The sequence below is a fragment of the Mycobacterium sp. genome (assembly GCF_029961025.1).
Taxonomy (GTDB): domain Bacteria; phylum Actinomycetota; class Actinomycetes; order Mycobacteriales; family Mycobacteriaceae; genus Mycobacterium.
On record NZ_JASBVP010000011.1, the window covers coordinates 113,327 to 228,669 of the forward strand.

A 115,343-nucleotide genomic window follows, 5' to 3' on the forward strand; every position below is an offset into this window, starting at 1 on the left:
GAGACCGACGCGCGGCGGATCCACGAAATCCGCGAACAGTCGCGGGTGCTGGTCACCATCGGGGCGTGCGCCACCGCCGGTGGTGTCCAGGCGCTGCGCAACTTCGCCGACGTCGCCGAATTCGCGTCGGTGGTCTACGCCCAGCCGGAATACCTCGACACGCTGGCAACCTCCACGCCGGCGTCGGCGCACGTCAGTGTCGACTACCAGCTTCAGGGCTGTCCGATCGACCGTGGGCAGCTGCTGGACACCCTGGCGGCGCTGCTGGCGGGACGCAAACCCCGGCTGCCGGCTAAAACGGTGTGCACCGAGTGCAAACTGCGCGGCGTGACGTGTGTCATCGTCGCCGACGGCACCCCGTGCCTCGGCCCGGTCACCCACGCCGGCTGCGGAGCGTTGTGCCCCCGGCATCGCCGCGGCTGCTACGGCTGTTTCGGCCCGTCCGCGGCGCCGCAAACCGCAACGCTGATCCCGCTGCTGCGCCGCGACGGAATGTCCGGTGAGGACGTCGAGCGGGTGTTCTCGACGTTCAACGTCGCCGCCTTCGCCGCCGAGCGAGGCCGGCAATGACCCCGCCGGACTCGCCGACCCGCACGCTCAGCGTCGGCGCGCTGACCCGGGTCGAAGGCGAGGGCGCCGTGCACGTCCGGCTGCGCGGCGGCGAACTGGACAGCGTCGAGTTGAACATCTATGAGCCACCGCGGTTTTTTGAGGCGTTTTTGCGCGGCAGGTCATACACCGAGCCGCCGGACCTCACCGCGCGGGTCTGCGGCATCTGCCCGGTGGCCTACCAGGTCAGCGCCTGCAACGCGATCGAGGACGCCTGCGGCGTCACGATCGACGACTCGTTGGTGCGGCTGCGGCGACTGCTGTACTGCGGCGAGTGGATCCACAGTCACGCGCTGCACATCTACCTGCTGCACGCGCCGGACTTCCTCGGCTATCCCGACGCGATCAGCCTGGCACGCGACCAGCGCGAGGCGGTGGAGCGGGGGCTGCGGCTGAAAAAGGCGGGTAACCGGCTGATGGAGTTCATCGGTGGGCGCGCGATCCACCCGGTCAACGTGCGCCTCGGGGGGTTTTACTCGGTGCCCAGCCGCGCCGAGTTGGCCCCGCTGGCCGAACAGCTGCGCCGCGCGCTCGACGACGCGCTGGCCACGGTCGCGTGGGTGGCCGGATTCGATTTCCCCGAGCTGGAACTCGAGCACGCACTGGTGGCGCTGAGCCGGCCCGGCAGCTACCCGATCGAGAACGGCCAGATTGCCCGCAGCTCCGGAGAACCGTTTGCCGCAGCACAATTCGGCGATCATGTCGTCGAGTCGCAGGTGCCCTACTCCACTGCGCTGCACGCCACCCTCGACGGCGGGCGCTACCTCACCGGTCCGCTGGCCCGCTATTCGCTGAACTTTGCGGCGCTCTCACCGGTTGCCCGGCAAGCCGCCACCGCCGCCGGCCTGGCAGCGCAATGCCGAAACCCGTTTGCCAGCATCGTGGTTCGCGCGGTCGAGGTGGTGTACGCGATCGAGGAAGCGCTGCGGATCATCGGGGAGTATGAGCGCCCGGCGCGCCCGTTCGTCGACGTGCCGGCCCGCGCGGGGGTCGGCCACGGTGTCAGTGAGGCGCCGCGGGGGCTGCTGTATCACCGGTACCAGATCGACGAGCACGGGTTGATCGGCGCCGCGACCATCGTCCCGCCCACCTCGCAGAACCAGGCGGCCATCGAAGCCGATTTGGCGCGGGTGGTCTCGGAGAACCTTTCGCTGGCCGACAGCGAGCTGACCACATTGTGCGAGCGGGTGATCCGCAACTATGACCCCTGCATCTCCTGCTCGGCGCATTTCCTGAAGCTCACCGTGGACCGGCGTTGAGCACCGTGGTTATCGGCCTCGGTAACCGGTATCGCCGCGATGACGGTGTCGGACCGGTGGTGGTCGCCGCTATCAGCGAACGCCCGCTGCCGGGTGTGCGCGTCGTGACCGGGATCGAGGATCCGTTCGCTTTGCTGGATGCGTGGTCCGGCGCGACGCTGGCCGTGGTGATCGACGCCGCGGTGGCTTCCCCTCCGGCGCCCGGGCGGATCCGTCGCCAAACGGATGGCGACATGACCCCGGCTGTCCCGGTGAGCACGCACGGCCTCGACGTCACCGGGGCTTACGCATTGGGCCGGGCGCTGGGCCGGGCGCCGCGGCAGCTGGTGCTGTTCACCGTCGAGGCCGCCGACACCGGCCACGGCCTCGGACTGACCCCGCAGGTGGCGGCCGCGGTGCCCGAAGTGGTTGCCGCCACTGTCGCCGAAATCGCGTGCATCGGCCCGCCACGCCACGACCGCGGCCCTGGCGCTTAACACCCCGTTGGCCCATTCGGGTCAGAACTGACCCAGATGGCCCTCCCGAGCGCTGTGAGCGGCGCCATACCCTCGGGATACCACCGGATTACAGCGTCTCAAGTACGAAGGATCACCACACATGACCGAAATACTGACCCGGATGCAACCGCTGCCGACTGAAACACCGCTCGACGACGAGGCTTTGGCGGCTTACGAGAAGAAGTTCCGTGAGGATAACACCATCTGGGCTGAGCTATTGCAGGAGAACCTCGATCGGCTTCAACGCGGCTCGTTTTCGCTGTACTGGATGAACACCGATCAGGCGAACTGGGGGGTGCGGGCGAGGCCGAGTTCACGGGGATTGACCTACATCGACATCAACCGCCCCCCGGCCTACGGCACGTTGCCCGAACATGATGCCGCGCGCAACTTCGCCCCGCGAGGCTCGGTGCGCGACCCGTATGCCGCCCAGATGCCCACCATCGACGCCTACGACATCCTCGACAAAAAGGATGCGTGGGCGGAAAACGTGATGACCCTCTACGAAGAAGCCAAAGCGCGCCAGTGGAACTCCACCAGCGATATCCCCTGGAACGAGCTCGAGCCGGTCAGCGAGGATCTGGAGAAGGCGGCCTGCCAGCTCGCCACCTCCCTCACCGAGGTCGAATTCGTCGCCGGCGACTTCCCGTCGCGCTGGATTTACCGCACCTCACCGGACTTCTTCGAGGTCAAGAACTTCCTCGTGACCCAGATGATGGACGAGGCCCGCCACATGGAGGTGTTCCGCAAGCGCGCGCTGGCAGGCGGTGGCGGCTTGCTGCACGCCAGCCCGGCCCTGGAATGGGCGCTGAAGGCCATCCTGGAGTCGCCGACCCACACCCAGGGCACCTTCCTGCTCAACGTCCTGGGCGAAGGGCTTGTGCTCACCATGTTCCGGGCCGGCGAATACCTGTCCAAGACCCATGTCGACAAGGAGATCTTCCGCCGTTGCATGCAAGACGAGGCGCGTCATGTCTCCTACGGCACCCTGGAGCTGAAGAACTTCCTCGACAGCTCCACCGACCGGGACAAGGCGCTTTCGGACATGCACCGCTTCGCGGATCTTGGCGAGCAGATCATCCTCACCGCATTGAGCAGCCCCGGACTGCTTGAGCCACTAGCCGTTCTGATGGGCGGTGGAGTCGACAAGATCGACGAGGGCATGGAGGGGGTGTCGTTTTTATGGGGGACGATTGTCGAAGAATACTTGCAGCGCTGCGAACGGGCCGGCTTCGACCGCCGGGAGAAGGTGACGATCCCGTTGGAGATGCCATGGACGGCGTGAGCACCAGCACCGGCCTGCCCACCGTCGAATGGCTCACCAGGCTGGCGGAGATCAACAAAGCAGACCTCACCGAATTCCGTAAGCTCGGCGAGATCGACTGCCGGCTCGCCATCGACATCATCGACGGCGGTCCCGACGGATCGGCGTTGATCGTCCAGATCACGTTCGATGGCTTCGACGTCAGCGAGATCAAGGAGATCAGCCAGGACGAACTGGAGTCGATGGACTTTGTCATGGAGACCGACCGGGACTCGTGGCTGGGAATGGTCGACAATATCCGCACCGGCGGCGGGCGGCCGGATCTCGACCACACCCTCAACGCGCTCAGCATCGCGTCGACACCGATACGGGTCTGGTCATCCGATCCGTTGGGCAGGGACATGTTTTTCCGCTACAACCAGAGTTTGCAGCATTTCATCAACAACTCTGCTCGGCTGTGAATCGCCCGTCAGGCAATCGCCTATTAGGGAAGAGGAACACGTATGAGCCGGACCAGGCGTGGCCATTTCTATATCGATGACACCTGCATCGGATGCGGAGCGTGTGAGCATTCCTGTCCGGGTCGCGTGGATGCCATATCGAAGAAACCCGACGACTTCCTGGGCCGTTTCGTGATCGACCCCGAACAGTGCATCGACTGCGGGAAATGCGTGCCGCTGTGCCCGGTCGACTGCATTCACGACGGCCGTGTGGAAGCAGAGTTTGTGCCGGACAACGGCTATACGAAGATCGCGAAACTGTACGACTGGGCGGCCCGCAAAAACAGCTGAGCACGCCCAAAGATCGACATATCCACGAAAGATCCAGGAGCTGAAAGACATTACCATGGGAGTTTTTAAAGATAGCGACGAGGCAACGAAGTACATCGCCGGGATCTTCGAGGAGGCAGCGGCAGACGATTCGATCGCCAGCCAACTCGTAACATCGGGTGTTGTGCTGCAACTCAACTGCTCGGACCCGGACATCCAGATCACGGCAGACATGCCCAACCGGAAGGTGTTCACCGGGAGCTGTGACGTTGAGCCCACCGTGACGATGTTCATGACCTGTGACATGGCGAACCGGTTCTGGCAAGGCAAACTCAACCTCGCTGTTTCGCTGGCCAAGGGGCAGGTCCGCGCCAAAGGCCCGGTGTCGAAGATCCTGAAGCTTCTGCCGGTCGCCAAGAAGCTTTTCCCCCGTTACCAGGAGTTGCTGCGGGCCGACGGGCGCACCGACTTGCTGGCCGTTTGACCGCCCCGGTGCGCCGCCGCACGGAATTATCAATATTATCAATGCGGCCAGTCGGCGTCGGCGAGATCGTCGAGCAGCCGCAGCCGCCCGGCCATCGCCGCTGCGGCGGTGCGGTTGGCGACACCGAGCTTGTGCAGCAGCGCGGCCACCATCCGCTTGGCGGTGCGCTCCGACACGATCATCCGCCCCGCGATATCGCTGGTTTCCATTCCCGTGGCGATCAATTTCCACAGCTGAAGCTCCTGCGTGGTGAGACGGTCCAGCAACGCCGACCGTGGTTCGCGGGACTTCGCCAGCAGCGCGTCGAGCAGCGCCCCGTCGATGACCCGCACGCCTTCGGCGACGGTCCACAGCGGACCGGCCAGCGCTTCGGGCCGCGCCGTCTTGGGCAGGAACCCCTCGGCGCCGGCTCGCAGCGCCTCCTCGGCCAGCTCGAGGTTGCCGGTTCCCGACAGCGCCAGGACCCGGGTGTTGGGACGGCGCGCCTTGATATGGCGGATGGCGGCTATCCCGCCGAGCGGGGGCATCGACAGGTCGATGATCGCGACGTCGGCGCCGCAGCGGGCCACCAGATCGGCCGCCTCCTCAACGTAGATGGTCTGCCCTCCCACCGTGAACAGCTCGCCCCATTGGCGGGTCAGCAGCAAAGCCAGGCCTTGCGCGAAAAGCTCGTGGTCATCGACGATCACGACGACGTACGGCTTGCCGGTCATTACTGTGACGCTACCCCGGTAATGCCGGCCCGGTGAGACCGCTCGAGCAGCACCGTTGGGCGACGGCGGAATACGGCGGCTACGGGCTGGCCCGCACCGTCGTCGCCGTGCGGGTCGCCGTGGTGCTCTCGACCGCGGTGCTGCTGGCCGTCGAGCCGGCGGTGGTGCACGTGCGCGTCCCAATCCTGATACCGGTGATCCTGTTGGCGGCGGCGATGATCTACGCGGCCGTTGTGTTCGTCCATCCGCAGCTGGAGGTGCGCCGCACCCGTTACCGTTGGCTGGTCACCGGATTCGATTCGGTGTTCACGCTGGTGTTCATCGCGCTGACCGGCGGAGTGCACAGCCCGGCGGTGTCGGTGCTGGTGCTGGTGGTCATCGCCTCCGCGGCCCGGCTGTCGTTCTCCGAGACGCTGGTGTTGGGGGTGCTGCTGGGCGCCGGGTATGTCGCCGTCGCGCTGCCGGCCTCCACGGCCGCGAGTGCCGCGCTCCCACCGGTGCCCCAGAGTAGCTGGTGGGCGCTGTATTTGCTGTTCACAGCGCTTATCACGGCGGGGCTGTCATCCCTGGCCGAACGCGAGCACCAATCCAGCATCCGGGCATTGGTGGAGGCCGAGGCCGAACACGCCGCCGCCGAGGAGGAACGCGACCTGCGAAGCCGGTTGTTGCGGTCCTACCAGTCGCAGCAAGACGGGCTACAGGTGCTGGTGCACGAATTCCGCACTCCGATCGCCTCCTTGGAGGCGCTGACGGACGCGCTCACCTCGGCACGGCCGATGTCGGAGTCGGACCGCGCCGCCAGCCTGCGGCTGGCCGGTCGCCACGTTCAGCATCTCGCCGACATGCTCGACGCCTTGTCCGATGTCGCCCTGAGCCGTCAGCCCACCTTCTCGGCGGGCCGGGTCCGGCGCGTCGATATCGCCGGCCTGATCACCGCTGCCGCCGACGCCGTCGGCCTGGAGACGCCGCAGCTGCGGTTGACGGTGAGCGGTGACCTGGGCGCGGTAGCGGTCAACGCCCAGGGGCTGCGGCGCGTGCTGACCAATCTGCTGGAGAACGCGTCCCGGCACAGCCGTGGCGCCCCCGTCGATGTGATGTGCACGCGCACCGGCGATGAGGTCGTCATCGAGATAGCCGACCGCGGTCCTGGCATACCGACTCAAAGCCTTGGCGAGTTGACGGCCAAATATATCAGCGTCGGCGATCGGCGCGGCACCGCCGGACTGGGCCTGTGGATCGTGCAGCAAATCCTCGAGGCGATCGGTGGCCGGGTCGAGTTCAGCGCGCGCGAGGGTGGCGGGCTGGTGGCGACCGTTCACGCCCCCATCGCGTGATCCGGCCGGGCGGCGCTTGGCCCGCGAAGACCACCGATTGGCCCGCGCGCGACTGGCGTGCCGTTGCCGTGATCGCGACCATGGCTGGGGAACCGTGGTGGCGCACACCACATGACATGCCGCGGCGACGCGGCCGCCAGCACACGTCAGCATGTCACCTGGTGCACAGAACGGAGGCCGGGATGGCCGTTTTCACCGATGAGGACGAGGTTTACACCTACCTCGGCGGCATTTTCCGGCGTGGCGTGGAAACGGACGGGTCGGCCGACAAACTCGCGGGTTCGGGGGTGGTGTTGCGGGTTCATTACACCGATCCGGATGCGGTGGTGACGGTGGACATGCCCAATAAGGTCGTCGAGACCGGAGCGTCGAGTACGGCGGTGCCCAATGGCGATGGCCAAGGGCACGGTGCGGGCCAAAGGTCCGGTGGCCAAGCTGATCAAGCTGATACCGCAGGCCAAGAACTTGTTCCCGGAGTACTGGCTGATGCTGGAGGCTGCACAACATCAGGACCTCATCGATGTGTGAGCCGAAGTGCTCGGCTGGTGTGCTGAGCGGGGTGGTGTCGCGGTGAAGTCGACGATGCAGGACGTGCAGTTGGGTGTCGCCGGCATCGTCGAGCATGCGGCGACGGTGCATGGTGAGCGAGAGGTGTTCACCGAGCGCGGTCCCCGCGACATGTCGCGGGTGACCTACCGCGAGTTGGCGGTTCGGGCGGCCCGGCTGGCCAACGCGTTGCGTGAGGTCGGTGTGCGCGGTGATGAGCGGGTGGTCATCGTCGACGACACGTTGCTGGGCGTGCTGGCGGCGGCGCTGCCGACGATGGCCTCGGTGCAAGCACGCGGACGGCGCGTTCGTCATCAAGACCCTCGGTTGATCATTTCTCGGTCATCAACCAGAAGCATTCAAGTGTGGGGAGTGAAACGGTGAAGACACGCGCAGCGATTCTGTGGGACCTGGGCCAGAAGTGGGAGGTCGAGGAGGTTGAGCTGGATCCGCCTGGCCCTGATGAGGTGCTGGTCCGGCTGGCCGCGACCGGGTTGTGTCATTCCGATGAACACCTGGTCACCGGCGACCTGCCGATCCCGCTGCCGGTGGTGGGCGGACACGAAGGTGCCGGCACGGTGGCCGCGGTCGGTCCCGGCGTCGAGGATGTCGCAGAGGGCGATTCGGTTGTTTTGACGTTCCTGCCCGCCTGTGGACGCTGCTCATACTGTGCGCGCGGCATGGGCAACCTGTGCGAGATGGGTGCGGCGGTCATGATGGGACCTCAGATCGACGGCACCTACCGGTTCCACGCCCGCGGCGAGGACATCGGCCAGATGTGTTTGTTGGGAACGTTTTCTGAGTACACCGTGGTGCCCAAAGCCTCACTGGTCAAGATCGACAGCGGTACTCCGCTGGACAAGGCAGCGCTGATCGGGTGCGGTGTGACGACGGGGTACGGGTCGGCGGTGCGCACCGGGGAGGTGCGCGCCGGGGACACCGTGGTCGTGCTGGGTGCAGGCGGTGTGGGCATGAACGTGATTCAGGGCGCCCGCATCGCCGGCGCGTTGACGATCGTGGCGCTCGACCCGGTCGCGTTCAAACGCGAGCAAGCCGTGCGCTTCGGCGCGACGCACACCGCAGCCACCCTCGATGAGGCGTGGGCGCTGGTCAGCGATCTGACCCGAGGCAAACTCGCCGACGTGTGCGTGTTGACCACCGATGTGGCCGAAGCGTCCTATGTCGGCGACGCGCTGTCATTGGTCGGAAAACGTGGCCGAGTGGTGGTGACTGCGATCGGGCACCCCGACGACATTTCGATGTCGGGATCGCTGCTGGAACTGACGTTGTACGAAAAGCAGATCCGCGGCGCATTGTACGGGTCGTCTAACGCCGCTCACGACATCCCGCGACTGGTCGAACTCTACAACGCCGGGCAACTCAAACTCGACGAATTGATCACCCGCGAATACAGCCTCGAACAGATCAACGAGGGATACGACGACATGAGGTCGGGCCGCAACATTCGGGGACTCATCCGGTTCTGTTGAGCCGCCGGTAAGCTACCGCTCCACCGGGTGTGACGGCCGTGCAGCAATCTTGCCCACACCGATCTGATTGCGGGGCTTTCCGGCCAGCGACCACCGGGTCCGCGCCGTGGACTAAGCTGCGCGATCGGTGACACCCCGCCGAGCACCACCGCAGTGATGACGAAAGGGCCGCTGTGACTGCCACATCGACCGAACCCGATTCGGCTTTCCTGGCGTCCACGGAGTTCTTGGACTGGCACCACGACGACGTCCAGCGCTTCACCCAAATCGCGATCGGTGAGAGCCGCGATCCGGTGATCAGAGCCCGGCGCCTTTTCCTCGCGGTCCGCGACAAGATTTGGTATGACCCCTACAGTGTCGACGACGATCCCGATCACTACCGCGCCAGCTACGTCGCCAGCGTCAGCCGCGCCTACTGTATCCCCAAGGCGGTGCTGCTCACCGCGGCCGCTCGTGCCGCGGGTATACCCGCCCGGCTGGGGTTCGCTGACGTGCGCAACCATCTGCAAACCGACACGCTGCGCGCCCGGATGGGCGGAACCGACGTGTTCGCCTACCACGGCTACAGCGAACTGTTCGTCAACAACCGGTGGGTCAAGGCAACACCGGCGTTCAATGCCGAACTATGCGCCCGATTCGGTGTCCCGCCAATCGATTTCGACGGCGAACACGACGCGCTTCTGCATCCCTACGACGCCGAGGGGCACCGGCACATGGAATACCTTCACGACCGCGGCTGGTATCACGATCTTCCCTTCGCCGAGATAATCAGCGAGTTCCGGGACCGTTACGGCCCGCTCCTACACACCCTCCCGCCCGAGCGCGACACGTTCACGAAATAGACTGCCGAAATAGACTGCCGGAGACCCGGATTGACCTTGGCAGCGCGGTTTGTCCCGACGGGTCATGGCCGAGGACCGTTCACAGCGCCGTGGGCTCGGGCACCAGCTCGAAAAGACGATCCACATCGGCCCGGTTGCAGGCAGCCGTTCCGGGTGTCATCAGCATTGCCGCACCGGCCGCGATGCCGAAACGCACCGCCTTTTCCAGCGGCCATCCCCGGCTGAGGCCGACGGTGATCGCGGCCACCATCGCGTCGCCGGCGCCGACACCACTGCCGGAACGCATCGGCAGTGCGGAAAACCTTTGGTTGCCACGCGGTGTCGCCAGCAGCGCGCCCCGTGAGCCCAGCGACACCACGACGGCTTGCGCGCGGCCGCGGCGGATAAGCTGCTGTGCCGCGGCAACCTGCTCGGATTCGGTGGCCAGGTCACGTCCGAGGCATTCACGCAGTTCCCGCACACTGGCTTTCAACAGGAACACACCGGAGTTGATGTGTCGCAGCCCGCCTCCCGACGTGTCGAGAACCAGCAATGCTCCCAACTTCGCGCACATGTCGGCGACGCGCTGGTAAAAGCCGGCGGGAACACCAGGCGGTAGGCTCCCGCTGGCCACCACGAACTGAGCCGATCGTGCCGCAGAGTACAGCTCCTCGAGGCATTGAGCCTGTTCCGCGGCACTCAACCGGGGACCGGGCAGGACAAACCGGTACTGCCGGGAGCTGCTGGATTCGTTGACGGTGAAGCATTCCCGGGTGGCGCCGGCGATTTTGACGCGATGAAACCGCACCCCGGCCCTGACAACCAGATCGGCGACAACCTCACCGGTCGGTCCGCCGGCCGGAAAGACCGCAGACACCGACGCGCCCAGCACCTGGGCGACCCGTGCCACGTTGATCCCGCCGCCACCGGCGTCATAACGTTCGCCGTGACAACGGATCTTCTCGGTGGGACACACGCGTTCGGCCGTCGTGGTGATATCCAGCGCGGGATTCATCGTCAATGTCACGATCCGCGAACCGCTCGTCGGCGCCAAAGCCGCTGCTTTCATGTGCACTTGCACTCCCTTGGCATGCTGCCTCGTGTCTACAAGCCGGTCGGGTAGGTTTCGGGCGTCTCTCCGGCGATCCACTGACTGCTCACCTCGAGCGGTTCCAGCGCGCGGGTGTGGTCGATATGAATCAGCGCGTCGAACTGGTCGGCGGGCCGGGTGTGAAAGTAGTGGCTCTGGCGCTCGGTCGCCGGCAAATAGATCACCCCGATGGCGCGGCCGAGCCGAACCGCACCCAATGGTTCGGCGGCATCCGGGCTGATCATCGGCGACACCAAGAAGGAGCGCTCGCCCACCTCATGGAAGAGTTCTTCCACGCTTCCATTCAGCGCCGGTCGCACGGTTTTGCGCTCGGCGATGCCTCCCCATTCGCTGGCAGCGGTAACCGTGCCGGCGTAGGTGGTGAGGCCGATGAGACACGATTGCTCACCATAGCGTTCGCGGACGAGCTGTCCCAGGGTGAGCTGACCGTCGACACCCATCTCGGTTGCCCGGGCATCGCCCACGTGAGAGTTGTGCGCCCAGACGACGATGCGCGCCGGCTCCCCCTGCCGATGGTGGTCCAGATGCGCCAGCAGCGCCCGCAGGGTTTGGGCCATGTGGGTGTCGCGCAGGTTCCACGACGTCACCCGCCCGCTGAACATCGACCGGTAGTACACCTCCGCGTTGCGCACCGTTTGGGCGTTTTGCTGCGCATAGAACGCCTCATCCTCGGCAAGCAACCCGTCCCGGCGCGCGTACGCCAGCGCGTTGCGCTGCAACTCGACCAGCTGCTCGATGGCTTGCCGCTCGCAGGACGGCCCGGCGCCGAACGCCGCCGCAAACCCATAGGCCTGCCCGTCGTCGGCGAAGACATGGTCGAAGCACGAGTAGCGCTGCCGCGCCCGGGCCGCCGCGAGGGGATCGACCGTGTCGAGATAGGCGATCACCTCGTGAATCGACCGGTGCAGGCTATAGAGATCCAGCCCGTAAAATCCGGCTTCCCGCCGGCCCTGCGACCGGCACCGGCGGTTGTGCCCGTGCAGCCACTCGGTGAAATCGCGAACCACGACGTTACGCCACATCCAGGCGGGAAACCGCTCAAAGCCGCGCAGCGCCTTCTCGGCGGTGTCGTCGACGCCGAGCCCACGAACATACCGGTTCACCCGGTACGCATCGGGCCAGTCGGCTTCCGCGGCGACGGCGCAAAAACCCTTCCCCTCGATGAGCCATTTCGTGATGCCGGCGCGAGCCTCGTAGAACTCGTGGGTGCCGTGGGAGCTTTCGCCGATCAACACAATCCGGGCATCGCCGATCAGCTTTTCCAAAACGCCCGGGGGCGGGACACCCCCCGGGGCCTCGACGGCCGCGCGTCGGATCACCTCGGCCGCGCTGACCCCGGGCCGCGTGGCGGGCGGCGGGCCGGCCATGGTGGGTGTGGCGAGCAATTCCCTGACTTCCTGGTCGCTAACCTGCCGGAAGTCCCAAAACGAGTCGCCCACAGCCAAAAACGGCGTCGGCATGGTGGCACAGACAACATCATCGACAATGCCGGCGAATTCCCGGCAGGTCGATTCCGGAGCGGCCGGCACGGCGACCACGATCTGCGCCGGCTCGGCCGCACGCAATGCCTGCACCGCGGCGAACATGCTCGCCCCGGTGGCCAATCCGTCATCGACCAGGATGACGGTCTTTCCGGCGACGTCGATGGGCGGGCGCCCGCCGCGATACGCGGCCTCGCGCCGCGCCAACTCCCGTCCTTCACGTTCAGCGATGTCACGCAATTGCTGCGGGGAGATCCGCAGCCCCCGCACCACATCGTCGTTGATCACGACCCGGCCGTCTTTGGCCAAGGCGCCAAGCGCAAACTCCTCATGGCCGGGCGCACCGAGTTTGCGCACCACGAAGGCATCCAGCGGCGCACGCAGCCTCGCGGCGACCTCCCAGGCGACCGGTATCCCGCCACGCGCCAACCCAAGCACCACGACGTCGTCGCGGTCGCGGTAAGCATCCAGGAGAGCGGCGAGAACCCGGCCCGCCTCACGGCGGTCACGAAACACCCGCCGCGGCGCACGCTTATCCACGTCGGGAGCCCGATTCATGAACCGACCACCACCGGTCGCCCCCGGAGTCGGATGTCTAACCGCCTCATGGCTTTCTCTGTACCCATCGACCCTTTCATCGACTCCGCTGCCCTGGATGGGCGCGTGCGGTCCCGGAGCCTACGCTCCGGGACCGCACGATCGTGTCAAGACTTGATCGTGATGTGCTTTTCGGCCGGCTTGGCCTCGGCGACCGGCACCGTCACCGTCAAAATGCCCTTCTCGTAGCTGGCCTTGATGTCGTCTTCGTTGGCGCCCGCCGGCAGCGACACCGTGCGTTCGAACGACCCGTAGGCGAACTCGGACCGTCCCTTGAATTCCTTTTTTTCGCTGCGCTCCGCTTTGATCGTCAGCAGGCCGTCGTGCACCGTGATGTCGACGTCCTTGGCGGGATCGATGCCGGGAAGCTCGGCGCGGACTTCATAGCAGCCGTCCTTCATTTCGTCTTCCAGCCGCATCATCCGGGTCTCAAAAAACGGGTGGATTTCCGCTAACGGCGGGAAACCGGCAAACCATTCGGACAGCTCCGGAAAAAGTCCACGGCGCCGACGCCGGACGGGAAGGGTCGTCATGATGCCTCCTTGGGTCTCGGGTGAAAGGACAACTCGATCCGACCAGCCGAGGAAGCCGCGCGGTAGGGACCGAAGTCCCTGGATTGAAGGGCCGTTCGTCGGCGCAACCTCTCCCCCACGAACCCCGGCGGACCCCGCGGACCAATGCCCCACAGACACGGGACTTCGGTCCCTACTGCCCCCATCCCGGCGCATCCACGATGGAAGTCGATCTCAGGTATTTCAGCAAGGATCGCCCATGACCTACGGTTCCGCACACCGACCACCTGTGCAAGCGTCCGAAACGCCGGCCGATAGCCAGGCCGTCGTGCCGGGTGATCCCTACATCACCACGGGGGACACGAAGCGGCAGAGCATTATTCGCGAGGTACAACTGTTCGTCGGTGCGATGGCCGTGGCGGTGATTTGCGGGATTATCGGGGCGACCGCCGTCCTGGTCACCGATCCCTTCGGCGGTAAACACGCTACCGGCGCTACCGGCGGGGCGTCGGCCGGTGCGCCCACCGGCGATCCGTCACATCCCTCCCTGGAAAGCGCTGCCGCCAAGGCGGTGCCCAGCGTCGCCAAGCTGGAGGCGACAGCGGGTCCGCTGTCCGAAACGGGCTCGGGCATCGTATTGACCCCCGAGGGGCTGATCCTGACCAGCAGTCAAGTCGTGTCCGCTCTCGGCGGCGCGCCCAGAGCCACCACCCCCCCGAAGACCGTCGCCACTTTCGCCGACGGTCGCACCGCGCCGTTTCATGTGGTGGGCACGGACCTGGCCACCGACGTGGCGGTGGTGCGCGCGGACGGCATTTCCGGGCTCACCCCGATCACCTTTGGTCACTCGGCCACGCTTCGGGTGGGTGAGAGCGTGGTCGCGGTCGGCTCCCCACTGGGTCTGGAGAGCACCGTCACCACCGGGGTCATCAGCGCGCTGCACCGCCCGGTACCCACACTCACCGACGCCAGTGGCCACCTGACCGTGCTCGACGCCATTCAAACCGATGCCGCGATGAACCCCGGCAGCGTGGGCGGGGCGTTGATCGACGCCAGCGGCAACCTCATCGGCGTCAACTCGGTTATCGTGACCGGCGGGAACCCCCTTTTCGGGCCAGGCGGTTCGATCGGGCTCGGTTTCGCCATCCCGGTGGATCAGGCCAGGCGCATCGCGGACCAGTTGATCGCGACCGGTACGGCCACACATGCCTATCTGGGTGTACGGTTAGCCACCAACAACGACACCAACAACGACACCCGCGGCGCCGTGATCATCGCGGCGCAAAATGGCAGCCCGGCCGAGGCGGCCGGACTGGGTCCGGGCATGGTGGTCACCAGGATGGACGGCCGGGTGATCACGAGCTCCGAGGCCCTGGTTGCGGCGATCCTGTCCAAGGCGCCCGGCAACGCCGTGTCGATCACCTACCTCGACCCGGCGGGGGCCACCCGCACCACCCGGGTCGTTCTGGCGTCGGACCGACCCGCCGGCGACGCCACACCCGGCTTGGTCGGCCCGGTCACCAACCCCTACGCGGACCGTGCGACATCGGTCAAATCCGGTGTCCTGTCGGGCGTCTTGACCAGCCAGCGCAGGTGCTCGACCGGCCCGAGCAGCTCCAGGCGACGCCACAGCACGCTGGTCGGCAGCGCCTGACTGGCGTGCCGGCACACCGCTTGACACTGCCGGCGCCGGTCCACCGGAACGATCAGGTCGATATCGGCGGGCCGATGGCCGACGAACGCGGTCGCGTATTCGCTATTCAGGGCGTCGGCGACGGCGGCGGGCAGCGTCCAGGCCAGCACCGGCAAACCAACCTCCGCCGCCGCGGCCCGGGCCGCAGCGGTCGCCTGCCGGTGGTCGGGGTGACCGGTGACGCCGGTCGGGTCGAACACCAGCAGCCCCTGCGCACCAAACCGCCGAGCACACCCGGCAACCAAAGCCGCCAACTCCTCGACGCTTACCTCGGCGAGGTGCCCATCCGGATAGTCCAACAGCTCCACCGCCGACACACCAAGCACCTCGGCGGCCGCTGCCAGCTCAGCGGCGCGGATGCGGGACAGCTCTCCGGTGACCCCGCGCAGTGTCGATGCCTCACCGCGGGTCAGGCACACCACCGCCACCTGCGCGCCCCGTTCGGCAAACCCCGACACGATGGCGCCCAGGCCGAACGACTCGTCATCGGGATGGGCGACCACGGCGAGGACCGCTCGCCATCCGGGAAGCTGGCCGCCGGTCATCGACGCGGGCATCCAAGCCGCCCGGTGCGCTAGTGCGCCCGGATGGCGGATTCCACCTCGTCGGCCGGAAGCTTTTTGGTACAGAAGAACCAGTCTTGGCATTCGGTGCCCTCACCGGGTTCTTCCATGCGCTGCTGCGCAGCACCGGGGGAGCCGGGCGTGGGCAGGATGACCGGGTCACCGGGCCGCCAGTCCGCTGGTGTCGCGACACCGAAATGATCGGTGGTCTGCAGGGCCTTGACGACGCGCAGCAACTCGTCGAAGTTGCGGCCCAGGATCAGGGGATAGTAGATGATCGCGCGGATGATGCCCTTCGGGTCGATGACGAAGACCGCCCGCACCGCCTTGGTGGAATCCTCGCCGGGCATGATCATCCCGTATTTGCGGGCGACCTCCATCGAGACGTCGGCGATCACCGGGAAGTTGACCTCGACGTTTTTGAGGTCACGGAAAGCGATTTTCTCCTTGATCGTGCGCAGCCACGCGATGTGGCTGTCCAACCCGTCGACCGAGAGCCCCAGAAGCTCGGTGTTGTAGGCCGCGAACTGTTGCCGCATCGAGGCGAAGGTCACAAACTCGGTCGTGCACACGGGCGTGAAATCGGCTGGGTGGGAGAAAAAAATCACCCATTTGCCCTGATAGTCGGCGGGGAAGTGGATCTCTCCTTCGGTGGTGACGGCGGTGAACGCGGGCGCGGGATCGCCAATGCGCGGCATCGGTGTTGCGACTGCGGGTGCCTCTTCGGTAGTGGTCATCGTGGCTCCTTCCGTGATCCTCGACAGTCTATACCCCTACGGGTATAGCATGGTGTACGTGCAACGGACGGGTTATGGCATTCCCGTACCGTCAGCATGCCCATTACCTCCGGTCGGTGTTAAGGGCCGATTGTCCTCGATCGCCTCGGGTCGCCCTTCCCCGACGGTCACACCACCTTCTCGCCGGCTTCTCCCCCGGTCCTGGGCCGGCCACACGACGATACTGTTAGCGCCATGGTTGTATTCGCCCGCGGACACCGCGGCGCGGTTCCCGGCGGTTAAGGCGCCATGACGACGATCAGCGTGACGGCACCACTGTGGATCGGTGTCCCCATCGGAATGTGCATGGGCGCCGTCGGACAGATCTGGGGAATCGGCAATCCCGAGACGCTGATCCGGCTGGCGCGGTGGCGGGATCGCCTCTTGGTCGGCTGTCTCGCTATCACCTGCGCAGTCGGTGCCGTAGCGCTATACGGCCTGTACGCGCTGGGGTTCTCCATGCATTTTGCGCCAAAACCGATGTACGTCTTCGGTATTTCGATCGGCGGCTTTCTTTTCGGAGCCGGGATAGCCATTTCCGGCTACCTTCCCGGCTCTGAATTAATGGCTCTCGGTGAAGGCCGGCAAGATGCGCTTTACGCATTTCCCGGCGGTCTGCTTGGCGCGGCGGCGTGGACATTAGTGTATTCGACACCGGTCGGCCAATGGCTGGTGCACGCCGCTGACTACGGCGATCTTATCGCCTCGGGACCAATACAGCACATCCGTCCGGTGTTCACATTCCTCATTGCCGTCGTCTATGCTGCGGCGCTTCTTGTCGGCGCGGCACTGCTGCCGCGCTACGCCCGCGGCAGTAGTTGTGTGGTTCGCGCGATCCGCGGTCGGAGCGATCCGAACGAGGAGGCTTGGATGTCCGACACGGTGGCCTACTTGACCGAAGGGGGCTTAGATCAGTCCACGTCGACGAGGTTTCACACCTTGGTTGTCACCGACGTGCCCACCGGCAACTTTTACTCACGGATAAAACTGGGAACGAGTGTGGTCCTCGGCCTAGTGGTGGTGTTCGCGATTTTTCTGCACCAGATTTTTGGTGAATCGACCACGTACTCCTGGTTCGCCGGACACCTGCTGCTGCCGAACTTCGATTACACCAAATTAGTGATCCAAACGGTCGGATGGGAGCCGTTTGCGGATATCGGAACCCTGCTTGGTGCACTAATCACGGCGGTGTTCGTCAGCCGCTATTTTCAAGGCTTCAGGCTGGTGATCCCGCCGTCGTGGCGCAACAGGTTCGGCAGGGAACCGTGGAAGCGGGCAATTGGCAGCTTCGGCGGCTTTTTCATCCTGATGTTTGGCGCGCGGATGGCCGGTGGATGTGCCAGCGGGCATATGCTTAGCGGTGGCGTTCAGATGGCGGCAAGCGGCTGGTTGTTCACCGTTGCCGTGTTTATCGGCATGACCGCGACGGCTCGAGTCATCTACCGTAAGGCGAGCGAAAAGGTATCGGGATGAAAGCAACTGAGAAGCGGTTGCTGGTTGTGGTGGTGTGCGGTGCGGTAGCGACGTGTCTGGTCGCCGCATTGGTGACCCGCAACGGATCGTCGGGCCCGCTGACATTGGCCCAGGTGCTGAGCACGGCGATCATTCCGCTGATCCTGCTCGCCTTGGCGACGAGGTTCTGCGCACCGAAGCGGGTATCTGAGTCGGGCCGGCCGAGAAAGCACACACGAACCGGTAGCTAAGCCGAAAAGACCGGTAGCCGAACCGAAAAGGAGGGTCACCATGCAAGACCAGCAGCAAGACCAAGAGCAAGAGTCGCTCCCTGTCGAGCGCGGGGCGTTCGGGATGCCGAAACCGCAGGGATGGACGCTCGAGCGGATCGAGCACCTGATGGCCGGGGCGGTGGTGCTCACCACCTTGACGTTGGGGCGTAAGTATTCCAGCCGCTGGCGGCTGATGACGGCGTTCGTCGGCGCGAATTTGCTGCTCGACGCCGCGGTGGGCTGGTGTCCCACGGGCGTCGTGCTGCATCGTCTCGGGGTCCCCACCGCAGCCGAACGCGCCCAAAGCCGTGCCCGGTGAGTTGAGCGGCGACGCCGACAACGCCCTGCTCCCGAACCGGTGAGCCCAGCGGCTGCCCCGGATCTGGCGTTGAGCACCGGGGGCATCGCCGCGTCGGGCCCGTTGGGGTTTGTGATCGGCCTCTCGCTGGGCGCCCTGGGCGGCGGTGGATCCATCCTGGCGGTGCCGGCCCTGGTCTACGGGGTAGGTGAGACGGCCCACGCGGCGACCACCACCTCGCTGGTGGCGGTGGGAGCCACGGCACTGGTCGGCATGGTGGGCCACGTGCGCGCCGGTTCGGTGCGGTTCGCCTCCGGGCTGACCTTCGGAGCAGTCGGCATCGGCGGCGCGTCGCTGGGTTCCCTGCTCAGCCGAGCGGTCCCCAACCATGTGCTGCTGCTGGTGTTTTCCGTACTGATCCTGGCGGCAGCGTGGCGCATGCATTGCCGATACTCCGAAACGGCGTGCCACATTAAGCAATTGGCAACGTCCGTTTCGAGGGGTGACGGGGATCGAACGGTGAAAGAAGCTATCGGCCCCGGCTCGGTGGCCACGGCGTCCGCTCCCCCGGATACGGCGTCCGCTCCCCCGGATACGGCTTCCGCTTCCCCGGATACGGCCTCGGTACCCGACCCTGGCCGTCGTAAGCGAACGGCGCCGGCGACGGCCTGGCGGGTGGTGCTCGCCGGCAGCGTCGTGGGTTTTCTCACCGGCTTCTTTGGGGTGGGCGGCGGTTTCGTGATCGTGCCGGCATTGGTCCTGGCTCTGGACTACGAGATGCCCGTCGCGGTGGGGACCTCACTGCTGGTGATCGCCATCAGCTCCGCGGAAGCACTGGTCTTCCGCCTTCAGGGCGGTGGAATCGACTGGCCGGTGGCCGTCCCTTTCACCGTGGCGGGATTCATCGGGGTGATTCTCGGGGACGCGATGGCCAACCGGGTCCCGGCCGCCCGGCTCACCCGGTGGTTCGTGTGGCTTCTGGTTGTTGTCGCCGCATACACGGCCGCCCATTCACTGCTGGCGATGTGGAACGACACGCCCGCCGCTGGGTAGCGGGCACGGCGCGGGCCGATTCGGGTGACCCCGAAAGAAAGGCCGAATGACCCTGCCCGGGGCGGCAAATCCCATGTCAGGATCGAGCGGTGACAGTGACATCGAACCCGGTGGATGTGGCGATCATCGGCGCCGGAGGGGCCGGCTACCCCGCGGCGTTTCGCCTCGCCGCCGCCGGTCGCTCCGGGCTGATGGCCGACCCGATCGGCAACCTCGGCGGCGATTGCCTGGCCGAGGGCTGCGTGCCATCCAAAGCCGTGCGGGAAACGGCGCTCAGCTATCAGCGTGCCCGCTCGGGTCCCCTGGCCGCCATCACCGGCCCGTCGGCGCCCGACCCGCTCGACGCCCCGTCCCGGTGGCGCAGCATCCTCAGACACAAGGACGCCGTCCAGCAGGCGCGCTACGACCAACACCGCAAAGAACTCGACTCCTCCACGGTGCAATTCGTATCCGGGCGAGCCCGCGTGGTGGGGGAAAACGAACTCGAGGTGGAAAGCGACGGCGGGAGGGTCCAGCGGGTCGGCTTTCACAGCCTGATCATCGCCACCGGCTCGGCCCCAAGCCGGCTGCCCATTCCCGGAGCGGAACTCGCCGTGACCTCCCACGAGCTGTTCCGTCTCGGCGCAGACCTGGGGTTTCCGCAGCGCCCGGTCATCATCGGCGGCGGCTACATCGGGGTCGAGACGGCCACCATCCTGGCCCACCTGGGGGCCGCCCCCGTCGTCCTCGAACTCACCGAGCAGCTGCTGCCGGGCTTTGACCGGGATCTGGCCGACTTCCTGGCGCGTTCGCTGCGCGGACGGGTTGCGCTGCAGCTCGGTGCGGCCGTCACCGGAATCGAACGGTCGGGCACCGACCTGCTAGTGCGCTACCGTCGCCACGCCGATCAGGAGGGCACCGAGTGCTCGGTCGCCGGCGACCTGGTGATCATGGCAACCGGCCGGGTCCCGGTGCTGCCCGACGGCATCGAACATCTGGAGGTGCAGCTCGATCGCCACCGCAGCCCGGTAGTCGATGCGACGTTGCGCACCACCAACCCGTCGGTGTGGGCGCCGGGCGATGTCAACGGCAAAAGCATGCTGTTTCACTCCGCGGTGCGCCAGAGCATCGTCGTCGCGCACAACATCTTGGCCGGTGGCGCCAGCGCGGACCGGATGGAGTTCACCGCGGTGCCCTTCACCGTGTTCACCGATCCCGAACTGGCCAGCGTGGGGCTCACCGAGGCGAAGGCCGTCGAGCTGCATGGTGACGTGGCCGTCGGCAGCTACGACTACGCCGTTGACGCTCGCGCCCAGATCCTCGGGGAGACCACCGGGTATCTGAAGCTCGTGTGCGACGCCCATAGTGCACGTCTGCTCGGCGCCCAGATCGCTGGCGTCGACGCGGCGCAGCTGGTGGCGCCCCTGGCGCTCGCGCTCAACGAAGGGCTCAACGCCCGCGCCCTGGCCGAGGTGGCATTTCCCCACCCGATGATCTCTGAAGGCATCAACGTGGCGGCACGCCGAATCCTCGTCTAACGTTCCCGGCCGCCGGGGCCGCAGTGTTATGAAAAAGCCATGATGCGTCCGCTCGAGGGCCTGGCCCAGCGGAACCGCAGGCGCAAGGTGCGGGCGTAATGTCGACGCACTTGGCTTTGCTTCTACCGGTGCTGCCGCTAGTAGCTGCCGTGGCGGGGTGGGCCGCCGAACGAAGCGGGATCCCCTACCCGGTGCTGCTGGTGGCCGCCGGGGCGCTTTTGGGTCAGTTGCCGGCAATCGGTAGGCCCGAGCTATCGCCTCAAGTCATGTTCTTTGTGTTCCTGCCGCCGCTGCTCTACTACGCGGCCTTCTTCAGCGCTCCGAAGGATCTCCGGGCCAACGCCAAACCGATCGGGCTGCTGGCGGTGGGGTTGGTCCTGGCCACTATGGCTGCGGTCGCGGGGGTGATGGTGGGAGTCGCGGGGGTGCCGTGGCAGGTGGCCGCGGTCGCGGGGGCGGTGGTGGCACCGACCGATGCGCTGGCGGCTACCTCGGTGTTCCGCCGATTAAATGTGCCCGAGCGGCTGGTGACGATCGTCGAAGGTGAGGGCCTGGTCAACGACGGCAGCGCCCTCGTGCTCTACGTGAGCGCGGTGACCGCGGTGGTGATCGGCACACTGGGGCCGGGTGAGATAGCGCTGGCGCTGCTGGCGGCACCAGCGGGCGGGGCGCTGCTGGGCTTTGCCATCGCCTGGGTGTTGGTTTGGGCACGGCAGCGCATCGACCAACCGCTGGTGGAGATCACCCTGTCGCTGTCTACCCCTTACCTGACCTATGTGATGGCACAGATCGCCGGGCTGTCCGGGATTCTGGCCACGGTGGTCGCCGGGGTATATGTGGGATCGCGCAGCAGGGTGATCTACACCGCGGGCGGGCGGCTGCAGGCGTTCGCTTTCCTGGATGTGTTGGTGTTTTTGCTCAACGGGGTGCTGTTCACCCTTTTAGGCATGCAGCTGGTCCGCGTGGTGCACCGGATTCCGGACATGGCCGCCGCAACGGTGGCGGCCGTGATGGCGGCCGTGGTCGCCGTGGTGGTGGGATTGCGGATGGCCTGGATGCTGTTCGGGCCGGCCGTGACCAGGTTGCTGGGCCGCACGGGACCGCCGCCCGGATGGAAAGAGCGGGTCGTCATCGGCTGGGCCGGGATGCGTGGCGGGGTATCGCTGGCCGCGGCCCTGGCCGTGCCGCTGAGCCGTGCGGACGGCTCGCCGTTTCCGCATCGCGACCTGCTGATCATGATCGCCGCCGCGGTAATCGTCGCCACGTTGATGCTGCAGGGCACGACGCTGCCGTGGCTGCTGCGCCACCTGAGCATCGGGAACGAGGACTTGCGCAGCCAGCAGCGGCTGGCCCGGCTGCAGGCGGCGCGCAGCGCCCTGGCCTGGCTGGACGACTACGCCGCCACCGAGCCCGCCGATGACGCGGTCGAGTCGCTGCGTGCGCTCTACGCGGCCCGGGTGCGACGCCTGGAGCTCGCCAACCGGGATCAGCCGAGCCGGGTCGCCGACGGGGCCGACGAGCTGCAGCGATACCGGGAGTTGCAGCTTCAGGTGCTGGGTGTGGAGCGTTCCACCGTGATTGAGTTGCGCCGGCAGGGACGCATCAGTGCGACGGTGCTCCGCGCCATCGAACGCATTCTTGACTTGGAGGAAGCCCGACTCCGGGGCTGATGAGCCCAAGGTCCCCGTTCCCCCAGACGGGCCGTCGGACTTACTCGCCGGGAAAGTGATCCATGAGCAGATGGGTGGCCGGCACCCCGAAAGCCGGGGGTTTGCCGCCGGTGCGAAAGTACATCTCCTTGAAGGCGAGCTTCATCGCGTAGGGCGCGTGACCCATCTTGAACACGCTGGTTTGACCGCCGTACCAGGTGTCGGAGTGAATATAAAAGCCCTGGTAGCCCCCGATATCGCCGAAACAGAGGATTTCGGGCTGATATTCGGGACCGGCGCCGTCGTGGCTCAACGCCCCGACGGCGATCGCGATCTGGCGGGCCGAGGCGCGCCGCCCGTTTCCGGCCCGCTTGGGCCCGAAGGGCGCGCTGCTCTACAAGCTGATCACCACCACCGACCACAAGACGATCGGCATCATGTACGTGGTCGCGTGCATGAGTTTTTTCTTTGTGGCCGGTCTGATGGCCCTGCTGATGCGCAGCGAACTGGCCGCGCCGGGGCTGCAGTTTTTATCCAACGAGCTATACAACCAGCTGTTCACCATGCACGGCACCATCATGCTGCTGCTATATGCCACCCCGATCGTGTTCGGCTTCGCCAACCTGGTGCTGCCCCTGCAGATCGGGGCACCGGACGTCGCGTTTCCCCGACTGAATGCGCTGTCGTTCTGGTTGTTTTTGTTCGGCGCTTTGATCGTGCTCGCGGGGTTCATCACCCCCGGCGGGGCCGCCGACTTCGGCTGGACCGCCTACACCCCGCTGTCCGATGCCGTCCATAACCCGGGCGCTGGATCAGATTTGTGGATCATGGGTCTGATCGTGGCCGGATTGGGCACCATTTTGGGTGCGGTCAACATGATCACCACGGCGGTGTGCCTGCGCGCGCCCGGGATGACGATGTTTCGGATGCCCGTTTTCACCTGAGACATCCTGGTGACTTCCATCATCGTGCTGATGGTCTTTCCGGTGCTGACTGTCAGCGGTCACGTAATTCCCCAGTTCTGAGGGGTTGTCCGTCACGGAATTCCCCACCCCGGCTGTCAGGTAATTCCTCACCCTGGGCGGCGTGTCTGCCGGCTGTGGGCCTCGCACACATGTTCGCTCTGAATCCGTCGGAGTCCGGCGGACGAAAGGGCGCTGATGGCGAGGAGAGGTATCGAGATGTTCGATCTGATCGAGCTGTACATGCATTGGCAGGCGGGCCGCTCGCAGGTGCAGTAGTGGCAGTCGCTGGGGATGGATCGCAAGACGATCCGCAAATATCTGGCGCCGGCGGAAGCGGAGGGTATCGAGCCGGGCGGAAAACCACTGACCGCCGAGCAGTGGGCAGAGCGAATCGCGCAATGGTTTCCCGGACTGGATGATCCAGGTGCCCGGGCATCGACGTGGCCGCTGATCGAGCCGCATCGGGACCGGATTAAGGGCTGGTTGGACGCCGATGTCACGGTGGCTACGATCGCGCAGCGGTTGCGCGACGACCACGAGGTCGCGGTGTCGGAGTCGTCGGTGCGGCGGTGGGTGGCAACGCATTTCGCTGAGGAGGTGGCCCGAGCGCGGGTGAGTGTGCCGCGCGGCGAGGTGGCCCCGGGCAGTAAGGCGCAGATCGACTACGGCAGGTTGGGGATGTGGCTGAACCCGGCCACCGCGCGCCGGGTCGCGGTGTGGGCGTTCGTGATGGTGCTGGCATGCTCGCGGCACTTGTTCGTGCGGCCCGTCATTCGGATGGACCAAAAAACTTGGTGCGCTTGCCATGTCGAGGCATTCGAGTTCTTCAATGGTTATGTGGGTGTTGATCCCACTGTACGAGCCGAAACGGCGCGAGAATGGGCGCAACCCGAGACGGGGAGCGCCGATGTTGTGGACACCGTGTCTGGTGCGATCATCGGGTCCGGATGGTGAGGTCCGGGCCAGTCTCGGCGATGCGCTGGTCGATGACTATCTGAGGTTCGTTGCGGCGCGGTCGCGACCGAACACGGTGCTGGCGACGGCCTACGACCTGAAGGTGTTCTTCTCGGTGGTCGGCAAGGAGCCGGCTCGGGTGTCAACGACGGATGTGATGGGGTTCCTTGTTGCGCAGCGGGCGCCGCGTCGGGGCGCCGGTGTGGTGCGACTCGAAGACGGCGAGTCGGGGTTGTCGGCGCGCACGCTTAAGCGCCGATTGGCAAGTGTGTCAGGTCTGTTCGCCTATCTATTGGCCCGTGATGATGTCGATCTGCGGCGCAATCCGGTGCCACGCGGTGTGGGCACCCGGCGCCCGCTGGCCTCGGGGGCGCGTGGGGTGCCGCTGATCCGCACGCCGCGAACGCTGCCGAAGGTGCTCTCCCCGGTCGAGGTGGACTCGCTGCTGGGGGTGCTGCGCACGCATCGCGACCGCGCCATCGTGTTGGCGATGCTGCTGGGCGGGCTGCGTCGCTGCGAGGTGCTCGGGCTGCGCATGTCGGACGTGCATGCCGGGGAGCGGCGGCTGTTCATCGCTGAGGGCAAGGGCGGTCATCAGCGGATCGTGCCGGTGGCGAACCGGTTCTTCGTGAGCCTTGCCGACTACTGCGAGCACGAACGGCCGGCCACCGACACAGAACGGGTGTTCGTGGTGCTGCGCGGGCCGACCCGAGGTCGTGCCCTATCTGCGGCCGGGATGGATCAGGTGCTCGACGGGGCGCGGCAGCGGGCGGGACTGGACCATGCGACCTGTCATCAGCTGCGTCACACTTGCCTGACCCGGCTGCGGGAGGCGGGGATGGCGGTGGAGGCGGTGCAGGCTCAGGCCGGGCACCGCTCGATCGAGTCGACCCGCGTCTATCTGCACCTGGCCAATGGGTGGCTGGCCGAGGAGTACGCCCGCGCGGTAAACGCGATCGAAGATGACATCGCCGATCAGGCCGAGGACGGTGCAAGCTGATGACCGCCTACCGACTCGTTGGCGAGGCGTTGGATCTGGTCAGCGCCTACGAGAATGACCTGTGGGACATCGGCCAGGTGCCAGAGCGAACGGTGTTATGGGGCGCTCGGTGGTTTTTGGTGCATATCGGCGAACCACGAGCTTTCGCCGAGCTGCCCTTAGAAGAGCAGCTCGCCGTCCACAACGCGGTGCATCGGTTCATCGCGTGGCTCATCGCGACTCGGCGGCTGCAACCGAGCGCGGACTACCTGGTGGTCCGCCGACCCCGGCTGGGTATCAGCTTGTCGCGGCACTGGCCGGTGTTCCATGCCCTGTTCATCAACACCGCCGCAACGCTTAAGTTTCCGATCAAGACCGCACAAGCGCAGTGGGCCGCGCTGGCCCAGATCTGCGCCTTGACCGGACTGGCGCCAGAATGGCTGACCCACGCTGACATCGACAGGGCACGCGGCCAATTACTGGCCGCCGCAGACCGTTACGGACACCACTCGCACCGCGCCTTATCCACCGCGATCTTCGGTCTGGAAGCGACCCTGTTCCACGCCGGGGTGATCGACGAACTACCCCGTAAACGAGTCCGCACCAAAGCAGACATCCGCGCTGTACAGTGGGCCGAGGTGCCCGAGCGGATGCGCGCCACAATGCGCACTTACCTCCAGCAGGTGGCGACCACGCTGCGGCCCGGGCGAGTGAAAAACATCGAGGCGACCTTGCGGGAATTTGCCGGATTCGTCGCCGAGCGAGATCCGTCCGCGCGATGCGTCGCCGACTTGGGTCGAACACACGTCGAGGCCTACAAGTGCTGGCTGGCCGGGCGGCCGGGCAAACGCGGCGCACCACTGCATCGGCACACGATCAAGGACCGACTCTGCGCGTTGCGCGGGTTCTTCATCCGGCTGCTGGAATGGGAGATCGACGACGCGCCAGCCAAAGTGCCCGTGCTGGCCTCCGATATGCCGATCCCCGACGAAACTTTGCCCCGGTTCCTCGACGACGCCGCGGCGACCAAGCTGCTGCAAGCCGCCCGAGAGGACAATGACCCGTTCGTGCGGCTCACCGTCGAGTTTCTCGCCCGAACCGGCATGCGTAAGGGCGAGTACTTGGCGCTGACCACCGACGCCGTTGTGCAGATCGGTTCGGCCTACTGGCTGCACGTGCCGCTGGGCAAGCTGCACACCGACCGATACATCCCGCTGCACCCGCAGTTGAAGGAACTGCTCGACGAGTGGCTCGCAAAGCGTCCGGAAGGGTTGCGCAGCAAGCTGATCTTCGTCGAGCAAGGCCGACCGATCCCTATCTCGCGGGTCGATTCCGCTGTCGCTAAAGCAGCCAAAACAGCTGGCATCGGCAGTGTTTCACCACACAGGCTCAGACATACCCTGGCGACCCAGGCGATCAACCGCGGCATGTCGCTAGAGGCGATCGCGGCCCTGCTCGGGCATCGCTCGTTGCATATGACGCTCGTTTAGGCCAAGATCGCCGATCGCACCGTCGCCGACGAGTACTTCGCCGTCTCGGAGAAGGTCGAGGCGCTCTATCAGGCGCCAAAGCAACTACCCGCCGACGCCGAGGGTACCGAGATGCGCAAGCTGCGCGCCGAGATGCATCGACGGATGCTCGGGAACGGCTACTGCGCCCGACCGATCGGGATGGACTGCCACTTCGAATCGATCTGCGAATCCTGCACGTTCTTCCAGACCACTATCGAGTTTCGTCCCACCCTGCAAAAGCAGCGCGACGACGCCGCCGCAAAGGGACAAATGGGCCGTACCAAAGTCTTCGACGGGCTGCTTACCCGACTCGATCAGGACGCCTCATGACGTGCGCGGACCGATCAGGATCTTGACAAACGAGACCCGCATATTAGAGGGGTTCCGGCCCGGCTGGTGTGCGACAACCTGAAGACCGGGGTGGACAGGTCCGACCTGTATGACCCGAAGATCAACCGCACCTACGCCGAGCTGGCCGCCCACTATGACTGCCTGATCGACCCGGCGCGGGCGTTTAAACCCAAGGACAAGCCCAGGGTGGAGCGGCAGATGCCTTATGTGCGCGACTCATGGTGGCGGGGACGCGAGTTCGCCTCGCTGGCCCAGATGCAAAGCGAGGCGGCACGATGGAGCCGGGAGGTGGCGGGGCTACGGCATTGCCGTGCGCTCGGCGGCGGCCAGCCGCTGCGGGTATTCGAGGCACTCGAAGCCGAGGCGTTAAAGCCGGTGCCGGCCAGGGCGTTCGAACTCACCACCTGGTCGATCGGCACCGTCGGGGTGGATGCGCACCTCAAGGTCGGCAAGGCGCTCTACAGCGTGCCGTGGCGGCTGATCGGGCGGCGGTTGCACGCCCGCACCGCCGGCGACATCGTGCAGGTCTTCGCCGACGACGGCCAGGTGGTCGCCACCCATGTGCGCCGCCTGTCCGGGCGGTCCACCGACTTTTCCCATTACCCGCCGGAGAAAATCGCCTTCGCGATGCGTACCCCCACCTGGTGCCGGCACACCGCCGAGCTGGTCGGCCCCGCCTGCGAGGCGGTGATCGCCGAATTCATGCGCGACAACGCGATCCACCACCTGCGTTCGGCGCAAGGAGTGCTCGGGCTGCGCGACAAGTACGGCTGTGAGCGCCTTGAGGCCGCCTGCGCTCGCGCGCTTCAAGTCGGCGACCCGGCGTATCGGACCATCAAGGGCATCCTGGCCGCCGGCACCGAACACGCCGACCAGCCCACCAGCGGCGCCGCGACCACGGCGGGGGCGTTGCTGCACGGTCCCGAGCAGTTCAGCGCCGCCGGCTCCGACGGCATCGTCTGATCCTCTTTCCCCATGCGAACCATCAATCCCCACACAAGACAAACCACATCGAATCAAAGGAGACACCTATGGGTATCTGTGAGCCCGCGCTGCGCAATGCATGACGCACCCTGAAACTGTCGGGAATGCTCGACACTCTCGACGCCCGGCTCGCCCAGACCCGCAACGGCGACTCGGGCCACCTGGAATTCCTGCAAGCATTATGCGAAGACGAGATCGCCCGGCGCGAATCCGCCGCCCTAACAAAGCGATTGCGCCGCGCGAAATTTGAGGCCCAGGCTACCTTCGAAGACTTCGACTTTGCCGCCAACCCGAAGCTGCCCGCCGCGATGCTGCGCGACCTGGCCGCGCTGCGCTGGCTTGACGCCGGCGAGTCGGTCATCCTCTACGGCCCGGTCGGGGTGGGCAAAACCCATGTGGCACAAGCACTTGGGCACGCTGTGGCCCGCCGCGGCGGCGACGTCCGCTTCGCCAAAACCTCCCGCATGCTCTCCGATCTGGCCGGCGGGCACGCCGACCGCAGCTGGGGCCAACGCATCCGCGAATACACCAAACCGCTCGTTTTGATCCTTGACGACTTCGCGATGCGCGAACACACCGCCATGCACGCCGACGACCTCTACGAACTCATCAGCGAGCGCGCGGTCAACGGCAAGCCACTGATCCTCACATCCAACAGAACGCCGAACGACTGGTACGGCCTATTCCCCAACCCCGTCGTCGCTGAATCGCTACTGGACAGGCTCATCAACACCAGCCACCAAATTCTCAGGGACGGACCCAGCTACCGCCCCCGCCAGCGGCCTGGACGCAAGGCCAGCTAGACAACACCACAGCGAACACGGTAAGACCTACCAGGAGGCCCACACCTGGGGAATTCCGTGACGGCGAGCCCTGGGGAATTACGTGACGGTCGACAGCTGACCGCCGCGCTGTTCGCGCTGGCCGCCGACCGGCACCTGGGTGCCCACATCTACGACCCGGCCAACGGCGGCCCGATCCTGTGGCAGCACCTGTTTTGGTTCTTCGGGCATCCCGAGGTCTACATCGTGGCGCTGCCGTTCTTCGGTGTGGTCACCGAGATCCTGCCGGTTTTCAGCCGCAAACCGGTGTTCGGCTACACCACCCTGGTCTATGCCACCCTGGGCATTGCGGGGCTTTCGATTACGGTGTGGGCGCACCATATGTTCGCCACCGGCGCGGTGCTGTTGTCATTCTTCAGCTTCACCTCCTATCTGATCGCGGTGCCCACCGGGATCAAGTTCTTCAACTGGATCGGCACCATGTGGAAGGGCCAGCTGACCTTCGAGACACCGATGCTGTTTTCGGTCGGCTTCCTGGTCACCTTCCTGCTGGGCGGTCTGACCGGGGTGCTGCTGGCCAGCCCGCCGCTGGACTTTCACGTCACCGACAGCTATTTCGTGGTCGCGCACTTTCACTACACCCTGTTCGGCACCATCGTGTTCGCCACCTTCGCCGGGATCTATTTCTGGTTTCCGAAGATGACCGGCCGCCTGCTCGACGAGCGGCTGGGCAAACTGCACTTCTGGTTGACCCTGATCGGCTTTCACACCACGTTTTTGGTGCAGCACTGGCTCGGGGACATGGGCATGCCGCGCCGCTACGCCGACTACCTGCCCAGCGACGGGTTTCAGCCGCTCAACGTCGTCTCCACCACCGGCGCGTTCATCCTGGGGGTCTCGATGCTGCCGTTCGCCTGGAACGTGTTTCGCAGCTGGCGCTACGGCGAAGTCGTCACCGTCGACGACCCGTGGGGGTACGGCAACTCCCTGGAGTGGGCCACCAGCTGCCCGCCGCCGCGGCACAACTTCACCGAGCTCGGCCCGCCCGGCGTTCGAGCTGCACTACCCGCACATGGTGGCGCGGCTGCGCGCCGAGTCACACATCGGCGGACGTCGAAGCCGTGGTAACGCCGAGGCTGTGGAAACCACGAGAAAACCGGAGAACATCCACTCGTGATCAAGGCCGGCGTGCCCTCCCGAGCACCCATCCCCGGATACATTGCCGGAAAGACGATCTCGAGCTGCTGGTGCCCCGTCACGCCTTAGCCGTGGCCACTGAAGATGATCCGCATCATCCGCAGGTTTATGCGCACGAAACGCCAGAACTGGATGATGATGTTCTGACGCATCCGCAGTTTGGCGGTGGTGGGTAAGGGCGCATCGGCAATGCGTTCGGCGGTGCGGATGTTCTCCGGTGAATCGATACTCTCGTCAGCCATGAGAGTGCCTTTCCGTCAGGATCATTCGGGAATCAGCCACCAGAACGGCCTGGCTTTGGCTTTGTAGAGAAACAGGTAATGCAGCATCAGCTTGACCCAGTGCCCGGCCAGACCCAGCTCACCAGATGTGCCGGCGATGTCGCGGCCGGTCTGCGGGTACTTCACCGGATCGGGAACGACCGGGAACATCGTCATCGCCGCGGCCGAGCCGTTGCGCAAACCGGCACCGGCGGAGGCGACGCACGCCGCGCCCATGGTCGCCATGGAGGCGCGATGGGCAGGGGCTTCGGGGTTCTTGGTGATGCGGTCGCGGATGGTCCGGGCGACCGTCTTGGCCATGATGCCCGACGGCATGCCGGTGCGCGGTGGGCTGGGGGTGATGACCGTCCCCTTTGCACTGGTGCGTGGCCGGGAAATCGGGTGCGGGGGCGCGAAGGCGATGCCCGGCGCGAAGATGTTGGGGTAAGCGGGTGACTCGTAGGTGCGCGGCCAGTCGTCGGCGGACCACTCCTCATACGGCTTGCCCGAGTAGTCGGCGTCGACTTTGAGAAAGCCCGACGGCGCGAACAGGCTAGCCGTGATGTCGTTGCCGTCCCTGTCGTAGGCGGCGAGGGGTACTCCGCGAAACGGCGGCAGCAACATGGCGAAGTCGAAATCCAGGATGTGTTCGGAGCCGTCGAGCTGCTCGTAGCGCAGCTTGCCTTCCATCACCTCGTGCACGGCGGCCTGCGTGATGGCTTTGACGCCGCGCTCCCGGAACAGTGACTCGGTCCACAGCCGGCTGGACTGCATGAAGCCCTTCTCGACGAACTTCATGCCGTCAACACCGAAGTCGCCCAGTTCGTATTCGTTGGTGAGATAGATGATCTCGGCCAAATCACGCACCCCGGCCGCACGCAGCGTGTGCTCGACGTTGAAGGTGTACTCGAACGCCGCGCCCTCGCAGGTGCAGGTGCCGTGCCCGATTCCAATGACGAGCCGCTGCCTCTCGCCCGCCTTCAGCTTGGCGATAACGCCTTCAAGCGCCTTGGCCGTCACGGCGGCATGCTCAGCGGTGCACACCGAGTAGGAGTGGCCGTCAGGGCCGAGGCCGGGGGTGGCCGCAAAGTTCAACTGCGGCCCGGTGGCGTTGATGAGATAGTCGTAGGTGAGGTTGGCAGTCTGGCCGCGGCGCGCCGGGTCGGTGTAGGTGAAATCCACCGACGGGGACGATTGCTCGCGCGTGCCCTCGGGGCGGATCGCGGTAGCGAACCCCTGGTGAAAGAGAATGCCCTTACGCTTGTAGATCGGCTTGAGCGGAACCAGCACCTGCGAGGGTTGCATCCGCCCGACACCGACCCAGATATTCGACGGGATCCAGTTCCACTCGGCGTTGGGGGAAACCACCACTACCTCATGGCTGCGAGGCAACCATCGCCGCAGGTGCAGCGCTGCGGTGTGTCCCGCGATCCCGGCGCCCAGGATGACGACTCGTGCCATTGGTGCTCCTCGTTGAGACCAGGCCACAGGGTGATGTGGCTCACTCGTAGTTTATTACCCCTAGGGGTATATACACCAGTAAAAATTTGGGCGCATTCGGCGGACAATCGTCGGCCGGCTCCTAAGCACGCCTCCCGGATGGCGGTCGTGGGCCAAGCCGAGCAGCGCCAGCCCGGTAGGGGATGCGCCGGCAGCGCGCACCCGAGCACATTTATTACGAATGTTGGTGTGCTGCTTAGGCTTTAGTGGCAGCTTTACGTTCAGCGATCTGCGTGCGAACCGCTTCCATGTCGAGGGCCTTGACCTGTCCGATCAGATCGTCGAGCATCGCCGGAGGCATCGCCCCGGGCTGGCTGTAGACCAGAATGCCCTCGCGAAACGCCATAATGGTGGGAATGGATCGGATGCCGGCCGCTGCCGCCAACTCCCGCTCATCTTCGGTGTTGACTTTGGCGTGCACGATGTCTGGGTAATTCTGGGCGGACTGTTCGAAGACCGGACCGAAAGCCCGGCACGGGCCGCACCAAGGTGCCCAGAAGTCGACGAGCACGATCGGGTTCTCCAGGATCGTCGATTCGAAATCGGCGAAGGTGAGGTTTTTGATGGTCATTGCGGATATCCTTTCTTTGCCCGTGTTTCTTTTCCCGTGTGTGTTTTCCCGTGTGCGCTTTTTCGTGGACGGAGGACGAGAACCCCGAGACGGACACGTTTTCGGGCGGCCATCCGGATGGCCGACTCCCCTCAACGGCGTATGAGCTCATGCCGGCGGGCCAGCCATGGCATCGGCGAACTCACAAACCGCGGCGTAAGCCCGAGCGCCGTAGATGGTGGCCGGCCCACCATGCATTTGGAAGGTGACGCCGATGGCCTCGGCGGCTTCCTGCTTGGTCGCCCCCGCACGCACCGCCGCCCGGGCGTGGGAGGCAATGCAGCCGTCGCACCCGGCCACGATGCCGATGGCCAGCGCGATGAGCTCTTTGATCTTCGTGTCTAACGCGCCGGGGGCCTGTGCGGCGTTTTGCATCTCCAGATACCCCCGGTAGACCTCGGGGATCATTTCCCGCAGCGCGCGGTGCTGCGGGGCTAGCTCGTTGAGCACCTCGTGGTAGGGGGTGTGTTGGCTCATAACCCGTACAATACACATACCCGGCGGGGTATATTCCCAATCTCGGGATCCGCACTTCGGGATCCGCCCTTCGGCGGCCGACGGCCGATCCGCGCGACTGGCACGGTGATACCCCTAGGGGTAACATGGGCGGTGAGAATGTGGAGGGACCAATGATCGGTGACCAGGACAGCATGACCGCCGTGCTCAACCGGTTGCGGCGCGCCCAAGGTCAACTCGCCGGGGTGATCGCGATGATCGAGCAGGGCCGCGACTGCAAGGACGTGGTAACTCAACTCGCAGCGGTGTCCCGGGCGCTCGACCGGGCGGGGTTTAAGATCGTCGCATCCAGTCTTCGTGATTGCATCAGCGGCAGCCCCACGGCCGGCGAGTCGTCGCTGACCGAGGCCGAACTGGAAAAGCTGTTCCTTGCCCTGGCCTGAATCGCGGGTGCGCAGACGACAATCGGCAGAGCAGTTCAACAACTCAGGGAGGAGTAGCAATGACGCTGGGCCTTAGCACCAAGCTTTACACCTCGTTCGGTGAGGCGGTCGATCGCGTCACCCGAGCACTGGCCGACCAGGGCTTCGGTGTGCTGACCAAGATCGACGTCAAAGCCACGCTGAAAGAAAAGCTCGGCCAGGACATGGAGGATTACCTGATCCTTGGTGCCTGCAACCCCTCCCTGGCGCATCGTGCGCTGGATGTGGATCGCGAGATCGGCCAGCTGCTACCGTGCAACGTGGTGGTGCGAACCGACCCCGCCGGCCAAAGCGATGCGATCATCGTGGAGGCGATGGACCCGCAAATCATGGTCCAGGTGGCAGGCCAGCCGGAGGGGTTGCAGGAAATCGCCGACCAGGCCGCATCCAAACTGCAGGCGGCGATCAGCGCAGTCGGCCAGCCCGCCCAGACACCATAACCGTCTATCTGTCATAACCCCCTATACGTAGCGAGCGGGCCGCCGTCGCTCAGCTGCGGCCCACCGCGTCGCGAGGACGCACGACAAGCACCGGAACTTCAACGGAATGCGCCACCGCGGAACTCACCGATCCCAGGAGCATGCCGGGGAATCCTCCACGGCCGTGGCTGCCGAGCACCACGAGTTGAGCGTGGCGGGATTCCTCGATGAGCCAGTGGGCCGGTTTGTCACACACCAGCCGCCGGCGCACGGTCACGTCGGGATACTGTTCTTGCCATCCGGCCAGGCGTTCGGCCAAGACCTCGTTGCCTTGGGCTTCGTACTCCCGCCAATCCATCCCGAGGATCGGGAAGACCCCGACATCGCTCCAGGCGTGTAACGCGACAAGGTGCACACCGCGGCGCGACGCCTCGTCGAAAGCCAAGGCGGTGGCCGCTTCCGAGGCGGGCGACCCGTCGATGCCCAACACCACCGGTGCGTGCTCGTCCGCCGCAAGGTCGCCATGGATGACGGCGATCGGGCCGTAGCCGTGGTGCAGCATGCCGTCACTGACCGAGCCCAAGAGAAAACGGCTCAGCGCGCTCAATCCGTGACTCCCGATGACGGTCATCCCGGCCTGCCGGGAGGCGTCGATAAGTGTCGGCACCACGGCCGCATGAGCCACCTCGATGCTCAGCTCGGGCGCATCGGATGCCCCCGCGCCGGCCGACACGGTCCGGCGAGCCTGTTCGATGACGTCGTGGGCGTTTTTCTCCCATGCCTGGGCGATCTGCGCTTGCCTGGATGGCGTGGCCCAGTCCGGGGGCGGGGCAACGACGTGGAGCAGCGTGAGCGGCTCACCGCGCATCAGCGCTTCCCGAGTCGCCCATCGGATGGCGGCGACCGACCCCGCCGAACCGTCGACACCCACCAATATCCCGTACTTCGTTGCCGCCGTGATCTTCGCCTCCCTCACGCGCTACCCATGACGTCAGTCACGCTCGCAGCGTACTGGCGCCGGCCAGGTGCGCGGCCGAGGCGGAAGGCCCGCCTTCATCAGGACTAAAGGCCCCGAAACGACACACCGGAACCGGGGCGCCGGATGGACCTTTGGCCCATCGGGCTGGTGCCGTACTGCCCTACCACGAATACCCGCGGTGTCCGCATCATGAATAGCCGACCGAGACGAAGGGGTAGGCGATGAAAGCCAACGTGGGCGATTGGTTGGTGGTCAAGGGCAGGACCAACGAACAGCCGGAGCACCGCGGGATGATCACCGAGGTGCATGGCGCTGACGGTTCTCCGCCCTACATGGTGCGCTGGCTCGACACCGGGCACGAGGCGCTGGTGTTTCCCGGCCCCGACGCGGTCATTGTCACCCAGGCGGACCAGCAGGCGGCCGACGAGCGGGCGCGGGCCCGATTCGCGTCGACACAGGCAACAATCATGGACGAGGTGCCCGCCCACGACGCTGAATAACTTACCGACGCTCAATAGCGTCATATCGTCGGTATCGTCCGGGCAGGCACCCGTGTTCGTTCGCGAGGGCATCGGTGCCCCTTAGGCCAGCGTGGGAGGCCGATTGGTGGCCGAGGAGAGATCGCCGAGTGTCGGCGGCCCGCCCCCGGTCGTGCCGACACGGATGAGCCATATCCGAACCCACAAAAGTCACGTGAGTGCCGCGGACGGGGCCGGCGGCGCTGCGGCCGTTCTGGACCCGGAAGAGGCCGCGGACCGGCTGTTGCGGGATCTGCGCACCGGCCGGGAGGGGCTGACGAGCGCCGAGGCGGAGCGACGGTTGCTGCAATACGGCCCCAACACGTTGCAGCGGCGGGGCGGGCGGCGGTGGCCCGCGGAGTTGGCGCGCCAGTTCACCCATCCGTTGGCGTTGCTGCTGTGGCTGGCCGCCGGATTGTTGCTGATCGTGGGCTCGACTGTGATCGCCGCGGCCGTGATCTTGATCATCGTGCTCAACGCCGCGTTCGCCTTCGTGCAGGAACTGCAGGCCGAACGCGCGGTAGAGGCGCTGGCGAAGTACCTTCCCCAGCGCGCCAAGGTCGAACGCGACGGCGTGGTCATCGAGATCGACGCGACGCAGGTGGTGCCCGGCGACATCGTGGTCATCGGGGAAGGCGATCGCATCCCCGCCGATATCCGGCTGCTGAGCGGGGCGATCGAGGTCGACATGTCGGCGCTGACCGGGGAATCGGTGCCCACGGTGCGGTCGGCGGCGATGGTGGATGTGCAGGTGCCGCTGCTGCGCGCGCACGAGTTGGTTTTCAGCGGCACCAATTGCACCGGCGGCGAGGCCCGGGGCGTTGCGTTCGCGACCGGGATGGGCACCGAGATCGGCCGGATCGCGGCACTGTCCGAACGGGTGAAACCCGAGCCCAGCCCGCTGGAGCGCCAGGTGCGGCGGGTGGCCTGGTTGATCGCCGCGGTCTCGGTGATGCTGGCGCTGTCGTTCATCCCGGTCGCCACGATCGCCGCGCATCTGACCGTGATCAACTCCTTGGTCTTCGCCGCGGGATTGCTGGCCGGCATGGTGCCCGAGGGTCTGCTGCCGGTGATCACGCTGGCGCTGGCGGTGGCGGTGCGGGAGCTGGCGGGCCGCGGTGCGTTGGTCAAACGGCTCTCCGCGGTGGAAACCCTGGGCTCGACCAACGTGATTTGCACCGATAAAACCGGGACACTGACCGAAAACCGCATGACCGCCGTCGCGGTGTGGACCGCCGCGGGCCGGCTTGACCTCGAGACGCAAGTCCCGGATGCCGCGGTTGCCGAGGCAGATGTCCCGGTGCCGGTGCACTCGCTTGGTCGGGTCGCGGCCAACTGCAACAATGCACGCCTGGGCGACACCGCCGGCCCGGTCGGTGATCCCACCGAGATCGCCCTGCTGACGTTGGCGGGCAGGCTCGGCGCCGACACCGACACTGGGGGACGGGAACACCGGCGCCGCTGGCAATTTCACTTCAATCCCGAGCTGAAGCTGATGTCCACCGTCGACCAGGACGGCGACGGGCCGCTGGTGGTGCACACCAAGGGTGCGCCGGAGGCCGTGCTGTCGCGCTGCACCCAGCTGATGGACGCCGACGGCGCCGCACTGCCCCTGGATGAGCAGCAGCGCCGCCGGGTGGAGGCCGAGGCGAATGCGTTTGCCGCGCAAGGGCTGCGGGTGCTCGCGCTCGCCCAGCGCGAACTACCGGCCGGCACCGTCTTGCCGCAGCGGCGGGTCGACGTCGAACGCGACCTGTGTCTGGTGGGCCTGATCGCGCTGCTGGATCCGCCGCGGCCGGGCGTCGCGGAATCGGTCGCTCAGTGCCACGCCGCGGGAATCCGCATCATCGTGATCACCGGCGATCACCCGTTGACCGCCAGTGCGATCGCCCAGCGGGTCGGCATCACCGGGGCTCACCCCACCGTGGTCACCGCTGAGCAGTTCGAGCGGCTGACCGAAAAACAACTCGCCGCGCTGATCCGCGACCACCCCGAGCTGATCTTCGCCCGGGCGTCCCCGGAGGCCAAGCTGCACATCGCCGAGGCGCTGCGCAGCGAGGGTCATGTGGTCGCAATGACCGGGGATGGGGTCAACGACGCTCCCGCCTTGCGCCGCGCCGACATCGGTGTCGCCATGGGACTATCGGGCACCGACGTCGCCCGCGAAGCCGCCACCATGGTCCTCACCGACGACAACTTCAGCACGATCGTCACCGCCATCCACGCCGGGCGGCGCATCTATGACAACGTCCGCAAATTCATCATCTACATCTTCGCCCACACCACACCGGAAACCGTGCCGTTTTTGGTGTTCGCGCTCGGCGGGGGCCTGATTCCGCTGCCGTTGCCCATCTTGCAACTGCTGGCCTTCGACGTGGGAAGCGAGACCCTGCCGGCGCTGGCGCTGAGCCGCGAGCCCGCCGAACCGGGTATCATGGCCCGCCCGCCACGTCCGCGCAGCGAAGGCGTCATTCGCGCGCCGATGCTGGTGCGGGCGTGGCTTTTCCTCGGTGCGATAGTCGCGGCCCTGCAGATGAGCGGCTTCTTCTACGTTCTGCTGCAGGCCGGCTGGCATCCCGGCGACCCGGTGGGTGTCGGCGCGCCGCTGCACTACGCCTACCAGCAGGCGACCACGATGACGTTCCTCGGCATGATCGCCGGGCAAATCGGCACCGCCTTTGCGGTACGCACCCAGCGGGCGTCGCTGTGGTCGGTGGGCGTCTTCAGCAATCGCTATCTGCTGGCCGGTATCGCCGCGGAGATCATGCTGGCGGCGATATTCGTCTACACCCCGCCGCTGCAAGCCCTGTTGGGCACCGCCGCATTGCCGGCCAGCGACCTGGTGCTGCTGCTGCCCTACCCGCTCATCGTGTGGGGCGCCGATGAAATGTGGCGCTACTGGCTGCGGCGCTCCGATTCGAAGCGGCGGCGGCGCGGCGACGCGCCGCTGCAGCCCGCGGAAGGCATGGCGCGCCCGCCCGCTCGATAGGCTGTCGCGTCATGACAGCCCCGCCGGCCGCCGGACTCACCGAGGCCGAAGTCGCCCAGCGGGTTGCCGAAGGCAAGACCAACGACATTCCCGTCCGGGTGACGCGCAGCGTGGCCGACATCGTGCGGGCCAACACCCTCACCCGAATCAACGCGATTCTGGGTGTGCTGTTCGTCCTCGTGCTGGCGACGGGTTCGCTGATCAACGGCCTCTTCGGGCTGTTGATCATCGCCAACAGCGTCATCGGCATGGTGCAGGAGCTGCGGGCCAAGCACACGCTGGACACCCTCGCCATCGTCGGGCAGGCCAAGCCGCTCGTGCGCCGGGCCAACGGAACCCGGGAGCTGCCGCCCAATGAGGTGGTGCTCGACGACATCATCGAACTGGGGCCCGGCGATCAGATCGTCGTCGACGGGGTGGTGGTCGAAGGCTCCGCCCTGGAGGTCGACGAGTCGCTGCTCACCGGGGAGGCCGACCCCGTTCTGAAGGGCGCCGGAGACGCCGTGATGTCCGGCAGCTTCGTCGTCGCCGGTGCCGGCGCCTACCGCGCCACAAAGGTCGGGCGCGACGCCTACGCCGCCCGGCTGACCCAGGAGGCCAGCAAGTTCACCCTGGCCCACTCGGAGTTGCGCGCCGGGATCAACAAGATTCTGCGGTTCATCACCTATCTGCTGGTTCCGGCCGGGCTGCTGATCATCTACACCCAGCTGTTCAGCACCCACGTGGGCTGGCGACAGTCGGTGCTGCACATGGTGGCAGCGCTGGTGCCGATGGTCCCCGAGGGCCTGGTGCTGATGACTTCCATCGCGTTCGCGGTGGGCGTGGTGCGTCTGGGCCGGCGGCAATGCCTGGTTCAGGAGCTGCCCGCCATCGAGGGGCTGGCGCGGGTCAACGTGGTGTGCGCCGACAAGACGGGCACCTTGACCGAGAGCCGGATGCAAGTGGCCGACCTGCAGCGGCTGGACGGCGCGCCCGGCATGGACACCATCATCGACGCCCTGGCGTCGATGGCCGCCGACGACCCCCGCCCCAACGCCAGCATCCAGGCCATCGCCGAGGCCTACCGCAACCCTCCGGGCTGGACCCCCACGGCCACCGCGCCGTTCACATCGGCCGCCAAATGGAGTGGCGTGTCCTATGGCGAGCACGGCAACTGGGTTCTGGGCGCGCCCGACGTGCTGTTGGATCCGTCCTCACCGGTCGCCACCCGGGCCGAGGAAGCCGGCTTGCGGGGCCTGCGGATGCTGCTGCTCGGGATGGTCGACCTGCCGGTCGACCATCCCGACGCCCCCGGCACCGTGCGTCCGGCGGCGCTGATCGCGCTCGAGCAACGGATCCGGCCCGATGCCCGCCAAACCTTGGATTACTTTGCCACCCAGAATGTGTCGGTCAAGGTGATCTCGGGCGACAACGCCGTGTCGGTGGGCGCGGTGGCGGCTGCGCTGGGCCTGTCGGGGAAGGCGCTCGATGCGCGTCAGTTGCCCACCGACCCCGATGAGCTGGCCGAAACAGTGGAGAAGTACACCGCTTTCGGACGGGTCCGGCCCGACCAGAAGCGTGCGATGGTGCACGCCTTGCAATCCCGCGGCAACACCGTGGCGATGACCGGTGACGGCGTCAACGACGTGCTGGCGCTGAAAACCGCCGACATCGGTGTCGCTATGGGGTCAGGAAGCTCGGCATCCCGTGCGGTTGCTCAGATTATCTTGCTGGACAACACGTTCGCCACGCTGCCCTACGTGGTGGCCGAAGGACGCCGCGTGATCGGAAACATCGAGCGGGTATCCAACCTGTTTTTGACCAAGACGGTGTATTCGGTGCTGTTGGCGTTGCTGATCGGCATCAGCGGTCTGGGCGCCAAAGCGTTGGGCATCAGGTCGTTGATGTTCCCGTTCGAGCCGATACAGGTGACCATCGCGGCCTGGTTCACCATCGGGATTCCCGCGTTCATCCTGTCGCTGGCGCCCAACAACGAACGCGCGCAACCCAATTTCACCCGTCGGGTGATGATCGCCGCGGTGCCGAACGGCGCGGTCGCGGGCATCGCAACGTTCCTGTGTTATCTGCTGGCCTTCCGGGGAGCTGCGGCAACCCCGGCCCAGCAGATGCAGGCATCGACCTCGGCGTTGATCACCCTGCTAGTGGTCGCGATGTGGGTGCTGGCGGTGGTGGCCCGACCCTACACCTGGTGGCGGCTGCTACTGGTCGCGCTGTCCGGTGGCGCCTACCTGGTGATTTTTTGTATCCCATTGACGCAGAACAAGTTCGGACTGGATCCGTCCAACACTGCGTTGACCGCCACCGCGTTGGCCATCGGTGTGCTCGGCGCGGCGGTTGTCGAGGCACTCTGGCGGTTGCACGGCCCCCGGTGCGGAACGCCTCCTCGCTTATGGCGCCAGGCGCACGCCGGTAGGGAAAGCGCAATCGCCACACCGCAGAGCCGTTAGTTGCGTGCACCCAAGGTGCCGCTGAGATAGTGGTCGCGGCACGCGCGGCGGGCTAACTTGCCGCTTGTGGTGCGCGGAATGGTGCCCGCCGCCACCAGCCGGACATCGGCCACCGGCAATCCATGCCGGCGCGCCACCGCCGCCCGGATTGCCTTGAGCACCGGCGCCGGGTCGACGCGCCCGGCACCGGGGGCACGCTCGGCGATGATGACCAGGCTTTCGGCGCGGTCGGCTCTGGTCGTTTGCGGCATCTCGTTGGCCGGCACCGAGAACGCCGCGACATAACCGGCTCGCACCGCCGGCGACGCGGAGGCCACCGTCGCCTCAATGTCCTGCGGGTAGTGATTCCGGCCGTCGATGAGGATCATATCCTTGATGCGGCCGGTGATGTAGAGCTCGCCGTCGAGGTAGACACCGAGATCACCGGTCCGCATCCAGGTGCCATCGATTGGCGCACCCTCGGCGTGGCTGCCCATCACCAGGCGCGACTGCAGCTTGTTGCCGAAGGTTTCCTGCGTTTCCTCGGGCCGCGCCCAGTAGCCGCGGCCGATGTTGTCGCCGTGCAACCAGATCTCCCCCACCTCCCCGTCGGGTAGTTCCGCCTGGGTCTGCGGGTCGACGATGACCGCCCACTGGCAGCGCGCGACCCGGCCGCAGGAAACACATGCGACGGCGTTGGGGGCATCCGGTGTGACGCGAACCGCGTGCCCGGCGCCCAACTGTTCGCGGTCGAGGTAGACGGCGCGGGCCTCGGCGGTGGGCTCGATGCTCGACACGAACAGCGTCGCTTCGGCCATGCCGTAGGAGGGCTTGATCGCCGTTTTCGGCAGCCCATAGGCCTCGAAAGCCTTGGTGAACGCGGTGATCGACTCGATGTTGACCGGCTCGGAGCCGTTGATCAGGATGACGTTGCTGAGATTGATGTTCTCACCCTCGGCGGGCAGCCCCCGCTGCGCGACCAGCTCGAACGCGAAGTTAGGCGCGGGTGAGACAACCCGTCCGCACCGCGAAGCCGCCGACAATGCCTGAATCCACCGCTGCGGCCGGCGGATGAACGCCATTGGCGACATGAAGGTCAGATGTCCGCCGTAGAGCGCCGGGAATCCGATCATCAATAGACCCATGTCGTGGTAGAGCGGCAACCAGCTCACACCATGGATGTCCGTGTTATCCAAGCGGATCGACAGGATCATCTGCAGCAGGTTGGTGCCCGCGGCGCGATGGGTGATCTCCACCCCCATCGGGGTTCGGGTCGAACCCGAGGTGTATTGGAGGTAGGCGATGTCATCGGTGTGAAGATCGGCCGGTGTGAAGGTGGCGCCCACCGAGTCCGGTATTGCATCGATCGCAATGACCCGCGGCCGGCGGGCGTGCGGGATCATGCGCACACAGCCGCGAACCGCTTCGCTGGCCCCGGTGGTGGTCAAAAAAACGGCGGGCCGCGCATCGTGCAGAATCGCGTTGAGGCGTTCGGCGTGGCCGGGCAGCTCCGGCGCAAACAGCGGCAGCGCGATATTGCCGGCCAGGATCGCGGCGAAGAACCCGACCACATAGTCCAGGCCCTGCGGTGCCAGCACCGCCACCCGGTCCCCGGGGGCAGCCACTTGCTGCAGCCGCGCGGCGATCGCCCGGGTTCTGGTGCCCACCTCCGCCCAGGTCAATTCGACGGCTTTGCCGTCAGCATGCTGACTGTAGTCCAGGTAGCGATATGCGAGAGCGTGGCCGAAATGAGCGATGCTGCGATCCAGAAAGGTGATCAGGCTGATGCCCTCGGGCAGGGCGATGCAGCCATTTTCATCCAGGTAATCTTCGGCCCGCGGGGGATTCCCCGAACCGGGGGTAATGCATGGGCACGCACTCATGTCTAAGAATTTTAAGAGACTAATGACCCGCCCGTGGTGATGACCCGCAAACCGGCGCTCCGGGGAAATGCGTGTCAGGCGAACGCGGATTCCGGGTGCGGCTCGGGGCCGAATCGGAAACGGCGGCCGGTGACAGCAATGGGGAGAATACGAACGTAATGCTGTTTTAAGGTCGCCGTCCACGGCAGCAGGTGAGCCTGCTCGGCCTCGGCGACCTCCTCGCGGGTGTGCAGTATGCGCGCCGTGCCCTTCACGATGACGCTCCAGCCTTCGGCCGAATCGTGGCCGTCGGCCTCGAAGAGCACGCGATTGTTGATTGCCGCGCTGACCAACTTGGTGCCCTGCGCGGTGCGAAAAAGCACGGTACGCCGCTGCACCGCGAAGTTGACCGGGAAAATCTCGGGTTCGCCCCCGACGCTGGTGACCAGACGCCCCAACTGCACACCGGCTAAAAGATTCCAGCTTTCGCTTACCGAAAGGATGGTTACGGGTTCGTCGGGCACGGATGTCCTCACCCGGCCTCGGGGTGCCGCGCCGCAGCCGCACCCCGTGGTTCGTCGATCACCTGGCTTCTTCTGGTGGCGGTCACATGGCCAACTTAAACACCATCCGATACCGACACAACCAACTCGCGCCTGGCCGAGCTTCAGTAGATGCCATACGCCCTGGTGTTCGCGTCCTGGACGGCTGCAACGTAGTCCGCCCGTTCCCGGGCCGCACGGTCCTCGGTGTCGGGCGCCGCCAGCAGGCCGCGCACCCCCTCGAGTGTCTGATATCCCTTGCGCGCCATCCACTCTCGCAATCCATCGAGCAATACCCCGGCATATCCGGGGCCGTGGCGCAACAGCGCGGACGCCGACTGCACGACATCGGCCCCGGCCAGCAAATACTTGATCACATCGGCGGGCCCCTCGACCCCGGTACTGGCGGCCAGCGATGCCCGCACCGTTTTGCGCAGCAGCGCGATCCAGGTCATCGGCAGCCGGGTCTCCGCCGCCGTCGATAACGTGACCGCCCGCACCGTGGTCAGGGTCTCCGGGTCGATATCGGGCTGCAGGAATCGGTTGAACAGCACCAACCCGTCCGCACCGGCTTGATCCAGCCGGTGCGCCATCTCGGCGGTGGCACTGAAATAGGGGCTGAGTTTGACCGCCACCGGAACACTCACCGCGCTTTTGACCGCGGCCAGCACGTCGAGATGACGTTGCTCGACGGCGCGGCCGTCGACGACGGCATCACCGGGAAGGTAGTAGATGTTCAGCTCTATCCCGGAGGCGCCAGCGTTCTGCATAGAGCGGGCGTAGCGGGCCCAGCTGCCGGGCGTGGTCGCGTTGAGGCTGCCGATCACGGGTATGTCAACGGCGGCCGTGGCGTGTTCCACCAATCGCAGGTAGCGATGAGCGCTCCGGCCGTCATCCGCTCCGGCCGGGAAGTAGTGCAGCGATTCGGCGAAGCTCTCGCTGCCCTGAGCGGCCATCCGCTGATCGTGCTCGGCCTCATGGCGCAGCTGTTCCTCGAATAGCGAATAGAGCACGACGGCGCCGACACCGGCATCGGCCAGCCGGCGGACCCCGTCAACCGTGCGGCTGAGCGGGGACGCCGCAGCCACCAGCGGACTGCGTAACCTGAGCCCGAGATAATGCGTCGACAGGTCCATCAACGTTCCTTCCGTGGGTCCGATGGGAAGCTTTGGGGCGCGCGAGATGCCATGTCCTCGTAAGTTTTCCAACGCTGTTCGATCGACTCTTGCGCCAATGCCAGCAGCCGCTCGGCCTCGTCGGGATCGGAGTTGGCCAGGATGCGGTAGCGCAGCTCGCGGTAGCGGTAGTCGGCCAGCGAGAGCCGGGGGCGGTGGGAGTCCAGCAGGAACGGCGGCTGATCCGTGGCCCGCAGCAGCGGGTCGTACCGGATCAGCGGCCAGTGCCCGCTGGCCACCGCCCGGTACTGCTGGTCGAGCCCGTAGCGCATCTCAAAGCCGTGCGCGATGCAGTGGCTGTAGGCGATCACGATCGACGGGCCGTCGTAGGCCTCCGCTTCACGGAACGCCTGCAACGTCTGCTGCGGATCGGCGCCCATGGCTACCCGCGCGACATAGACGTTGCCGTAGGTGATCGCTTGCAGGGCAAGATCTTTTCTCGGCTCTGTCTTACCGGCGGCGGCGAACTTCGCCACCGCGCCCAGTGGAGTGCTCTTCGACACCTGCCCGCCGGTATTGGAATACACCTCGGTGTCGAGCACCAGCACGTTGACGTTGTGGCCGCTGGCCAGCACGTGATCCAGCCCACCGGCGCCGATGTCATAGGCCCAGCCGTCGCCGCCGACGATCCACACGCTGCGCCGGATCAGATGGTCGATGATGCTGTGTAACTCCGCGGCCGCCGCCGGTTCCAGGCGGTGCAGACGGGTTTCGAGTTCGGCGATCCGGGCACGCTGGGCCGCCAAGTCGGATTCCCGAAGTTGCGGCGCTGCCAGGATGGCGTCGATGAGGTCGGCGCCCAGGATGTCACGCAGCTGCATCAGCCGCTGGCGGGCCCGGCGCAGCTGCGTGTCGGCGGCCAGCCGCAGCCCCAGCCCGAATTCGGCGTTGTCTTCGAACAGCGAATTCGACCAGGCCGGGCCGCGTCCGTCGGCGTTGGTGGTCCACGGTGTGGTGGGCAGGTTGCCGCCGTAGATCGACGAGCAGCCGGTGGCGTTGGCGATCACCAGTCGGTCGCCGAACAGCTGTGACAGCAGCTTCAGATACGGGGTCTCGCCGCAACCCGCGCAGGCCCCCGGGAACTCGAACAGCGGCTGCAGGAACTGGGCGCCGCGCACGGTCCCGAAGTCCACCCGGGACCGGCTCGCCACCGGCAGACTCTCGAAGAAGGCGGCGTGCTCCCGGCCGGCGGCCACCAGCGGCTCGCGCGGCGCAAGGTTGATCGCTTTGGTGATCGGGGTTCCCGGAGTGACGGCGGGACAGGCCTCCACACACAACCCGCATCCCGTGCAGTCCTCGATGTAGACCTGCAGCGTGTAGCGGGTTTCGGGCAGACCCACGGCGTTCAACGGCGCCGACGGAAACCCCCCGGGAGCGTCGCGGAGCCGGTCCCGCTCGTAGAACTTGGCGCGAATCACACTGTGCGGGCACACAAACGAGCAGTTTCCGCACTGGATGCAGGTGTTGGGATCCCACACGGCGACCAGGTCGGCGATGTTGCGCTTCTCGTAGGCCGCGGTGCCCCTCGGGTAGCTGCCGTCCACCGGGAATACGCTCACCGGCAAGGCGTCCCCGCGGCCGGCGATCATCTCTGCGGTGACGGTCCGCACGAAGTCGGGTGCATCCGCGGGGACCGGGGCCGGCGGATCGTAGCCGGAAGTGATCCGGTCGGGGATCTCGATCTGGTGCAGCTTTTCCAGCGCACGATCGACAGCGGTGATCTCCCGGGACAGCACGTCAGCACCCTGTGCGCCATAGGTTTTCGCCACACTGTCTTTGATCCGCGCGATCGCGGTGTCGCGGGGCAACACCCCGGAAATGGCGAAAAAGCAGGTCTGCAGCACGATGTTGATCCTCCCGGCCAGGCCGGCGTCGCGAGCCACGGCATTCGCGTCGATGGCATACAGCCGAAGACGTTTGTCGATGATCTGCCGTTGCACGGTGCGGGGCAGACTGTCCCACACGCGGTCAGGCGGATGCGGGCTGTTGAGCAACAGTGTCGCGCCCTGCTTGGCACGGCCCAGCACGTCGACCGTCTGCAGGAAGCGCGCGTGGTGGCAGCCGACGAAGTCGGCGTGCTGCACCAGATAGGGCGCACGAATCGGCTGGGGGCCGAAGCGCAGATGCGAGATGGTTTGCGAGCCAGACTTTTTCGAATCGTAGACGAAATACCCCTGGGCATAGAGGTTTTCTTCGGCACCAAGGATTTTGATGGTGTTCTTGTTAGCGCCGACGGTGCCGTCCGAACCGAGCCCGAAGAATACCGCACGCGTGGTTGCGGGGGGCTCGATATCGAACCGTGGGTCATAGTCGATGCTGGTGGCCGACACGTCGTCGTCAATGCCGACGGTGAACCGGGCGCGCGGGCGCTCACCGGCCAGTTCCGCGAACACACCGGCGGCCATGGCCGGGGTGAACTCTTTGGAGGACAGCCCGTAGCGCCCGCCGCACACCCTCGGCAACCGCGAGCGCTCCCCGGTGCTATACGCCCCGGCCAGCGCCGCCACAACGTCCAGGTACAGCGGCTCCCCCAGCGAGCCCGGCTCTTTGGTGCGGTCGAGCACCCCAATCGTGTGAACCGTCTCCGGCAACGCGGCCAGCAGCGCCTGCGCCGGAAACGGCCGGTACAGCCGCACCTGAACGACCCCCACCCGGTCGCCGCGGGCGCTAAGCGCCGCCGCGGTCTCGGCGGCGGTCTGCGCAGCGGATCCCATCACCACCAGCACCCGGTCGGCCCGCGGATGCCCGGTGTAGTCGACAACGCCCAGCTTTCGACCGGTGAGCTCACCCAACCGCGCCATCGACTCCGCCACCAGCGCGGGCACCCGGGCATAGAACGGGTTCACGGTCTCGCGGGCCTGAAAGTAGGTGTCGGGATTTTGCGCGGTGCCGCGGATGAACGGCCGCGCCGGCGACAACGCGCGGTCCCGGTGGGCCAGGACCAACTCGTCGGGCACCAGCGCCCGCAGATCGTCATCGGTGAGCACCTCGATGGTGTTGAGCTCATGGGAGGTGCGAAAGCCGTCGAAGAAATGCACGAACGGCACCCGGGCCCGCAGCGTCGCTGCATGCGCCACCAGCGCCAGATCATGGGCTTCCTGCACCGAGGCCGACGCCAGCAGCGCGAAACCGGTCGGGCGCACCGCCATCACATCCTGGTGGTCACCGAAGATCGAGAGCCCTTGCGCAGCAATAGATCTAGATGCAACATGGATCACCGCCGAGGTCAGCTCGCCGGCAATCTTGTACATGTTCGGGATCATCAGCAGCAGGCCCTGAGAGGAGGTGAAGGTGGTTGCGAGCGCCCCACCTTGCAGCGCGCCGTGCAGTGCGCCGGCAGCCCCGCCTTCGCTTTGCATCTGCACTACCGTCGGAACGCTGCCCCACACGTTGGCCCGATGCCGGCTCGACCACTCGTCGGCCAGCTCGGCCATCGGTGAGGCCGGGGTGATCGGGTAGATGCAGCACACTTCGCTCAGCCGGTAAGCAACCGACGTGGCGGCCTCGTTGCCGTCGATGGTGACGCGGCTCATCTGAGTTCCGGAACCATCTCGATGGCGTGCACCGGGCACTGCTCGAAGCAGGCAGCACAACCGGTGCAGCGGTCGTAGTCGAACCGGTAGCGGTGTCCCGGTCCCAGCTTGATCACCGCGTCCTCGGGGCAGGCACCGAGGCAGCCGTCGCACTCGAAGCAGTTGCCGCACGACAGGCAGCGGCCCGCCTCGAAGGCCGCCTGTCCGGGCGACAACCCGCCGACGACCTCATCGAATCCGGTAATCCGTTGTGCCGGAGCACGTTCAGGCTGTGCACGACGGTGCGCATCGGCGAAATACCACAGATGTAGATCGGCGAAGCCTGCCACCGGGTGTTTGGGCGGGTGCTTACGCACCGTTCCGCGCAGCCAGGCGTCGATCTCGCGAGCGGCTCTCTTGCCGTGCCCGACACCGACGGTGACGGTGCGTTGCGCGGGCACCATGTCGCCCCCGGCGAACACCCCGGGGCAGCCGGTCATCAGCGTCGGCGAGACCCGCACACTTCCGTCGCGATCGAACTCCACGCCCGGCAGGCTGCGCATGAACGCCGACTCGGTCTTTTGCCCCAGCGCCATGATCACGGTGTCGGCGGCGAGCGTTTCGAAGTGCCCGGTGGGCATCGGGCGCCCGGATTCGTCCAGCCGCATCACCTCCACCCGCAGCTCGGGGCGGTCGAAGGCGGTGATGGTGCGCAGCCAGTTGATACGCACGCCTTCCCGTTCGGCCTCCTGGACCTCATGCTCGTGAGCGGGCATGTGGGCCTTGGTGCGGCGGTAGATGATGACGGTATCCTCGGCACCCAAGCGGCGGGCAACGCGGGCGGCGTCGATCGCGGTGTCACCGCCCCCGTAGACGGCGACGTGGTGCCCGAGGGCGGGTCGTTCCCCGGAGGCGACGCCGCGCAGGAACGACACCGCATCCAGCAGCGAGCGGGCGTCGGCTGCGGGGATGTCGACCCGCTTGGCCAGGTGGGCACCCACCGCCACGAACACCGCGTCGAACCCTCCCGCTTGGCGTTCCGCGGCGAGGTCATCGACTCGGTGCCCGCAGGTCAGCTGCACCCCCAGTGCGGCGATGCGCGCCACCTCGACGTCCAGGACGTCGCGGGGCAGCCGGTAACTCGGGATGCCGTAGCGCATCATTCCGCCCGGCTCTGCCTCCGCATCGCGGATCTCGACCTGATGGCCGAGCTGTGCCAGGTGGTAGGCGGCCGACAGCCCGCTCGGCCCGGCCCCGACGACGAGCACCCGTTTTCCCGTGGGGTGCGGCGGCGGCGGGAACTGCCAGCCCCGCTCGCGCGCGGTGTCACCGAGGAAGCGCTCCACCGCGTGGATCGAGACAGCGGCATCGAGATGCGCCCGGTTGCAGACGGACTCGCACGGGTGATAGCAGACCCGGCCGTGGATGGCGGCGAACGGGTTGTCGGCGACCAGCTGACGCCAGGCCTGCTCATAGCGTCCGGCCCTGCTGTGGGCAAGCCAGGCCTGGATGTTCTCGCCCGCGGGGCAGCTGTTGTTGCACGGCGGCAGCAGATCGACGTAGATCGGACGGCGCTGCCGGACCGGGCCCGCCCGGGGCCGATCGTGCAGCAGATCCGGCAACGCCGTCACATCGGTGTGCTCGCTGGTCACCAGGTTCACGCTAGAACGGAATCGGGCACCGTTGAAGCGTCCTTCGGCCCATGACACGGGGACTTCCGGCCCTGATCACGCCCCCGATCGGGGGCGCATAGTGAGCCGGTGGAGCATTTGTCGGCGCTGGAAGCCAGCTTCCTGGAGGCCGAGGACTCCGATCCGCATGTGAGCCTCGCGATTGGCGCCGTGTCGATTCTGGCGGGACCGCCACCGCGCTACGACGAAGTGGTCTCCGGGTTTTCCGGGCGAGTGCAGACGGTTCCGCGACTCACCCAAATGCTGCGCACCCATCCGCTCGACCTGAGCCCGCCCGAATGGGTACCCGACCCGCGCTTTGACATTTCGCACCACGTACACCGGGCCGCGCTTCCGGATCCCGGCGACGACGGCGAACTATTCCGGCTGATCGCCGCCGTTATGCAGCATCGGCTCGATCGCGAACGTCCGCTCTGGGAATGCTGGGTCATCGAAGGGCTCGCCGGTAACCGGTGGGCCGTCTTGATGAAACTCCATCACTGCATCGCCGACGGCATCGCCACGGCACAGATTCTGGGGAAGTTCAGCGATGAGGGTGGGGGTGAAACGTTCGCGCGGGACATTCGCGCCGCCAGGGAGCCGGCGCGGCCGGCATCGCACCCGCCCCGGATTAGCCCCCACCCGCTGAGCTGGCTGGGCAGCACCTGGCACACCGTGGTCACCACGGCGGCCGCGGTGGAACACGCCGCCGAAGGCGCGGCCGAGCTGACGGCGGGCCTGCTGAGTTCGCCGCCCGAATCGTCGCTGACCGGCCCGGTGAGCACGATGCGCCGCTACAGCGCGGCCCGGGTCAGGCTCGCCGACATGCAAAAGGTCTCCCGGGCCTTCGATGTGACACTCAATGACGTGGCGCTGGCGGCGATCACCGCCAGCTACCGTGCCATTCTGCTCAACCGCGGTGAGCGGCCGCGCCACGATTCGCTGCGGACATTCGTTCCGGTGTCGGTTCGGTCGGCGCAGGACCTTGCGGTAACCGATAACCGGGCCTCGGCCATGCTGGCGCTGCTTCCCGTCGATGAGGCCGACCCGGTACGGCAGTTGGAGCTGGTACATTCCCGGTTGGCGAAAGCCAAAGCCAGCGGCCAGCGCGAAGCCGGCAGGGTAATCGTCTCGGCGGCTAACGCCATCCCGTTCGCCTTGTCGGCGTGGGCGGTTCGGCTTTTGACCCGCCTTCCGCAACGTGCCGTCGTTGCTTTGGCCACCAACGTTCCCGGCCCCCGCCGCCGCCAACACGTGATGGGCCGCGAGGTGCTGGAAGTGCTTCCGATACCGCCGATCGCCCTTGGTTTGCGAACCGGTATCGCGATGGCCAGCTATGCGGACAGCTTCGTGTTCGGCATCACCGCCGACTACGACACCGCCCCCGATATCGATGCGCTCGCGGCGGGGATCGAGCACGGGGTTGCGCAGCTGACGGCGCTCAGCCCGACCCGTCGGCACACACCCCGACGCAAAACCGGTGGCGTGTAACGCGCCCCTCCCCACTCACCCGGTCGGCCGCCGGCGGCTCCGCTTCGGCTGCGGTTCGCGCCGCAACCGCACCAGGGCGTCAATCGCGTCCCGCTCGGCGCCCGGAACAGGGCGGCGGACCCGCTCTGCCTTTTCCACCACGAGGCCGTCGAGACCCGCGAGATCGGCGAGCACCTCCGCCGGCGAGAACAACACGGCAGGATCCTGTGGTCCGCCGATCCCCTCGGCGAGGTTGGTGCTGTCGTGGCCCACCACCAGCAGCGTGCCGCCCGTGCCGACGGCGGCAGCCGCTTTGCGCAGCACCACCCGGCGCGGACCTGGCGCCAACTGCAAGTAAGCGACGATCACCGCGTCGAACGGGCCGGTCGGCAGCGGATCGGACACCACATCGGCGAGCCGGAAACTGACCCGCTGCTCGACCCCGGCACGGCTGGCCAGCTGCTCCGCCCGCTCCAGTCCCACCGCCGAAAAGTCGACACCGATCACCTGCCAGCCGTGGCTGGCCAGCCAGATCGCGTTCCGGCCTTCGCCGCAGGCCACATCCAGCGCCCGGCCCGGGGGCGCGGCCGTCAGTTCGGCAACCACGAAGGTGTTGGGCTGCGCTCCCCACAGCAGCTCGGCGTCGCGGTAGCGGGAGTTCCAGGCCTCCGCGTCCATTCGTTGCTCCCATCCCGCCGGCGCGCGTTGGACCACCGCGCGAAACCACCAGAAGTGTCCTTCCGGCCCAGGCAGCCGAAATCGCCGCCAGCATACCCGAGCGGGTATCCCGCTTTCCGGATCGCTTCTCGACCGCCAACCGGGCGCTCCCCGCGAATCCCGGGAAAAGCTCGCGCCGGCGGCCCAGCTGCCGATACTTGTCGGAGACGTTGCCGGTCGCCGGTACGCTCAACGCACATACCCCCAGGGGTGTCGAGATGACGAGGAGGGAAAGTCGTGGTGAACCAGCCCGCCACCGACGCGGTGAACAAGGAAAGCGACGCAACCGTCACCATGGAGCTAGCGGATGGCTACCGGTTTCACGTCGACTTCGGCCTGCCCGGGGTGTCACCCCTGATCATGGATGAGCCCGCGCCGCTGGGCGAGCAGGCCGGGCCGAACGCGTCGCGGGTGCTGGCTGCGGCGGTGGGAAACTGCCTTTCGGCCAGCGCGCTATTCTGCCTGAACAGGGCCCGGGTTCCGGTCCACCGGATGCGAACCACGGTCACCGTTTCCCTGACCCGCAGCGAGGCCGGCAGGCTTCGGATTGGCGGTCTCCGGGTGCAGATCGAGCCGCAAGTCGATGACCCGGATGGCGGTCGGGTGCGTCGCTGCCTGGAGCTATTCGAGGACTATTGCGTGGTCACGCAAAGCGTACGAAACGGCATCGACGTCGACGTTCAGGTGCGACCGTCCTCGACGGATCCGACCGGCTAAAAGCCGCCATGCCCTGTTCAAGGGTGCCCACGGGCCTCACCGGGAATTGTTCGACCACTCTTAGCGTGGCGAACGGATCTCCAGCACCTCGTCAAGCGGCAATCGCGGCGTTGCCGCCGGCAAGTTTTCCATGGGCGGTGCGATGCCGACACGGATCAACACCTGCGGTTGGGCGCGTTCACCGATAAGCCCGCGCACCAGCTCACGACTGGCGTCCACTTCGATCAGGTGAGTCAGCGTGCAGGTCGCCATGCCGGCCATCGTGCATTCCAGCAATACGGTGGACAAAGCCTCACCGCACCCCAACACCTCGGCGCGGGTATCCTCCGCGGTGGACAACACCAGAATCATCGCCCAATCCACCGGCATCTCCGGTCGACGATCGGCATGGCCGCGGGCCGGGAAATCCCGTGCCACATCGACCCGCTGTTGTTCCGTTTCCGATGCCAGCGCGTCCGGTGGGATACCCGCGGACAACGCGAAAGACGATGTCCACCACTGCAGTTCCGCATGGTAGGAGGCATCGTCGCGGCGCAGCGCGGCAGTGAGCTCCGAGGCTTTCGCCAGTTGCGGCCGCACCTCATCGCCGAGCACGTCGAGCATCGCCACGCTGCCGGCTACGCTGCGACGCAGCACCGGTTCGAACGATGCCCAGTGCGCCGGACGGCCCAGCGGAAGCCGGTCGGTGCGCCGTTGCAGAATCGCCTCCGCGCACTTGCGCTGAGTGGCCGTGACGACGTCGAGTGGGCTGAATTCGATCACCGCCAAATGATCCGGATCATCCGGGTTGGGAAAGCGGTTGATGGTCGCCCGCCAGCCGGCGGCCGCCATGGCGATGCGAAGGTGATCCAGCACGGCCCCGCAGCTGATAATCGCCTCCCGGCCGGAGCGATCCGTCCCGCGCACCCATCGGCGACGATCGACGAACAGATTCAGCACCGCGCCTTCGGACACCCAATGCCATGGCTGGCTGTTGTGGATCGACGGTGCCCGGCACGCCAGCAGCAGCGCCTTCTTGATAACCTCGATGTCCGGCGTTGTCTGGGGCATGTCACTCTCTGAGAAACCTGGATGTGAGATCGACCCTAATGAAGGCGCGGGGCTCCGGTAGAGCCATTGGTCCCGGCCGCGCCGCAATCGGTCCACCGGGGGACAGGGACCTTCGGCCCTGGCAAGTAGTGACCTTCACCGCGGCGAGGGTGACCCTCGGTCGCTACGCTCGGCGGCCGCGCCGGCACAGGATCAAGTCATGGAACCGGACACCATGACCACCGGTCACGCCGGCGATGGGTCAGCGGAAACGATGAGCCCATACGCCGAGGTTCACGAGACCCACACCGGGCTGGTGGTGCTGGTCGGGGACAGGGCGTACAAGGTGAAAAAACCGGTGAAAACCGACTTCCTGGATTTCAGCACCGCCGACCGCCGTGAGCGGGCATGCGCCCGCGAGGTTGTGGCCAACAGCCGACTGGCGCCGGAGAGCTACCTGGGCGTCGCACACCTGAGCGACCCCACCGGTGGCCCCGCTGAGCCGGTTGTCGTGATGCGTCGCTATCCCGACGCGCGTCGGCTGGCCACGCTGGTCAAAAACGGCGCCCCATTGCGCCGCGAGCTGGCTGATATCGCGGAAGTGCTGGCGGTCTTTCACAATCGCGCGCAGCACACCCGGGCCGTCGACTCGCAAGGCAAGGTCGGCGCGATCAGCGCTCGCTGGGAGGAAAACCTCGCCGAGCTGAGACGCTTCGGCGAACCGGCGGTGCCGACCACGTTGATCGGGCACGTCGAAACCCTGGCCAGAGGGTACATCGCGGGCCGCACCGCATTGTTCGGTCAACGCATCACCGACAAACGCATCGTCGACGGGCACGGCGACCTACTGGCCGACGACATCTTCTGCATGCCCGACGGGCCGGTGCTGTTGGATTGCCTGGATTTCGACGATCGGCTGCGCTACGTCGACCGTATCGACGACGCGGCGTTTCTGGCGATGGACTTGGAGTTTCTCGGACGCCAAGACCTCGCCGACTACTTCCTGGATACCTACAGCCAGGTGGCCGACGACCTCGCGCCGGACTCACTGAAGCACTTCTACATCGCCTACCGGGCGGTGGTGCGCTCCAAGGTCGACTGTGTGCGATTCGAGCAGGGAAACCACGCCGCCGCCGCCGATGCGTCCCGCCACCTGTCGCTCGCATTGCAACACCTCAGGGCAGGCGCGGTGCGATTGGCCCTCATCGGCGGCCCGCCCGGAACCGGCAAGACCACCCTCGCCCACGGGCTCGCCGACCGGGTTGGCGCCGAGGTGATTTCCACCGACGACGTGCGACGTGAACTGCACGAGCACGGCGCGATCGCCGGCGAGGCCGGCGTCCTCGATGCCGGCCTGTATCACCCGGACAACGTCGCCGCTGTCTACCACGAGGTGATCCGGCGGGCACGTGCCCTGCTGACCGGCGGGCACCCGGTGATCCTGGACGGTACCTGGCGCGATCCCCGCCAACGCCGTCTGGCCCGCGAACTGGCCGCCCAAACCTCGTCGGCACTGCTGGAAATCGTCTGCTGGACCTCGGTGGATGTGGCGGTTGACCGGGTGCAGGCCAGGCCGCCGGGTGCCTCGCAAGCGACACCGCAAATTGCCAGGAGGCTCGCGGTCCGCGACGACGCTTGGGACACCGCGCACCCCATCGACACCGGCCAGGCCTTAACCGATAGCCTCGATGAGGCCGAAATACTGTGGCGCAACACGTATTAGACCCTGCCTAGGAGCGTGGGTCGGTATCGCCAACCTGGTCTGTGGCGGGGTGGCGAGGGTGATCATCGGGTGTGACGCGAGAGTGCCGGTGGCGACGGGATTACTTGGGCAACGTGTCGCTGGCTGCACTTTCGCGCCTACATTTCACCCGGCGTGTGAGCAAGCCAGGCCCGAACATTTCCAGGTCCGTCGCCGCACCCGCGCGACGCGTGACCCGGTACCGACCCACGCTCGCTAGCCCGAAGTTGCGACCGCTGCCGTTGAGCCGCGGACCACCAGCACCGAACACGTTGCGCAGCGGCCGAACAGCGGCTCGCCGACCGGACCCACGATCCGGGCCACCTCATGTGCCTCGGCGGCGCCCACGACAGCCAGTTGGACGGGTTCTTGGGTGCGGGCGAGGAATTCCGCCGCGCCGGCGCGTGCGGCAGCCGGACGGACGTGTATCTCGCGATATCGATCCACCCAGCGGCCCAGGCGGCGGTTCAGTGGGCCGTAGGGGATTTCACCCACCCCCAACCGCCAAACTCCCAGCGCCAATATCGGGGCGTTGCGCAGCCGTGCCTCGCGGAACCCCTGCTCGAGCACCGCATCGTTGTCGGGTGAATCGTTCACGACGACCGCGATCCAGCCGGAGTCTGACCGCCCGACATCGTGGTCCGGACGGATGATCGCTACCGGGCAGTGGGCCTTCTGGGCCAGCGCACCGGCGGTCGAGCCGAGCACCATCTGGGCCAGGAGTCCGATTCCCACCGATCCCACGCACATCATTGCCGCGTCCCGTGATTCATCGATCAGCACCTGTTCAGGTGACCCGTGCACCACGGCGGTTTCGACCTTGACCTCGGTGCCCAAGGCCTGCACCGCGGCGGCCGCGGCGCGCAATGCGCTTTCCGCGTGTTGAGTATCCAGGTCGAGGCCCGCGGTGGGTGCTCCCAGCTGCTCGCCGCGGGTGACATAAACCAGGCGCAGCGGAATGTCGCGGCTGATTGCCTCGGGCACCGCCCATTTGGCTGCGTTGATCGCGGTGTCCGAACCGTCGATGCCCACCACGATCGACCGCCCTGCTGATTGCGCCCGGCTCATCGCATGCTCCCGATTCGGCCTGCTGAACCTCCGCCCGAGGTTTCCGTTGCAATCCGCAAACTATCCGGGCCGCCCGGCGTTCCCACAGGGTCGTTCGACCCTGATTCGGCGGTGATGGTCCTCGAGGGAATCCCGCGGCATTGTGTCTCCCCTTTCAGGCCAGAGCACACATCCGGCGTTGCGCTGTGCAGCTGCTCAGCCCGGGCCCATGCCACCCGGGCCCATCATGCCCGGCCCCATGCCGCCCGGGCCCATGCCACCCGGGCCCATCATGCCCGGCCCCATGCCGCCCGGGCCCATCATCCCCGGGCCCATCATGCCTCTCATCCTCGCCGGCATCCCCTCGACGACGAAGTCGGTGACTTCGCGGGCATGAGCACGGATAGCGTCGATGAGATCGGGATCGCTCGCGGTTTCCTCGACCACCACCCCCTTGGGGGTGAAGGTGACCTGACGGTGATACTCGGGAGCCCGGTGGAACAAGGTGGGCAGGCTCGAACTCATGCAGGTCACCTCCGTGCCCTGGTCGAGATGGGAATACATCGATGAGACGTGCGCCTGCACTTCGGCGGCGAGGTCGGGAGAGTCGGATTCGGTGGTGGCGCGGACACCGCCGGGGATGTCTTCGACGGTGCGCCGGAGTTCATTGTGCCGCATGAACATGTTCATGTATTTGCTCATGTCCATGCTCCCCGCGCCGCCGAAACCCGGGCCTTGTGCACGGCCGGCGGGTGTTCCCACGAGGCTGCGCAGGATGTATCCACCAAACAGGCCCGCCCCCGCGGTGCTGAGCACCACAAGGACCGTCCGCCTGGTCATTTTGGTTGCCATATCCGACCGCCTCCCATCCTGGCTGAACTAGATCTCAGCTCGCCGCCAAGACGGCGGTGATTCGGGCCCATGCTCCCGATTCTGCCGGTCGATCCCTGGCGAACATCTGGGCAACTCAACAAATTATCCGCGCGTCTCGCTCTCCCCCCGAAATCATTCGCAGCGGTCCTACGTCCATCGGGTTGGGGACCAATGCCCCATGATCGGCGACTCGGCGTGGGTTAGCGTTCCCGGGTGAGCGAAGGAGAGAACGCAATGCCAGCAGGGATCAAAGAGCACGGGATCGTCGTCGGCGTCGACGGATCGCCTGCGTCCAACGCCGCCGTCGCTTGGGCGGCACGAGACGCGACCATACGTCGCCTTCCGTTAACCATCGTTTACGTGGCGAGTCCCGTCAATCCGCCGTGGCCGCAGGTCTCGGCGACTGAGGGATATGCGGTATGGCAGGAAAACGAGGGCCGCCGGATCCTGGCCGATGCGCTCAAGATAGCCCATGAGGCTGCGAAGACCCAAAACGCTCCAAAGAGCAGCCGCCCGATCGAGATCAAAAGCGAATTGATGTTTTCGCCCACCGTTCCGACGCTGGTTGATTTGTCCAAAGACACCGAAATGATGGCCGTGGGCAGCTCGGGTCACGGGGCATTGGCCCGTGGCTTGCTCGGTTCGGTCAGTGCGAGCCTGGTGCGTAACGCTCACTGCCCCGTTGCGGTCATTCGCGATGAGCAGCCATCAACGCCGGATGTCGCGCAGGCTCCGGTGCTGCTGGGGATTGACGGCTCACCGGCTTCCGAGCTGGCGACGGCGATCGCGTTCGATGAGGCCTCGCGTCGCGACGTCGAGCTCATAGCCGTGCACGCGTGGAGCGACGTCGAGATCTTCGAACTCCCGGGGTTGGACTGGACAGCGGTGAAGGCGGAGGAGGAACGCAGTCTGGCCGAACGGCTGGCCGGTTGGCAAGAACGCTATCCCGACGTAACGGTGCATCGGATTCTGGTTTGTGATCGGCCGGCCCGGGTGCTCGTCGAGAAATCCGAATCCGCGCAACTCGTCGTTGTTGGCAGTCACGGTCGCGGCGGTGTTGCCGGCACGCTCTTGGGCTCGGTCAGCAACGCGGTTGTCCAGTCCGTGCGGGTGCCGGTGATCGTGGCGCGGTCCCCCGTAACCGGCCGAGCGGCCTTGTGAAGCTGACCGACATCCGGGAAAGACGGACTTCGGCCGTCCAGCAGGGTCCAGATCTCGGCGATCACCTGCCTGCAGTCGAGGGTGAATTCGCGCGGGTGAAGCCCCGCTCCTTGGCCACATTGGCCAACAGGCCGCGCAACTGTGGCGCCGGCCACGGTGCAGCCGCGACATCACCGTCCCGATCGGCGTATCCATGATCTCGGCGATCTCCTTGTACGGGAAGCCCTCGACGTCGGCGTAATAGACCGCCATGCGGAACTCTTCCGGCAATGCCTGCAACGCCTCAATGATCTCGGTGTCCGGCAACGCCTCGAGGGCCTCGATTTCGGCCGAACGCAAACCGGTGGAGGAGTGTTCGGCCGTGGACGCCAACTGCCAATCGGTGATCTCCTCGGTCGGATACTCCGGTGGTTGGCGCTGCTTCTTGCGGTAGCTATTGATGTAGGTGTTGGTCAAAATCCGATACAGCCACGCCTTGAGGTTGGTGCCCTGCTTAAAGGACCGGAAACCCGCATAGGCCTTCACCATGGTCTCCTGAAGCAGATCTTCGGCGTCGGCCGGATTGCGCGTCATCCGCAACGCGCCGCCGTAGAGCTGGTCCAGCAACGGAATCGCGTCACGCTCGAAACGCGCCGTCAGCTGTTCGTCGGTTTCCTCGGCGCCGGCGGGCTCCGGACCCTCCGCCACCTCGGGCCCAGTCGCGCCATCGACATCGGCCATGGTGAGAAACACAGTCCCTTCCGCCGCGGTGCCACCGGACGGCCACAGATCGCTCGTTCTATCCGCTCTCCCCTTGCGCTCAGGTAACCGATTGGAAACGGATATTCGATTGGGGAACAGGTAGATTCGTCGATAACAGCGGTGTGACCAACACCGTGCGTGCCCGACAAGCTTATGAAATCGTCGCATCATCACCGCAACATCGATGCTGTTCCCGCGCCGGCAACCCTCTCGGCCGCCGGCGCGGGAATCTTCAGCACCACCGTCGTCAGAGATAACCTTTATGTGACGCGGCCGCCTGATTGGGCATCGTTTTGCCCCCGGCTATCCAGGCGTATCCAGGCATTTATGTAATGCAGCCAAAAATCACTGGTGGTCTGTGGATCTAATATCATCGCCGATGGTTTCCTTCTCTCTCAACAATTTATCAGGTGCATTCTTTGACGGTGCTATCTTTGGTGCGAGAAACCTAGGATTCACCCGCGTAAGTCTCGGTGGCCATCCCTGTGCTTCAGCTGAGCTTCCTGGTCGAATAACCAGGGAAGCATGGCAAGTAGTAACACCAAAAAGAGCAGATCAAAAACAAGAGCCATGTCAATTACCTTCTAACTATTCCGGTCGATCAGTGGAAATACTTATTAAGCTAGCAATACTCTGGAGTGCCCAGGCGATCGAAGTAACCCCGCCATGGGAAAGCTCCTTTCTGACCATTTTCAGATAACTGTTCATTGGCTGGGCGAGCGGCCAACCGGGCTTGAGACCCAGCTAGCTAATGGAACTTCTCAGCGTGTTGATGACCGTCCTCGCCGAACCATGTTTTCAATGGTCAGTAATCCCACGCGGAGTCGGTAGAGATAAATATTCTGTGAGATCACAAAATGATCTTGTGACTCGACGGCGATGTTTGCCGACGCTGTCGGCCAACGGTCTGTGGGTCTTTCGGCCGGCTAAGCGGGGACTTCTGGCCGCTGACTGACGGGAGGGCGACTCCTAGCGTTATCGACAGGCGTTTTGTCGGTGCAACGGCCAACTGAGATCGGAGTGGTCACCGTGAGCCCTTGACCAAATCCCGCAGACCGCTCTGCGCAACGTCGTCGGCCGGCATTCGGTCGACGGGTGCTGGCTTAGACGGCGAAAATCAACGCCAGCATCTCAACGCCAGCATCTGCCAGATACTCGACACCACCACCGTTCTATGGGTCTATGGGGGTACAGGTCACGCCGGTGGAACTGAAGGACATCCAACTGCCCGACGGTATGAGAGGCGCGATGGCCCGCCAAGCCGAGGTCGAGCGCGAGAAGCAAGCCGAAATCGTTGCCCCCGAAGGGGACGTGTGTGCGGCGTTGACCGCACCCTGCCTACCGGTCACCGGTAAGGAGCTGCGATGGAGGAGGTAAGCACGACCAAAACCGGCGTCGGCGACCGGATGATGCTCAGCGTCGACTCGCGACCCGCACGGTGGATGGGCATGCTGGTCCTGGCCGGCGGGTGCGGCTGGCTGATCCTGGTACTGGCACGCAACCATCACACCACCGATTGGCACACCGCGAGCCGCCCGATGTGGTCGTTGTCGGTGTCGGTAATGGCGATTTTCGCCGCGCGCGGAATCCTGTTGGGCCGCCCGGTGACCGTTCCCCACACCGCCGCCGCGGCAGCGCTGCTTTCGGTGGGCCTGGGCGCGCACCTGCTGTCGTTTGGGCTGCCCGGCGACGGGCTGGTCGCGGGCGCCGGCCTGGCGCTGACCTGGCCGATGCCGTCACGGCGGGACCCGGCCGCATTACCGAGAGTGTGGGCGCTAATCGAGGCGACCCACGGTGATCCCCTGGCCCCGTTCGCGATGCACTCGATGAAAAGCTATTACTTCGATGCGGAGGGCGGTGCGGCGATCGCCTATCGGACGCGGCTGGGCTTGGCGGTCGTCAGCGGTGACCCTATCGGTCAGCGCACCCGATTCCCCCAGCTTGTCCGCGACTTCGCGGCGATGTGCCACAGTAGAGGCTGGCGCATCGTCGTTCTGGGCTGCAGCGAGCAGCAGTTGGAATTGTGGCGAGACGCCGCCGTGATCGGCCAGTCGCTGCGGCCGGTGCCCATCGGGCGCGACGTGGTGATCGATGTGGGCCGCTTCAGCATGGTTGGGCGGAAATACCGCAACCTGCGTCAGGCGGTGCAGCGCACGCATAACGCCGGAATCACCACTGAGATCGTGGCCGAACAGGAACTCGAAGACGCGTTGGCAGCGGAACTGGCCGAGGTGCTGTACGCCTCGCATCGCGGGGCGCACGTCGAGCGCGGGTTTTCGATGATTCTCGACCACGCACTCGAGGGGCGCTACCCCGGCATCAAACTGATCATCGCACGGGACCGAGGTGGCCGGGTGCAGGGATTCCAGCGATACGCAACGTCGGGTGGGGGCAGTGACGTGACCCTCGATGTGCCGTGGCGCCGGCCGGGAGCGCCCAACGGGATCGACGAGCGGCTTAGCGTCGACATGATCTATCACTGCAGGAAACAGGGCGGCCGGCGGGTCTCATTGGCGTTCGCGGCGTTTCCTGAAATCTTTGACAACGACGATCGCAGCCCGGTCCAGAATTTCTACTACGCGCTGATCCACCTGGGCCGTTCGCTGATCAGGCTGGAGTCGCTGTATCGCTACCTGCGTAAGTTCCACGCATTCGGGCAGCGCCGCTACGTGCTAGTGTCCAGGCGGCACATCCCCATTGCGTTTGTGGTGCTGTTGTCGCTGGAATTCTTACCGCGCCGGCGGCATCTGCCGCGACCCGGCCAATGCGAAACCGGCAGCGCTTGAGGCCATCCCGCCATCCTGCGGGCACGGCTACCGAATCGCCACGAACGCAACCTCGTTCGGGTAACCAACTTTTAGCCAACACTTGTTGTGTTAAATCCGGATGGTGTGATGAGCGTTCACAAGGCGCCAGTGGAGGGTACGATCGCGGGTACGTTACGGCCGCTGTCCTGTGCTCGGCGCATATCGCGATATCGCCGAACACGGGTGCCTGTCACGTTCGGGTAGCGCGGGAAAGCTGAGGCAGTTATGTCGACGGCGTTCACGGACACGACGGGGACGGCGAACCGGTCGGGGACGCTGGATTTCGCGGTGGGCGGAATGCACTGCAACTCGTGTGCGGTGCGCGTGCAGCGGGTGTTGAGCCGCCAGCCCGGCGTGGCCTCGGCGCAGGTCAACTTCGCGTCGAGCACTGCACATGTGACGCCGTCCCGGGACGACGTGGACCCCGCCGAGTGGTTGGACGCGGTGGCGAAAATGGGCTACCGGTTGACACCGGTGTCCACAGTGGCCGAAGAGGTGCGTGAGGCCGACGAGGGCGAACGGACCGTCGAACGCTCCTGGTCGCGGCGAATGCTGATCGTGTGGCCGCTGGCTGCGGTGGTCATGTGGTTGGCGATGTTTTCCGGTTCGCTGTGTGAGCGGGCGTGGACGCATTGGGTGGAGTTCACGTTGGCCACGCTGATCCTGTTCTATGGCGGGTGGCCGTTTTTGCGAGGGGCAGCGATCCGGGCCCGGCGGGCCGCGGCGAACATGGACACGCTGGTGGCGGTCGGGACACTGACCGCCTACGGGTATTCCACCGTAGGGCTTGCCGTCGGCGGGCATCACTACTTCGAGACCACCGCCGATATCATCGCTTTCGTCGGGTTGGGCCGGTATCTGGAGGCCCGCGCGAAACGGCGCGCCGGCAACGCCTTGCGCTCGCTGCTGGAACTGGGCGCCAAGCAGGCCCGACTGCTGCGTGCGGGAACCGAGGTGCTGGTGCCGGCCGATCAGCTGGTGGTCGGTGACCTGATGCGCATCCGACCGGGTGAGAAGATCCCCACCGACGGTGTGGTTGTGGAGGGCGCGAGCGCGGTCGACGAGTCGATGCTCACCGGAGAGTCGGTGCCGGTGGAGAAGACCGTCGGCGACACCGTGGCCGGCGCGACCATAAACACTTCGGGAGTGCTGACGGTTCGGGCCACCGCGGTCGGCGCCCAGACGGCGCTGGCCCAGATCGTGGAGCAGGTGGCCGCAGCCCGCTCCGGCAGGGGCGCCGCACAACGGCTGGCGGACAAGGTGTCGGCGATCTTTTTGCCCACGGTGATCGGGATCGCGGTGGCGACTCTTGCCGGCTGGTGGGTGATCGCCGCCAATCCGGAGCGGGGGCTGATCGCCGCCGTGGCCGTGGTCATCGTCGCGTGCCCCTGCTCTCTCGGGTTGGCCACCCCGGTCGCGATCATGGTCGGCACCGGGCGCGGTGCCAAACTCGGCATCCTGATCAAGGGGATGGAGGTGTTGGAGCGCACCCGCACCATCACCACCGTGCTCTTCGACAAGACCGGTACTCTCACCGAGGGCCGGATGACTCTCACCGACGTCCGCGGCGCCGAGGGCGTGGACGCCGGGGCGCTGCTGCGGTATGCGGGCGTGGTCGAGGCCGGCAGCGAGCATCCGATCGGCCGGGCCATCGCGGCCGCCGCCCGGGCGGCGAATGAGAAGCTACCGCAGGTCACGCAGTTCGAGGCGCTGGCCGGGCGCGGGGTGCGCGGCGAGGTCGACGGGGTTGCGGTCTGGGTCGGCCAGCGCGCTCTGCTTGCCGAGGCCGGGTTGACGCTGCCCGCAGAGTTGGCCGACATCGCGCCCTCCTGGGAAGCCGACGGCAAAACCGTGGTCTTCGCCGGCTGGGACGGCGCGGTGCGCGGGGTCCTCGCGGTCGCGGACACCCTCAAAGACGGGGCGGCCGAGGTGGTGGCCGACCTGAAGCGGATGGGCCTGACCGTCGCGATGATCACCGGTGATAACGCGCGCACCGCCCATGCCGTCTTCGACCGTGTCGGCGTCGACACCGTGCTGGCCGAGGTGCTGCCCGCCGACAAGCGCGCCGAAGTCCGGCGGCTGCAACAGGCCGGCCAGGTGGTCGCTATGGTGGGCGACGGCGTCAACGACGCGCCCGCGTTGGCCCAAGCCGACCTCGGCATCGCGCTGGGCACCGGCACCGATGTGGCCATCGAGTCCGCCGACCTGACGTTGATGCGTGGCGACCTTGCCGGTGTGCCCACCGCGATCCGGCTTTCCCGCCGCATCTATCGCACCATCTGGCAAAACATGGGCTGGGCGCTGGGCTACAACGCGGCCGCTATCCCCTTGGCCGCGGCCGGCCTGCTCAACCCCATAATTGCGGGCGCGGCGATGGGATTCTCCTCGGTCAGCGTCGTCACCAATGCCTTGCGGCTGATGCGGTTTCGCGATTCGCGCAGCCCGCGGCGCCGATAGTGGGTGAGCGCCCAGCGACACCGTGGTCCGCCTTGCGCAGCCCCGCCCCCACGCATGACAACATAGAAAGCCATGCCGATCCAACGTAGACACCTTCAGGGCGGAAAGGCCGTCAAGAATTTGAGTTGCCCGCCCGCCGGCAAGATCCGGCCCGGTGCATGGTAGCCGCCCGGTGATGGCCGCCAGGGCGTCGCAGCACACCTCAGCGCTGTTCACCGACCTTTACGAGGTCACGATGGCGCAGGGGTACCTCGTCGAACGCATGTCGGGCACGGCGGTCTTTGAAACGTTCTATCGCAAACTTCCCCCCGGCCGATCCTATGTCATGGCCGCCGGCCTGTCGGACGTGCTCGACTTTCTCGAGGATTTTCGCTTCGAGCACGATGACCTTGAGTACCTTCGCGGTTTGGGGCTGTTCACGGAGGAGTTTCTGCGCCGGCTCGCGGAAGTTCGTTTCACCGGAGACGTGTGGGCGGTGCCGGAAGGGACTGTGGTTTTTCCGAACGAGCCGATCGTGCAGATTATCGCGCCGATCCTGGAAGCGCAGCTCGTCGAGACCTTTGTGGTGAACCAGATTCACTTGCAGAGCGTGATCGCCAGCAAGGCGGCGCGGGTGGTGCACGCCGCCCGCGGAGCGATGGTGGTGGATTTCGGGGCGCGACGCGCGCACGGCACCGACGCCGCACTCAAGGTCGCGCGCGCCGGCTATCTCGCCGGAATCGCGGGCACCTCCAACCTGCTCGCGGCCCGCCGATACGGGATACCACCCTTTGGCACCATGGCCCACAGCTTCATTCAGGCGTTCGGTGACGAACGCGGCGCGTTTGACGCGTTCGCCCGGCTTTATCCGGGCACCACGTTACTCGTCGACACCTACGACACACTCGACGGTGTCGATCACGTCATCGAGCTGGCGAAGCGGCTGGGCGACCGCTTCGGGGTGAGCGCGGTCCGGCTGGACTCCGGAGACCTCGGCGCACTGTCGAAGGCCACCCGCGCCAAACTCGACGCGGCGGGGTTGCAGCGGGTCCAAATCGTCGCCTCCTCGGGTCTCGACGAGTATCGGGTGGCAGCGCTCACGAACGAGGGCTGCCCCATCGACGCTTTCGCGGTGGGCACCAAGCTCGTCGTCGCCGCCGATGCCCCCGCGCTCGACATGGCCTACAAGCTGGTGGAATACGACGGCTCCGGGCGGACCAAGCTCTCCAGTGGCAAAGTGATCTACCCGGGACGCAAGCAGGTCTTTCGCAGGCTGGATCGGGGATTCTTCACCGGTGACACGATCGGCACACTCGACGAACGGCTTGACGGTGAGCCGCTGCTGGTGCCCGTCATGAAAAATGGCCGGCGTGTTGCGCAACACGATCCCGGATTGCAGCAGGCGCGACGCTGGGCGCGCCAGCAGGTCGATGCGCTCCCGCCTCAGCTGCGATCGCTGGAAGACACCGGATCGTTCTACCGCGTGGACATTAGTCCGGCGATCACCCGCGAACTCGAACGACTGCGGCGCGCTCGGCAATAGACCGGCGATCCGTGATCATCTCCGAAACAGGTACTGCACGAAGAACAGAACCACGCTGGCCGCGACCGAGATCACAAGCATCGACACGATCGGGATATACACCCGAAGGTTTCCGTGCACGATCCGGATGTCACCGGGAAGGCGACCGAACCACGACAGCCCGCCCGTCCAGACCAGGATGCCCACCACCACAACGGCTATTCCCGCCATCACGATGAACGGGCCTACATTCCGTACCATCGGCTCCTCCGCACCGTGACTCCGCGGGTGTGGATGTGACTCCCCGCTGTGACGGCGCCGAAAATGAATCCACCGACATGAGCGAAGAATGCGACACCGCTACCACCCGAATTCCCCTGGACCAACGCATAATTGCCTTCAACAAACTGGTAGAGAAACCACACTCCCAAAAAGAACCACGCCGGGATGCTGACCGGAAACCACAGCACTAGCGTGCGGATCCATGAATTGGGGTAAAACACGAAATAGGCACCCAGCACGGCGGCTATCGCACCACTGGCCCCCAGGGTGGGGACCCGGGCGTCGGCCGGGGTGCCGAACAGCAGTGTCATCGCGGCCTGGGTCATCGTCGCGAAAAACCCACCGGCGAAATAAAAACCGAGGTAGCGAAACCGTCCGATCGCGTCTTCGACGTTCTTGCCGAAAATCGCCAGGAAGAGCATGTTTCCCAGGATGTGATCCCAGCCGGCATGCAAGAACATCGCGGTGATCCAGCCGATTCCCCACGGTTCCGGTGTGCTGCAGGCGTTGGTGACCGCGCAGGGATAAAACGACGCGTGGCTGATCGCCTCATCGGGGTCCGGGGATTCGTAGAAGAGAAAAACCACGAAGTTGGCAACGATCAGCGTGACGTTGACGAGCGGGAAACGGCGCGCCGGCATACCATCGGAGAACGGGATCATTTGGGCCCCGATCTGCGGATTTATCGGCAGAGCCGACAAACCGGCGCGACAAGCATCCTAATGGCGTGGTGTCGCCGCTCGCGGCGGCCCGAGAACCCGATGAGCGGGCCGCCGAAACCCGCGGCCGCGCTGCCGAGGCGGCTTACCCGGGCCGTATCCCGCTTGGGCCCGGGCGAGACCGCCGGCTGGGTCTTGATTGGTTGGCGAATCAGCACATCAACCACGGCTTTAAGCCTATAGTACGGATCCGTAGCGCAGGTTCTGCTTGGCGGACAAATACTTGGCGGACAAATAGTCGTGATTACCGGACTACCCGACACGGTGCGCGCCTTGTTGCGCGACGAGCCGGTCCCCACCTGGCGGGATCCGATGCTGGCCACGCTGACCGAAAAGCGGTTCTCCGATCCGCGATGGATTTTCGAACCCAAGCTCGACGGCGAGCGGTGCCTGGCCTTCCGCGACGGCAAACGGGTACGGATGATGTCCCGCAATCGCCAACAGCTCAACGAGACCTACCCGGAGCTTGTCGATGCGCTGCGCGAGCAGCACGTGTCTCGGTTCGTCGTCGATGGCGAGATTGTCGCCTTTAAGGGCTCGCACACCAGCTTCGCGCGGCTGCAGCGCCGCATGGGCATCACCGATCCCGAGCGGGCCCGTGGCGCCGGGATACCGGTGTTCTATTACCTGTTCGACCTGCTCCATCTCGACGGGAAGAACACCACCCAATTGCCATTGATGTGGCGGAATAGGTTACTTCAGGATGCATTTGAGTTTCAGGATCCGCTGCGCTACACGCCGCATTCGGTGCAAGACGGCGAGAACGCCTACCGAACGGCATGCAGCCGCGGGGATGAGGGGGTGATCGCGAAACTGGCCGATTCGCGCTACGAGGGCCGACGCTCACCGAATTGGTTGAAATTCAAGTGCGTTCGCGATCAGGAATTTGTCATCGGCGGCTATACCGCCCCTAAGGGCAGCCGAGTCGGGTTGGGTGCGCTGTTGGTCGGCTACTACGAGGGGCCCGACCTCGTCTACGCCGGCAAGGTGGGAACCGGCTTTGACACCGCCACGTTACGCAGCCTGTACCGCCGGCTGTCAGCCATCGAGCAGGATACCTGCCCGTTTACCCGGGGGCGCGTCCACCGGGACGGCGTTCACTGGGTGGCGCCGAAGTTGGTTGCCCAAGTGGGGTTTACCGAGTGGACGCGGGACGGCAAGCTGCGTCATCCCCGCTATACGGGCCTGCGCACCGACAAGGATCCGGGCCAGGTCGTCAGGGAGACGCCCGATACCGCGCAGTAACAGCTGACCATTGCACCGGTACGTCAGGCCGTCGAGGAATTCCGCTGCCGTAGCACCGCCCGGTGATACGTTGTGTAGATCTCGGCCAAGAACTGCTCAACGGCAATCGCCGCGTGTGCCGCGCGGACCGAACCCAGGATATCGAAGCCGTGCTGGGTCAACGGCAATTCGGCGTACACGACGGGCTGCCGACTGACTTGGCGCAACCGGGCCACAAAGCGGCGCGCCTGCTCGACGGGAACCAGCGAGTCGTTGCGGCCGTGCAGCACGAAAAACGGCGGAGCATCGGCACAGACGTGGCTGACCGGTGACGCCGCCGAATACTGCTCCAGGTTCGTCGAGCGGGGTTGTTTGACAACCATTCGCTCCAGCAGTGGCAACAGCATCGGATGCATCGCATCCGGCAAGCCGGTGAAGTCGTAAACCCCGTAGAACGGCACGGCGGCATGCACTCGGGTGTCGACGTCTTCGAATCCCGGCTGAAACTGGGGATCGTTGGGTGTCAGCGCCGCCAGCGACGACAAATGGCCCCCGGCCGAACCCCCGGTAATGGCAATGAAATCAGGGTCGCCGCCGAACTCGGCGATGTGCGCCTTGACCCACGCGAGGGCGCGCTTGACGTCGACGATGTGGTCCGGCCAGGTGTTGCGCGGGCTGTGCCGGTAGTTGATCGCCACACAGATCCAGCCGAGTTCAGCCAGGTGACTCATCAATGGATGGGCCTGGCCGCGTTTGTTTCCCACCGTCCAGGCTCCGCCGGGGATTTGGAACAACACCGGGGCCTTCCCGGTCCGATCCAGATCGGGACGCCGCCAAATGTCCAGGTGGTTCGCGCGGCCATACGGGCCGTAGCTGATGTCGGCGTCGTGCGCATACTGCCGATAGATCCGCATCATGCGCAGCACCCCCGGGGAGGTGGCGGTGCCGCCGCCGGCCGGCCGGCGCCACAGACCCGCCGTGTCGGTGCGGCGCTGGGCCCCCAAGCCGGCGTCCAACGCGGCGGTCAGCACCGCGTTCGCCCGGTGGCCCGCACGACTGAAGTTCAGCAGCCCGAGCGCCGAGAGGCCCGCCACCAACCATGCGGTCAGCCGCACCGGCCGGGTCAGCTCGCCGGGCTGTCAGCGCCAGCCCGGCGAGCTGACTCACCAGTGTCTGCACCGGCAACTCGGTGACAACCAGTCCGAACGCCCACGACCACAACGACGGGTATCCAGAGCGCGCCAGCGGCCGGTACCCGTTGACGGTGGCGGCAGCGGTCACCACGGCGACCGCCAACGCCGCTGCTTGACGAGCGATATGGCTAATCCGAGTGTTTCGCACCCGGCCACCTTACGAAACGCTCGGCCCCGGCTATGACGAGCCGGGTGCCCCACCATCGCCCTGCGGCCCCCGGGCGACGATCACCGGTATCAGCGCGGAGTTCACGACCGCCCGGCTCACCGAACCCAGGAGCATGCCGGGAAATCCGCCGCGGCCGTGGCTGCCCACCACCACCAGCTGAGCCGCGTCCGCCTGTTCGAGCAGCCGGTACGCCGGCCGGTCGGCAACGACGAGTTTGTGCACGACAACATCGGGGTAGCGTTCCCGCCACCCCGACAAACGTTCGGCCAGGACTTCTTGCTCACGGACTTCGAAATCCGCCCACTCGATTGGCGCCTGACCGGGGCGGCCGAACTCGAGCGGACCCATGTCGCTCCAGGCGTGCAGCGCCACCAGGTCCACGCCGCGCCTGGAGGCCTCGTCGAAGGCGATCTCGGTTGCCAACTCCGATGCCGGTGAGCCGTCGATACCGACTACCACGGGGGCCCGCGGCGACCTGGCCTTAAGCGCATCCTCATCGTGGATCACCGCAACCGGGCAGTGCGCGTGGCGCACCAGACCGGAGCTGACCGATCCCAACAAAGCCCGGGCCACCGCGCCCTGACCGCGGCAACCCACCACGACCATGTCAGCCTCCCGGGACAGCTCCACCAGCGTGGGCACGACCGGGGCGTAGCGCACCTCGCTCGTCACCGCCGATGCCCGACGCGGTGCGGTGGCCTCGACCGCGAGCTTATGGGCCGCCTCGAGGATCTCGCGCGCCTGGGCTTCCCGCCGCTCCCAGTAGTCTGAAGCCGCCTGAATTTCCGTCCACCCCTCCGGAGCGACCACCTGCGGCGGAACTACGTGCACCAACTTGAGCGGCACATTACGCATCTCGGCGTCTCGCGCCGCCCATCCGACCGCTGCGGTCGAGGACGGTGAACCATCGACACCGGCCACAATCCCCAGCGGCGCTGGCTGACGCGACATCCCGTCTCCTCCTTAAGCCGCCAAACGAACCGTGCCAGCACCGGCAGCGATCCGCAGGTGGTACTGACGTTAGCCGACCCCCGGCAGCCGGTCAGGAGGCAAAGGTCCCTGATTCGAAGGGCACTACGGAGGTGGCTGCGGGTTTTGCGTCCGCGCGTTCGCCCGACCGAGCACGGGCCGAGCGAGGACTTTAGCCACTATCGGTGCCGGTGTCAGACGCCATAGCGTCGAGTCCATCAGGTATCGCGCAGCACCCAGAACCCCGTAAGGAGGGGACCATGACCGAAACGCCGCAGAAAACGGTGGCAGAACGCCTGGTCGGCTTGTCCGACGACGTGCTCGAATCGCTGGAAACCGGACGCACCGCAGCCATCGAGGCGGTGCGCAAGTTCGTCGATGAGGTGACCCCTGTGGTTGCCGAAGAGGGGCGGCGCAAGAAAGTCGTCGACGCCGCACTGGATTTGGCCGAGGAACTTGTCAAGGCGCATCTCGAGTTCTTGCGCAGCGTGGTGCGAAGCGTTGGTCACACCCTGAGCAAGGAGTAAAGCGAGTAAGTCGGCGTCGGGCTGATCAGCGCGCCCCGCTGTCTCGGCGCCCTGGACGGGAGGAAGCGAGGTGTTGGTGTCCGCTCAGCCCAGCCGTCCCGAGCCGCCCAGCCAGGAGGCACACCGCTCTGAGCTGATACGGCCAGATCCCGTCGCACAGTTACTGCGGCTGGAAAACGAGGTCAACCAGCTGCTGAACCAATTGGGCGAAGCGGAATCGCTGTGGTCACACTCGCTGGCCACGGTGGCCGAAGAGCAGCGCATCAGTGCACGAAATCTCGTGCACTACTGGGCGATCCGGCAAAACGACTTGCGTGATCTGCAGTCGCGCCTGGCCGCGTTCGGCTTGTCGTCGCTGGGCCGCAGCGAGGCCCACGTCGAGGCCACCCTGCTGCTGGTGCGCTCGGCGATCGGTGCGATGCGGGGCAACGGCTGGCACCCACCGCGACCCCCGACGGTGCGAATGGAGGAAGGGATACGGCTGCTGCGCCAGCGAACCATCGCCCTTCTCGGCCCCCAACCCATGGGACGGGTGACCCGCATCATGGTCACCCTTCCCTCCGAGGCCGCCGAAAACGACGGCCTGGTGCGCGAACTGATGCGACGCGGCATGAACCTCGCCCGGATCAACTGCGCCCACGATGACGCGCGGGCGTGGCGGGCAATGGCCCGCAACGTGCGAGGGGCCGCCGAAGCGACCGGCCGAGCGTGCTTGATCGCGATGGATCTGGCCGGACCCAAACTGCGCACCGGCCCATTGCAGCCCGGCCCGCGCGTCGTCAAGCTTCGTCCACGAAAGAACCCTCTCGGGGAAGTCGTTGCTCCGGGCCGGGCGTGGCTGACCGCGGCGGACGAGCCGGTGAGCCCACCCCAGGACGACATGCCGACAATCCCCGTGCCCCGCGATTGGCTGGGTCGCCGCAGAGCAGGGGAGGTGTTGCGGGTGCGCGACACCCGCGGATCTGCTCGTCGCCTGGTGTTGCACGACGCCGAGCAAACACCCACTGGCGTGCCGGGACTGGTCATCACGGCCGACAAGACAACCTATTTGGGGACCGGAACGGTTCTGCACGTCGACGGGGACGACGATCCGGCCGAGATCGGCAAGCTGGCACATGTTCCGCAGAGCCTGCTGTTGCACCGCGGGGATATTCTCAAGCTGACGCGAGACTGCACTCCCGCCCCTGTGCAGCCCGACGGGGTAGCACAAATCGGCTGCACGCTCCCGGAGATCTTCGAATACGCCCGTCCTGGGGAGAGCGTCCAACTCGATGACGGCCGCATCGGCGGCCACATCGTGAGCGTCGACGATGCGGCGTTGAGCATCCGTATCGACCACGCCGCCGACGGCGGGTCCCGGCTTGGCGCCGACAAGGGCATCAACGTCCCCGACACCCACCTGCCGATTCCGGCGCTAACCGCCAAAGACATCGAAGACCTGTCGGTGGTCGCGGAATTAGCCGACGTGGTGGAGATGTCGTTTGTCCGCCACCCCTCGGATGTCGAAAGACTGCTCAGCGAGGTGGACAGGCTCGGCGCGCAACACCTGGGGATCATTCTGAAAATCGAAACCCGGCAGGCGTTTGAGCATCTGCCGCAACTGCTGTTGACCGTGATGCGTCACCCGCGGGCGGGGGTGATGATTGCCCGCGGAGATCTCGCCGTCGAGTGCGGCTTCGATCGGCTGGCGGAATTACAGGAGGAGATCCTCTGGCTGTGCGAGGCCGGCCACCTTCCGGTGGTCTGGGCGACGCAGGTGCTTGAGCAACTGGCGAAAACCGGCAACCCGTCACGCGCGGAAATCAGCGATGCCGCAATGAGCGAGCGGGCCGAGTGCGTGATGCTCAACAAAGGCCCCTACATTGGTGACGCCGTGGTGATCCTCGACAAGATCCTTCGGCGCATGGCAGGACACCACCAAAAACGCACCGGCCTGCTGCGGTCGCTGCGCTCGTGGCGTCCCACCCGCCCGGCTTAAGTCCCGCCTTAGCCCGCGGCACTGTGCACCGGTGCGGGGTAAGGCGCCCCGAAATCGGGTACAACACGGTAGCCGTGCCGCCGGGCAGCGGCCGCGCAGCGCCGCAGCAATGCTCCCAACCCGATGAACGTGGCCTGATCGAAGATCATCGGTGTCAGCAACCGGTTGTGCACGAAACCGAACCCTATTCCGCTGGCCGGGTCGGCCCATCCGATCGATCCGCCTAAACCGGCGTGACCGAACCCGGGCAGCAGGCCCGGGATGGGCACCGCGTGATACCCCATGTGCCAGGACAGCGGCAGGAATAGGTTGTAGTCCGGCCGCAGGCTTGGCCTGCCGGGAAGTCCTGCTACCAGCTCCGAAGACAAAAACTGGAAACCGTCGAGTCGGCCGTGATTGGCGATCGCGCCGTAAAGCCGCGCCAGCGCCCGCGCCGTACAGACCCCGTTGGCCGCCGGTACCTCACCGTCGAGCATTGGGATATCGCCCTGGACAAAGGCTTTCATTCCCGGAAAATACATTGCGCCGAACGCGGCCGAGAACGGGAACGCGGCAATCTTCGGGGCCACGAAATTGACCAGCGGGTTTGCCCGGACACTTTGCGGGATGATGATCTGGGCGGTTTGCGTCGGGGCCGTGGCCGGCGGCCGACCCAGATGCAGCCCGTCGCTGTTCAGCGGTGCCGCCAGTTCCGTGCGGATCAGCTCACCCATCCCCTTGCCGGTGACCGCGCGCGCCAGGCCGGACATCAGCCACCCGTAGGTCAGCGCATGGTAGGCCGGTTTGCCCAGCAGCCGACCCGCTGGCGCCGCCGCCAGCCGGGCCTCCATCAGCCGGGCGTTCATCAACTCGGCACCGCTGACGCCGCCCAGCTGGGATAGCCCGGCGCGGTGACCCATCACGTCCCGAATGGTGATGGCCGACTTGCCGTTGGCGCCGAATTCCGGCCAGTAGTCGGCAACCGGCGCGTCATAGGCGAGCAATCCCCGGTCGACAAGCCGATGAATGACCGTGGACGTTAAACCTTTGGTTACCGAAAACACCATCGCGCCGGTATCCGCCGACCACGCCACCGTGCCGCGGCGATCGGCCCATCCCGTCCACACGTCGACAACCGGTCTGCCGTCGAGATAGACCGAGAGGGCACCGCCACCGAGACGGCGTCCCGGAAACAACCTGGCGAAACTACGTACAACGCATGCAAAATGGGGATCAGCCGCACCCGCAACCCCCGCCGGCAGCCGGCCCTCTGACCGGGAAATGCTTGCCCGCCTCATAAGGCACAGGATCTATCGGCGATGTGTCCCCCGACGAGTGAAGGAGGACCCGAGATCACCGCCATAAGTCACTGGTCAGAAAGGCCGAAAGTCTAATCCCGGTGGGCCTAAAGGCCTATCGAGCTGCGGGGCGACTCCAAAGCCGCGGCGTGCTTATCGATCACGCGCGCCCGCATCGGTGACCGGTGGCCGCCGGTCACCGACCGGTGAGGAATACCAGGCTGAATTTGCCGATCTGGATCTCATCGCCGTTGGCGAGCAGCGCCGAGTCCACCGGTTTGCGGTTGACATAGGTGCCGTTGAGGCTGCCGGTATCGACGATCCGGAATTTGCCGTCTTCCCTGCGGAATTCGGCATGCCTGCGACTGACGGTGACATCGTCGAGAAAGATGTCGCTTTCGGGGTGTCGGCCCGCTGAAACACAGTCGCGATCCAGCAAAAACCGCGACCCGGCGTTGGGACCGCGTCGGACGGCTAACAGCGCCGTCCCGGTGGGCAACTTGTCGGCTGCCCATTCCGCCTCAGCGGTAGCGGCGTCGGTGGGCTCGCGCTCACCGGCAAGATCGGCTCGGAATGTGGCGGTATTGTCCCCGTTGACTTCCTTGGGCATCTGGTCGTTGCCTTAAATGTGGATTGAGAATGTCGGTTTAGCGCATAGCCGCGATGTTCAGCCGGCTCGTCTGGATCTAGGGTCAGAATAGTTGACCGCTGGTGAGACGACTCGAGAATGCACAAATCACCCGGCTTCCGGCGACCGCCCTCGACCGAGCGGGGTTAAATCCCGACCACGGTGACGAGGCCAGACCAATAGTCGCTGACATAAAGACGGCAGCCGTCGGGACTGATCGCTAATCCCTGGGGATACCCACCGATATCGATGGTGCCGACGACGCACCCGGCGACGGTGTCGATGACCGATACCCCACGGGCGCCAAAATCACCGATAAACGCGCACTTGCCGTCCGGGCTGATCTGCACGCTGCGGGGCAGATCGCCGACCATGATCCGGTCGGCTTCGTTGGTGACCGTGTCGATGATCGACAGCGAACACGAACCGGCCACATACGCCGTCACGCTATCGGGGGTAAACGCCAAGGCAAGTGGTTCATCCTGCAGGGCGATGGGTGTCACACGATGGGTGGCAAGGTCGACCGCTGACACGGATTGGCTGTCGGCGTGCGTCGCATACATCCTCGAGCCATCTGGGCTGACAGTGATGCCGTCGAGGCGGCCACGCAGATCGATGGTATCGATTACCGCCGGGGCCGCAGTGTCTATCACGCTGATGAAACCGTGACCGTACTGCCGATAGGCGCTGTGGCGAGACCATCCGACATACACCCGCGTGCCATCGGGGTTCACCGCAAGGTCAGCGATGGTATAGCCTGCCCAGCCACTTTCACCGGGGATGGCTGCAAGCATGCCACCCGCACTGTCGTGCACCGAAATCCAGCCGCAGCCGTCGTGGGCGTGGTGTGCGACGTAGATCAGGGCCCCGTCCGCGGTGATGACCTCGCGCGCCGCCGAGGCGCCCGGAATCACCATGACCCGCCGGGGGGTGGTCCACTCGGTAGCGTCGACAACCGACACGGAGCCGTCGTAGCCGGTGACATAGAGTCGGCTGCCGTCGGCGCTGATCGCCAGCTCCTTGGGTTGCCCGCCGGTCGGGATCACGCCCACGATGTTGTTCAGGCGGCTGAGCACCGCGACGGAGGTACGTCGCCCTACATACACGTGACAGCCGTCCGGGCTGACCACCAGCTCACCAGCGGCCTCTCCCACCCCGATGGTCGCGAGGATCGTTGGCGGGGGCAAGCAGTGCTCCGGGATTGCCCCGTAGGCGATCGGGGGGCCGGCGGGGTCACTGGGGCCCGGCTGGCCCGTGCCGACGTCCTCCGGGCCGGACGACCGCGCCAGCAGGGCCGTTGGCCCGACGGGGGGGCCGTCACGGGCGCCCTCGTGGATATCACAGTCGACAGGGTGCATGATGACCCCTTTCGATGTGTTGTCTTTAGCGTCCATGATCCCGGTGATGACCACTACATGCATAGGGACAAAAGTCATCTATCCACCCGGAAGCCGTCCGTCACGGGCCCCGCGTTGACGCCGGGACCCGGCTGCGGTGCGACGTCGGGCGCGCTGCGATAAGGAACGCCGCGGGAAACGGCGGCACCGGCCAAAGGCCGTGATGTTGCGGGCCGGCGTGGTTAATCCGGTTCCACCCGATGCTTCTCGACGTATCCAACGACGTCGGCCAGGGTGCGCAACGATGCGTAGTCGCGTTCGGGGATGTCGACGTGCAACCGCTTGTGGATGCCGACCAGGAAGTTCAGCCAATCCATCGAATCGAGGTCAACCTGGTCTCGCAGCAGGACCTCGTCTTCGATATCGTCGACCGTCACTTCCGGGGCGATGGCCGTCAAGACCGACAACACCTCGTCACGGATGTCTTCCCTGGTCATCATCTGGTCTTCACTTCTCCAAAACGTCGGGCTGCTGGAGCAACTCATCGATCGCGGCGAGGAACAACGCACCGCGGTGGCCGTCACTTGCGCGGTGATCGGCAGCGAGGCTGGCCTGCACCGTGGTGACCACCCGAATCCCGCCGTCGATCACACAGACCCGCTGCGCGGGCTTGCCAAAACCGACCAGAGCCACTTGCGGCGGGTAGATCACTCCGAAGACCGTGTCGACACCCTGGTCGCCCAGGTTGGTCACGGTGATCGTCGGGTCCGACATCTCGGAGCTCCGCAGCGAGAAGGCGCGCGCCCGGGCAACCAGGTCGGTGAGGTCGCGCATCAGCTCGTCGAGCTTCTTATCGGGAACGTCGTGAATAGCCGGCGCCACCAGACCACCACCGCGCAGTGAGATGGCGACACCGACGTGAACTCCGGTGCCGGGCTGAAACGCGTCATCCCGCCAGAAACCGTTGAATTCGCCGAAGCGCTGGGCCGCAAGGGCCACGGCCTTTAACTGCAGCACAGCCGGCAGCAGCCGTTCGGTGATGGGTCGCTCCGCGTTGTGCGCGCTCAGCCAGCTCAGCGCGTTTTCCATCACGATTTCGTCCGCCAGATAGTAGTGCGGAATCTCGCGTTTGGAGCGGCTCATCGCGGCGGCAATCGATCGCCGCATTTGTGCGGCACGCTCCGCCGCGGTGGGTTTGGCTTTCGGCTTGGTCACGGTGGCGGCAGCGTGTTCCACATCGCTGATGGTGATAGCGCCCTGTGGGCCGCTGCCGGTCACGCCATCGAGGTCAACGCCCAGCGATGCTGCTAAACGTCGCGCAGCGGGCGAAACCCACCGGCGTCGCGGTGGGGTTCTCGCCGGCGCGGCGAGCTGCCGGGCTACCCGCCCCGGCGCCTCAGCCGCGGCGGCGGGCTTGGCTGAGACCACCACCGGCTGTGCCGGGACCTTCGCGGGTTTTTCCGCCGTCTCTCCCGGTTCCAACAGGGTCGCCAATACCGTTCCCACTCCGACGGTTTGGCCGACCGGAACCAGCAGTTCATGCACCGTGCCCTCATGCCAGCATTCGACTTCCACAGCGGCTTTGCTGGTCTCAACCACGGCTACCACCTGTCCGCGCTTCACCTTGTCACCGGGTTTGACCCGCCACTCGTCGAGGGTTCCCTCGTCCATGTCTGCGCCCAGCGCGGGCATCTTGAACTCGATCATCACCGGTCCCCGAATAGGCTTTCTGCTGCGGCGACGATCTTGTCCGGCTGCGGGAGGGCAGCCTCTTCCAGGTGTCTCGCATACGGTATGGGCACCTCTGCGCTGCAGACCCGGGCAATGGGGGCGTCAAGGTCGAAAAACGCCCCCTCCACGATTCGTGTGCTGATTTCAGCCGCCAAACTGCCGCTGCGCCAAGCCTCGTCGACTACCACGGCCCGATGGGTCTTGCGAACCGACTCCAGCATCGTGTCATCATCCAGCGGACGCAAAACCCGAAGATCAATCACTTCACAGTCGATTCCGGTAAGTGCCAATTGATCTGCCGCGTCAAGTGTTTTGGACAGGCAACCGCCGTAGGCGATCAGGGTTACGTCAGATCCGCTGCGGCGGATTGCCGCGCGAGAAATATCGGTAGCTGTGAGGTCGTCGATATCGGCTGTGGTGTTGTAGAGCTGGACGTGTTCGAAAATCACCACCGGATCAGGGTCCGAAAGCGCGGTGCCCAGCATGCCGTATGCGTCAGCCACCGTCGCCGGGGCAACCACCTTGATTCCCGGGATATGGGCATACCAGGGCTCCAGGCTGTGCGAATGCTGAGCGGCCAATTGACGGCCGGCGCCGGTAGCCATCCTGATCACGAGCGGCACCGAGAACTGACCCCCGGACATATGGCGAAGCGCAGCAGCGGTATTTACGATCTGATCGAGTGCCAACAGGCTGAAGTTCACCGTCATGACTTCTACGATCGGCCGAAGCCCGTTGAGGGAGGCACCGATTCCCGCACCGACGAAACCTAATTCCGACAACGGGGTGTCGCGCACTCGCTCCGGGCCGAATTCCTCGAGCAGTCCCTTGGACACCGCATACGTTCCGCCGTATCGGCCGACGTCCTCACCCATCAACACAACTCGGGGATCGGCGCGCAGTGCGTCGCGTAACGCGTCGTGAACGGCGGTGCGGTAACTGATCTTCACGTTACCGCCTCTACTGCCGGCGTCAGCACATCTCGCTCGAGGTCCTCCACATTCTCCCAGGTGCCGGCCTCGGCGAAGGCTACCGCGGCCTCGGTCTCGGCATCGGCCGCCCCTTCGATGCCGGCAATATCGTCGCGCGTGAGCGTGCCCTCGTGCAGGCAGCGCTCACTGAACGCCGGGATGGGGTCGCGCTTGCGCCACCGTTGCACCTCGGCTTTATCCCGGTACAGTTCCGGATCGAACATCGAATGGGCACGAAAACGGTAGGTGCGAAACTCGATGAAGAACGGGCTGCCCGAGTCGCGGACATGCGCTGCGCCCTGTTGCGCCGCAGTATAACATGCCATCACGTCCATCCCGTCCACGGCGAGCGTCGGCACGCGATAGGCTGCCGCCTTGGCCGTTAGGTCGGTTTGCGATTGCGCCCGCTGCAACGCGGTTCCCATCGCGTAAAAGTTGTTCTCACACAAGAACAGCACCGGCAGCCGCCACAGCGCTGCCATGTTCAAGGACTCGTGGAAAGCGCCTTCAGCGACGGCACCGTCGCCGAAATAGCATGCGGTCACGCGGTTGCGGTGCGTCATCGCGTCGGCCAGGGCAAGGCCGACCGCGAGTGGCAAGCCGCTGGCCACGATCGCATGCCCGCCGTAAAAGCGGGTGGCCGCGTCGAACAGGTGCATCGACCCGCCGCGGCCTCGTGAGCAGCCCTCTTGTTTGCCGAACATCTCGGCCATGATCGCGTTCATCGACACGCCGCGCAGCAGCGCGTGCGCGTGCTCGCGATAGGTCGCCACCACCGCGTCGTCGGGGCTCAACGCTCGAAGCGAACCGGCCGCGACTGCCTCCTCACCGACGTAGAGGTGCAGAAATCCACGAATCTTGGTTTCCCCGTAGAGTTCTGCGCACTTTTCTTCCATTCTGCGAACCCGCACCATGTCCGACAGCAGCCCGCGGGCAAGTTCGACATCGGTCATGCCGACACCTCCTGGACGTGCGGACCTGCCGGTGCCTCGACCGTGGACGTGTCACCTTCGGGCAAGCCGAGTTCGCGCGCTTTCAGCAACCGCCGCATGATCTTTCCGCTGCGGGTATGCGGCAGCGAGTCGGCGAACTCGATCTCCTTGGGGGCGACCGCGGCGCCCAGCTTCTTGCGGGCATGAGCCAGCAACGCCAGCCGCAGCTCCTCGTCGCCGGTAAAGCCGTCCTTCAGCGTGACGAACGCCTTGACGATCTCGCCCACCACCGGATCCGGTTTGCCGATGACCGCCGCCTCGGCGACCGCGGGATGCTCGGTCAGGGTGTTTTCGACTTCGAACGGGCCGATCAGATGCCCGGCCGACTTGATGACGTCGTCTGCCCTGCCGACGAACCAGAAATAGCCGTCGGCATCCTTTTTCGCCAGATCCCCGGTGAGGTACAGCCCGTCGGTGAACGACTTGCGGTAGCGCTCTTCGTCGTGCAGATAACCCCGGAACATCGACGGCCAGCCGGTCTTGAGCGCAAGCTCACCTTCGACATCCGGCTCGTCGATCACCGAAACGCTGCCGTCGTCATTGTGTCGCACTATGTATGCGTGCACGCCGGGCAGCGGCCGGCCCATCGATCCGGGTTTGATATCGAACGCGGGTGTGTTCGCGATCATGATTCCGCCGGTTTCGGTCTGCCACCAGTTGTCGTGAATCGGCAGGCCCAGAACGCGTTTCCCCCACCAGACCGCCTCCGGGTTTAGTGGTTCACCGACACTGGCGATGAAACGCAGACGCGGAAACCGGTACTGCGCGGGGAGTTCGGGACCCGCTTTGATCAGCATCCGGATCGCGGTGGGTGCGGTGTACCACACCGTCACGCCCTGATCTTGCAGGATGGTGTACCAGCGCTCGGCGTCGAATTCCGCCTCGTCGACGATCGACGTCACGCCGAGCAACAACGGGGCGATCACACCATAGGAGGTTCCGGTCACCCAGCCCGGATCGGCGGTGCACCAGAAAATATCGTCGGGATGCAGGTCGAGCGCATACCGGCCGGTGACGTAGTGCATCGCGACGGCGCCGTGCACGTGGATGGCGCCTTTCGGCGTCCCGGTGGTGCCGCTGGTGAAGTGCAGCAGTGCCGGGTCGTCGGCAGTTGTGGGCTCGATCGGGGAGTTCTCGTCGGATGCGCTCATCAGATGCCAGAAGCTCGACACCCCCTCGGGGGTGTTCCGACCGTCGACCAGCACGATGTGTCGAACCGATGTCAGGCGGTCGCGGACCTGGGCGATCTTTCGCCGGTAAAGCGAGGTGGTGGTCACCAAAACATCGGCCTGACCGATGCCGACCCGGGTGGCGATGGGTTCGGGCCCGAAGGCCGAGAACATCGGGCACACGACGCTGCCGTTGCGCAGGGCGCCCATGATCGCGATGTACAGTTCGGGGATTCGACCCATGACCGTGAAGACCCGGTCTCCCTTGCCGATGCCGAGCGAGCGCAGGACGCCGGTGAACCGCCTCGACAGCCCGGCCAGTTCGCCGTAGCTGAATTGCCTGGTCGCGATCCGGCCGTCGGGGCCGGGATCGGTGATGAACCGCAGTGCCGTGCGGGTTCGCGCCGGACCCTCGGCGTGGCGGTCGACGGCGGCGTAGGCGATGTTGCAGCCGCCGCCCATGCCTTCGCACAACGGCGGCACATCGGCCCAGTCGAAGGTTGAGCAGATCTGCTGATAGTCGGTGAAATTCGGCGTGACGACAAGATCGTCGGCGCTCTTGTGAATGATCTGCATGCTGGGTCCTAGCCGGGTGTTGTCTTCATCGTTTCCGTGCCGGGCGAGCCGGGATAGGGACCAAGGTCACCAAAGGGTGCGGCCGGATGACCCTGCCCCGAGGAGACGGCGGGGGCACACCATCGGGGCATGGACCACCCCAGCAGATGGTCGATCCGGGACACGCTGCGCGTGTTCAACAAGTTCATGCTCAACCCGGCGATGATGCGACTGGCCGGGCGCAAACACTGGTATGCGTCGGTGATCGGGCACACCGGACGTCACTCGGGCCGGCGGTACGCGACACCGGTGGTCGCAGAGACGGTGTCGGATGGGTTTATCGTCCCGTTGCCCTACGGCACACACGTCGATTGGCTGCGTAACGTGCTAAGCGCTGGGCAGGCAACGATTCGGGTCAGGGACCAGACCTACGCTGTCGTCGAGCCCGAAATTATCGGTGCGGAATCGGCGGCGCCACAGCTATCGGCGGGACGTCGGCGACTGTATCGGCGTTTGGGAATCGCCAACTTCGTCAAGCTGAAGCTTGCCGAGCCGCGCGGCTAACGCCCTGCGAGCGCTCCCATCGTCAGCGCGGGCCGCCGGGACAGGGACCACCGGAATAAGGAACAACGAATCACCAAGTGAGGACTAAAGCCTCCTGACCTATTGCGACGTGTTCGATAGCGTTTTTGCGTTCTCCCGTTGACCACTGCCCAAGGGCGCACATGATGGAGTATGGTCCGCCGACGTCGGTGGTCGTTGGCACCGATGGGTCGCAGACAGCGGTTGGCGCTGCGCGGTGGGCCGCCGAGAAGGTGGCCGGTTCCGACATCCCGTTGCGGTTGCTCTGCGTCATGGAGCAAAACCGCATCGATACCCGGGCGCTGGCAACCCGGCGCGGCGACACGGCGCGGCGGAACGCCGGTCGGGCCGTGAACGTGACCAACCCCGGATTTGTGATCCCCTACCGGTGAGGAAAGGAGTCGATTCCGATGGCTATCTGCGCTACCTGCGGCAATGACTACGATAAAGCATTCACCGTCACCTGGGTGGATGGCCATAGCGCAACCTTCGACAGCATTGAGTGCGCGGCAATGAAATTGGCTCCCACGTGCGCGCACTGCGGCTGTCGGGTCCTAGGCCATGGGGTAGAGGCCGAGGGGACGATTTACTGCTCTGCGCACTGCGCCCGGCAAGCCGGCAGCACCGGGGTCAGCGACCGCTTTCCCGCCCCGGTGGGCGCCACGCCGGGGACACCGTGATAGCCGTGACCCGACGCCGCGGCCCTCGAACCGTCGGCAACGGGGCGACTGAGCGGCGCAACCCGATAACAACTCGTCTATTACGTTATCTACTACGGTGCGTAGATGGCCTTGACGAACTCGGCGATGGCGTGCTCGGGGAGATGACGGGCGATATCGGCTTCACTGACGATTCCGACAAGCCGGTGGTTTTCGATGACCGGCAGCCGCCGGATCTGATGCTCCTCCATCATGCTGAGCATCTGTTCGATACTGGCCTCACCGCCGATGTGATAGACCCGGCCCTGCGCCAGCTCACCGGCCGTGGTGGTGTTGGGATCACGACCGACGGCGATGCATTTGACGACAATGTCGCGGTCGGTGAGCATGCCGAGCAGACGGTTGTCGTCCCCCCAGATCGGCAATGCCCCCACACCCGAGTCGCGCATGTGCCGGGCCGCGGCGGTCATCGTCTCATGTTCACCGATATAGGTCACCCCACGCTGCATGATGTCTTTGGCCGTCGTCATGGTGTTCTCCTGAAATTCATGCTGTGCCTGGGTGATTGAGAATCGGCAACCCATAATCTAGGTGCCGGTTTTCAGCCGTGGTAGGGCCATTAGGCCTTTTAGCCGCCAACGTTTGGCCGTTGCCGTCGTCCGGGGGTGATGCGAAGGTGGCGGCAGTGAGGTGGCCGATCGATTAACCTATGGGAGGCGGTGATCGGGGGTGGCAGGTGAACCCGCGATGATCACAGTGCTGCTGGGTGGCGACGTCATGCTCGGGCGCGGCGTCGATCAGATTTTGGCGCACCCCGGTGACCCGTACTTGCGCGAGCCGTACGTGCGGGATGCGCGAGAGTATGTTCACCTCGCCGAGCGAGCGAACGGGCCGATTCCCCGTCCGGTGGATTGGAGCTGGCCCTGGGGTGACGTACTGGCGCTCCTTGACGATGTTGCACCCGATGTTCGCGTGATCAACCTGGAAACAACGATCACCGCCGATGGCGAGTTCGCCGAGCACAAAACGGTGTGCTATCGAATGCACCCCGACAACCTGCCGGTGCTCACGGTGTTTCGGCCCGACGTGTGCGCCCTGGCCAACAACCACATTCTCGATTTCGGCTATCAAGGGTTAGCCGATACGATCTTGGCCCTCACCCCGCCAGGAATCCAGGCTGCCGGGGCGGGAGCCGATCAGCTCATCGCGCGCCGCCCGGCGGCGGTGACGGTTCCCGGTGGACACCGGGTGCTCGTCGGCTCGGTGGCGACGAAATCGTCCGGCGTTCCCGAGTCGTGGGCCGCACAGCGCGACCGGGCCGGGGTGTGGTTGGTCCGGGACCTGTCAAGCCGGGTCGCCGACGACGTGGCGGCAGGGGTGCTCGCGCACAAGCGTGACGGCGACGTGGCGATCGTTTCCGTGCATTGGGGGCCCAACTGGGGCTACGCCGTCACACCGGACGAAATCGGGTTCGCGCACCGGCTCATCGATGCCGGCGTGGACATAGTTCACGGGCATTCCTCACACCACCCCAGGCCCATCGAGATATACCGCGGCAAACCGATCCTGTACGGCTGCGGCGACGTCATCAATGATTACGAGGGCATCGGCGGACACGAGTCATTCCGCGGTGATCTCGGCCTGCTGTATTTGACCAGTACCGATCCGGCCAGCGGTGAATTGGTCTCGCTGCGGTTGATCCCGTTGCGGGTACGGCGGATCCGGCTTGAGCGCGCCTCGCAGACCGACACCGAGTGGCTTCGCGCCACCGTGGAGCGCACCAGTCGCCGGTTCGGGATCCGCGTCGTGGCGCGACCCGACGACCTGCTGGAAGTCATGCCCCTGAGCAGCACCACCCGGCCCCAGATGAGCCCGGCAGATGCCGGCAGCTGAGGCCGGCCTAAACGATCGGGCTTGCTTGCCATCCCAACTGTTGACTGACTTGCCGTGGCCGGCTTGTCGCTTGGTTGTCGGCGGGTAGCGCCACCCGCAGTGGCGGAGCGGTTCAGCCGGCGCTGAACCGGGTTTCGTCGTTGGGATGTGTTCCGGTCGCCTGGAAGATCACGCGGCGGGCCACGTTCACAGCGTGGTCAGCGAAGCGTTCGTAGAACCTGCCCAGCAGCGTCATGTCCACGGCCGCCTCCACACCATGTTTCCAGCGGCGGTCCATCAAGACCGCGAATAGCTGCCGATGCAAATCATCCATCGCGTCATCTTCTCGGCGGATTCGGGCGGCTTTGTCCGGATCCCCGGACAGCAACACTTCCTGGGCCTCGGCCGCCAACTCGACCGCTAATCGGCCCATCTCTGCGAAGTATCCGTTGACCTCTTCCGGAAGAGCGTGTTGTGGGTGACGGCGCCGGACGATCTTGGCGACGTGCAACGCCAACCCCCCCATCCGTTCGAGTTCGGCGACGTTTTGAATCGAACTGACGATCGCCCGCAGGTCACCGGCGACCGGGGCCTGCAGGGCCAGCAACAGGAACGCTTTCTTCTCGGCGCGCGCGCTGATTGCAGCAATCTTCTCGTGGTCGCTGATCACCTGCTCGGCCAGCACCAGATCGGCCTGCAACAACGCGTGAGTCGCGCGTTCCATGGCCACACCGGCCAGTTCGCACATCTGCGCCAACTGTCCGCTCAGCTCGGCCAGCTGCTCACGATAGGCGGGCCGCATCTGCTCACCCGCCGGTCACGTCGGCATCACCAGGCATACCTATTCCGGATAACCACATCCCCTGGCCGGGCTCGCATTGCCTGCCTCCTTCCTGCACGCCGGTTGTGATCATGCGCTGACGGTCGGTTCACCGGCAGGGCCGCAGGTCACCGCCGCCGTGGCCCAAAGTCACATTGGGGGCTCGGGCCGCTGTCGGTGCCGACGGCGGGAAAGCGGTTGCCAGAACCCGTCATCCCGACGCCCCCGACGCCGCGGTGGACCGTAGTCTCGATAGGTGTCGATCCGGGAGCTGATCGTGCTCGGTACCGCCAGTCAGGTGCCCACCCGTCGTCGCAACCAGAACGGATACCTGCTGCGCTGGGACGGTGAGGGGCTGTTGTTCGATCCAGGCGAGGGAAGCCAGCGGCAACTGACGCTGGCCGGTATCCCGGCGACCAGCGTGACCCGGCTGTGCCTCAGCCATTTCCACGGTGACCACTGTCTTGGTGTGCCCGGCATCGTGCAGCGCCTGTCCCTGGACCGGGTGCAACACCCGATATCGGCGCACTTTCCCGCGTCGGGCCGGGAATTCTTCGCGCGGCTGCGTCACGCCTGCGCTTTCTACGACGTCGTCGACCTGCGCGAGCAGCCGCTCACTGGGGATGGGCAGGTCGCTGACGGCGCGTTCGGCGTCCTTGAGGCGCGGCGCCTGGACCACACCATCGATGCGGTTGGCTACCGGCTGGTTGAGCCGGACGGCCGGCGTTTCGTGCCGCAATTGCTGGCTCAACACGGGATCAGCGGGCCCGCCGTTGGCGAACTGCAGCGGACCGGAGCGATTTCGGTGGGCGGGCGGACCATCCGGTTACCGGATGTCAGTGAGCCGCGGCGCGGGCAACGGTTCGCATTCGTCATGGACACCCGGCTGTGCGACGCCGTTTATGCTCTCGCCGAGGGGGCGGACTTGCTGGTCATCGAGGCGACGTTTCTCACCCAAGACGCTGAACTTGCGCACCGTTACGGGCACTTGACTGCACGCCAGGCCGCCCGGGTCGCGGCGGAGTGCGGGGTGCGGCGGCTGGTACTGACCCATTTCTCGCAGCGGTATCCGGCCGCCTCCCGCTACTTCGAGGAGGCGGCCGAGGTGTTCGCCGGCGATATCGTCGTGGCCGAAGACCTGGCCCGCGTTGCGGTCCCCAAACGGTTGTGAGCCGACGTCCAAAGACGTTCGGTTCCCGCCATGCCCGCCCGGGTGCAAGATCGAGTTCCGCGCAGCGTAGCTGGCCGGCGAAGTGCCCCTCGGGCTAGCAATGCGTCTTGCTGCGATCATCCTGCGGCTCGGCCCGGCTCGGGAGTTTGAGCAGGCGTTCGGCGTTGAGATGGGCGATCTTTTCCTTATCGGCCGGGGTGATCGGCATCTGGTCAAAAAATCGCCGTGCGGCCGCCATGTTGCCGTAAGGGTAGTCGGTGGTGAACACGATGCGGTCGACGCCGATGACGTGGACCATGGCCAGATAGGCGTCAAAGGACAGGCTCCAACTGGGATCCATCACGCCCGGGGACTGATCCGCGAACTCGCCGGCCAGGATGCCCCCGTAGAAGTTGTTGCGAAGGTAGTCTTTGACGCTGCGTTGAAGACCGCTGGCGGGGGGTGGAAACGAGTAATCGGTGCGCCACGCCATCCAGCTCAATGCTTCGAACTGGTGGCCCACGATGATCTGCAGGGCGGGAAACCGGTCGAACACCCCACCCAGGATCAACCGAATGCAGTGAATTCCGGTGTCGATGTGCCAGCCCATCCCCGCGATTGACAACATCGCCGACACCGCCGGGTCAAAGCCGCCGTAGTAGGCGTCGATCACCGGCTGCGGCGGCATGGTGGGGTGCAAATAGATTGGGACGCCCAGCGTTTCAGCGCATTCGAACACCGGCCAAAAGAACTTGTCGTCAAGATAGCGCCCGTTGACGTGGCCATTGATCAGCGCTCCCACAAACCCCTGTTCACGCACGGCGCGCTCGAGCTCGCGGGCCGCCGCCGCCGGGTCGCCCATGGGCAGGGTGGCAAAACCGAGCAACCGATCGGGGTGTCTAGCGATCGCAGCCGCCACCACGTCGTTGGCCTGCCGGGCCAGTGTCACCGCCAGCGCCGGCTCCACGGTTTCCGGGCCGGGAACGCTGTGCGAGAGGATCTGCACATCGATACCGGCCGCGTCCATCGCGGCGATGCGCCCCTCCCCCAGATCGTAGATGCCCGCCGGCCACTCGCCTTGCGGGCCCGCTTTGCCGAAACGTCGGTTCCGCATCGCGTCGAAAGCCGATTCGAGCGGACTGTTGGCGTTTGCTTCAGCTACCGCCGGCAACTTGTAGTGCTCTTCGAAACCGATGATCTTCATGGCGCCTCACCCGATGGCCCGCCCCGAACCGATCAGAACACCGCGAATGCCGCCGATTGTAGGGCCGAAAGACCCTCCCGTTCGGGTGAATTCGAGCACGGCTGAAATCACGGTCCCGTTGCGGGCCCCGACACGGTCGGAAGCTTTCGCACCGCGGCGGCCGATCAAGGCCGATTTCACCCCCCGCCTGGGTGGGTCTTTGGCCCCACAATCGTGGGCCCTTCGGTCCTCCTCCCGGAGCCGAACGACCCTCGCCACTACCGGCTCCGGGAGGGAAATATCGCAGACAGACGGGTGAACTGCCAGTCCGCTTGATCTCAGGAGGTTCACCGTGAGCATATCCGTGTTTAATCGCCCAGCGGGGAGGTTTAACCGCCCAGCGGGCCGTCACCGGCCGAGGAATGCGGCCCACCCGCCGGGCCGGGCGAAGCGTCTCCAACGCCATGAACTGATTGCCGCGGTAAGCGGGGCCGTGTTGTTGGTGGTCATCGGGGTGCTCGCCGGGTGGGCGCATCACAGCCTGTCAGCTGCGCGGCCGGGATCGCCGACCATCGCGGCAACCCCACCGGCGAGCGACGTTGTTCGGCCGCTGCCGGCCCCGTCCCTGCACGCCCAGCTGCGGGCCTGGCTCACAGACACCCAACCGTCGATGCATGCGCTGGTCGTTGCGCGAGACGGGATCGCGCCACCCGCAGCCAACCATGACCTCGACGGGACGGCTGCCGCCTGCCAAACCGCCGACGACGCCGTCGCGAGCCTGCGCCAGCGACTGCCAAGCCCGGATCCGATGCTGACCACCGCCGTAGAGCAGGCTCTCAACAGCTACCACGCCGGGCTGCGGTTCTGTGTGTGGGGCGTGCATAACCGTGACGGTAACGCCATTGAGCAGGCGGTGATGTATCTCCGTCGGGCAGACGCCGAGTGGCAGGCAGCGGTTGACATTCTCCAACACGACCTGGGCGAGCCCGGATTCCACGACCCGGGTGCGATGACGACGTAGCGACCACACCGGACGGCACGCACCGCCCGGCGCAACACCGCCGGTCGGCCGGGATTTGCTCACCGCCTCAGGGCTTCCCTGGCCCAGAGGGCCGCCGAGCGCAGAAGCACATCGCGTTCCATCGCCAACTCGGCGATCTGCCTGCGCAAATCATCGATCTCGTCGCGGACGTCCCGGCTCAGCGGAACCTCACCACCTTGCGCATACCGATCAACCGCCACCCCCTGGCCGGGCCTGCCCTGGTACCCGCCCGGTTCGCGGGCCACCTGCGGCGGCAGCGGAAAGCGGCAGGCGTGCCGGCTGTCCGCACGGGCCCCACCGTGCGTCACCTCACCGGAGCGCTGAGCTCCCCAACTACCACCCGCTGCGCCGCCACCGCCCGCCGCTGCGGCCATGAGACCCGCGGGAAGCATCCCGCCGAATCCAGGCCCCAGGCCAGCTAACTCCGCCTCGGGTAAACCGGCCAACGCGGGTTGCGGCAACGCGATGGCCGCATGGCTGACCGCCGGTGCCGCCAAAGCCCAGCTCCGCGGCACCGACAATGCACCGATCGACCCCGCCCGGCCGATGCTCGCCAACACCCCGCTGCCAACCTGGCCTCCCGGCATCCCAGCACCGCCCGGAGCCGACGCGCCCGCGCCCGGCAGGCCCGCGCCGTCCCAGGCGCCCAGCCCGGAGCCGTCCCAGCCTGCCAGGGTTGACCCCGACATCGCCCCGGCTACCGGGGCTTGCAGCAGCGGGCCCAGCAAAAACAGGATCGACGTGGGGAAAAATGTTCCCCCGCTCCCGAAGGTCAGCAACTCCCCAATATCCCCGAGCACCCCGCTCAGGGTGCCGACCCCCGACGGCGGATCGGGCAAATTTGCCATCGCCGCTACCGGCTGGGTCGAGCCACCCGAGGCCAGTGCCTGCAGGATCTGCGGCACCGTCGCCATCGCCTGGGACACGGGGGGTTCACCGTGGGCTGCCACCGATGTCTCCGCGGCCTGGCGAACGGCAGCGGCCTGCGCGGCTATCCCGGCCGGGTTGGTGTTCTGCGGCGGTGGGGTGAACGGTGTCAACACCGACGCGGCCGCCGACGCAGCCGCATAGCCATACATCGCCGCCGCGTCCTGCGCCCACATCTCGGCGTACTGCATTTCCGTGGTCGCGATCATCGGGCCGTTCTGCCCGAGAATGTTCGTCGCCACCAACGCCGCAAACAGCGCCCGGTTCTCGGCGATCAGGGCGGGGGGCACCATTGCCGCAAAGGCCACCTCGTACGCTGCCGCAGCCGCCCGCGCTTGGGCGGCTGTCTCCTCAGCCCGGGCAGCGGTAGCGGTCAGCCACGCCGCGTAGGGTGCGGCCGCCGCCGCCATCGAGGCCGACGCCGGGCCCAGCCATCCCTCGCCGATCAGCCCTGAGATTACCGAACGGAAAGAGGCTGCGGCGGAATGCAACTCAGCGGCCAGGTCATCCCAGGCGCCAGCAGCAGCCATCATGGGCGCAGATCCCGGTCCGGAATACATGCGTCCGGAGTTGATCTCCGGCGGTAACAGCGCGAAATCCATTATCACACACACCTCTTAGCCGGTCGCTACCGCATTGGCAGCCTCGGTGACCGAATACGATCCGACACTGTTAGCCATGGTGCTCGCTGCCGATGGCGGCATTTCCGGCTGGATGATCACGTAAGACATAAGCTGCCTTTCCCTATGCAATTTCGGGCCAATTACCCGATCGCTGAGGTTACCTTGCCATGGTGTGCCACAACGCGACACCGCTCATAGCCCTTGGCTGCGCCGCAATGCATGGGGATAGCAGGGCGGTTTCGTTCCACCGAGGAAGGTAGGATTCCCCCGGATTGCGACCCGCTCTTTACCGAATATCGAGTTATCCGGCCGCCGGTGCGGCGACGACAGATCGGCTCAACTAAGAGTTGACCCGTCACAATCCGATCTGGATCTTGCTGCCCGGCAGTTAAATTCCGGTAGCTTGAATTGGTGTAACGCTACTCCTCATCTATAATGTGGACCGCGGCCTCCTCGGCGGATGCAGCGCCGCCATTGATACCGACGTCTTCGGCGACCAGCTCTGCTTCGGTATCTTCACCAAATCCTTGGTCTGGAGCAACAAGTCGGCCGGCGCGAGTGCGTCCAACCTCGTCATGCGCAGGAAATTCAATTTCCCGCTCGGCCTCGTCGGATCGCTGCTGTTCCTCTTTATCCAGTAAGACATTGATGCGGGCCGACGGATCTGGCTCTTCTTCTGCGAGCAGTTGATCCATGTTCTCAGGGGGGCCGAAAGCACCAGGAGCGTATGGCCGTTCGGGTGGCGAGTATCCTACGTCGAGCACATCGTCGACGCCGCGGTCGATGAGTGTATCCGCCGGCTGCAGCTGGTTGTCGTCTTCTTGGCTGTATTCGCCTGCCGCCGGGCCAGTGTCACCGTAAGAAGTGCTCATAATCGGCTTGGGCCGGTGGATAACCGGTAAGGGCTCGGCTGGCCTATACGGTGGACTCTTGCGGTCATCTTATGGTGTCCTAAAACGTTGCCCCGGCACGCCATGTTACGGGCCGTAGTCGTTGTGGCCATTCTGCACTCCTTGAACTCCTCAATTCCTTATGGTGCTAAAAGATTTGGGTCTGTTATGGCCCACGATATCGGCGCCGATGAGTGGGGATCCAACGGAGAGGTAATCGCCGGGGTCCCAAAGCCCGTCATGCTCCGGGACCCCGGGTGCTGAGGGCTTAGCTCAGCCGGCTTGCACCGAGATGTGCTTTTCGGTGGCCTTCGCGGCCTCGGTGGCTACCGGCACATCCACGGTCAGGATGCCTTTGTCGTAGGTGGCTTTGATGTCGTCCTCGTTGGCGCCCGCCGGCAAGGTAACCGATCGGACGAACGAGCCGTAGCAGAACTCCGAGCGGCCCTTGGCCTCCTTTTTCTCGGTACGTTCGGCCTTGATCGTCAACTCGCCATTGCTCACGGTGATATCGACATCCTTCGCGGGGTCGATGCCGGGCAGTTCGGCACGCAGCAGGTAGTGGCCGTCTTGTATCTCCTCCTCGAGTCGCATCAGATTGCCGGGACGAAGCATTGGCAGGGACGGAAACCCGGTCCACAGATCCGACCAGAAGTCGGACCACAGGTCCGGCAGCCACGAGCGCGATTGCCGGCGCACCGGGAGATCGGTCATGATTCCTCCTTCTCGTTGAGGGTGATGGTTGTCAAGGCTTGCAGTGTCCATGTTTCACCAGCAGGCGCTCGCGCGGTAGGGACCGAAGTCCCATCCGCGAAGGTCACGGTGTCGCCGCGGCCGGGGGCGTTTCGGGTGATCGAGCCGAGTCCGCGGTGACCAGTCGCCAACCCGCGGGCAGCCCGCGGGCGGTGACCGTGTCACACTTGGCCTCGATTTGCACGGTTGCGGCACCGAGCCGCATCTCGGTGAGCGCCACCCTGCCCCACCGCGGTGGCAGGTGCGGAACCACGGTCAGCGTGCGCCGGGGCACCTGCGGGGTCAACCCCAGGAACGCTCGGACCAGCAAAAGCGGTGCGGCGCTGGCCCATGCCTGGGGTGAGCACGCGGTGGGATAGGGCACCGGCCGGTAAAAGCGCGAGCGGGGGAAGCCGCAGAACAACTCCGGTAGCCGCCCGTCGAACGCGTCCGCCGCCGCCAGCAGGCCCTCGGCGAGCCGTTCGGCCAGCTGCACCGCACCGGGCAGGTGCCGGTAGCGCAGCAGGCCGGCCACCGCGATGGCCGTGTCGTGTGGCCACACCGAGCCGTTGTGGTAGCTCATCGGATTGTAGGCACCCATCGTCGTGGCCAGGGTGCGCAGCCCGAAGCCGGAATCCATCTCTTGGCCGGCGAGCCGCCGGATGATCTCGGCGGCGTGCTCGTCGGCGGCGATTCCGGTCCACAGGCAATGCGCCGTGTTGCTGGTCAGCGCGTCGACACGACGTTTGTTGGCGTCCAGAGCGACCGCGTAGCAACCCTGTTCGGGGAGCCAGAAGGCGTCGAGGAACGAGCTGCGCAGGATCTGGGCGCGCTCCCGCAACAGGCCGGCTTTATCGGGATCGCCGAACGCGTCGGCCAGCTCGGCGCGCGCCAGCAGCGCCGCATACCAGTAACCCTGCACCTCGCACAGCGCGATCGGCGGCTCGGCGATGCGACCCTTAGCGTCGTTGATGCCATCGAAGCTGTCCTTCCAGCCCTGGTTGATCAGCCCGCGGTCGGTCGCACGCTGGTATTCGATGAAGCGGTCTCCGTCACGGTCGCCGTAGTCATCGGCCCAGGCCAGCGCGGCGTCGGCGGCGGGAAGCAGCGCCCGCACCGCGGCCTCATCGGCCCCCCACCGCCAGCATTCGCCTAACAGCATGACAAACAACGGCGTCGCGTCGACCGAGCCGTAATACGGCGTGCCGTCCAGCACACCGCCACCCCCCGGGCCGTGGCGCAGCTCATGCATGATCCGGCCCGGTTGCTCTTCGGTCATCGGGTCGACGCGCCGGCCCTGCAGCCGGGCCAGTCGCTGCAGCGTGCCGATCGACAGCCCGACATCCAGCGGCAATGCCATCCACGCGGTCAGCAGGCTGTCCCGGCCGAATAACGTCATAAACCACGGCGCGCCCGCCGCGACGAACGGCCGGGTGTCATCGCTCCCACCGCGCATCAGCAGGGCTCCCAGGTCGCTTTCGGTCCGCCGCAGCACCCGTGCGAGCGCTTCGTCCTCGGCGGTCAGGCGGGTCGCGGTGGCACGCCATGCCTCGATCGGCCAGCCCGCACCGTGGCTCTTGATGTGGTCGCGGCGCGTCGGCACCGGTCGGTGCGCCGGCGCCGGCTGTGCCACGATCTCGGCCTGCCAGCGCTGGTGTGCCGGCAACACGATCTGCCAGGACAGCACGCCCGGTGTCACGCTCGGCTGCGCGGAGGCGTCGATCACCAACCGGTGGGCGGGATCGGCGAGATCGCTGAGCACCAGCTCCGCGCCGTGCACGGCCGGTTCGGCGCCGTGCAGGGCTGCGCGGCCCTCCTTGACCGTGAAAAGATCGGCGAAGTCGGCGTCGGCGTGCAGGTCGAGATTGACCACGGCGGTCTCGTGGCCGAGATTTTCCAGGGTGAGCGTTTCGCGCAGGCCCCCTGAGATGAAACGTTCGCGCACCAACAACAAACTGGTGTCCCGAAGTCCGGCGCGCGGTGCCTTACGCAGGATGAATTGCCCGGTGAAGGGCTCGGGGGTCTGCACGGACAGGACTTCGGGAGGGTGACCGTCCAACAGCAGCTCCCACCGCGAGAGCACCCGGGTGTTGCGAAAGAACAGCCCGTGCGCCGCCCCGGGGACGATGTCGCCGTGGGCGTCGCACAGGCAGAAGGTCGGCCCCTCCACCAGGGTGACCAAACCGGCGCCGTCCCCGGAGCCGATCGGCTCGCGGCCGTCGCGGGTCGACGCAGGGAGTGTCATGCGCTCGCCTCCATCAACTGCGGATCGGGACCAGAGCGACTCGAGGTGGCGGTGCTCGCCCGGGTGCGGCGCCCGCCGAGCGCCCGCCGGTAGATACGTTCATAGCCGGATCCGAGTTCCCGCACCCCGAAATTCGCCGCGACATGCGCCCGGCAGGCGTACGGATCGATGGTGGCCGCCCGGCGGATCAACCCGGCAAGCTCCCCCGGATCGTCACAGATGAATCCGGTCACCCCGTCGACGACGATCTCGGCGACCGCGCCGCCGCGCAGCGCCACCACCGGGGTACCGCACGCCATCGCCTCGATCATCACGATCCCGAACGGTTCCTCCCACTGGATCGGAAACAGCAAGCAGCGCGCTCCGGCCAACAGGTCGCGTTTGCTGACGGCGTCGGCCTCGCCGACCACCCGGTCGTGGTCGGTGAGCAGCCGACAAACCCGCTGCTGGAAATAGGCCTTCTCCGACGGCTCGCGGCATTTGCCCGCCAGCACCAGGGGGATACCCGCTTGATGCGCGGCGCCAACCGCCAGATGTGCACCCTTATACGGGGCGAACCGGCCCAAAAACAGCGCGTAATCATCTTTGTCGGCTCGAAACGGCCAGTGCTCGACGCGCAGCGCGTTATGCACCCGCCCCACCCAATTCAGGTCCGGGGCCAACTCCCGTTGGCGATCGCTGATGGCCACCAGGGCAACGTCGTCGCCGAGGTGGCGGTAGTAGGGGTACAGGTCGTCGTCGATGGGGCCATGCACGGTGACCACCGGCGACACCCCCAGCCGGTGGTAAGTGGGGGCGTTAAGCACCCCGGCGAAGGTGTGATCGTGCACGATGTCCAGCCCGCCACCGGCCGCCAGCCGCGCGACCGCGCCGCGCACCTTCAGCGCGTGCATGACCTCCGGATAGGGCTCGCCCAGCCGCTCACCAAGGGTGCGGTCCCACAACGGCAGGAACCGCGCCGCGGTGCCCGGCTCCCCGGCACCCAGGACGGTCACGTCGTGCCCGCGCGCCACCAACGCATCAGCCAGATCGGCCACCACCGCCTCGACACCGCCGTAGGCCCTCGGCGGCACGTCGAAATAGGGGGGCGCGACCAGGGCCACCCGCAGCCGTTGCGGGCCGGTCACGATGAATGCCTGATGTCTTCGGGGTGAACAATCGGTGAAATCATTGATGGCATTCGGTTTCACATTCCTTCGGGAATCGAAAAGATGGCACGAAAGATGGTCATTAGTGTCGCCGCCGGCCCGCAACATCAGTAGGGCCGAAAGACCACAAAGTCAAACGTAGATTCGGCCATTTCGCCGTTGCAGCGGCGATAGTCGGCGATAGTCGGCGATAGTGCGGCCCAATCGGGGTGCGACAAACCGTAGCACCCGGTCGCCCGGGAAGGGTGTCAGCGCAGTCGGCCGGTGACGGCCTCGGCGGCCGCCAACAGTGCCCCCGAGGCGGCCAGCTGCACGGCGGCATCGATCTCCGGCGCCAGGTAGCGGTCGGTGCCGGGTCCGGGCACCCGCTCCCGCAGGGTGGCGATCACCGCGGCGGTGGCCGGCGCCGGGCTCAGCGGGGCCCGCAGTTCGATGCCCCGCGCGGCGGTGAGGATTTCGATGGCCAAAACCCGGGTCAGGCCGGCAATGGCGGTGCGCAGTTTGCGCGCGGCCGACCAGCCCATCGAGACGTGATCTTCCTGCATCGCCGATGACGGGATGGAATCCACGCTGGCCGGAGTCGCCAGCCGCTTGAGTTCGGAGACGATGGCGGCCTGGGTGTATTGGGCGATCATGTGCCCGTTGTCAACTCCGGGGTGGTCGGCCAGAAACGGATTGAGTCCGCGGTTGCGGGCGACATCAAGGAACCGGTCGGTGCGCCGCTCGCTGATGGCGGCGACGTCGGCGACGGCGATGGCCAGAAAATCGAGGACATAGGCGATCGGGGCGCCGTGGAAGTTGCCGTTGGACTCGACGCGGCCGTCCGGGGTGACGACCGGATTGTCGATGGCGCTGGCCAGCTCCCGGGTGGCGACGGCGCGGGCATGCTCGACGGTGTCGCGGGCGGCGCCGGCGACTTGGGGTGCGCAGCGCAGCGAGTACGCGTCTTGCACCACCGGATCCTCGGGTCCGCTGTGGCTGGCGACGATCGCCGAGCCGGCCAGCAGCCTGGTCATGTTGGCGGCCGCCGCGGCTTGCCCGGGATGTGGGCGCAGCGCCTGCAGGTCCGCCGCGAACGTTCGAGCCGTGCCGAGCAGCCCCTCAACGCTCATCGCCGCCGCGACGTCGGCCAGCTTGAGCAACCCGTCCAGGTCGCACAGCGCGAGCACCAGCTGCCCCAGCATGCCGTCGGTGCCGTTGATCAGGGCCAGGCCCTCCTTCTCGGCGAGCTGCACCGGTGCGAGCCCGTAGCGGTCGAGGGCCTCGGCGGCCGCCAGCAACTCGCCTTCGGCGGTGCGCACCTGACCTTCCCCCATCAGCGCCAGCGCGACATGGGCCAGCGGCGCCAGGTCACCCGAACAGCCCAGGCTGCCGTATTCGTAGACGACCGGAGCGAGCCCGGCCGACAGCATGCCCGCGTAGGCTTGCGCGAGTTCGGGCCGCACCCCGGTGCGGCCGGTGGCCAGCGTTGACAACCGCAGCAGCATCATCGCGCGGATGACCTCACGCTCGACTTCATTGCCCGAGCCCGCGGCATGGGAGCGGATAAGGCTGCGCTGCAGGAGGGTTCGAAGTTCCGGGGGGATGTGGCGGGTGGCCAGCGCGCCGAAACCGGTGGAGACGCCGTAGACCGGGCCGGGGTGCCGGGCGAGATGCTCGATGACGGCGCGGCTCTTGGCGATCGCCTGCAGTGCCGTGCCGGACAGCACCACGGGTGCGTCATGGCGGGCCACCCGCACCACCTCGTGGAAGCTCACCGGCCCGATACCCACCACGACGGGTTCGCTATCCATGATCAGGACCCCCTTCCCGGTCCGGGCACGGCCGGTCCGGATACCGGTAACGCCGGCCGGCCCGGACCACGTCGCGGACCAGCGACACCCCCGGCCGGTAAGCCAGGTGCAGGTAGGACGGTGCGTCCAGCCGCACAAAGTCCGCGCGCCGGCCGGGGGCGAGAACCCCGATGTCGCAGCGGCGCAGCGCGGCCGCGCCGCCGGCAGTGGCCGACCACAACGCCTGCGCGGGAGGGAAATGCATGTCGCGCACGGCCACCGCGATGCAAAACGCCATGCTCGTGGTATACGAGGTGCCCGGGTTGCAGTCGGTCGCCAGCGCTACCGTGACTCCGGCGTCGAGGAGCCGCCTGGCGTCGGGATACCCGGCCCGGGTGGAGAATTCGGCTCCGGGCAGCAGGGTGGCGACGGTGGCGCCCGCCGCCAGCGCCTCGATGTCGGCCTCGGTGGCGTAGGTGCAGTGATCGACGGAGGCCGCACCCAATTCCACGGCCAGCTGGATGCCCCCACCGAAGCCGAGTTGCCCGGCGTGCAGCCGCGGTGTCAGCCCCGCCGCCATACCGGCCCGAAGGATGTGACGAGCCTCGTCGACGTCGAAGGCCCCGCGATCGCAGAACACGTCGATCCACCGGGCGTCCGGTGCGCAGGCCTCGAGCATCGGACCGGTCACCAGGTCGATGTAGGCGGCGCGGTCATCACCAAACTCCACGGGTATGACGTGGGCCCCCAGGAATGTGGTCTCAGCGGTGAAGGCCTTGGCGATCCGCAGGGAGCGGGCTTCGTCGGTGACGGTGAGCCCGTAGCCGCTCTTGCACTCGAAGGTGGTGACGCCGGCGCGCAGCAGCTCACCGGCGAGCCGGGCGACGCCCGCGGCCAGGGTGGCATCGTCGGCGGCCCGGGTGGCGGCCACGGTGGCGGCGATCCCCCCGGCGTCGTAGGGTTGGCCGCACATCCGGGCCGCGAATTCCGCCGAGCGTTCCCCCGCGAACACCAGATGACAGTGGCTGTCGACGAAACCGGGAATGACGGCGGTGCCGGCGCAGCTGACCCGGTGATCGGCGGCGGGCGCGCGGCAACGGCCCCCGACCCAGGCGATCTCAGCGTCCTCGACCACGAGTGCGGCGTCGCCGATGACGCCGAGCGGATCGCCGTCGGCGTGTTCCGGGTCGTTGGTGACGAGCTCACGAATATCGGTGTACAGCGTGCTCATGGCCGCTCCTTGACCGGAATATCCATGAGATCCGCTATCGCGCGGGATAACTCGGCCGCCGCGTTCGGGATGGTGACATGTCTGCCACCGGCGACGACCCACCGCCCGTCGATCACCACGTCGGTGACATCGGCCGCGCCGGCGGCGAAAACGACATTCTCCGGTGTCGGCCCCCCACCGGCGGTACGCACCGAATCCATCCGCACCGCAACAAGATCAGCGCGCATCCCGACCGCGAGCGCACCCGCGTCGGGCCAGCCCAGCGCGTGCTGACCCTCGAGGGTGGCCGCCCGCAGCAGGCGCTCCGCCGCGATGATGCCGCGCTTCCCGCTGGCCAGGCGCTCGTCGAGTTCGACGGCGCGAGCCTCTTCGAACATGTCGATCACGGCGTGGCTGTCCGACCCGAGGCTGAACAGCCCGCGGCCGGCCAGCAGGGCGGGCGCGGGACCGATACCGTCACCGAGGTCACGTTCGGTGGTGGGACACATGCACACCCCGGTCGAGGTGCGGGCGAGATCGTCGATGTCCGCCGCGGTGAGATGGGTCGCATGCACGACGGTGGTGCGTTGCCCCAGCGCGCCGGCGTCCCGCAGCACCGCGGTGGGGGTGCGCCGGTAAACCGACAGGCATCGTTCGACCTCGCGGGGCTGCTCCGAGGAGTGCACATGCAACGGGACATTGTGTGCCGCAGCCCATTCGATTACCGCAGGCATGTGCTCGGGCGGGACGGCACGCACCGAATGCAGGGCAGCGCCGACAACCACGGTGCCGGCATCGGCCAGTTGCCGGCGCATGGCCTCCACGCGCTGAGCCCAGGCCTCGCCGCTGCCGTCGCCGAACCGCGCCTGCACACCGGAGAGCGGCGCACCCTCCGAACTCAGGTAGCAGGTATCCAGCAGGGTAAGCCGGATTCCCGCGTCGGCCGCGCCGTCGATCACCGCGCGGCCCATCGCGTTCGGGTCGGAGTAGCGGGCTCCCCCGGCATCGTGGTGCAGGTAATGAAACTCGCCGACCGCGGTGATCCCGGCAAGGGCCATCTCCGCGTACACCGCGCGGGTGAGCCGTCGATAGCGATCCGGGTCCAGACGCTCCGCTGCCCGGTACATCAGGTCCCGCCAGGTCCAAAACGAGCCGCGGTCACGCTGGGTGCGCGCGCGCAGCGTCCGGTGAAACGCATGTGAATGGGCATTGGCCAGACCCGGAATGACCAGTCCCCGCAGCCGGTTCGAGTGCGGTGGCGGGGCGGCGGCGGTGTCGATCGCGGTGATCCTGCCGTCGGTGACGGTAATCAGCACCCCGTCGTCCACCACATCCCCGCCACGCCAGGCGTGTTCACACCACCAAGTTGCTGTCATGGTGCTGCCGCCTAATCGCGGACGCTCACGGGTTCTCCCGCATCGGGATACGCACACCCCGCTCGGCCGCTATGCGCGCGGCGTGCCGATAGCCGGCGTCGACATGCCGGACCACCCCCAGAGCGGGGTCGTTGGTGAGTACCCGGGCGAGCTTTTGCGCGGCGAGTTCGGTGCCGTCGGCGACGACGACCTGGCCGGCGTGGATCGAGCGGCCCATTCCGACGCCGCCGCCGTGGTGAATCGACACCCAGGTCGCCCCCGACGCGGTGTTGACCAACGCGTTCAGCAGAGGCCAGTCGGCGACGGCGTCGGAGCCGTCGAGCATCGCCTCGGTTTCCCGGTATGGGGAGGCCACCGATCCGGAGTCCAGGTGATCGCGACCGATCACGATGGGAGCGGCGAGCTCCCCGGAGGCCACCATGTGGTTGAACCTCAACCCGGCCAGGTGGCGCTCCCCGTATCCCAGCCAGCAGATGCGGGCGGGCAGCCCCTGGAAGGCGACCTTTTCCCCCGCCATGGTGATCCACCGGACGAGGTGCTCGTTGTCCGGAAACAGCTCGAGGATCGCCCGGTCGGTGGCGGCGATGTCCTTCGGGTCCCCCGACAGCGCCACCCAGCGGAACGGCCCGAGGCCCTCCTCGAACAGCGGCCTAAGGTAGGCGGTCACGAAGCCGGGAAAGGCGAAAGCCCGCGGGTATCCGCCGTTACGTGCCCCGCTGCGGATGGAGTTGCCGTACTCGAAGACTTCGGCCCCACGCTCGGCGAAGCCGACCATCGCCGCGACGTGCCTGGCCATCGACCGCTCGGCCCGCTCGGTGAAGGAGACGGGGTCCTTCTCGGCCACCGTCTTCATGTCCTCGAAGGCCACGCCGATCGGCAGGTACGAGAGCGGGTCGTGCGCCGAGGTCTGGTCGGTGACGATGTCGATCGGGGCGTCGCGGCGCAGCATCTCGGGAATGACCTCGGCGGCGTTGCCGAGCACCCCGACCGACAGCGCCCGCCCGGCGTCGCGGGCCGCGACCGCCAGCCGCAGCGCGTCGTCGAGGTCGGCGGCCTTGACATCGAGGTAGCGCTGGGCGATGCGGCGATCGATTCGAGTCGGATCGCAGTCCACGCAGATCGCCACGCCGTTGTGCATCGTCACGGCCAGCGGCTGCGCGCCGCCCATGCCACCCAGACCCGCCGTCAGAGTGATGGTGCCCGCCAGGGTGCCCCCGAACCTCTTCTTGGCGACCGCGCCGAAGGTTTCGTAGGTGCCCTGCAGTATGCCCTGGGTGCCGATGTAGATCCACGAGCCGGCGGTCATCTGGCCATACATCATCAGCCCTTCGGCCTCCAGCTTGCGAAAATGGTCCCAATTCGCCCATTCACCAACGAGATTCGAGTTCGCGATCAGCACGCGCGGGGCCCATTCGTGGGTCCGTAACACACCAACCGGCTTGCCCGACTGCACCAGCATCGTCTCGTCGGCGTCCAGGCGCCGCAAGGTTCGCACGATCGCGTCGAACGCCTCCCAGCTGCGCGCGGCGCGCCCGGTGCCGCCGTAGACCACGAGATCTTCGGGATGTTCGGCGACCTCGGGATCGAGGTTGTTCATCAGCATCCGCAGCGCGGCCTCCTGCGGCCAGCCCTTGCAAGACAATGAGGTTCCGCGGGGTGCCCTGACCAGGCGGGCGGGGGAGGCGGCCATGGTGTCTTCTTTCGCTGGTTTTCGATCTGGTTTTCGGATCTCAGCGGTTCCTAAGCGGTTCGGATTCCCGAACACCGCGCCCGGCGGCGTGTGCGGGTCACCGTGCCAAAGGTCCTAGGGCCATCCCCGTCGGGACCAAGGTCTCCTGCCTGCCAAGCGCCGGGCATCTAGTGTCGATGACATCACGTCCGTGATAGCGGCATCCCACGGGAAGGACGGCACCATGCCTGGCCGCAGCCGACATCACCCACTGGCAACGGAATTGCGGGGAACGCACGCGGACCAGAGACACCCCAGATCACACTAATAGCACTAATAGGCTGTCCACCACCATCTGTGGAGGTTATCTGATTATGAAGGGCATTCCGATAGGACGCATCGCCGGATTTCCGGTCAGCGTCAACTGGAGTGTGCTGGTCATCCTTTGGCTTTTCACCTGGAGCCTTGCCACCACCTTGCCCGCCACCGTGCCGAACTACTCCAAAGGGGCCTACTGGCTGGCCGGGGCGTGCGGCGCCCTGATACTGCTCGGCTCGCTGCTGGCCCACGAGCTGACCCATGCGGTCCTCGCGCGTCGCGCCGGCGTCCGGGTAATCGACGTGACACTGTGGCTGTTCGGGGGGGTCACCCGGCTAGGGGGCGAAGCGAAAACACCCAGGGAAGCGTTTCGGATCGCGGTATCGGGCCCACTCATGAGCCTGGCGCTGGCGGCTGGCTTCGGGGGCGCGGCTTATCTGCTCGGCGCGCTGGGGACCGCGCACATCGTGCTCGGTGTCGCGTGGTGGCTCGCCGGCATCAACCTGCTGCTGGGCCTATTCAACCTACTGCCGGGAGCCCCCTTGGACGGCGGGCGGGTGCTGAAGGCTTACCTGTGGCGCCGCTACGGCGACAGCGTGCGCGCCGCCGTCGGCGCAGCGCACGCCGGGCGCGTTGTCGCGTTCATCCTCATCGCGCTCGGGCTGGTGGAGTTTCTGGCGGGGGCCATGGTCGGCGGCGTGTGGCTGGCGTTCATCGGATGGTTCATTTTCGCCGCCTCCCACGAAGAGGAAGCCCAGGTCACAGCCCGGCAGGCGATCGCCAACGTGCGTGTCGGCGACGTCATGACCGCCGACCCGCACACCGCACCCGCGGACATCACCGTCGAGGATTTCATTCAGCATTACCTGCTTGGCGACCGCCATTCGGCGTATCCCGTCGCCGACCGCGACGGCTCCATCATCGGGCTGATCACCCTGGCTCAACTACGCGGCATTCCGCCGAACCAGCGGCCCGCGACCCTGGTCCGGGAGGCCGCCATCCCCCTGCCCCGGGTGCCCACCGCGACTCCGGGCGAACCGCTCACCGCGCTGCTCGAGCGCCTGAGACCCGACATCGGTAACCGCGCTCTGGTCATCGACGCGGGCCGTCTGGCCGGCATCGTCAGCGCCAGCGATCTCAGCCGATTGATCGACGTGTACCAGCTGGCCTCCCAGCGGGCCGATGTTGTTTGACGGCGCCGATTGTCGATGGCGGCTACCTCCCCCGACGGCCGTCGGAAACCACGGCCGCCGTGGAACTCTTTGGGGGCGAAGTTAAGCGAAGGTGGATTCTCGCTCGGGCTCGGGACCGAAACGGAATCGTCGGCCGCTAATGGCCGAGGCGTGGATACGCACGTAGTTGAGCTTTAAGGTTGCGACCCAGGGCCGCAGCCCCGCGCGGTCGGCCTCGGCGATCTCGGCACTGGTCGACAGCACCTCGGCCGTTCCCTGGACAATGACGCTCCAGCCTTCATCGAGTGAGTGCCCGTCGGCCTCGAAGGCGACGTTGTTGTTGATCACCACGCTCAGCAGCTTGGTGCCTTCGGCGGTCCGAAACAGCACCGTGGGGCGCTGGACGACGAAGTTGACCGGAAAGATATCGGGCCTGGCGCCCACACATGTCACCAATCGGCCAAGCTCGACGCTGCCCAGCAGTTCCCAGCTCTCATCGTCGCTGAGAATTGTCACCGGCTCATCGCTGATGGCCATTGCCTCACCCTAACGTGGCGGGCGCCGGCACCGGATCCCGCCTGAACGCCGGCGCCTCGCGGCGAAACGAAAACCCGGCAGCCGGGGCGAGAGTTTGAGCTGTAGCGGGCATCTCGGGCACGGTTGCAAAATCTGGGGGTCCAAAGGGCTTACAGGTGCACACCGGTGGCGGGTTTGTGAGTCGCGGCCTCGATATCGGCGACCGTCCGCTCAAGTAGCTGGTGCGCCAGATCCGACAACGCCCGAGCGATCGCCAGTTCGTCGCCGATCGCCGCCACCGGTTCGTCGGCCGGATCGAGCCGCGCCAGACCCACCCCCACTAACTCGCTGCCCTGCCACGACAATCGCACCTTGGCCCTGGTGCGCTTTTCATGCTCGTCGACCAGCACGTCGATGTGCCAGGCCTTGATGCCGCGATCGTTCTCCGTCACCGTTATCTCCTCGTCGATCCGGGCGCCAAAATGTGGGGCCGGCAGCGCTCCCGATGGCTCCTCATCGGCATCCCACCTGCCGGCAGGGCCATGAAATTCCATGAAATTGCATGAGGTTCAGTCTGGGTGGCCGATGGCGGGTGCGCCAGGGCCATTGGTCCTCACCCGTTGGTCCTCGGCGGTCCCGCCAATCCGCCTACGACGCAACGGCAGTCGCCACAGCAACGTCGCACCGGCTGCCGGCCGGCGTCTTCACGTCCGGCGAGGGCGGTCCGCACGGCCGAAAAGGCCGACGCTCTGGTGTCACAGCGCGACCGCAACTAGTTTGCTTTGGGTGGCTTGCTTGCGGGCGGTGCGATGCTCTTTGCCGGCAGGCCGTGGCTGACCGGCCGACGGTGACCGACGCGGCGGGCGCCAATCGCGCCGTCGGCGCCGAGCACAGCTGGCACGGGGCGCGAACACTGCTGGCGGGCCCGCTGCGATGGTTGGTCGGCGGGCAGTGCCTGGGGCAGCTTGCCGACGGGCTAGCCCAGATCACTTTCGCACAGTTCGTGCTGTTCGACATCGGGCGCGGCGCAACGCCGGCCCGGATCGCCGCGGTGCTCGCGGTCACCCTGCTCCCGTTCAGCGTGGTGGGGCCCATCGCGGGGGTGCTGATCGACCGGTGGGATCGACGGCGCACCCTGATCACCGTCTCGGTGCTCCGCGCGGCGCTCACCGTGGTCGGCACCGCCACCCTGGTGACCCGGTCGACGGGTGCCGCGTTCGTCGGGGTGCTGCTGCTGCTGTCGTTCTCGCGGTTCGTGTTGGCGGCCAAAGGGGCCGCGCTGCCCCGGACGGTGCCGCTGGGAGACCTGGTCACCGGTAACGCCGTCTCCTCGTTAGGGGGAATGACCTCATCGTTTTTGGGCGCCGTCGGGGGGTCGCTGATTGTCGGCCGCTCGACCGCGGCCGGTTTTGTGCTCGCCGCGGGGTGCTACCTGGGCGCCGCCGCGGTGTTCACCCGACTGCCCGACGTCGGTGGCCGGCAGCGTACCGGCCTGCTCACCCGGCTGAGACAGCTCGCCGCCGAACTCGCCGAGGGGATCCGGGCGGCGGCCGGCGCGGCCACGATCCGTTGGTCGTTGCTCGCCGTCGCGGCGCATCGATCACTCCTGGGCGCCGGTTTCGTGGTGCTCGTGCTGATCGCCGATTCCCGGTACAACCTGCGTATCTCGGGGTACGGGGTGGCGCTGGCGGCGACCGGGCTGGCCGCCTTCGCCGGGACGCTGGCCGCGCCGCCGCTGGCGCGACGCTACGCAGCCGTAGCGCTGGTGCCCGCCGCATTCCTGCCCGCCGCCGCCGCCGCATATGTCGGTGGCCTGGTCCCGTCGCTGGCGATGCTGGTGGGCTGCGTGAGCGTGGTGGCGTTCGCCTTTCAGGTCCTCAAGATCTCGGTGGACGCGTTGATCGGTGGCGCCGCCTCCGATGTGGTTCGCGGGCGGGTGTTCGCCGTCTACGACGTGCTCTACAACGTCGCGTTCGTGGTGGCCGGACTGGCCCTGGTGCCACTGTGGCGACCCGGCCGCGAGCGCTGGCTGTTGTGGCTGATCGCCACCGGTTTCCTGATCGGATGGGTCATGGTCGGCGCGCTGATGCTGGGCTGGAAATGGCGCCGGCGGACCCGGGTCCGGCGCCGCGGTCTGGCGCTCGGACGGCTGGCGGCACTGGGCGCTGGCGCGCTGCTCGCGCCGGCCTTTCCGGCGCCGTCGTGGTGGTGGCTGGCCTGGGTCGGTGTGGTGCCGCTGCTGCTGTTGGTGCGCGCCGCACCGACGGCCGGTGAAGGCGGGGTGCGGGCATGGTGCGGCCTCGGGGGTTTCGTGCTGACCACTCAGTATTGGCTGCTGCCCAGCGCGGGTCCGCTGCTGGTGGTGATGGCCGCCCTGCTGGGCGCGTTCTGGATCCCGTGGGGTTGGGCCACCCACCGGCTGCTGTCGGGGCGACCGACCCCTGCCCGGACGCTGGCCGCCGTGATCGTGGTGCCCAGCGCCTGGGTGCTCGCCGAGGCGGTGCGGTCCTGGCAAAGCCTGGGTGGTCCGTGGGCCCTGCTGGGCGCCTCGCAATGGAACCAGCCGGTCACGATGGCCTCGGCCGCACTGGGAGGGGTATGGCTGACGAGCTTCCTGCTCATGGCGGTCAACACCGCGATCGCCGCCGCGGTTTTGTGCCGCGGGATGCCGGCCCGAGTGCTCGCGCTGGGCGCGGCGTTGGCTTGCGCGGCACTCGGGCCGGGTTACTACCTGCTGCGGCCGGTTCCGCTGCCCGGGACGACGGTGCGGGTTGCGCTGGTGCAGCCCGGCAACATCGCCGACGCGGGCGCCCGTCTGGCGGCCGGGGAGGCCATCACCGCAAACCTGGCGGGCCAGCGCCTCAACCTAATCGTGTGGGGAGAGAGCAGCGTCGGGTTCGACCTCTCCGACGATTCCGTGGTCATGGCGGACTTGACTCGGCTGTCACGGCGGATCGGGGCGGATCTGCTGGTCAATGTCGACGCGCCCGCGCCGAGTGGGGGTATCTACAAATCCGCCGTCCTGATCGGACCGAGCGGACGGTTGGGGAGCTACCGCAAGATCCGGCTGGTGCCGTTCGGCGAGTATGTCCCCTTCCGGGCGGTGCTGGGCTGGGTTACCCGGCACACCAAAGCCGCGGCCCAGGACCGGAGCCGCGGAACCGGACCGGTGGTGTTGCATGCCGGCCGGCTGACCCTCGGGCCCCTGATCAGCTACGAGGCGACCTTCTCCGATCTTGCCCGCCGCGAGGTGGCGCTCGGTGCCCAGCTGCTCGTCTACCAGAGCTCCACCTCGACATTCCAGGGCAGCTGGGCCCAGCCCCAGCTGGCCAGTCAAGCCGCGGTACACGCCGTTGAGGTGGGCCGGCCGGCGGTGCACGCCGGGTTGTCCGGCGACAGCTCCGCGTTCGACGCGACCGGCCGCGAACTGGCCTGGCGCCCGTCGACGTATCGCGGCGCCGCCGTCGTCACCGTGCCGTTGGGGTCGATGGACACCGGGTACCAACGCTTCGGGGACTGGGTGCCCGGCATGGCGTTTACGGTCCTTGCCGGCGCCGGTGTCGGGGCGACCCTGCGGTCGCAGCGTCGACGCTGGTAGCGCGCCGGGACCGCCCGGATGCCGGGATTGACCGACGGCCGAAAGTCCCCGGACCGTTGCCAAAGGTCACCATCGGGCGCACGGTCTTTCGGGACCGCCGCCTACAGGAGAACACTTGTGGTGCAACGGTTGCAGTTGCCACGACAGGTCAGGAGAGTTGACATGGCGAATAACCGCTACCTTGAAGTCATTAAGCGCTTGCTTTCAGCGGAGACGTATCTGCGTACCCGGGAGAAAGCCACAGAACGCAAACCGGAGCAACCCGGTCCCGAGCAGAAGACACCATGACATTACGCACCCCGGCATGACATGTGGGCCGATGATCGGACCCGGATGACTCGCCTCGGCTCCCGAACTCCCGAGAAGGGCGTCGTGATCGGGACTCTCACGGGCGACACCGCGCCGCCACCTGCGCACCGTGCACAATCCACGATCGTCATCATGACCAGCGGGACCACCGGAACCCCGAAAGGCGCGGCGCGCTCCGAGCCGTATTCGCTGATGCCGGTTGGCGGACTGCTCGACAAAGTGCCGTTTCGCGCCCGCCACGTCATCGAATGCTGCGTTCCGCTGTTTCATGCGCTGGGGTTCAGCAGGGCGATGCTCCTCGACGGCGACACCGGCCTCCCCGAACGATGACGGCGCGGCAGGGCAAACGGGTCGCGGTCGTTGTCGGGGCGGCCGGGGCACGCGGCGGCTATGAAGCGGGGGCGTTGTCGGTGCTGGTGCCGCGGTTGCGGGCGGCCGGCTGCGAACCCAAGGTGTATCTCGGCTTTGGTGCCGGTGCGCTCAATGCCGCACTGATGACCGCGTTCGCCCATCTCGAACCGGCCGAGCAGGCCGGTCGGGTCGTCGAGCTATGGCGCAGCATGCCGATCACGAAGGTGTGCCGATCACCGCTGCTGGCCGTGCCGGGTGTGACCGCGCACCTCGTCGGCCAGATCCTGCGCCTGCCCGGCGTGCGGTTCACGCATGTGCTGGACACGGCACCGCTGCGACGCAAAATTCACGCGGCCATCGACTGCCGGCAGCTCAGCGACAACATTGCCGGTAAGGGTCTGACGTTGGCCGTGGTGACGACGTCCGGTGACGATGATCGCAGCGTCGTTTTCGTCGAGCGCGCCGACGGGGTGCCGGTGCCGGCCGCTGACGATGAGCGGCCGATCGACTACATCGAGGCACCGGTGCGACCCGAACACGTGCTGGCCTCGGCCGCCCTGCCGGTGTTGTTCCCGGCCGTGCGGATCCGCAAGCCCTCGGGTGCGGCCGGCTGGTATCTCGACGGCGGGCTGCGGCTTGACGCACCCATGAAGCCCGCGCTGGCGCTGGAGGCGGATGCTCTGGTTGTCGTTGCCACCCGCCCATTGCGTGACAGCACGACGACGCCGCAGCCCGGCGGGCTCGCCCCCGACGTTGACGACGTTCTCGTGGAACTTCTCAACATCGCCCTCGCCGACCGTTTGGTCGAAGATCTGCGGACGTTGGCGAAAATCAATGCGCTGCTGCCCGAAGATGAGCCGGTGGTGACCGCGACCGGCCGACTGCGCAGGAAAATCCCCTACGTGTTCGTCGGCCCGCCGCACCGGGAAACGCTGGGCCGGTTGGCGCTTGAGGTATTGCACGCTAATTCCCGCTATTCGGGCTGCCGGGCGACGAGGCTGCGCCAGCGCGAGCTGCGCCTGCTGGCACGAGGTTTCGAGGGTGACGGGCCGCGCCGAGGCGACCTGGTCAGCTACCTGTATTTCGACCACCAATTCGTTGAGGCCGCCATCGAATTGGGGCGCCGCGACGCCAACGCGTTATTTGAGGGATTACCGGTTTCCGAGATACCCTGGCGGGTCGACTGATCAGCGGGACATCCGGATACTTCAGCGGCGAGGGGGTTCCAGATACCTTTCCGCCACCGCCTGTGCCAGACGGTGCCGGATGCGCTCCAGCTCCGCAGCTTGATGTGCCTGCAGCTCATCCTCCCACGCCGCCACATGCGCGGCGAAGTCCTTGTCGGCGATGGTGCTTTCCAGCCAGCGGGAGAAATCTCCGCGTTCCAAATGGAAGCGAAGCGCTTGCGGATCCAGATGCCTTATCGCGGCGCCGAACTCATGCATGGTCGCCGCCGGTGGGACGTGCTGGCCGTCCACCGGACGAAAGTAGAACCGCCGTTCGTCGGACAGGGACACGTCGGCGTACTTGTGGCGGTGCCGCACGTGTGTGGTCCGGCGGTCCGCCAGGGTGAACCGGCGGGCAGGCTGGGAACCGAAACGCAGCGTGGCCCGCTGCCTTGTCGGTGCCGCCACGCCGCCTGAGGAGTCGTCAGGGGTGAGCTCCAGCACCACGTCGGTGCTGTCGATCTCGTTGGCCGGCAGTGACGCCGGAGCGAACGAGGACAATACGTATCCGCCTCGTCGCGTCCACCGGGCTCCCTGGTCGGTGCCGAGCAGATGGGCCTCGTCGTAGATCACCCAGTGCGGAAACCCATGCTGTTGGCGATGCGCTTCGGCGATCGATCGCAATCGATGCAGATAGCCGATCTTATCCGGCTCGGTGAGCGCCGACAAATCCAACACGATGCTGCTGTTGGGACGCAACAGCGTGTCGAGCAACTCCGCCGGCTCGGGAAGGTAGTGCCGGGCGTCGACGGACTGCACCTGGCTCAGCTCGCGCAATTCCACGTGATCGCCTTCAGGGTCGACGACAAGAACGCAGTAGCCGGCCAGGATCCACCCCTCTGCCATGAGCCCGACGAGGTAACTCTTGCCCGCCCCCGTGGGGCCGCTAACCAGGATCCGGGCCTGGCTTCCCGGCACCCGCGCGGGTGTTCCGTCATCGAAAGTGCCGATGCCGATCCATCGCCGCGGCGGGCAGTAACGTCGTGCCCCGCTTAGATAAGGGCCGGTCAGCAGGCCGGCGACACCAAGCCCGTCGGGCGCATCGAGGACCAGATCGGCATGCTCGCGCACCGAGGGAACGGCGTCAGCCACCGCGGCGCCGATCTCAGCCATCGCGAATAACGACAGGTCGTTCTCGGCATCGCCGATCGCGACGGTGTTGTGCGGCGAACGGTTCAGCTCGGCCAGCACCGCGCCCAGCCCGGTGCCTTTCGTGACACCGGCCGGCAGCACCATCAGCGCGGCCCGGTTGCGGATGATCTGGCAGTCCAACCCCAGTTCGCCGATCGCCTCGACGACGGCCGCGGCGTGGTCACCGTCGACGGCCAGCAGCACCACACCTCGCCGGTATGGCACCCGCCGAATGGCCAGCGCGTCATCGAGCGCGGAGTCGACGGGCGCTGAGAGCGCGCGAGCCTTGCCGTCGATAACCGCGACCGCGCCGTTTTCGAGCACCAGCACATCGAAATGGTCGGCGACCCGGGGGAACGCCGCCTCTAATTCCCTTGCGATGCGGCCAGTTACGAGGACAGCCACCAGACCGCTTCGTCGAACGTGATCGACCGCGTCCAATGCCTCGACAGCTACCTCGCCGCGGGAGGTGAGCGTGCCATCGAGGTCGAGGGCTACCACCTGAAAAAACGCCACAGCCTGGTCCTGTCTGCCGGTTGCCTATCGGTTGCCGTCACGCCGAATTACCCGCCGGATGCCGTGCTGAGGGCGCCTGACTCGGGCAGTGGCTTATCGGTGTGCAGGCAGGCGATGGCCTTCGCGAGAGTCGGCGCTATGGAGCACACCCGAATCGTTGTGCCCCAATCCTTGGGCGCGACGGTGTCGGTGACGATGACGCGCTGCAGGTCAAGGTCACGCAGCCGGCTGGCGGCGGCGTGCACCAACAGCCCGTGCGTTGCGGCCACGACGATATCTGGTGCGGCCCCGTGCAGCCGCAGCAGCCCGACCGCGGCTTCGATGGTCGCACCGGTGGTGATCATGTCGTCGATGATCAGCACCGGGTGGCCTCGCACTTCGCCGACGATGTCCAAAGCGCTGACCGTGGTTGGGCTTTCGCGTTGCTTACGCACGATCGCCACCGGACCGTGCAGAAGCGCCGCATAGCGTGCAGCCAGTTTGGCCGCTCCTAAATCGGGGGCGACGACGACCGGTGGCGTTGGCAGTTCGCCGGCCAGTTCGCCGCACAGGGCGGGAACAGCGGTGAGCGTTTCAACCGGAACCCGCGACACCGCTTCCAGGCTGGGTGTGTGCGGGTCGACGACCATGAGCCGATCGGCTCCGGCGGCGGCGATCGCATCGGCCACCACGGTAGAGCCCAGCGCCTGACCTGCCGTGGTGCGGCGATCCTGGCGGGCGTAGCCGAAGTACGGGACGACGGCGGTCACCCGCGCGGCACGGGACCGCCGGCAAGCGTCGAGCAGCAGCAATAACTCGAGAATATGGTCATTCACCGGGGGCGCTGTCGACTGAATGACGTAAACATCGGCGCCGCAGACCTTATCAATTGTCGGGCGCAACTCGCCATCGGGATAGCGCGCCAGCCGGCAACCATCGGATTCGACGCCGAGGTAATTGGCGATCGCGGCCGCAAGCGCGGGATTGGCGCTCCCGGAGACGATTCGAAGAACGGTCATCGAAGCTTACTTCGACACGATTGGTCCACGGCGCCACGCCTCCTCACCGATCTAGTCGCGCCACCTGCGTGTTCCTAGCATCAGGCCTCGCGGACGCCGGCGCGAGAGGCTTTGGTCCTCAGTGGGCCTGGAGACCGAGTGCAGGTCGCGCCGGCCGGCCCGGTGCGCCGCGCTTCAGGTTGAGCCGAAACCCAGGTCGGCTTCGGCACTGTAGACCCCCAACAGGTCGCGGGCCGAGACGATACCGACCAGAGCACCGTCGCGCTCTATCAGGATGTGGCGGATGTAGCGGTCCATCATGCGGACCGCCACCTCGTCGACCGTGGCCTCGGCGTCACACCACACCAGGTCGGTGCTGGCGATGTCGAGGGCCGGGACTGACGCCGGATCCTTCCCCGCGGCCACCAGCCGAACAATGTCACGCTCGCTTACCAGCGCGGTGGGCCGCTCGCCCTCGCCCACCACCACCGCCCCGACCTCACCGGAGACGAGCGCCTTGGCGACGTCGGCAACGGTAGCGCCGGCGGCGACGCGGATCACCGGGTCGCCGGTGATGGTGGAGACGGGGATCGACCCCGCGGGAGGAATGCTCGTCATCCCCCCATGGTGTCATTGACGATCCACTCGGCACCAGCGGGTCCCGGTTGGCCGCGGTGAGGCGTTCTCCACGGCCCGGTGACCCGTTCCCGGCGGCGGATTTTCGCTGTCGCAAAGGTCGTGTTTTGCCTCGTGTTCTGCGATAGTGGGGTGGCCAAGCACGGTGGCATCGGGCATGTCAGCGAGACGCGGAGGGATCGTGGTCGACCTTTTTACCGGTTTCGACACCGTGGATCACCCGGTCGGGCAGGGCGTGGTGCATGCCCGGGTCGGCGGCCGAGGTGCCCCCATGCTGTTGTTGCACGGCTTCCCGCAAACCCACGCCATGTGGCACCGGATCGCGCCACGGCTGGCCGAGAAGAACACGGTGGTGGCGGCCGACATTCGCGGATACGGCTCATCGCGTGGCAGCGGCGAGTTCACCTTCCGGGCGATGGCCGGTGACGTGGTCCTTTTGATGGACGCCTTGGGCCACGGGCGGTTTCATGTCGTTGGGCACGACCGAGGCGCCCGCGTCGCGCACCGGATGGCTTTCGATCACCCCCATCGGGTCGCCTCGATCGCATTGCTTGACATTTTGCCCACGCTGGACATGTGGGAGCTGATGGACGCCTGGCTGGTGCGGCGTTATTACCATTGGGCCTTTTTGGCGCAGCCGGACGGGCTGCCGGAGCGGTTGATCGGCAACGACCCGATCTACTTTCTGCACCACACCCTGCGCGGGCTCTCCGGTTCGCTCGAGGTGTTCGACCCCGCCGCGCTGCGGGAGTACGAGCGTGCTGCCCAGCGTCCGGAGGTCGTCGCGGCCTGGTGCGCCGACTACCGCAGCGCCGCCGGGGAGGACTTGGACCACGATCGCGCCGACCTGAACCGCACTCTGGATATCCCGGCGCTGGTGCTGTGGGGAGCCAACGGGGTAGTCGGGGCCAAATGCGACCCGCTGCAACGGTGGCGGAGACACTTCCCCAACGCCACCGGGGCCAGCGTCAGCGCCGGACATTTTCTGGCCGAAGAAGCCCCGGACGCGGTGTTCGGGCATCTCAGCGAGCATTTGGCCGCAGCTCGCTACGAGGGCGCCTAGCGGGTTTGAAATACGAAGTGCCCCAGCGTCGATCACTGCAACGACCCGTGCCGCGGTGCGCGTTTCACCGGGTCAGTCCTAGTCCATGAATCTGCACCCGTTTGGCGTTCACCATTGCACGTGCCCCGAATTGTGCCACGAGCCAGATGTTGCTCTGCAGGTGCTCAGTGATGCTCGGCACGAGGTAGCCCGATGTTCCGTGGGCCAACGCACAAAACAGCACGAGCTGGTCCGCGGCATGGCGATCCACCGTCGCCCCGCTGCGCAGGTCCTCAAGGAACGTCGACGCGACGAAACGGCCGATCTGCTCCGAAGATCGGCCGGGCTTCCCCGCCCGGTCGGCACCTAACCAGCCCCCGGCGCTGCTTTTTGTCCAAATCGCCAGGCACGCGCCCGGATGCACCGCGGTGTCGTCGTTCACCCGCTCGATGGCGCAGGCCATGCCCGCGTCCCGCAGCCGCGCCTCACACGCCACCGCCATCCGATCGCTGACCCGTTGCCGGGCCAGGTGGCTCGACAAGGCGATGCCGTGCACCTCAGCGACCCGACCGGCGGTATCGAGCACCAACGCGTCGAGACCCCGGGGCCCGGGCACCACGTTCAGCTCGATGACCCCCGCTCCGCCGGGCACATATCCGGGACGGATGACGTCCAATGACACCTCAACCCCCATCAAACCCAGCAGCGGGCCAAGCACCCGATGCAAGTGAAACGCTGAGGGGGCGAAGTCTTGGAACAACCCGCCGGTGATCCGCGCCCGCACGGGCGCGTCGGCGAAGCACGCCACCGGCAGCACACCCAACGCCAGCATGGTTGCCGAGCCCGCCGTTCCGATGTCCCATTCGAAGCTCCCGCCATGGATATTCGATCCGGGGACGAAGTCGATTGTGCGGCTACCGACTTCAACACCGTTGATGGTGGCTCCACACAGCTGCGCGCAGGCACGCACAGCCGTCACGTGCTGAGGCCGCAGACCCGGAACCCGCCGCCGCTGCCTGGCGTTGACGATCCGGACGGGTTGTCCGCTCAGCGCCGCCAGTGCCACCGCATAGCGAACAATGGTGCCGCTGCCCGACATTCGTGCGCCATCGATGGTGAACACGAGTGGGATCTACCCCGGCTCGCCGATCCCGTGCTCGACGCACTTGATAAACCCGCTGGCCACGTGTCCGGTGACGTCGATGCGCTGGTCACGGGCGCCGAGAGCGCTTGGGAATCCGCCCCGCTCCCGCTCGGTGCAGTGGGTTATCCGCTGGGCGCGAACCAAAAAGCCGAGCGCGGTTTTGATGCACCGACGATAGTTGGCGGTGCGCTGATCACGGCCGGCAACCGCGATCGCGTACGCGTCGGCAAGGCCCTCGAGCGCGCAGGCAACTTCCACGACAGCCTGACGTTCCGGGCTGCACGCCACCCGATCGTATTGGTGCGATACCAGCCGACAGCTTTGCGCAACCGGTTGCCGTGGGCGCAGCGCTAAAGACGCGTCCCGCTCGGCGGGATCCCGCAGCCGCCAGACTTCGGTGAGCCGCTGACTCCAGGGAAGCTCCTCGCACAACTGCTCGAACATGCCGCCGCGGGCTTTCACCGGCGCCAACTGGTATGGATCACAAACCAGCATGATCTTGGCGTGGCCGGCGACCGCGCAAGACAACAGTTTCTTCAGCTCCGCGGTGCCCACCATGGAGGCCTCGTCGACAACCATGAGGGTGCGCGGGCTGACCCGCAGCTCATCGTCGGCGATCAACGCCAACGCTTTGGCGACGG

98 protein-coding genes and 9 pseudogenes (2 of these 107 running past the window's edge) are annotated in these 115,343 nt (G+C 66.3%); 54 read left to right on the forward strand and 53 right to left on the reverse strand.

Annotation, left to right across the window (positions count from 1 at the left end; genetic code table 11):
• The 7 genes from QJR12_RS13355 to QJR12_RS13385 form a co-directional block, all read left to right on the forward strand.
• Nucleotides 1-570 carry the 3' portion of an oxidoreductase gene (locus QJR12_RS13355; protein WP_300583052.1) on the forward strand. It extends 189 nt beyond the left edge of the window, so 570 of the gene's 759 nt are visible here — the last part of the coding sequence; its start codon lies off the left edge, out of view; its stop codon occupies nt 568-570.
• Nucleotides 567-1,868 carry a Ni/Fe hydrogenase subunit alpha gene (locus QJR12_RS13360; protein ID WP_300583054.1) on the forward strand — a complete coding sequence of 434 codons (1,302 nt, stop codon included), beginning with the start codon at nt 567-569 and terminating at the stop codon, nt 1,866-1,868. The genes QJR12_RS13355 and QJR12_RS13360 overlap by 4 nt, the downstream gene beginning before the upstream one ends.
• A 5-nt stretch (nt 1,869-1,873) precedes the next feature.
• On the forward strand, nt 1,874-2,344 hold the full coding sequence (locus QJR12_RS13365; RefSeq protein ID WP_300583447.1) for a hydrogenase maturation protease: 471 nt from the start codon (nt 1,874-1,876) through the stop codon (nt 2,342-2,344).
• 121 nt (nt 2,345-2,465) lie between these two features.
• Nucleotides 2,466-3,650: a ferritin-like domain-containing protein gene (locus tag QJR12_RS13370; RefSeq protein WP_300583057.1), complete on the forward strand. Its 1,185-nt coding sequence runs from the start codon at nt 2,466-2,468 to the stop codon at nt 3,648-3,650.
• On the forward strand, nt 3,647-4,090 hold the full coding sequence (locus QJR12_RS13375) for a hypothetical protein (protein WP_300583059.1): 444 nt from the start codon (nt 3,647-3,649) through the stop codon (nt 4,088-4,090). Before QJR12_RS13370 ends, QJR12_RS13375 begins: the two co-directional genes overlap by 4 nt.
• Before the next feature lie 42 nt (nt 4,091-4,132).
• Entirely contained in the window at nt 4,133-4,420 is a 288-nt protein-coding gene (locus QJR12_RS13380) for a 4Fe-4S binding protein (RefSeq protein ID WP_300583062.1), read from the forward strand.
• 55 nt (nt 4,421-4,475) lie between these two features.
• Entirely contained in the window at nt 4,476-4,883 is a 408-nt protein-coding gene (locus tag QJR12_RS13385) for a sterol carrier protein (RefSeq protein ID WP_300583065.1), read from the forward strand.
• Nucleotides 4,884-4,921: 38 nt separating this feature from the next.
• Here QJR12_RS13385 and QJR12_RS13390 read toward each other — a convergent pair whose 3' ends face one another.
• A complete protein-coding gene (locus tag QJR12_RS13390; protein WP_300583068.1) occupies nt 4,922-5,596 on the reverse strand; it encodes a response regulator transcription factor in 675 nt (224 codons plus the stop codon).
• A gap of 32 nt (nt 5,597-5,628) precedes the next feature.
• On the opposite strand from QJR12_RS13390, the gene QJR12_RS13395 reads away from it, so the two are divergent.
• The 5 genes and pseudogenes from QJR12_RS13395 (at nt 5,629) to QJR12_RS13415 (ending at nt 9,808) form a co-directional block, all read left to right on the forward strand.
• Complete coding sequence (locus QJR12_RS13395) at nt 5,629-6,930, forward strand: HAMP domain-containing sensor histidine kinase (RefSeq protein ID WP_300583071.1); 1,302 nt, start codon at nt 5,629-5,631, stop codon at nt 6,928-6,930.
• 182 nt (nt 6,931-7,112) lie between these two features.
• Nucleotides 7,113-7,458 (forward strand): annotated as a pseudogene (locus QJR12_RS13400) (sterol carrier protein).
• A gap of 42 nt (nt 7,459-7,500) precedes the next feature.
• Nucleotides 7,501-7,860 (forward strand): AMP-binding protein, encoded by a 360-nt coding sequence (locus tag QJR12_RS13405; protein WP_300583074.1) that lies wholly within the window; start codon nt 7,501-7,503, stop codon nt 7,858-7,860.
• Nucleotides 7,857-8,966, forward strand: a complete 1,110-nt coding sequence (locus QJR12_RS13410) for an NDMA-dependent alcohol dehydrogenase (protein WP_300583076.1) — start codon at nt 7,857-7,859, stop codon at nt 8,964-8,966. Before QJR12_RS13405 ends, QJR12_RS13410 begins: the two co-directional genes overlap by 4 nt.
• Before the next feature lie 173 nt (nt 8,967-9,139).
• The gene (locus QJR12_RS13415; RefSeq protein WP_300583079.1) at nt 9,140-9,808 is read left to right on the forward strand and encodes a transglutaminase family protein; all 669 of its coding nucleotides are present in this window, start codon (nt 9,140-9,142) and stop codon (nt 9,806-9,808) included.
• 79 nt (nt 9,809-9,887) lie between these two features.
• Here QJR12_RS13415 and QJR12_RS13420 read toward each other — a convergent pair whose 3' ends face one another.
• The 3 genes from QJR12_RS13420 to QJR12_RS13430 form a co-directional block, all read right to left on the reverse strand.
• Nucleotides 9,888-10,856, reverse strand: coding sequence for a 1-phosphofructokinase family hexose kinase (locus QJR12_RS13420; protein WP_300583081.1), 969 nt, complete (start codon nt 10,854-10,856; stop codon nt 9,888-9,890).
• 35 nt (nt 10,857-10,891) lie between these two features.
• Nucleotides 10,892-12,937 carry an erythromycin esterase family protein gene (locus QJR12_RS13425; RefSeq protein ID WP_300583084.1) on the reverse strand — a complete coding sequence of 682 codons (2,046 nt, stop codon included), beginning with the start codon at nt 12,935-12,937 and terminating at the stop codon, nt 10,892-10,894.
• A 146-nt stretch (nt 12,938-13,083) separates the two neighbouring features.
• Nucleotides 13,084-13,512: an Hsp20/alpha crystallin family protein gene (locus tag QJR12_RS13430; RefSeq protein ID WP_300583450.1), complete on the reverse strand. Its 429-nt coding sequence runs from the start codon at nt 13,510-13,512 to the stop codon at nt 13,084-13,086.
• A gap of 385 nt (nt 13,513-13,897) precedes the next feature.
• Here QJR12_RS13430 and QJR12_RS13435 point away from each other — a divergent pair.
• Nucleotides 13,898-14,905, forward strand: a pseudogene (locus QJR12_RS13435) (trypsin-like peptidase domain-containing protein); the annotation flags it as partial.
• 110 nt (nt 14,906-15,015) lie between these two features.
• Here QJR12_RS13435 and QJR12_RS13440 read toward each other — a convergent pair.
• Entirely contained in the window at nt 15,016-15,738 is a 723-nt protein-coding gene (locus QJR12_RS13440; protein ID WP_300583087.1) for a PIG-L deacetylase family protein, read from the reverse strand.
• A 17-nt stretch (nt 15,739-15,755) separates the two neighbouring features.
• Entirely contained in the window at nt 15,756-16,442 is a 687-nt protein-coding gene (locus QJR12_RS13445) for a peroxiredoxin (protein WP_300583452.1), read from the reverse strand.
• Between the two features lie 327 nt (nt 16,443-16,769).
• Here QJR12_RS13445 and QJR12_RS13450 point away from each other — a divergent pair, with 327 nt between their 5' ends.
• From QJR12_RS13450 to QJR12_RS13475, 6 genes are all read left to right on the forward strand, one after another.
• A complete protein-coding gene (locus QJR12_RS13450; RefSeq protein ID WP_300583090.1) occupies nt 16,770-17,993 on the forward strand; it encodes a YeeE/YedE thiosulfate transporter family protein in 1,224 nt (407 codons plus the stop codon).
• Nucleotides 17,990-18,223, forward strand: a complete 234-nt coding sequence (locus QJR12_RS13455) for a hypothetical protein (RefSeq protein ID WP_300583093.1) — start codon at nt 17,990-17,992, stop codon at nt 18,221-18,223. The genes QJR12_RS13450 and QJR12_RS13455 overlap by 4 nt, the downstream gene beginning before the upstream one ends.
• 40 nt (nt 18,224-18,263) lie before the next feature.
• Complete coding sequence (locus tag QJR12_RS13460; RefSeq protein WP_300583097.1) at nt 18,264-18,563, forward strand: DUF2892 domain-containing protein; 300 nt, start codon at nt 18,264-18,266, stop codon at nt 18,561-18,563.
• Between the two features lie 39 nt (nt 18,564-18,602).
• Nucleotides 18,603-19,595, forward strand: a complete 993-nt coding sequence (locus QJR12_RS13465) for a sulfite exporter TauE/SafE family protein (protein WP_300583099.1) — start codon at nt 18,603-18,605, stop codon at nt 19,593-19,595.
• 89 nt (nt 19,596-19,684) lie between these two features.
• On the forward strand, nt 19,685-21,112 hold the full coding sequence (locus QJR12_RS13470; RefSeq protein WP_300583101.1) for a dihydrolipoyl dehydrogenase: 1,428 nt from the start codon (nt 19,685-19,687) through the stop codon (nt 21,110-21,112).
• 98 nt (nt 21,113-21,210) lie between these two features.
• Nucleotides 21,211-22,782, forward strand: coding sequence for a Na+/H+ antiporter (locus tag QJR12_RS13475; protein WP_300583104.1), 1,572 nt, complete (start codon nt 21,211-21,213; stop codon nt 22,780-22,782).
• Nucleotides 22,783-22,822: 40 nt separating this feature from the next.
• Here the strand turns inward: QJR12_RS13475 and QJR12_RS13480 are convergent, their stop codons facing one another.
• Nucleotides 22,823-23,074, reverse strand: coding sequence for a hypothetical protein (locus QJR12_RS13480; RefSeq protein WP_300583107.1), 252 nt, complete (start codon nt 23,072-23,074; stop codon nt 22,823-22,825).
• Between the two features lie 13 nt (nt 23,075-23,087).
• Between QJR12_RS13480 and QJR12_RS13485 the strand changes: the two are divergent.
• The 8 genes and pseudogenes from QJR12_RS13485 to QJR12_RS13520 all read left to right on the forward strand — a co-directional run.
• Nucleotides 23,088-23,702 (forward strand): annotated as a pseudogene (locus QJR12_RS13485) (cbb3-type cytochrome c oxidase subunit I); the annotation flags it as partial.
• Nucleotides 23,703-23,942: 240 nt separating this feature from the next.
• Nucleotides 23,943-24,644 (forward strand): annotated as a pseudogene (locus QJR12_RS13490) (hypothetical protein); the annotation flags it as partial.
• A complete protein-coding gene (locus tag QJR12_RS13495; protein WP_300583109.1) occupies nt 24,634-25,680 on the forward strand; it encodes a tyrosine-type recombinase/integrase in 1,047 nt (348 codons plus the stop codon). The pseudogene QJR12_RS13490 and the gene QJR12_RS13495, both read left to right, overlap by 11 nt.
• Entirely contained in the window at nt 25,680-27,149 is a 1,470-nt protein-coding gene (locus QJR12_RS13500) for a site-specific integrase (RefSeq protein WP_300583112.1), read from the forward strand. Before QJR12_RS13495 ends, QJR12_RS13500 begins: the two co-directional genes overlap by 1 nt.
• Before the next feature lie 111 nt (nt 27,150-27,260).
• Entirely contained in the window at nt 27,261-27,500 is a 240-nt protein-coding gene (locus tag QJR12_RS13505) for a hypothetical protein (RefSeq protein WP_300583115.1), read from the forward strand.
• A 48-nt stretch (nt 27,501-27,548) separates the two neighbouring features.
• A pseudogene (locus QJR12_RS13510) lies at nt 27,549-28,484 on the forward strand (IS21 family transposase); the annotation flags it as partial.
• Nucleotides 28,485-28,609: 125 nt separating this feature from the next.
• Complete coding sequence (gene istB / locus QJR12_RS13515; protein ID WP_300583118.1) at nt 28,610-29,308, forward strand: IS21-like element helper ATPase IstB; 699 nt, start codon at nt 28,610-28,612, stop codon at nt 29,306-29,308.
• A 96-nt stretch (nt 29,309-29,404) separates the two neighbouring features.
• Nucleotides 29,405-30,464 (forward strand): annotated as a pseudogene (locus QJR12_RS13520) (cbb3-type cytochrome c oxidase subunit I); the annotation flags it as partial.
• An 85-nt stretch (nt 30,465-30,549) separates the two neighbouring features.
• On the opposite strand, the gene QJR12_RS13525 reads toward QJR12_RS13520, so the two are convergent.
• The 4 genes from QJR12_RS13525 to QJR12_RS13540 form a co-directional block, all read right to left on the reverse strand.
• Nucleotides 30,550-30,726, reverse strand: coding sequence for a hypothetical protein (locus QJR12_RS13525; protein ID WP_300583120.1), 177 nt, complete (start codon nt 30,724-30,726; stop codon nt 30,550-30,552).
• 21 nt (nt 30,727-30,747) lie between these two features.
• A complete protein-coding gene (locus QJR12_RS13530; protein WP_300583123.1) occupies nt 30,748-32,205 on the reverse strand; it encodes an FAD-dependent oxidoreductase in 1,458 nt (485 codons plus the stop codon).
• A 235-nt stretch (nt 32,206-32,440) separates the two neighbouring features.
• The gene (gene trxA, locus QJR12_RS13535; protein ID WP_300583126.1) at nt 32,441-32,815 is read right to left on the reverse strand and encodes a thioredoxin; all 375 of its coding nucleotides are present in this window, start codon (nt 32,813-32,815) and stop codon (nt 32,441-32,443) included.
• Nucleotides 32,816-32,962: 147 nt separating this feature from the next.
• Nucleotides 32,963-33,331, reverse strand: a complete 369-nt coding sequence (locus tag QJR12_RS13540) for a carboxymuconolactone decarboxylase family protein (RefSeq protein WP_300583129.1) — start codon at nt 33,329-33,331, stop codon at nt 32,963-32,965.
• A 152-nt stretch (nt 33,332-33,483) separates the two neighbouring features.
• Here QJR12_RS13540 and QJR12_RS13545 point away from each other — a divergent pair, with 152 nt between their 5' ends.
• Together QJR12_RS13545 and QJR12_RS13550 are read left to right on the forward strand one after the other, a co-directional pair.
• Nucleotides 33,484-33,753: a metal-sensitive transcriptional regulator gene (locus tag QJR12_RS13545; protein WP_300583132.1), complete on the forward strand. Its 270-nt coding sequence runs from the start codon at nt 33,484-33,486 to the stop codon at nt 33,751-33,753.
• 59 nt (nt 33,754-33,812) lie between these two features.
• A complete protein-coding gene (locus tag QJR12_RS13550; protein ID WP_300583135.1) occupies nt 33,813-34,232 on the forward strand; it encodes a DUF302 domain-containing protein in 420 nt (139 codons plus the stop codon).
• Nucleotides 34,233-34,281: 49 nt separating this feature from the next.
• Here QJR12_RS13550 and QJR12_RS13555 read toward each other — a convergent pair whose 3' ends face one another.
• Nucleotides 34,282-35,172, reverse strand: coding sequence for a universal stress protein (locus tag QJR12_RS13555; RefSeq protein ID WP_300583454.1), 891 nt, complete (start codon nt 35,170-35,172; stop codon nt 34,282-34,284).
• A 239-nt stretch (nt 35,173-35,411) separates the two neighbouring features.
• Here QJR12_RS13555 and QJR12_RS13560 point away from each other — a divergent pair, with 239 nt between their 5' ends.
• The 3 genes from QJR12_RS13560 to QJR12_RS13570 all read left to right on the forward strand — a co-directional run bounded on the left by QJR12_RS13560 (nt 35,412) and on the right by QJR12_RS13570 (nt 41,144).
• Entirely contained in the window at nt 35,412-35,690 is a 279-nt protein-coding gene (locus QJR12_RS13560; protein WP_300583138.1) for a DUF1918 domain-containing protein, read from the forward strand.
• Nucleotides 35,691-35,883: 193 nt separating this feature from the next.
• Nucleotides 35,884-38,697 carry a cation-transporting P-type ATPase gene (locus QJR12_RS13565; protein WP_300583140.1) on the forward strand — a complete coding sequence of 938 codons (2,814 nt, stop codon included), beginning with the start codon at nt 35,884-35,886 and terminating at the stop codon, nt 38,695-38,697.
• An 11-nt stretch (nt 38,698-38,708) separates the two neighbouring features.
• A complete protein-coding gene (locus tag QJR12_RS13570) occupies nt 38,709-41,144 on the forward strand; it encodes an HAD-IC family P-type ATPase (protein ID WP_300583143.1) in 2,436 nt (811 codons plus the stop codon).
• Here QJR12_RS13570 and QJR12_RS13575 read toward each other — a convergent pair.
• From QJR12_RS13575 to QJR12_RS13595, 5 genes are all read right to left on the reverse strand, one after another.
• Nucleotides 41,141-43,006, reverse strand: a complete 1,866-nt coding sequence (locus tag QJR12_RS13575) for a fatty acyl-AMP ligase (RefSeq protein WP_300583146.1) — start codon at nt 43,004-43,006, stop codon at nt 41,141-41,143. The two genes, QJR12_RS13570 and QJR12_RS13575, sit on opposite strands and share 4 nt — an antisense overlap.
• A gap of 74 nt (nt 43,007-43,080) precedes the next feature.
• Nucleotides 43,081-43,509 carry a pyridoxamine 5'-phosphate oxidase family protein gene (locus tag QJR12_RS13580; protein ID WP_300583149.1) on the reverse strand — a complete coding sequence of 143 codons (429 nt, stop codon included), beginning with the start codon at nt 43,507-43,509 and terminating at the stop codon, nt 43,081-43,083.
• Nucleotides 43,510-43,652: 143 nt separating this feature from the next.
• On the reverse strand, nt 43,653-44,663 hold the full coding sequence (locus tag QJR12_RS13585; protein ID WP_300583152.1) for a dihydroorotate dehydrogenase-like protein: 1,011 nt from the start codon (nt 44,661-44,663) through the stop codon (nt 43,653-43,655).
• Entirely contained in the window at nt 44,663-48,235 is a 3,573-nt protein-coding gene (gene nifJ / locus QJR12_RS13590) for a pyruvate:ferredoxin (flavodoxin) oxidoreductase (RefSeq protein WP_300583155.1), read from the reverse strand. The genes QJR12_RS13585 and nifJ overlap by 1 nt, the downstream gene beginning before the upstream one ends.
• A complete protein-coding gene (locus QJR12_RS13595) occupies nt 48,232-49,866 on the reverse strand; it encodes an NAD(P)-binding protein (protein WP_300583157.1) in 1,635 nt (544 codons plus the stop codon). Before QJR12_RS13595 ends, nifJ begins: the two co-directional genes overlap by 4 nt.
• 108 nt (nt 49,867-49,974) lie before the next feature.
• Here QJR12_RS13595 and QJR12_RS13600 point away from each other — a divergent pair, with 108 nt between their 5' ends.
• Nucleotides 49,975-51,375, forward strand: a complete 1,401-nt coding sequence (locus tag QJR12_RS13600) for a wax ester/triacylglycerol synthase family O-acyltransferase (protein ID WP_300583160.1) — start codon at nt 49,975-49,977, stop codon at nt 51,373-51,375.
• A gap of 15 nt (nt 51,376-51,390) precedes the next feature.
• Here the strand turns inward: QJR12_RS13600 and QJR12_RS13605 are convergent, their stop codons facing one another.
• Nucleotides 51,391-52,032 (reverse strand): class I SAM-dependent methyltransferase, encoded by a 642-nt coding sequence (locus tag QJR12_RS13605; RefSeq protein WP_300583163.1) that lies wholly within the window; start codon nt 52,030-52,032, stop codon nt 51,391-51,393.
• 276 nt (nt 52,033-52,308) lie between these two features.
• On the opposite strand from QJR12_RS13605, the gene QJR12_RS13610 reads away from it, so the two are divergent.
• Nucleotides 52,309-52,788, forward strand: coding sequence for an OsmC family protein (locus QJR12_RS13610; RefSeq protein ID WP_300583164.1), 480 nt, complete (start codon nt 52,309-52,311; stop codon nt 52,786-52,788).
• A gap of 60 nt (nt 52,789-52,848) precedes the next feature.
• Here QJR12_RS13610 and QJR12_RS13615 read toward each other — a convergent pair whose 3' ends face one another.
• A complete protein-coding gene (locus QJR12_RS13615) occupies nt 52,849-53,838 on the reverse strand; it encodes an NAD(P)H nitroreductase (RefSeq protein ID WP_300583165.1) in 990 nt (329 codons plus the stop codon).
• Nucleotides 53,839-54,052: 214 nt separating this feature from the next.
• Here QJR12_RS13615 and QJR12_RS13620 point away from each other — a divergent pair, with 214 nt between their 5' ends.
• Complete coding sequence (locus QJR12_RS13620; RefSeq protein WP_300583457.1) at nt 54,053-55,540, forward strand: bifunctional aminoglycoside phosphotransferase/ATP-binding protein; 1,488 nt, start codon at nt 54,053-54,055, stop codon at nt 55,538-55,540.
• Between the two features lie 234 nt (nt 55,541-55,774).
• On the opposite strand, the gene QJR12_RS13625 is transcribed toward QJR12_RS13620, so the two are convergent.
• Nucleotides 55,775-56,626: a universal stress protein gene (locus QJR12_RS13625; RefSeq protein WP_300583168.1), complete on the reverse strand. Its 852-nt coding sequence runs from the start codon at nt 56,624-56,626 to the stop codon at nt 55,775-55,777.
• A gap of 195 nt (nt 56,627-56,821) precedes the next feature.
• Nucleotides 56,822-57,445, reverse strand: a complete 624-nt coding sequence (locus tag QJR12_RS13630) for a hypothetical protein (RefSeq protein ID WP_300583171.1) — start codon at nt 57,443-57,445, stop codon at nt 56,822-56,824.
• Between the two features lie 267 nt (nt 57,446-57,712).
• On the opposite strand from QJR12_RS13630, the gene QJR12_RS13635 reads away from it, so the two are divergent.
• The gene (locus QJR12_RS13635; protein ID WP_300583174.1) at nt 57,713-58,639 is read left to right on the forward strand and encodes a universal stress protein; all 927 of its coding nucleotides are present in this window, start codon (nt 57,713-57,715) and stop codon (nt 58,637-58,639) included.
• 61 nt (nt 58,640-58,700) lie between these two features.
• On the opposite strand, the pseudogene QJR12_RS13640 reads toward QJR12_RS13635, so the two are convergent.
• A pseudogene (locus tag QJR12_RS13640) lies at nt 58,701-59,359 on the reverse strand (sigma-70 family RNA polymerase sigma factor).
• Nucleotides 59,360-60,562: 1,203 nt separating this feature from the next.
• On the opposite strand from QJR12_RS13640, the gene QJR12_RS13645 reads away from it, so the two are divergent.
• From QJR12_RS13645 to QJR12_RS13660, 4 genes are all read left to right on the forward strand, one after another.
• Nucleotides 60,563-60,757: a hypothetical protein gene (locus QJR12_RS13645; RefSeq protein WP_300583176.1), complete on the forward strand. Its 195-nt coding sequence runs from the start codon at nt 60,563-60,565 to the stop codon at nt 60,755-60,757.
• On the forward strand, nt 60,745-62,166 hold the full coding sequence (locus tag QJR12_RS13650; RefSeq protein WP_300583179.1) for a phosphatidylglycerol lysyltransferase domain-containing protein: 1,422 nt from the start codon (nt 60,745-60,747) through the stop codon (nt 62,164-62,166). The genes QJR12_RS13645 and QJR12_RS13650 overlap by 13 nt, the downstream gene beginning before the upstream one ends.
• A gap of 246 nt (nt 62,167-62,412) precedes the next feature.
• Nucleotides 62,413-64,644, forward strand: coding sequence for a heavy metal translocating P-type ATPase (locus QJR12_RS13655; protein ID WP_300583182.1), 2,232 nt, complete (start codon nt 62,413-62,415; stop codon nt 64,642-64,644).
• 175 nt (nt 64,645-64,819) lie between these two features.
• Entirely contained in the window at nt 64,820-66,166 is a 1,347-nt protein-coding gene (locus QJR12_RS13660) for a nicotinate phosphoribosyltransferase (RefSeq protein ID WP_300583460.1), read from the forward strand.
• Nucleotides 66,167-66,181: 15 nt separating this feature from the next.
• Here the strand turns inward: QJR12_RS13660 and QJR12_RS13665 are convergent, their stop codons facing one another.
• Together QJR12_RS13665 and QJR12_RS13670 are read right to left on the reverse strand one after the other, a co-directional pair.
• Nucleotides 66,182-66,406: a DUF2905 domain-containing protein gene (locus QJR12_RS13665; RefSeq protein WP_300583184.1), complete on the reverse strand. Its 225-nt coding sequence runs from the start codon at nt 66,404-66,406 to the stop codon at nt 66,182-66,184.
• Nucleotides 66,391-67,068 (reverse strand): rhomboid family intramembrane serine protease, encoded by a 678-nt coding sequence (locus QJR12_RS13670; protein WP_300583186.1) that lies wholly within the window; start codon nt 67,066-67,068, stop codon nt 66,391-66,393. Before QJR12_RS13670 ends, QJR12_RS13665 begins: the two co-directional genes overlap by 16 nt.
• 390 nt (nt 67,069-67,458) lie before the next feature.
• On the opposite strand from QJR12_RS13670, the gene ligD reads away from it, so the two are divergent.
• Nucleotides 67,459-68,391: a non-homologous end-joining DNA ligase gene (gene ligD, locus QJR12_RS13675; protein ID WP_300583463.1), complete on the forward strand. Its 933-nt coding sequence runs from the start codon at nt 67,459-67,461 to the stop codon at nt 68,389-68,391.
• 23 nt (nt 68,392-68,414) lie between these two features.
• On the opposite strand, the pseudogene QJR12_RS13680 reads toward ligD, so the two are convergent.
• Together QJR12_RS13680 and QJR12_RS13685 are read right to left on the reverse strand one after the other, a co-directional pair.
• Nucleotides 68,415-69,711, reverse strand: a pseudogene (locus QJR12_RS13680) (alpha/beta hydrolase).
• A 30-nt stretch (nt 69,712-69,741) separates the two neighbouring features.
• Nucleotides 69,742-70,683 (reverse strand): universal stress protein, encoded by a 942-nt coding sequence (locus tag QJR12_RS13685; RefSeq protein ID WP_300583188.1) that lies wholly within the window; start codon nt 70,681-70,683, stop codon nt 69,742-69,744.
• Nucleotides 70,684-70,961: 278 nt separating this feature from the next.
• Here QJR12_RS13685 and QJR12_RS13690 point away from each other — a divergent pair, with 278 nt between their 5' ends.
• Together QJR12_RS13690 and QJR12_RS13695 are read left to right on the forward strand one after the other, a co-directional pair.
• Complete coding sequence (locus QJR12_RS13690) at nt 70,962-71,228, forward strand: hypothetical protein (RefSeq protein WP_300583191.1); 267 nt, start codon at nt 70,962-70,964, stop codon at nt 71,226-71,228.
• A 70-nt stretch (nt 71,229-71,298) separates the two neighbouring features.
• A complete protein-coding gene (locus QJR12_RS13695) occupies nt 71,299-73,206 on the forward strand; it encodes a pyruvate kinase (protein WP_300583194.1) in 1,908 nt (635 codons plus the stop codon).
• An 8-nt stretch (nt 73,207-73,214) separates the two neighbouring features.
• Here the strand turns inward: QJR12_RS13695 and QJR12_RS13700 are convergent, their stop codons facing one another.
• From QJR12_RS13700 to acsA, 8 genes are all read right to left on the reverse strand, one after another.
• Complete coding sequence (locus QJR12_RS13700; RefSeq protein WP_300583196.1) at nt 73,215-74,483, reverse strand: serine hydrolase domain-containing protein; 1,269 nt, start codon at nt 74,481-74,483, stop codon at nt 73,215-73,217.
• A 196-nt stretch (nt 74,484-74,679) separates the two neighbouring features.
• On the reverse strand, nt 74,680-75,093 hold the full coding sequence (locus QJR12_RS13705; protein WP_300583199.1) for an FHA domain-containing protein: 414 nt from the start codon (nt 75,091-75,093) through the stop codon (nt 74,680-74,682).
• 164 nt (nt 75,094-75,257) lie between these two features.
• Nucleotides 75,258-76,547 (reverse strand): YncE family protein, encoded by a 1,290-nt coding sequence (locus QJR12_RS13710; RefSeq protein WP_300583202.1) that lies wholly within the window; start codon nt 76,545-76,547, stop codon nt 75,258-75,260.
• A 143-nt stretch (nt 76,548-76,690) separates the two neighbouring features.
• The gene (locus tag QJR12_RS13715) at nt 76,691-76,948 is read right to left on the reverse strand and encodes an acyl carrier protein (protein WP_300583205.1); all 258 of its coding nucleotides are present in this window, start codon (nt 76,946-76,948) and stop codon (nt 76,691-76,693) included.
• A 7-nt stretch (nt 76,949-76,955) separates the two neighbouring features.
• Nucleotides 76,956-78,155, reverse strand: coding sequence for a dihydrolipoamide acetyltransferase family protein (locus tag QJR12_RS13720; protein WP_300583208.1), 1,200 nt, complete (start codon nt 78,153-78,155; stop codon nt 76,956-76,958).
• Entirely contained in the window at nt 78,155-79,129 is a 975-nt protein-coding gene (locus QJR12_RS13725; protein WP_300583210.1) for an alpha-ketoacid dehydrogenase subunit beta, read from the reverse strand. The genes QJR12_RS13720 and QJR12_RS13725 overlap by 1 nt, the downstream gene beginning before the upstream one ends.
• Nucleotides 79,126-80,103, reverse strand: a complete 978-nt coding sequence (pdhA, locus tag QJR12_RS13730; RefSeq protein ID WP_300583213.1) for a pyruvate dehydrogenase (acetyl-transferring) E1 component subunit alpha — start codon at nt 80,101-80,103, stop codon at nt 79,126-79,128. Before pdhA ends, QJR12_RS13725 begins: the two co-directional genes overlap by 4 nt.
• Nucleotides 80,100-81,887 carry an acetate--CoA ligase gene (gene acsA, locus QJR12_RS13735; protein ID WP_300583215.1) on the reverse strand — a complete coding sequence of 596 codons (1,788 nt, stop codon included), beginning with the start codon at nt 81,885-81,887 and terminating at the stop codon, nt 80,100-80,102. Before acsA ends, pdhA begins: the two co-directional genes overlap by 4 nt.
• A 129-nt stretch (nt 81,888-82,016) precedes the next feature.
• Between acsA and QJR12_RS13740 the strand changes: the two genes are divergently transcribed.
• From QJR12_RS13740 to QJR12_RS13750, 3 genes are all read left to right on the forward strand, one after another.
• Nucleotides 82,017-82,430 carry a nitroreductase gene (locus QJR12_RS13740; protein ID WP_300583218.1) on the forward strand — a complete coding sequence of 138 codons (414 nt, stop codon included), beginning with the start codon at nt 82,017-82,019 and terminating at the stop codon, nt 82,428-82,430.
• 164 nt (nt 82,431-82,594) lie between these two features.
• On the forward strand, nt 82,595-82,840 hold the full coding sequence (locus QJR12_RS13745) for a universal stress protein (RefSeq protein WP_300583220.1): 246 nt from the start codon (nt 82,595-82,597) through the stop codon (nt 82,838-82,840).
• 18 nt (nt 82,841-82,858) lie between these two features.
• Entirely contained in the window at nt 82,859-83,128 is a 270-nt protein-coding gene (locus tag QJR12_RS13750; protein WP_300583223.1) for a hypothetical protein, read from the forward strand.
• Between the two features lie 92 nt (nt 83,129-83,220).
• Here the strand turns inward: QJR12_RS13750 and QJR12_RS13755 are convergent, their stop codons facing one another.
• Nucleotides 83,221-83,637: a CBS domain-containing protein gene (locus QJR12_RS13755; protein WP_300583225.1), complete on the reverse strand. Its 417-nt coding sequence runs from the start codon at nt 83,635-83,637 to the stop codon at nt 83,221-83,223.
• Between the two features lie 199 nt (nt 83,638-83,836).
• Here QJR12_RS13755 and QJR12_RS13760 point away from each other — a divergent pair, with 199 nt between their 5' ends.
• On the forward strand, nt 83,837-85,000 hold the full coding sequence (locus QJR12_RS13760; protein ID WP_300583227.1) for a CapA family protein: 1,164 nt from the start codon (nt 83,837-83,839) through the stop codon (nt 84,998-85,000).
• Nucleotides 85,001-85,112: 112 nt separating this feature from the next.
• Here QJR12_RS13760 and phoU read toward each other — a convergent pair whose 3' ends face one another.
• Entirely contained in the window at nt 85,113-85,781 is a 669-nt protein-coding gene (gene phoU, locus QJR12_RS13765) for a phosphate signaling complex protein PhoU (protein WP_300583230.1), read from the reverse strand.
• A 274-nt stretch (nt 85,782-86,055) separates the two neighbouring features.
• Here phoU and QJR12_RS13770 point away from each other — a divergent pair, with 274 nt between their 5' ends.
• Nucleotides 86,056-86,970: a ribonuclease Z gene (locus tag QJR12_RS13770; RefSeq protein WP_300583233.1), complete on the forward strand. Its 915-nt coding sequence runs from the start codon at nt 86,056-86,058 to the stop codon at nt 86,968-86,970.
• A gap of 94 nt (nt 86,971-87,064) precedes the next feature.
• Here QJR12_RS13770 and QJR12_RS13775 read toward each other — a convergent pair whose 3' ends face one another.
• A complete protein-coding gene (locus QJR12_RS13775) occupies nt 87,065-88,153 on the reverse strand; it encodes an amidohydrolase family protein (protein WP_300583236.1) in 1,089 nt (362 codons plus the stop codon).
• Nucleotides 88,154-88,625: 472 nt separating this feature from the next.
• Between QJR12_RS13775 and QJR12_RS13780 the strand changes: the two genes are divergently transcribed.
• Nucleotides 88,626-89,153 (forward strand): hypothetical protein, encoded by a 528-nt coding sequence (locus tag QJR12_RS13780; protein ID WP_300583238.1) that lies wholly within the window; start codon nt 88,626-88,628, stop codon nt 89,151-89,153.
• Nucleotides 89,154-89,212: 59 nt separating this feature from the next.
• On the opposite strand, the gene QJR12_RS13785 is transcribed toward QJR12_RS13780, so the two are convergent.
• From QJR12_RS13785 to hutU, 9 genes are all read right to left on the reverse strand, one after another.
• On the reverse strand, nt 89,213-90,703 hold the full coding sequence (locus QJR12_RS13785) for a PPE family protein (protein WP_300583241.1): 1,491 nt from the start codon (nt 90,701-90,703) through the stop codon (nt 89,213-89,215).
• A gap of 440 nt (nt 90,704-91,143) precedes the next feature.
• Nucleotides 91,144-91,596, reverse strand: a complete 453-nt coding sequence (locus QJR12_RS13790) for a DUF5709 domain-containing protein (protein WP_300583243.1) — start codon at nt 91,594-91,596, stop codon at nt 91,144-91,146.
• A 291-nt stretch (nt 91,597-91,887) separates the two neighbouring features.
• Nucleotides 91,888-92,331, reverse strand: coding sequence for an Hsp20/alpha crystallin family protein (locus QJR12_RS13795; protein WP_300583466.1), 444 nt, complete (start codon nt 92,329-92,331; stop codon nt 91,888-91,890).
• 100 nt (nt 92,332-92,431) lie between these two features.
• Nucleotides 92,432-94,591, reverse strand: a complete 2,160-nt coding sequence (locus QJR12_RS13800; RefSeq protein ID WP_300583244.1) for a glycogen debranching N-terminal domain-containing protein — start codon at nt 94,589-94,591, stop codon at nt 92,432-92,434.
• Entirely contained in the window at nt 94,588-95,718 is a 1,131-nt protein-coding gene (locus tag QJR12_RS13805; RefSeq protein ID WP_300583247.1) for a glycosyltransferase family 4 protein, read from the reverse strand. The genes QJR12_RS13800 and QJR12_RS13805 overlap by 4 nt, the downstream gene beginning before the upstream one ends.
• Before the next feature lie 269 nt (nt 95,719-95,987).
• A complete protein-coding gene (gene hutH, locus QJR12_RS13810; protein WP_300583251.1) occupies nt 95,988-97,532 on the reverse strand; it encodes a histidine ammonia-lyase in 1,545 nt (514 codons plus the stop codon).
• Complete coding sequence (hutI, locus tag QJR12_RS13815) at nt 97,525-98,742, reverse strand: imidazolonepropionase (RefSeq protein WP_300583253.1); 1,218 nt, start codon at nt 98,740-98,742, stop codon at nt 97,525-97,527. Before hutI ends, hutH begins: the two co-directional genes overlap by 8 nt.
• Nucleotides 98,739-100,097: a formimidoylglutamate deiminase gene (locus QJR12_RS13820; RefSeq protein ID WP_300583255.1), complete on the reverse strand. Its 1,359-nt coding sequence runs from the start codon at nt 100,095-100,097 to the stop codon at nt 98,739-98,741. Before QJR12_RS13820 ends, hutI begins: the two co-directional genes overlap by 4 nt.
• Before the next feature lie 25 nt (nt 100,098-100,122).
• Nucleotides 100,123-101,787: a urocanate hydratase gene (gene hutU / locus QJR12_RS13825; RefSeq protein WP_300583258.1), complete on the reverse strand. Its 1,665-nt coding sequence runs from the start codon at nt 101,785-101,787 to the stop codon at nt 100,123-100,125.
• Nucleotides 101,788-102,137: 350 nt separating this feature from the next.
• On the opposite strand from hutU, the gene QJR12_RS13830 reads away from it, so the two are divergent.
• Nucleotides 102,138-103,277, forward strand: coding sequence for a site-2 protease family protein (locus QJR12_RS13830; RefSeq protein WP_300583468.1), 1,140 nt, complete (start codon nt 102,138-102,140; stop codon nt 103,275-103,277).
• A gap of 81 nt (nt 103,278-103,358) precedes the next feature.
• Here the strand turns inward: QJR12_RS13830 and QJR12_RS13835 are convergent, their stop codons facing one another.
• Together QJR12_RS13835 and QJR12_RS13840 are read right to left on the reverse strand one after the other, a co-directional pair.
• Complete coding sequence (locus QJR12_RS13835; RefSeq protein WP_300583261.1) at nt 103,359-103,793, reverse strand: pyridoxamine 5'-phosphate oxidase family protein; 435 nt, start codon at nt 103,791-103,793, stop codon at nt 103,359-103,361.
• A gap of 149 nt (nt 103,794-103,942) precedes the next feature.
• Nucleotides 103,943-104,224, reverse strand: coding sequence for a DUF1876 domain-containing protein (locus QJR12_RS13840; RefSeq protein WP_300583263.1), 282 nt, complete (start codon nt 104,222-104,224; stop codon nt 103,943-103,945).
• Nucleotides 104,225-104,601: 377 nt separating this feature from the next.
• Here QJR12_RS13840 and lnt point away from each other — a divergent pair, with 377 nt between their 5' ends.
• The 3 genes from lnt to QJR12_RS13860 all read left to right on the forward strand — a co-directional run bounded on the left by lnt (nt 104,602) and on the right by QJR12_RS13860 (nt 109,217).
• Nucleotides 104,602-107,370: an apolipoprotein N-acyltransferase gene (gene lnt / locus QJR12_RS17770; protein ID WP_366526314.1), complete on the forward strand. Its 2,769-nt coding sequence runs from the start codon at nt 104,602-104,604 to the stop codon at nt 107,368-107,370.
• Nucleotides 107,371-107,703: 333 nt separating this feature from the next.
• On the forward strand, nt 107,704-108,009 hold the full coding sequence (locus QJR12_RS13855; RefSeq protein ID WP_300583266.1) for an AMP-binding protein: 306 nt from the start codon (nt 107,704-107,706) through the stop codon (nt 108,007-108,009).
• The gene (locus QJR12_RS13860; RefSeq protein WP_300583269.1) at nt 108,006-109,217 is read left to right on the forward strand and encodes a patatin-like phospholipase family protein; all 1,212 of its coding nucleotides are present in this window, start codon (nt 108,006-108,008) and stop codon (nt 109,215-109,217) included. Before QJR12_RS13855 ends, QJR12_RS13860 begins: the two co-directional genes overlap by 4 nt.
• A gap of 21 nt (nt 109,218-109,238) precedes the next feature.
• Here QJR12_RS13860 and QJR12_RS13865 read toward each other — a convergent pair whose 3' ends face one another.
• The 3 genes from QJR12_RS13865 to QJR12_RS13875 all read right to left on the reverse strand — a co-directional run bounded on the left by QJR12_RS13865 (nt 109,239) and on the right by QJR12_RS13875 (nt 112,498).
• Nucleotides 109,239-110,903 carry an HAD hydrolase family protein gene (locus QJR12_RS13865; RefSeq protein ID WP_300583272.1) on the reverse strand — a complete coding sequence of 555 codons (1,665 nt, stop codon included), beginning with the start codon at nt 110,901-110,903 and terminating at the stop codon, nt 109,239-109,241.
• 47 nt (nt 110,904-110,950) lie between these two features.
• Nucleotides 110,951-111,901, reverse strand: a complete 951-nt coding sequence (prs, locus tag QJR12_RS13870; RefSeq protein ID WP_300583276.1) for a ribose-phosphate diphosphokinase — start codon at nt 111,899-111,901, stop codon at nt 110,951-110,953.
• A gap of 174 nt (nt 111,902-112,075) precedes the next feature.
• Complete coding sequence (locus QJR12_RS13875) at nt 112,076-112,498, reverse strand: CBS domain-containing protein (protein ID WP_300583278.1); 423 nt, start codon at nt 112,496-112,498, stop codon at nt 112,076-112,078.
• Between the two features lie 199 nt (nt 112,499-112,697).
• Between QJR12_RS13875 and QJR12_RS13880 the strand changes: the two genes are divergently transcribed.
• The gene (locus QJR12_RS13880) at nt 112,698-113,579 is read left to right on the forward strand and encodes an alpha/beta hydrolase (protein WP_300583281.1); all 882 of its coding nucleotides are present in this window, start codon (nt 112,698-112,700) and stop codon (nt 113,577-113,579) included.
• Nucleotides 113,580-113,643: 64 nt separating this feature from the next.
• Here QJR12_RS13880 and rtcA read toward each other — a convergent pair whose 3' ends face one another.
• Both rtcA and mobF read right to left on the reverse strand, forming a co-directional pair.
• Entirely contained in the window at nt 113,644-114,681 is a 1,038-nt protein-coding gene (gene rtcA, locus QJR12_RS13885) for an RNA 3'-terminal phosphate cyclase (RefSeq protein ID WP_300583284.1), read from the reverse strand.
• A gap of 317 nt (nt 114,682-114,998) precedes the next feature.
• Nucleotides 114,999-115,343, reverse strand: a pseudogene (gene mobF, locus QJR12_RS13890) (MobF family relaxase); its annotated part runs 1,048 nt beyond the window's last position; the annotation flags it as partial.

Excerpts from the sequence above, each read along its gene's own strand:
- QJR12_RS13360 (WP_300583054.1), top strand. The coding sequence starts at position 567 with ATGACCCCGCCGGACTCGCCGACCCGCACGCTCAGCGTCGGCGCGCTG.
- QJR12_RS13370 (WP_300583057.1), top strand. The coding sequence starts at position 2,466 with ATGACCGAAATACTGACCCGGATGCAACCGCTGCCGACTGAAACACCG.
- QJR12_RS13380 (WP_300583062.1), top strand. The coding sequence starts at position 4,133 with ATGAGCCGGACCAGGCGTGGCCATTTCTATATCGATGACACCTGCATC.
- QJR12_RS13385 (WP_300583065.1), top strand. The coding sequence starts at position 4,476 with ATGGGAGTTTTTAAAGATAGCGACGAGGCAACGAAGTACATCGCCGGG.
- QJR12_RS13390 (WP_300583068.1), bottom strand. The coding sequence starts at position 5,596 with ATGACCGGCAAGCCGTACGTCGTCGTGATCGTCGATGACCACGAGCTT.
- QJR12_RS13420 (WP_300583081.1), bottom strand. The coding sequence starts at position 10,856 with ATGAAAGCAGCGGCTTTGGCGCCGACGAGCGGTTCGCGGATCGTGACA.
- QJR12_RS13425 (WP_300583084.1), bottom strand. The coding sequence starts at position 12,937 with ATGAATCGGGCTCCCGACGTGGATAAGCGTGCGCCGCGGCGGGTGTTT.
- QJR12_RS13440 (WP_300583087.1), bottom strand. The coding sequence starts at position 15,738 with ATGCCCGCGTCGATGACCGGCGGCCAGCTTCCCGGATGGCGAGCGGTC.
- QJR12_RS13445 (WP_300583452.1), bottom strand. The coding sequence starts at position 16,442 with ATGCCGCGCATTGGCGATCCCGCGCCCGCGTTCACCGCCGTCACCACC.
- QJR12_RS13450 (WP_300583090.1), top strand. The coding sequence starts at position 16,770 with ATGACGACGATCAGCGTGACGGCACCACTGTGGATCGGTGTCCCCATC.
- QJR12_RS13455 (WP_300583093.1), top strand. The coding sequence starts at position 17,990 with ATGAAAGCAACTGAGAAGCGGTTGCTGGTTGTGGTGGTGTGCGGTGCG.
- QJR12_RS13460 (WP_300583097.1), top strand. The coding sequence starts at position 18,264 with ATGCAAGACCAGCAGCAAGACCAAGAGCAAGAGTCGCTCCCTGTCGAG.
- QJR12_RS13475 (WP_300583104.1), top strand. The coding sequence starts at position 21,211 with ATGTCGACGCACTTGGCTTTGCTTCTACCGGTGCTGCCGCTAGTAGCT.
- QJR12_RS13495 (WP_300583109.1), top strand. The coding sequence starts at position 24,634 with ATGTTGTGGACACCGTGTCTGGTGCGATCATCGGGTCCGGATGGTGAG.
- QJR12_RS13500 (WP_300583112.1), top strand. The coding sequence starts at position 25,680 with ATGACCGCCTACCGACTCGTTGGCGAGGCGTTGGATCTGGTCAGCGCC.
- QJR12_RS13505 (WP_300583115.1), top strand. The coding sequence starts at position 27,261 with ATGCGCAAGCTGCGCGCCGAGATGCATCGACGGATGCTCGGGAACGGC.
- istB (WP_300583118.1), top strand. The coding sequence starts at position 28,610 with ATGCTCGACACTCTCGACGCCCGGCTCGCCCAGACCCGCAACGGCGAC.
- QJR12_RS13525 (WP_300583120.1), bottom strand. The coding sequence starts at position 30,726 with ATGGCTGACGAGAGTATCGATTCACCGGAGAACATCCGCACCGCCGAA.
- QJR12_RS13530 (WP_300583123.1), bottom strand. The coding sequence starts at position 32,205 with ATGGCACGAGTCGTCATCCTGGGCGCCGGGATCGCGGGACACACCGCA.
- trxA (WP_300583126.1), bottom strand. The coding sequence starts at position 32,815 with ATGACCATCAAAAACCTCACCTTCGCCGATTTCGAATCGACGATCCTG.
- QJR12_RS13540 (WP_300583129.1), bottom strand. The coding sequence starts at position 33,331 with ATGAGCCAACACACCCCCTACCACGAGGTGCTCAACGAGCTAGCCCCG.
- QJR12_RS13545 (WP_300583132.1), top strand. The coding sequence starts at position 33,484 with ATGATCGGTGACCAGGACAGCATGACCGCCGTGCTCAACCGGTTGCGG.
- QJR12_RS13550 (WP_300583135.1), top strand. The coding sequence starts at position 33,813 with ATGACGCTGGGCCTTAGCACCAAGCTTTACACCTCGTTCGGTGAGGCG.
- QJR12_RS13560 (WP_300583138.1), top strand. The coding sequence starts at position 35,412 with ATGAAAGCCAACGTGGGCGATTGGTTGGTGGTCAAGGGCAGGACCAAC.
- QJR12_RS13570 (WP_300583143.1), top strand. The coding sequence starts at position 38,709 with ATGACAGCCCCGCCGGCCGCCGGACTCACCGAGGCCGAAGTCGCCCAG.
- QJR12_RS13575 (WP_300583146.1), bottom strand. The coding sequence starts at position 43,006 with ATGAGTGCGTGCCCATGCATTACCCCCGGTTCGGGGAATCCCCCGCGG.
- QJR12_RS13585 (WP_300583152.1), bottom strand. The coding sequence starts at position 44,663 with ATGGACCTGTCGACGCATTATCTCGGGCTCAGGTTACGCAGTCCGCTG.
- nifJ (WP_300583155.1), bottom strand. The coding sequence starts at position 48,235 with ATGAGCCGCGTCACCATCGACGGCAACGAGGCCGCCACGTCGGTTGCT.
- QJR12_RS13605 (WP_300583163.1), bottom strand. The coding sequence starts at position 52,032 with ATGGACGCGGAGGCCTGGAACTCCCGCTACCGCGACGCCGAGCTGCTG.
- QJR12_RS13615 (WP_300583165.1), bottom strand. The coding sequence starts at position 53,838 with ATGCCCCAGACAACGCCGGACATCGAGGTTATCAAGAAGGCGCTGCTG.
- QJR12_RS13620 (WP_300583457.1), top strand. The coding sequence starts at position 54,053 with ATGACCACCGGTCACGCCGGCGATGGGTCAGCGGAAACGATGAGCCCA.
- QJR12_RS13625 (WP_300583168.1), bottom strand. The coding sequence starts at position 56,626 with ATGAGCCGGGCGCAATCAGCAGGGCGGTCGATCGTGGTGGGCATCGAC.
- QJR12_RS13630 (WP_300583171.1), bottom strand. The coding sequence starts at position 57,445 with ATGACCAGGCGGACGGTCCTTGTGGTGCTCAGCACCGCGGGGGCGGGC.
- QJR12_RS13635 (WP_300583174.1), top strand. The coding sequence starts at position 57,713 with ATGCCAGCAGGGATCAAAGAGCACGGGATCGTCGTCGGCGTCGACGGA.
- QJR12_RS13645 (WP_300583176.1), top strand. The coding sequence starts at position 60,563 with ATGGGGGTACAGGTCACGCCGGTGGAACTGAAGGACATCCAACTGCCC.
- QJR12_RS13650 (WP_300583179.1), top strand. The coding sequence starts at position 60,745 with ATGGAGGAGGTAAGCACGACCAAAACCGGCGTCGGCGACCGGATGATG.
- QJR12_RS13655 (WP_300583182.1), top strand. The coding sequence starts at position 62,413 with ATGTCGACGGCGTTCACGGACACGACGGGGACGGCGAACCGGTCGGGG.
- QJR12_RS13660 (WP_300583460.1), top strand. The coding sequence starts at position 64,820 with ATGGCCGCCAGGGCGTCGCAGCACACCTCAGCGCTGTTCACCGACCTT.
- QJR12_RS13665 (WP_300583184.1), bottom strand. The coding sequence starts at position 66,406 with ATGGTACGGAATGTAGGCCCGTTCATCGTGATGGCGGGAATAGCCGTT.
- QJR12_RS13670 (WP_300583186.1), bottom strand. The coding sequence starts at position 67,068 with ATGCCGGCGCGCCGTTTCCCGCTCGTCAACGTCACGCTGATCGTTGCC.
- ligD (WP_300583463.1), top strand. The coding sequence starts at position 67,459 with ATGCTGGCCACGCTGACCGAAAAGCGGTTCTCCGATCCGCGATGGATT.
- QJR12_RS13685 (WP_300583188.1), bottom strand. The coding sequence starts at position 70,683 with ATGTCGCGTCAGCCAGCGCCGCTGGGGATTGTGGCCGGTGTCGATGGT.
- QJR12_RS13690 (WP_300583191.1), top strand. The coding sequence starts at position 70,962 with ATGACCGAAACGCCGCAGAAAACGGTGGCAGAACGCCTGGTCGGCTTG.
- QJR12_RS13700 (WP_300583196.1), bottom strand. The coding sequence starts at position 74,483 with ATGAGGCGGGCAAGCATTTCCCGGTCAGAGGGCCGGCTGCCGGCGGGG.
- QJR12_RS13705 (WP_300583199.1), bottom strand. The coding sequence starts at position 75,093 with ATGCCCAAGGAAGTCAACGGGGACAATACCGCCACATTCCGAGCCGAT.
- QJR12_RS13710 (WP_300583202.1), bottom strand. The coding sequence starts at position 76,547 with ATGACTTTTGTCCCTATGCATGTAGTGGTCATCACCGGGATCATGGAC.
- QJR12_RS13715 (WP_300583205.1), bottom strand. The coding sequence starts at position 76,948 with ATGATGACCAGGGAAGACATCCGTGACGAGGTGTTGTCGGTCTTGACG.
- QJR12_RS13720 (WP_300583208.1), bottom strand. The coding sequence starts at position 78,155 with ATGATCGAGTTCAAGATGCCCGCGCTGGGCGCAGACATGGACGAGGGA.
- pdhA (WP_300583213.1), bottom strand. The coding sequence starts at position 80,103 with ATGACCGATGTCGAACTTGCCCGCGGGCTGCTGTCGGACATGGTGCGG.
- acsA (WP_300583215.1), bottom strand. The coding sequence starts at position 81,887 with ATGCAGATCATTCACAAGAGCGCCGACGATCTTGTCGTCACGCCGAAT.
- QJR12_RS13740 (WP_300583218.1), top strand. The coding sequence starts at position 82,017 with ATGGACCACCCCAGCAGATGGTCGATCCGGGACACGCTGCGCGTGTTC.
- QJR12_RS13745 (WP_300583220.1), top strand. The coding sequence starts at position 82,595 with ATGGAGTATGGTCCGCCGACGTCGGTGGTCGTTGGCACCGATGGGTCG.
- QJR12_RS13750 (WP_300583223.1), top strand. The coding sequence starts at position 82,859 with ATGGCTATCTGCGCTACCTGCGGCAATGACTACGATAAAGCATTCACC.
- QJR12_RS13755 (WP_300583225.1), bottom strand. The coding sequence starts at position 83,637 with ATGACGACGGCCAAAGACATCATGCAGCGTGGGGTGACCTATATCGGT.
- phoU (WP_300583230.1), bottom strand. The coding sequence starts at position 85,781 with ATGCGGCCCGCCTATCGTGAGCAGCTGGCCGAGCTGAGCGGACAGTTG.
- QJR12_RS13775 (WP_300583236.1), bottom strand. The coding sequence starts at position 88,153 with ATGAAGATCATCGGTTTCGAAGAGCACTACAAGTTGCCGGCGGTAGCT.
- QJR12_RS13785 (WP_300583241.1), bottom strand. The coding sequence starts at position 90,703 with ATGGATTTCGCGCTGTTACCGCCGGAGATCAACTCCGGACGCATGTAT.
- QJR12_RS13790 (WP_300583243.1), bottom strand. The coding sequence starts at position 91,596 with ATGAGCACTTCTTACGGTGACACTGGCCCGGCGGCAGGCGAATACAGC.
- QJR12_RS13800 (WP_300583244.1), bottom strand. The coding sequence starts at position 94,591 with ATGACACTCCCTGCGTCGACCCGCGACGGCCGCGAGCCGATCGGCTCC.
- hutH (WP_300583251.1), bottom strand. The coding sequence starts at position 97,532 with ATGGATAGCGAACCCGTCGTGGTGGGTATCGGGCCGGTGAGCTTCCAC.
- hutI (WP_300583253.1), bottom strand. The coding sequence starts at position 98,742 with ATGAGCACGCTGTACACCGATATTCGTGAGCTCGTCACCAACGACCCG.
- QJR12_RS13820 (WP_300583255.1), bottom strand. The coding sequence starts at position 100,097 with ATGACAGCAACTTGGTGGTGTGAACACGCCTGGCGTGGCGGGGATGTG.
- hutU (WP_300583258.1), bottom strand. The coding sequence starts at position 101,787 with ATGGCCGCCTCCCCCGCCCGCCTGGTCAGGGCACCCCGCGGAACCTCA.
- QJR12_RS13835 (WP_300583261.1), bottom strand. The coding sequence starts at position 103,793 with ATGGCCATCAGCGATGAGCCGGTGACAATTCTCAGCGACGATGAGAGC.
- QJR12_RS13855 (WP_300583266.1), top strand. The coding sequence starts at position 107,704 with ATGACTCGCCTCGGCTCCCGAACTCCCGAGAAGGGCGTCGTGATCGGG.
- QJR12_RS13860 (WP_300583269.1), top strand. The coding sequence starts at position 108,006 with ATGACGGCGCGGCAGGGCAAACGGGTCGCGGTCGTTGTCGGGGCGGCC.
- prs (WP_300583276.1), bottom strand. The coding sequence starts at position 111,901 with ATGACCGTTCTTCGAATCGTCTCCGGGAGCGCCAATCCCGCGCTTGCG.
- QJR12_RS13875 (WP_300583278.1), bottom strand. The coding sequence starts at position 112,498 with ATGACGAGCATTCCTCCCGCGGGGTCGATCCCCGTCTCCACCATCACC.